The following is a 103,902-nucleotide window of genomic DNA, read 5'->3' as shown; positions in this document are numbered from 1 at the left end:
CCCGCAGTCGTACCAAACGCGGCGACACCCAGCTGCCATGCCTGAAAGGTGCCGTCGCCATTGCTGATCGACGTATACGCCCCCGCGCCTCCGAAGCCGACGATATCGGCGCGGCCGTCGCCCGTAATGTCCTCCACGAAGCGCGGGTAAATGTTGTTGTTGGTCCAGCCGCCCGCAGTCGTACCAAACGCAGCGATACCCAGCTGCCATGCCTGAAAGGTGCCGTCGCCATTGCTGATCGACGTATACGCCCCCGCGCCTCCGAAGCCAACGATATCGGCGCGGCCGTCGCCCGTAATGTCCTCCACGAAGCGCGGGTAAATGTTGTTGTTGGTCCAGCCTGTATTTGTACCAAAACCACTGACGCCCAGTTTAATTGATGGCATATCTACCTCCAATTCTTGGTCGCACTACATATGGATAATGCCAAAATAGCCTAATGCATCCGCTTAGATTGAGCCTGCGGAATACCAGCAGAATCAATGGTTACGAAGAGCACCTTGCCTAGAACTCTGTGCCCGAACTCAACTTATAACCATCCCTCTTGAAAAGATCTGGCTGCGTTCAATGCAACCACCTCGCAGTCACAGCCTAATACAAAGTATCGTGGAAGTATGTGAGAAAACGCACTGCGTCGCTTAATAAGCTGATGGTAGGGAGGATGGTTAGGCCAATTCACGTCTCACTGCTTTGAGGTCGCCCAATCCGATACGGCTACTGGGCGAAAGTAAACAAACGATTAGGACAAGTATTGATGCGGGCAGGTGCGGTTTCGCGAGAAATCCCTGGTCATACAGGACGAAGGCTGGAGAACAGCCTGAAAGCGCTGCGAGTGGAAAATGTACCGAGATTCAAACGTGCGAATCTTAGGAGAATTCGGGACCGGTTCGGCATCGTCATGCGGCGTGCCGTGGCTGGAGCTGGAAGAGGCAGCGTCCATTGCCAAGCAGGTCATGAGTTCGCGCTCATTCGGGCGAAGGGTAGAGAGCCTGCAGGAGCTCAACGAAGCGATCAGCTATCATGCTGCCAATGCAGCACAGCGCCTGCGCAAGCAGGGCCTGTTCGCGAATGCAGTTTCAGTATTCATCCAGAACAGTCCATTCGACCAAGCTAAGTTCTACGGCAGAACGGAGACTGTTGTTCTGCCTGCGCCAACTGAATGCAGCATGCAGGTCACCAACGCGGCACTCTGGTTGTTGAAGAAGATGTACCAGTCAGAAGTGTATTACCAGAAGGCAGGCGTGATGCTGTCGGACCTGGTTTCGGAAGAAGGCCAGCAGACAGACCTGTTCGCATACTCATCAGCCCACAACAAATCGGGCCGGCTGATGAATGCGGTGGATCAGATCAACAGCAAATACCGGCGCAGTACCATTCATCTGGCGTCTGAAGGAGTCGACCGAACCTGGGCTATGCGCCGCAGCTTCAAGAGTCCGAACTACGCGGGAGACTGGAATGAGTTGCCGGTGGTGAGCTGACGCCAGGAATAGATGTTCTATATGGAAGGCAGGATAGCGGCTTCCAAAACTCAAACGCCGCGTTTAGATAGGTAGAGATCGCTTGAAGTTAGTTGCTGCTTTCTACACGTTAGTGGCGTAATTTACTTCGTTGTCTGAGCCTTTATATCGCCAGCAATCAATGCACGATTTTTTTCCGTAAGTGTTTGGAGTAATTTCTCCACTCCACCCTCGCGAACCTGGCTATTGAAAGTACTACGATAATTGGTCACCAAACTGACACCCGCTACCGTTACATCGTAAGCCTTCCAGCCATCGGCGGTTTTTGCCATGCTGTAGTCAATTGGTACAGGCTGCTGGCCCTGACCTCGCAGTACCTGGGTCCTTACTGTGGCATCACTATCATCCGTCTTGTTTTTAAGCGGTTCAACCGTAATAGTATGGTCACGATAGGTAGTAAACGCGTTGCAGTAGGTGCGCACCAGGAGGGTCCGAAACTCTTTAACCAATTGTTGCTGCTGCTCAGGCGCAGCTTTAGACCAGTTCTTGCCCATTGCGAGCCGGGTCATCCGCGTGAAATCGAAATGAGGCAGTATTTTGGCTTCCACCACCTCGAGAAGTTTGGTTTTACTGCCAGCCCTGATATCCTTGTCCTGCCTTACGATGGTAAGCACTTCCTGTGCGGTGTTGTCTACTAAAACATCAGGCCCAACAATTTCCATTGCCCAAGTAGGAAGTGCAGGCAACGACGCGACAAGCATTACAAAAATACCCAAATATTTTTTCATGAGCTTATCGTGGTAATTATGATGGCGCTAAAAGCGGCGATGTTATTGGTGGGTCCACATTGATGAGGCAGTACAGCTAGCATCTGAGTAGCTCGTCAAGTGTCCTGTCTGCCCAGTTCAGTGGCGATGGCATGCTCGTGGTAAGGCTGTTTTTGCGAGAACATCTCAGGATTCTGTCGCCAACAAGTCTTCGTCCGCCTCAAGGCTTGCGCTTCTTGCGCTCGGGATGTGGCGGTATAACGTAGATGCGGCCACGTTCAGCCGTCGGGCAACAGCAGCAACAGTGATATCGCAATCCTTCAGCATCGCTCTGGCGGCCTGTAGGTCCTTGGCGGAAAGGGCGGGCGGCCTCCCACCCACACGACCTCGTTCCCTAGCGGCTCTTAAGCCCGCCGTTGTCCGTTCGCGGATGACGCCTCGCTCGAACTCCGCCAATGCAGCAAAGATATGGAAGACGAGCTTGCCGCTCGGTGAGCTGGTGTCGATCGGATCCTGCATCGACTTTAGCCCTATCCCACGGTCCTGAAACGATTCGATTGTCTCGATGAGCTGTTTCAGGGACCGGGCAAGCCGGTCAATTTTCCACACAACCAACGTATCGCCCTTGCGCATGTATCCAAGGGCGGCTTTCAGCTCTGGCCGATCCCGTTGTGCGCCAGATGCTTTTTCCTGAAAAATTTTCTCGCAGCCCTCCTCATTCAAGGCGTCCAGCTGCAAAGCCAGATCCTGCTCCTGAGCACTTACTCTCGCGTAGCCAATTTTCATCTCACTCCTTCTACAAAACGTTATTCTCCCGAAACTCATCTCAACTATAGCTTATAGGAGAGATATTTTCAAGAGATAGTTTTGGGAGGTAAAAAGATAGTGAAACCAGAAAATGTTTCTGTCAGCCTGTTATCTCCGAAAAACGACCCTTTTTGAGTGGGCAGATCTTCTGCGGGCCTCAGCCCCGTGCGAGCTTCCCTAATAAGAAGGGTTGAAGCTACATCTGATAGTGGGAAAACGTTCGTGGACTGAATTTTCCGTCTCAGAGCAAAAATGTCACAGATAAACTTGAGGTTTAGGGCGCAATGGGGCGAACCGATTGATGCGTCTTACCACTCTGCAGGAGACGCGACACAGTAGCGGGATGTAGGTTGAATAGTCGATCGGCACCCGGCGCATAAGGTGTATCCCTAATTGTTGCGCAATCTTGATTACCCGATCGAACAGCCTGGTCAGCAGCGACAATCGCCTTCAGTTCGTATGCCATAATATGTCGCAGAAGGCTACAACTCAGGCAATATAAAAAAGGAGGATTCATGGGAATTCTGTCGGCGCTTATATCCATTTTCACAGGCGAAAAACCGCAACAGCCTGAGGCTGCAATGAACTTGGGGCCAAAGCCGGGCTTAATCGCTACCATAGATATCCCGGGCCAGCAGGAGAGAGATGCTCTTGTTTCCAGCGAGGAAATAGACGCCGTTGTTGCTAGCTACGCCTACGTCTTGAATTCTAAACCGGCTATGCCCAAAGCGGCAGGACTTTGGTTTGATGCAAGCGTCCAGAAGCGCCGGTTGAAGAATGGTTCAGACAAGTGACTGATTGGCTTACCCCCTTCGTGCCGCACCACCTTGCTGCGAACCCTGGCCTTAACGAATATCACCTTTACGGCCCCAACTCGTCATCAGGGGTTGCCAAGTTCTTCCGAGCACGGGTGCGTGAACTAAAAAAAGCCAAACAGGATTATGAATACGAATTATTGGCCCTTTACGGTGCAGCGGCAATGGGGTCTTTGTTCACGGCCCTGAAGTTCTGTGACGTGCAAGGAGCCTACGGACATCAGGTTGCAGCTTATGTAGCCATATCTGATTTAGCGGACATTAAGGTTGACTACCGCCAACTGGGCTATCACACAATGACTGACCTGGGTAAAACAGATGTCAAATGGCTTATCGTGCGCTTCGGAGAGCCCGCAGAGCATCAATCCCTAGCGGGGCCCTACTCAAATGTCGTACGCAAAGCAGTAGCCCGGTACTGCTGGTCTGAACTTGCCAATCAAAACGGTCCTAGAAAATCCTTGGGCATGCCGGAATTGACCCTTCCGGAATGGTTAAGAGAGCAGGTGAAGAGGTACCTTGGCTATGCCAAAGAAGGTCAGGCGCGGATTGTGAAGGTACAGGAGCAGCAAGAGGCGTTTGAGGCCAATTTCAAGGTAATGATGAAGGCCCTGAGTGGCGATTTTGCTATTGTGGACATCGAGACGACTGGCCTGAATGCGGGATCAGACGAGATTATTGAAATCGGTGCGCTATTGGTCGCACCTGGATTCGTGGCTGCAGGTGAATTCAGCACGCTGGTGAAAGCGACCCGCCCAGTACCCAGGAACATTACACAGCTGACAGGAATTGAGCAGACACTCCTCAACAGAGAAGGCGCGTCCCTACGTGATGCTATGGAACGTCTTCAAGCCTTCGTAGGCAACCTTCCTGTCTTTGCTCATAACGCACCATTTGACCAAGGGTTTCTGGCGTTCGCCGCCACGCAGTGTGGGACTAGCTTTAGCAATATCATGCATGACACCATTAGTCTGTCTCGGTGGGCCTTTCCTGAGCTTGATTCGTATAAGCTCATCAACGTGGTAAAACATGTAGGCGCCGAGGCCTTGCCAAACCACAGAGCAATAGGAGACGCGAAGGCTACGTTGGCCATTCTTCGAGCTGCCAGTAAGGAATTGGAAGTGTAACAAAGCTATTGTTTATCCCTATTCCGCAAAGTTTTTCCAAAAGAGGAAGCATGAGTAATGAAGGAACGAATACTAGCCTGAATCAGATGATCGCTGCCTATTGGGTAGCTGTAAGGGAAATTGCCCTCAAGGATCGGATTGACAGCGACGATAAGACTCGATTGTCCAAAATTCTTCTTGAGTACAGCGCTGCTCTGGGCGCATCGGAAGATGTAAAGGTCAAAATGGTGCAAGAGTTCAATAGAATCCGTGAACTACAATCTAAGCAAATAAATTCTGATTAAACAGGAGGGGGCGTGAGCGAGGATAAAGCATACGCTATAACGATCACAATCAACGAGCACAGGGATAAGCTTGCTCGTTGGCAGAGAATTCATGTGACGCCGGAAATAGTCGAAGATGAAGCGGTTTTGGGGTCGCTTTTAGCTCTTACGGCGAAGAAGATGATAAGGGATATAGAGGAAAATGGTGATGAGGTCAGGAAGAACCGTTTATGATCTTATGCGATATCGCAAGACATGAAGCATTCGGTTAGCCCTCATTTTGCATATGCTTGTGTTATAGCGTGATTATTCCGCTAAGAAGCCATCCACCGGGGTGGCTTTTTATTGCCTGTCGCATGCCTAATCGCCCATAACCGCGCAATATGTTCCGTCGCTTCTCTGCTGCTGTAGCATCCTCTGGTGACGCTCTTCCTCCCGTTTTTCGGCCCGTTCCATCATCTCCAGTTGTTGTTGTTGCAAACGTAACTGCATTCCGCGGTTTAGACTGTCGGCAAATCCGCTGGCAAAGCCACCATAGGCCCAAACGGGGGGTGATGGAAGTGATGACCAGGAGAGTTGTTTGAAGTTATTGTTTAACCATCTGTTCCTGTCAGAGTCATCTGGTTTCGCAGATCAAAGAGCTCGGGGGCTCGAGACGATCCGTGAGTGAGTTTTTCTTGCAGCAGGGTTGGCAAGGCCAAGATAAATGGGATAATCATCCCCCGCCAGAATTTGGGGACCAGAATGACCGGGGTGGCGGTAGGTCTCCACTAATCATCGAGACTAAGGAGATCGATCAATGAAACGTTTCATTGTCGTGCCTATTACTTGTGAGAGATTCTAGTCCTTCATCCAAAAAGCCCCATATGAAAATGCGAGCTTAACCGTTATTGCTTATCCCCGGTAGCCGCCAAAACTTAGAAATAGGACCGCTGTTGAAGACTGTTAATCCGCAGGGTCCCACGTTCGAGCCTTGGTCGGGGAAGCCAAAAATCAATATAAGCCGAGGTAAAGAGTGCGGATACAACTCTTTGCTACCATATTGCTACTTTATCCTCCGCGAGCCTGAGGGTTAAGGTAAGCGATTTGCTGCCCCAGATACATGTAGGCACCAATCTTAGACCAAGATGCCCCAACCCGTCCCCCCTCATTTCTCCGTCGCTTCCGCCCTTGCTCTTCTCAGCTTCTTCTCCCCTCGGCCCGCGTTTTCTTCGGCGTCCCTAACGTATAACTCCGCTTCAGATTGAGCGGCTGAGCTGCCTTTGTCGGTGTTTGGCCTGCCGCCGCCCTTCGCCTTGGCTGCTTTCCTCTCGTCCAGCTCCTTCCTCTTCTTGAGAACGTGTTTCGCCAGGGCGATTTTTCGCTACCATCGCCAGCATTTTGCCCCTCTGCTCGTCCGCCAGGTTCTCCAGTGGAGGATGTCATTTTTGAATGTAACAAACCTCCTAGTACTTCAGTCCAATTGTTCGCTCAACAATAAGAGCTCTACAATTAAGGGAGAACTGGTGACGTGATAGCAATGTCAAGCGAGTACACCAGCTGCTCAAAGAGCCGAATTAACACTTGTTTGGGAGACAACACTTGTACGAGACTATCGCAGTCGTGTTCGACTTTGACGATACATTGGCACCAGACAGCACGTCAGGCTATTTAACTGAAGCGGGTATTACCGATCTGGCTTCCTTCTGGAAGAATGAAGTAGCCGTGCTCACCAAAGATGACTGGGATCCCGTTCCAGCATATCTTTTTAAGATGATTGAGGCATCGAACAGTAGCCGCATTCCTAAGATTACTAAAACCAGTTTAATGGAATGGGGCTCCCGCCTACCTCTTCATAAGGGGGTCGAAAGTATCTTTGGCCGTTTAAGGAGTAGTGCGAAGGAAGCTAATTCGCGTTGTTCACTGGAGTTTTACCTAATTAGCAGTGGAGCAAACCATTCGACGTGAACAAGAAGCTAAAACCCGAGCAGATTCGGGTGCCTATTAAAAACATGATTTTTGTAGGTGATGGCTATACCGACATTCCGTGCTTCTCGCTCGTCAAGAAGCATGGAGGGGTAGCCATCGCAGTGTACGACCAAACCAACATTGAGAAGGGGGGAAATGCGTATCAGTTTGTTCAGGATGACAGGGTCAGCAATCTACACTCGGCAAACTTCTCTGAAGGATCTGACCTCTCAAATTTCCTTACAATGGCCGTGAGGAACTTGGCGACCGACATCGCGATTTCAAGCGGTACCTATCAGGGCTGACTCATTTATCCCAGTAAGCATCCAGCACAGCCCAGTTGAAAACCGCCGCCTATAGCGTCCGTCTCTATGCCGTCCCCCTGCCGCAATTCCTGATCCCTTACAACTTGCAGAAGAGATTCGTCGCGGGTTCAAACGAAAATCGGACCACAACAAATCCGAGTCGCTCGTGTGTTTTGTCATCGTAGTGGTAGCCAGTGACGTCATCCCCAAAAAGCAGGGAAGTTCTAAATCAGAGTAAAGTCGCATTTGGCTCCCCTATTGAAGGAGTTTAAAGCGGCCAATGCCTCGCACCAGACTCAATCGAAAAGCAGCTGGCAGGCACACCAGATGGAGAGTCTTCGGCTATAGAATTTGACATCATAGGAGCCGGTTTTTCGGTCCCGCTTGCCCTTGAGCGTGCCGGGTCCGGGCGGACAACAGTGCGCGACCCTGGGCATCACCCAAGCCAGGTTTTTCCCGTGCTGCAATTCCACCACGGGGTGCTTTACCCCCGTGAAGGGGTCCCCTCATTTTCCGTGCAATAAGTGACGCCAGGAAAATCGCACCCAGCCTAGAGGGATTGGTGCAATGCATTGAGTCTAAATGGGTTTCTAATTCACGGTTTTATCGCCGGAAAAGCCGTATCGATAATAGAGCGATATACCACAATGGCAGCGAAAACCGTCACCTATTGTGCGTCTTTCCAAGCAACCAAGAAGCAGAAGAAGCATTTTATTATCGACAGCTTGAGCACTCATGCCACGTCAGCACTTGATCTCGCGGCTACTAAATATCGCGAAGACTACCGCCGTTAGCTGAAATTAAGCACCTTTCGTGCCAAAAACGGGCATTACAGATTAAACAGCAATACCCATATAATCAAGATCATACAAAATTGCCCCCCGCGTCGTCACTCGCTTTGCGTACCGTCACTTATTGCACGGAAAATGAGGGGACTCTGACAAAGGCGACCCTCATCTACCGCCGAACCAAGAATCTGCGTGCCGTTCAGCTGCTGTTGGGTATACCACACTCGAGAGCACCGCTCGCTATCTCGGCATCGAAATTGACGATGCGCTAGAGATATCGGAGAGACGGAAGTCTGATCCTGGCACCGGCCGGTCACGTTGTGCAATTCGTGGCCGGTCGCCATTTTCCCAAGGAACGCAGGATCGAGTGTACGCGGGGAAAACGGAGGTCTGGGGCCAAGTGCAAAGCAGCCGACCATTATTGCCGCTATTCACCGAGCAACTGTGACGCTCGGTAGTACGTCGGCCTCTTCCGATAGTATGCATCAAGAGACATGCGCCCAAGCATCGGTTCCAGCCGTTGGGCCTGTCCGGTGATCCTTCATCCGCCGCTATGTGTCTATGGCGCTGCATAGATGCGCGATAACGGTGGGGCCCAAGTTATGCTCATAGAGCCTCCGTCACGGTCAATATGGGTAAGCGCCTGTTGGCTCCTACTTGCCAATCTGCTCCAATGCTGCCATCCAGTTCTCAACATGATAAGCGGAAGCCAGCTTACCGTTTTTCACGGTGAATATATCAATCGCCATTGTGCTAAAGCTCTTACCCGTCGGTTTAGCTCCCCAAAATTCCCCTTGGGGTGTCCCGGTCGCTTTGCCACGCACCACGATTTGATCGCCGAAGGTCTGGATATCTTCAGTTGTCCAGTGCAAATCTGGGACGGCTGAGCCTATCAACTTAAATACTTCGGCTAGCTGGTCGCGCGTAAGCCAGTCTTCGTTTGTATGATATGACCTATAGTCAGGAATAGTTGCTTTGGCCAACAAGGTGGCCACATCTTTCTTGGTGGGTTCGTTTAGCGCGTCATACAGCGGCGCCACGATCATTCGCGCTTGCTCTATCGTCAGCGGTGGCGCTGCGGCGGGTTGATGACTTGGCTCAGCGAATGAAGTGCCAAACATCGGCAGGCCACTTTTAGATTCCTCCTTAGCAACTTCGTCTTGCAGTACATCCCAATGCTCTGCGAGGCGTCCGCCTTCCATCCTTACAATGTCGGCAGCAATCCATGCGCGGGAGCGGCCGTGTCCGGCAAACCGGCCATGCAGCATCACGTAGTCGCCATCTGCGATGATATGCGCATTCTCATAACGCAGTGTATCCGGCAGGCTTCGTATCAAATTGAACAAACCGTCGCGCCCAGGCGCTATGTGAGCGCTATGTTGGATATAGTTCTCTGACCAAAACTCCGCAGCTTTCGCGTAATCACGCTTGTTAAAGAGCGTATCGAATGCTTTCAGTACTAGCGCTTTGTTTTCTTCAGCTGACTTTATACCCATGTCCCCTCCTGATTTAGCATACCCGTAAATGAATCTGTGGCTGTTGGCATTGAATGGCTGGATGTTTCGAAGGTAACATCAACACGCCGTTGGAACTGGCAATTCTTAATCAGGCCGATCGCTCTACCTTCGTCATTGATGTCACTGATCGCGTACCTGGTTTGGCGGACAGAGCAGCCCATCTGAAAGAACAAATGAAGAATAAAATTATTCGGAACCTTGCCTATGCACATGAGCATGGCACCGATAGTGAACAGTTCAGCAACTGGACCTGGCCATACTGAGTATTTCTAAATTGGAGCGAAAATCATGAAACGCGACACGTACCAGGACGCTTCTGAAATCGGCGCGAATAAAGCTGCGCCGCCAGATACCAGTTCTGATGTTCGCCTCGGGATGCTGGCAACATCGCTGAAGCAGGCGGTCCTTGATCACTTGTATTATTCCGTTGGCCGCTTCCCAGCGGTGGCAGGTCCAACTGATTACTATCGTGCGCTCGCGCTTGCGATTCGTGATCGAATGCAACATCGCTGGATCAATACCACGCAGACCTATTTCGACTTGAACCCCAAGATTGCCTGTTATCTATCGGCCGAGTTTCTTATGGGCCCTCATCTGGGCAACAATCTCGTAAATCTGCATCTCGGGCAGGAAGCGCGAAACGCGCTGGCTGATCTCGGCTACGATCTTGACACCATTCTCGCCTGCGAGATAGAGCCGGGCTTGGGCAATGGCGGGCTGGGTCGGCTTGCTGCCTGCTATCTTGACTCGCTGGCGACCCTGCGCTACCTGGCGATCGGTTATGGCATTCGCTATGAGTTCGGTATCTTCGAGCAGGAGCTTCGTGACGGATGGCAATCCGAAATTACCGACAAGTGGCTGCGTCAAGGCAATCCATGGGAGATCGCCAAGCCCCATATTTTCTATTATGTCAATTGGGGCGGTCGCACCGAGTACTACCAGGATGAGAGGGGTTGTCAGCGCGTGCGCTGGATACCTTACCGAGTGGTGAAGGGTGTCGCATACGATACGCCAATCCAGGGTTACGGTGTAAACAACTGCAATACGCTGAGATTGTGGAGTGCCGAGGCGGTGGAATCGTTCGACTTCCAGGCATTCAACGTCGGTGATTACTATCAGGCGGTGAACGAAAAACTGGTCTCGGAAACGGTGACCAAGGTACTTTATCCCAACGACGAACCGGCGGCCGGCAAGCGGCTGCGGCTGGCGCAGCAGTATTTCTTCGTGACCTGCTCGCTGCAGGACATGCTGCATCTGCTCGACTTGGCCTATATACCGGTCGAAAGTTTCGCCGAGCGCTTTGCCATACAGCTCAACGACACGCACCCTTCCATCGGCGTGGCAGAGCTGATGCGACTGCTGGTTGATGAGCGGCGACTCGACTGGGATGCGGCCTGGGCCATCACCGTGGCAAGCTTTGGTTACACGAACCATACCCTGCTGCCGGAAGCGCTTGAAACGTGGCCGCTCCCCATGTTTGCCGAGTTGCTGCCCCGGCACCTGGAAATCATCTACGAGATCAACCGTCGCTTCCTCGACGAGGTGCGTTCACATTTCCCCGGCGACGAGGCTCGCGTAGCGCGGATGTCGCTGATCGGCGAGGAAGGCGGCAAACGGGTGCGCATGGCTCATCTTGCTGTTGTTGGCAGTCATGCCGTCAATGGTGTCGCGGCACTTCATACAAAACTGCTCGAGGCAAGTATACTCAAGGATTTTCACGAGCTCTGGCCGGAACGTTTCAGCAACAAGACCAACGGTGTCACTCCGCGCCGTTTCCTGGCCCTGTCAAATCCCGGCCTGCGGGAATTACTTGATCGTACGCTCGGCCATGAATGGCTGACGGAACCGGACCGACTGCGCAAGCTCGACGCTCATTCCGATGACGACGCCTTTCAGCGTGACTGGCGTGCCGTAAAATTCGGCAACAAGCAGCGCCTCGCGTCGTATATCCATGCACGCACGGGCATTGAGATCAATCCCGCCTGGCTGTTTGACATTCAGGTGAAGCGTATTCATGAATACAAGCGCCAACATCTGAATGTTTTGCACATTGTTACCATGTATCGCAGGCTCAAGGAGAACCCAGCGCTGACAATACCACCGCGGGCCTTCATTTTCGGGGGCAAAGCGGCGCCCGGTTACTTGATGGCCAAGCGCATCATCAAGCTCATCAACGCCGTTGCAGAGACGATAAATGCCGATCCAAATGTCAATAGGCGCATGAAAGTTGCCTTCATTCCGAATTTCAATGTCAAGAATGCGCATCTCATCTATCCGGCCGCCGACCTGTCAGAACAAATCTCTACGGCCGGCAAAGAAGCATCGGGCACGGGCAACATGAAGTTCATGCTCAATGGCGCGCTCACTATTGGTACGCTAGACGGAGCGAATGTCGAGATACGCGAGGAGGCCGGAGCAGACAACTTTTTCCTGTTCGGCCTCACCGCTGACGAAGCAGAAAGTATAAAGCGCGCAGGCTATCGCCCTCGTGATTACATGGCGGGCAATGACGAATTGCGTGCTGTGCTGGAGCTCATCGGCACAGGACACTTTTCGCGAGGAGATGCCGAAGTATTTCGCCCGTTGGTCGACAACCTGATCCATGATGATCCTTTCCTCGTGTTGGCCGATTACGCTGCCTACATCGCCTGTCAGGAACAGGTCAATTCAGCCTGGCAGGACGCGCAGAACTGGATGCGGATGTCTATCCTCAACACCGCGCGCAGCGGCAAATTCTCGTCCGACCGCGCCATTACGGAATACTGTGAGGAAATCTGGAATATTAGACCGGTGACTATAAAGAACTGAGCATTTGCGAGCTCAATAAGTGGCTATTAATGCCCAACCCCTCGAAAAGTAAGAAAGAGCCAATATATAGAATCCTTTAAGCGACTAGCGCATTCGTTGAGGTAAGGCGGCTATATCGTATATATGGCCCAGGGCGAGCGCGGGTCAATCCGTATTGCTGGGGATCTTCATTGAAAGTGTCATGCTCCTTTGGGTTCGATACCTTTGGCCTGAAGCGAGCAAAGCGACCTTGAGCAACTTAAGGTCGATGAAGTAAGGACTATGCGGTCTGCACGTCAGGCAGTTAGTGAAGCCAAACAACCGAGAAGCACCGCCGCTGTGGGACGGACGTACCTCTACGGACTGATGTGGAGCTTTAGAGCTAGGGATTGGGAGTTGCAGACTCTATGCCCTATTAAAAACCCGGTACATCGACCGGTGATTAAAGCTTGTCGAAAAAGAGGTAAACTGCCGCAATCCGACCGTCCCGGGCAATGATGAAGTCAGTACCGGCGTAAGCTGGCGGATCACCAGGGCGGCCCGACCCCCATTGGACTCGCCCGCTATTGCCCACCTCCTCGGCCTCGGCTTTCGGCTGATACTGAAAGTCAGGGTGAGTAGCCTTGATCTCGCCCGCGATTCGATCGATCTCGTCGCGACCTCGATAGACCCCTCCCTTGGGATCGTAGAACACGCAATCTTCGGTGAAAACCTCATCTATCGCTGCCCGCCGGCGAGCCGGGTCAATCTCGCCGAAGACGTCGTGAAGATTACGGGTCAGCAAGGTCGATATGCGGTAGGACATGGCTGTCGCTTTCCGCTCTTTGGACTGTGTGCTTGCGCTAGCGTATCAGGTAGCCTAAGCCTCACAAATCCTCAATAGCATATCTCGTCAACTATATTGGTATCAAGATAGTTGATGACACCCGGAGCGGGCTTCGGTTCTCCCTTCGTCGCTGTGCTTTGGACGGGGATTTTCGCTGGTGTTCGGCCAGCCTTTGCCGGATTGTTCCAATCGCGCTTGCAGCGACAAGCCTGAGTAGTCATTTTGAATCATGTTCTGAATAGGAGGCCAGCTATGAAAAACGATCGAACGATTCTCATCACCGGAGTGACAGGCAATCAGGGCGGTGCGGTCGCGCGGGCGCTGCAGGGCGCCGGAGTCCATCTGCGCGGCCCTGACGCGAAAGCCGGACAGCCCGCGGCGGCGGCGCTGTCACGCCAGGACATCGAGATCGTCAAGGGCGATCTCGATGACGAGGCGACATTGCGCCATGCCTTGGCCGGCGCCTGGGGCGTCTTCGGCATGCAGAACGCGGGAGAGGCGGGCGTCGAGCGGGAAGAGGCGCAAGGCAAGCGTCTTGCGACGCTGTTGCGCGAGGCCGGCATCGAACATTTTGTCTATACTTCTGTGGGATCGGCGGATAAGCAGACGGGCGTCCCTCACTTTGACAGCAAGTGGCGCATCGAGGAAACCGTGCGCGGCCTCCGCTTCCCCTCGCATGTGATCCTGCGTCCGGTGTTCTTCATGGAGAACCTGCTGGCGCCCTAGAGTCTTCAAGGCTCCACGATAGCTCGGCGTTCGGGCCGGATACGAAGCTACAGATGATTGCGGTGGACGACATTGGCTGGTTCGGCGCGGGGGAGTTCACTGACGCAGCTGCTCTGAACCGCCGCAAGATTGCTCTCGCCGGTGATGTACGAACGATGGCGGAGGCGGCGGAGATTCTGACGGAGGCGCTGGGGCGGCCGATCGCGTTCGCGCGGACGCCAATCGAACAGGTCCGGCAGTACAGCAAGGAGATGGCGTTGATGTTCGAATGGTTCGAGCGCGTCGGCTACAGCGTCGACATCGCCGACCTGGAACGCGAGTTCGGGCGTGCGCTCACGAAGCTCCCCGACTGGGCACGCCTCCACACGCGACCAAATGGACGCTGAAAGGAGAAGCCCCATCTCTAAAAACAGCCCGCGAACATTCCTAATCGGTCGTCTTCAACCGGTGAGATCAGCGAATTTTTGAAGTGCTTTCTTCAAAGGAAACCCATGATGATCGTTTCAGTAATCGTCGGCAGCACACGTCAGGGCCGATTCTCCGAAAAGCCGGCTCAATGGATTCTTGAGCATATTCGTAAACGGGAGGGGATTGAAGGGCGGCTTCTTGATCTCCGCGACTTCCCCATGCCGTTCTTCGACCAACCCGCGCCACCAGCTATGCCGGGCCGGCCGCCCTATGAACACGACATCGTACAAAAATGGACCGCCCAAATCGCGGCCTCGGATGGTTTTGTCTTCGTTACGCCGGAATATAACTACGGCCCCTCCGCCGTGCTGAAAAACGCGATCGATTGGGTCTATCCTGAGTGGAATCGCAAGGCCGCTGCCTTTGTGAGCTACGGCAGCGCCATGGGCGCACGCGGCGTCCAGCAGCTCCGCGAAACGATAATCGAGCTTCAAATAGCGCCGATTCGACAATCTGTCCACATCCCTCCTGCAACGCTTTGGGCACATTTCCAAGGCGGGGATGTTGCGAAAGGGCTCGCCGATTTGGAGAAGTCAGCCAACATGATGATCGACGATCTACTCTGGTGGACCTCAGCTTTAAAGGCAGCCCGAGAAGTTTGATTGCGACAGCATGAAGATCTCGACAAAGACACACGAAGGACACATCGCCTTGGTGACGGGCGCCGCCCAGGGTATCGGACAAGCGATCGCATTGGCATTGGCGGAACGAGGTGCGCAAGTGATTGCGACGGACCTCACGCTCCCGCACCAGACCGTGGACAAGATCGGCCGATCGGCGCACGCGTTTCAACTTGACGTGACGGAGGAAGAGGACTGGCGTTCGGTATCCCTTAAGAGCCGCGATATCGGCGAGGTAGATATCGTTGTAAACAATGCGGGTTATTTTCCAAATCGCTCTATCGACGAACTGGACTTGCCGACGTGGCGGAAGACGATGGCCACGAATTTGGACTCACACTTTTTAAGTGTGAAGTATTTCTTACCAACGATGAGGAAGAAGAAGTGGGGCCGCTTCGTCGGCGTATCGTCAAACATGGTTGGCCTGGCCATACCGGGCATGAGCCACTACATTGCTTCAAAAATGGGAATTATCGGATTCATGAGAGGGCTGGCCAATGATGTGGCAAACGACGGTATTACCGCGAACGCGGTTTTGCCGGGCCTGACGAATACAGCGGCAATCCGACCTCAGTCGGAAGACCAGAAGCGCTCCACGTGGGAACAGCAGGCGATCAAGCGGCTCGGGGAACCCAAGGATGTCACTGGCGCAGTTCTATTTTTGACAAGCGACGATGCTGCATTCATCACCGGGCAGGTTATAGTGGTAGACGGAGGTCAATATCGCATCGGGTAGCGCCTGGCGTAGCGTTTTGAAGGCGCGCTCTCGCAGGCACATTTTGTCAGCTGTGCGTGACTGGGTGGATTGCCGATCCATCTGCCACAAGGCGATGTCAATGGCAACAGGTTGGACGTCCCTATTCTATTATTGATAACGTTTTATCAATAATAAAGGATACGTTAGCTTGTCCCAATTCAACGCCTCATAAAAGAGCTATCGACGGTAACAAGAAAGAAAAGAACCGGCTCTCGTTGCTACTCTCCACCCGATCAATCCAATTTCGCTCCTAGCTCAAGAGCATTCTCATAAGTCCTGACGTCCTATGGAATGTCTATTGTAAAGATTTTCCTTGGCCTACTGCGCTATCAACTGCAATGCTTCCGCCATGGCTTTCCGCGACGCTGCGAACATATGGAAGGCCTATACCCCAACCATACTTATCTCCTTTTTTTTGCAGCAGCCGCTCTGTGGAATGTCTGAAATATATCTTCAATGTGTTCGGGGGGAATAGGTTTTCCTTCATTATGTACACTCAGTAGCATGCGCTCATTTATCAAATCGATCTTAATCCGAATAGGGGTGTCGGGGCGGCCGTATTTCACAGCATTGCTAACAATATTTTTCAATTGCCCTTTTCATTGCCTCGCGGTCCCACCAGCCTCTGACCATACTGCCAATAAATTGAAAGCGTGGCCCATGCGTTTTTGATCGGCCACCACGCCGGCTTGACGCACCTCCAGATAAATCATGCCTGCCCATAGCGACGGTGCCCCTCTGCCAATGCTACGATGCAACAGGTCGATAGCGATAGGCGCTGGCACTCATGCCAATTACCCGTAATGCCCGGCGTGCGCTTAATCCTCGGCCGGTCATATGGCGCACCAGGTCACGACGTGACGGTGCGCTCACCACTTTTTTCGCAGGGTCTCCTTCGTGATCTCGCTTTCCAGCATCGACTCGGCAAGCAGATTCTTCAACCGCGTGTTCTCGGCTCCCAACTCTTTTAGCCGCTTCGCATCGGAGACGTTCATTCCCCCAAACTTGCTGCGCCAGAGGTAATAGCTCGCCTCAGAAAATCCATGCCGACGACACAACCGCCACCGGCAACCCAGCTTCGGCCTCTCGTAGAAATCCAATAATCTGTTCTTCCGTGAATCGCTTCTTCATTCCAATCTCCCTTGCATAAGATTGGACTCCAAACTCAGCCGCTACTCAAATTCGGGGGACATCGGGTCTACTCCTAATACTAGGACTAGGGATTACCCGCCGTCACAGAATTTTGGCTTAACTGAGGCAGAACTATGGACCCACTTCCGTTCGCAACACTTGTGTCTCCTATACTGCATGGTGACAACGCCATTTTTAATCACACTATAGGAGAACAGAATATGAAAATCGATCATATCCCCAGTTCCCATTATGAGCACCTTACACGGGATAACGCTGTACTGCTCATTGTCGACCATCAGGTGGGCTTGTATACCGGGATTCGTGACATCGATACGATGCAGTTGAAACACAACATTATCGGCCTCGCGAAGGCTGCCCAAGCGCTCAAGATTCCGATCATTGTGACGACTACTACTGAAAGAATGTGGGGGCCGATGATCCCGGAACTGCAGGAAGCGCTGCCCGGGAATCATCATATCGAGCGGACGACCGTCAATGCCTGGGATGACCCGCGCGTCGTTGGGGCGGTGAAGGCAACTGGTCGCAAGAAACTGGTCATTAGCGGTATCTCGACCGACGTCTGCTTAGCGTTCCCAGCGATTTCCGCCTTGACCGATGGCTACAGCACCTACGCTGTCGTCGATGCTTCCGGTAGCTTCACTAAGGAGCAGTCGGACCTCGGTGTGATGCGAATGGTGCAAGCCGGTGTCATTCCGGTCGGATATTCGAATGTGGCTGTCGAGATTCTGGGCGACAATGCGGCTCCCGAAGCGTCGGCTGTTTATGGGGCATTGAGCATGCCATTTGCGGGACTCGTCTACAACCTGAACGAGTACTTCTCGCACAAATAAGTGCACATTCGATTTTGGCTCTGTTTAAGGGGAGCACATCAGACGCGTTCAGGCTCCGCAGTCACGCTCATTGCCGCACGGAGGGGATCAAAACCGTTGACTCAGGACGTTGCCGTTATCATATCGCATCGTTTACTGGCGCTGGTGCCGGTCGAACAGGTACGCGTTACTTGCAGGCATTGATCGGTTTGACCAGGCCAATGTCCTCAGGATTCGATACCGAGAATCGGCGTATCCAGAGCCTTAGCCGCCTGCACGGGATTGAAATATTAGCGTAGGAATGCGATTTTTCCGTCTGAAGCCCACAGAAATAGCACATAATTCTGGACATTAGAGACGTCCGGTAGACTTGATGAGTGCTTCTGCACTGAATTCGGCGACCGCCACTCCCGAATCAGTTAAAGCGTAGACCTTGGTGTTGAAGAAACGGAAATTTTCTACTGCCTCCAAGAACCAGGTAACATGATTCATCACCTCCTGTGGTCCCGTCAGCCGTGCTGGATGATCAAGGGAGGGCGCATAAGGTAGCTCCCACATGAGATCATCAGCGATCAGTGTCTGCCATTGCTTGTTGTTCCCGACAAACGTCTGGATATGCTGATGTAATAGGTTAAAAGCTGTCGTCATCTAATCCCCCGCCCGGCAAAAAATTGCCGCCACCAATCCGGGGGCGTTACCCGATAATTGCTTTGGGTTCCAGATATGCCTCCAATCCAAACACGCCGAACTCCCGCCCGTAACCCGACTGCTTGAAGCCACCGAACGGGGCCAGTGGGTCATGGAACTCGCCATTAATGCACACGCGGCCAGCATCAAGCTGGTTAGCGACACGGTATGCGCGCGCTTTGTCGCCTGCGGTGATGTAGGCCGCCAAGCCATAGGGGCTGTCGTTGGCGATGGCAACTGCGTCCGCTTCGTCTTTATACGGGATGATCGACAGCACGGGGCCAAAGATTTCCTCTTGTGCAATGCGCATGGAATTCTTCACGTTGGTAAAAATGGTGGCTTTGACGAAGTTGCCAGCCTCCAGACCAGCTGGCTTGCCCGTGCCGCCAGTGAGCAAGGGGGCGCCTTCTTCAATACCGATACGGATGTAGTCCTGCACGCGCTCGAATTGCTTCTGGTTGACCATGGGGCCGATGGTGGTGTCTGCATCCTTCGGGTTGCCGACTTTCACCGTGCCGGCAATGGCGGCCTTGGCGAGTTGGTTCACTTCACTCAGACGATTTTCGGGCACCAGCAGACGCGTGGCAGCCACGCAAGCTTGCCCGCTGTTCATGTAGGCTGCAAGAATGGCCTGCGGAATGGCGGTGGCGAAATCTCCATCCTCCAAGATGATGTTAGGTGATTTGCCGCCCAGTTCCAGCGTTACACGCTTCATGCTGTCCACTGCACCTTTGGCGATGATCTGCCCACCCTGGTGGATCCGGTAAAGGTGATCTTCGTGATGCCTGGACTGCGTGTCATTTCCGCACCCACCACATCACCCGTACCGTTGACGAAGTTCACCACACCCCTAGGCAGTCCCGCTTCGTGAAAGCATTCCGTCAGCTGCGTTTGCTGTGCGCTGAATTCACTGGGCTTGATAACGCAGGTGCAACCCGCGGCAATGGCTGCCGAAACCTTGGTGGCAATGAAGCGCTTGCTAGAGTTCCACGGAATGATGACGCCCACCACGCCCACGCCCTGCAGGCGTACCCGGGAATGGCCGACCTTTGGCTCCAAGTCAAAGTCCTTCAGCAGTTGCGCCATGGTCTTGAAGTCGTCCACTGCAAGGTCGATCAGCAACGAGGTGAAATATAGTGGCAGCCGTATTCGTCGATCATCACATCGATCAATTCCTGCCGGCGGCGTTTCAGAATCTCGTGCATTTTTTCGAGATAGCCGATACGTTCTTCCTTGCTGGTCTGCGCGAAGGTCTTGAACGCCTTCTCAGCTGCAACGATGGCGTTTTGGGTATCGACTTCATCACCCAGCGTCACTTGCGCTACCTTCTCATTGGTGACAGGGCTGAGCAAATCCAGCGTTCGGGTGCCGTGTGGTGTAACGAATTCGCCGTTGATGTAAATCTGATTAAGTTGTTTCATGGTGAGGATTCCTTCCAGTTTTGCTGAGATCAGGTGTTGAGCATGAAGCCGGCCTCGCCTGCAAACGCCACGGATTCGGCAAGTTCCTTTTGCGCTTCCAAGGCATTCAGGCTGCCCACGTAAGCCCGCATCAGCCCCTCACCCTCCGCGCAACCTCTAACTTGAAGCTGGCGTCAAAACTGCCTGTATGCCCCCTGTTTCATCTTCAAACTTCCTCTCAAAGTGAATAATCCACTCATCGAGGTGTCTCCGCCAATTAAACACTACAATATCTATTTTGCCCGCCGCTTAACAGCATAACCATACTGGATAGGCCATTCGGGTTCTATCCCTAACGTGTGTTGCGCCTTGAGGGCCCAGTAAGGTTCCCGCAGTAACTCACGACCGATAAAAACGAGATCCGCTTGACCGCTGGTGATGATCTCATCCGCATATTGCGGGTCGGTAATGAGTCCGAGTCCGCCACCCCGACGTTACCTCGATTATAAATAAACAATAGCTTCCTCAAAAGTAAGCTATTGTTTTATTGTTGCCGACACCAAACGTCGAACTCGGAACCTCCTAATTACAATTCGATTGCTCTGCTGGACGCTCTATTCCAACAATAATTAAGACGGGTAAAAATACGGGTAAAAATGTAATGGTAAAAATCATAAATTCAGGAGTGCTGTTGGTTATACGCCAGTTTACGATGCCCCCTCCCTCCCTAAGCCCCTCGCCTGCTCGAAGCTCCCAACGAAAAATTGGAACCACACCTTGATATCTTGAGAGGCGCTCTCCGCATTTTTTGCACTGATCGAGCACCCAAAGAGGTAGCTGACGCAGCGCTGGTATCCTTCTCCGGGGAAGTGGTAAGTCGGTAGTGTGATAACGCTTGTGTTTTAAGCTAGACTTGAGACAGCTTCTCGACCAAGGGTCATCTCAGCTAATCGCGAAGAAATTGGGGGGTTGGATGATGGGTTAAAAAAATAACCCACTTAACCTATTGTTTTTATAGAGAAACTGGCGGAGAGGGTGGGATTCGAACCCACGTGCCAGGTTACCCTGACCATCTGATTTCGAGTCAGCGCCGTTATGGCCACTTCGGTACCTCTCCGTTGTGTCTGCGACCGCAATTTTACCAGTTTATCCCCGCTTTTTCTCGCACTCGTTCGAGACAGTTGTCAGAATGTTTCCCGATTATGCTTGTCTCTCTACAATGCGCATGTTTCTCCGGTTGCTTACTACCGTCATCGCCTGCGGCCTCTTGCTCACCGCCTGTGATTCGTTCGAAAAACCGGTGTTGCCGTTGGGCCAGACTGATGAGCTGATAGTCCTCACCGTTAACAGTCCCGACACTTATTATGAAAATGCCGAAGGCAACTATGCCGGGCTGGAATTCGATCTCGCTTCTGAATTTGCACGAGATTTGGGCTTAAAAGCAAGGTTTAAGTTGGTACCAAAGCTGGACCAGACTATTTTGCCCCTGGAAAAGCAGCGGGCACACTTCGCCGCCGGGTTGAACATCAGCGCCAAGCACTCGCAGCGCGTGCATTTCGGGCCAGCCTATCAAACAATACAGCCTCAAGTGGTCTACAACACGGATTACCGGCGGCCAAAAAGTATTCAGCAGTTGGCCGGCAGAACGATAGAGATCGCAAGCGGAACGAACCATGCGGAAGCGTTGAACAGAACCAAACTGCAAGTACCCAGGCTGAAATGGACTGAGGTGGACATTACTCCCGAAGACTTGCTCGCGAAACTGGCCGAGGGAAAAATCGACTACGCGGTAGCGGATTCGACTCAGATCAATCTGGCCAAGAATTTTTATCCCAACCTGGATGTGGCATTTGATCTCGGCGAACCCACCGGCAGGGCATGGGCTTTTTCGTCCTATGCAGACCCTGCTCTGCTGGACAAGGCGCGCGAGTTTTTTAACCGCATCGAGCGGGACGGCACATTGATGCGCCTGCTCGACCGGTACTATGGTCATGTTCAGCGTCTGGAACAAACCGACGTGAGCGGCATTTTGGCGAAACGCCGTACTCTGCTGCCGGATTTACGCGGCTATTTTCACGATGCCGAGGAATTAAGCGGAATCGACTGGCGTCTGATTGCTGCGCTGGCCTATCAGGAATCGCACTGGAATCCGATGGCGGTCTCGCCCGCGAATGTGCGCGGCATCATGATGTTGACGGAAACAACCGCGGACCGGATGAACGTCACCGATCGCCTCGATGTGCGGCAGAATATACTTGCAGGGGCGCGTTACCTCCGGGTGCTGAAAGATCGGCTGCCGCCACGCATTACCGAGCCAGACCGTACCTGGATGGCGCTCGCCGCCTATAACCAGGGCTCCGGACATCTGGAGGATGCGCGTATTCTCGCTCAGCGCCTTAACCTGAACCCGGACTCGTGGCTGGACCTCAAAAAAACCCTGCCATTATTGAGCCACAGCAAGCATTTCTCCACCCTGAAGCATGGGTTTGCGCGCGGCGGAGAAGCGGTGATTTTGACGGAATCCGTTCGCACCTACTATGCTATCCTGCAGAAATACGAGGGTGCGCATACATGGGGTTTGCTGGCTGGTCATGATCCCGGTCCAAGCGAGACGAAGAGCCCGATTGCGACAATATTGAATTTCATTTCCCCTGAAACGGCGCCTGAGCCGGCGCGGTGAAAATTAGCTCTCCACTCGTGTTCCTCGTTCATGCTGCGCATAATAATGGTTGAGTCGTTGCCGTAGTCGGGCTATATTGAGATGGTTAAACCCTAACCTAACCACTTTTCACCAATAAAATTTGGGAGGATGTCATGACTTTACGCTTAGGCGATACTGCACCTGATTTCGAGCAAGATTCTTCAATCGGCAAGATCAAGTTTCATGACTGGATAGGCGACTCATGGGCGGTGTTGTTTTCGCATCCCGCCGATTACACGCCTGTTTGCACCACAGAACTGGGCATGACTGCCAAGCTCAAATCCGAATTCGAGAAGCGTAACGTCAAAGCGATCGGATTATCGGTTGATCCGGTGGAGAAGCATGCGGGATGGATCAAGGATATCGAGGAAACACAAGGTTGCAGCGTGGCTTTTCCGATCGTTGCGGATGTGGATAAAAAAGTCGCCGCCCTCTACGACATGATTCATCCAAACCAGTCCGAAACGATGACAGTGCGTTCGCTCTTCATCATTGACCCGAAAAAGAAGGTGCGCCTCATCATCACCTATCCCATGAGCACTGGGCGCAATTTCGACGAGGTTCTGCGCGTTATCGATGCGCTACAACTGACTGATAACTGCTCAGTCGCAACCCCGGCCAACTGGAAAGATGGCGATGACGTCATCATCCCGCTCACCATCCAGGACGAAGCGGTGATCAAGCAAAAATTCCCGAAGGGTTACAAAGCGCCGCGTCCCTATCTGCGTATCACGCCGCAGCCGAATAAATGAGATAGGGCATGTCTTGAGACTTGACTGCTAAAGCGCCGGGTTTCGGGCGCTTTTTTTTATATGAACTACAACACAAGGCGCCGCAGGGCTTCCTCGTATTTTTCCGCGGTTTTGGCGAGCACCTCCGGCGGCAGCGCGGGGGCCGGCGCACTCTTGTTCCAATCCTGTGTTTCCAGCCAGTCGCGCACGAACTGCTTGTCATAGCTGGGCGGGTTGCTCCCGGGCGCATACTGGTCGGCAGGCCAGAAGCGGGATGAGTCGGGCGTGAGCGCTTCATCTATGAGATAAAGCCTTCCCGCTTCGTCCTGACCGAATTCGAATTTGGTATCCGCGATGATGATGCCTTTGGCGAGTGCGTAGTCTGCCGCCTCTGTATAGAGTGCGACCGCTTTGTCGCGCACCTGCGCAGCAAGTTCCTTGCCCAGCAATTGCTCGGCCCGGGCAAATGGGATGTTCTCATCATGTGCGCCGCGTGCCGCCTTGGTCGATGGGGTGAAAATCGCGCCCCCCGGTATTTTCGCGGCTTCCTGTAATCCCCCCGGGAGCGGAATTCCGCAAATCATCCCCGTCCTTGTGTAATCCTTCCAACCGGACCCGACAACATACCCGCGCACGATCGCTTCTATTGCCAAGGACTTCAGGCGCTTCACCACAAACGCCCGCTCCGCCACCTGCTCGCGTTCGCCGTCCGCGACCACCACTTCGGGCGGGATACCGGTAAGATGGTTGGGAATGATATGCGCAAGTTTCTCAAACCAGAAATCGGATAAAGCGGTCAGCAGCCTGCCCTTCCCGGGGACGGGTGTCGGCAGGACCACGTCGAACGCGGAAAGCCGGTCCGTCTGGATGATCAGGAGCTTGTCCTCGTCCACCCCATAAATGTCACGTACCTTGCCTCGGTGCAGAAGCGGCAGGCTTCGTATGTTGGTTTCAAACAGTGCGGTTTCCGTGCTCACGATTTTTTAACTTATATCCGTGCCCATCTAAGGGCGCTCATCGAGCGATTGCTTGATTTCTAGTGCAAGCGACAACGCTGCTTCAGCCGTTTCATCCAGAACGGTGTAGTGCCCCATCTTTCGTCCGGGTCGTGCTTCATACTTCCCGTACAGATGCAATTTCACGTTGGAAAACCTTAGGACGCGTTCCCACTCCGGTTCTCCCCTCTGCCAAAGATCACCCAACAGATTCACCATCACGGCCGCCCCATGCATGGCGGTGCTGCCGAGCGGCATGCCGCAAAGCACCCGCACCTGCTGTTCGAACTGCGAGGTGACGCAGGCGTCAACGGTGTAGTGTCCGCTGTTATGCGGGCGCGGGGCGATTTCATTCACCACCAGCTGATCACCAGCGAGCACAAAAAACTCCACGCATAGCACGCCATGATAATCCAGCTTCTCGGCGATGCTCATGGCGGTGCCACGCGCATGCTGAATCACGGCGGGCGCTAACCCGGCCGGAACAATGCTGACATCGAGTATCCCGTTGCGGTGGCGGTTCTCGGAGACAGGAAATGTGACGGCTGCGCCGTCGAATCCACGCGCCACAATAACCGAGACTTCACATTCCAGCGGCAATAGCCGCTCCAGCACGCATGGTTCCCGGTTAAGGGAGGTAAACGCGGCATCAAGCTCGGATGCGCTGGTTACTCTTACCTGGCCCTTACCGTCGTATCCCAGCCGGCTCACTTTCAGGAGTCCTGGAAACAAATCCTCCAGCCGCCCCGAATGCAGGTGTGACACTCCCCACACTGAGCCGGATGAGCCGGGTGAATAGGATGAGCCTTCCGAACTCTGCGCATTCTCAATGACGGCGTAGGGCGCGACCGCGAAGCCATTCGTCGCCAGAAAGTTTTTTTCCAGAATGCGATTTTGGGCAATCGCGACACTGTTGGCCCCGGGGCTCACCACACAGTGCTGAGCTAATATTTTAAGCGATTCAGCCGGCACGTTCTCGAATTCAGTGGTAATGGCCGCGCAACCGGACCCGAGCTTGCGTAATGCTTCATGGTCGAGGTAATCCGCGTGCAAATGCCGTTCGGCTACGCTGCTCGCCGGGCCGACATCAGACGGGTCCAGCACGGTCACGCGGTAGCCCATGCTTTGCGCCGCCATGGTAAACATGCGGCCGAGTTGCCCTCCGCCGAGAAGCCCCAGCATTGCTCCCGGCCTGATGCTCATGACGGGGGCAGCGGGGGCAGGGTCATTTCCGCAACGATTGCCTTTTGAGTTTCGCGAAACCTGGCAAGAAGCGTGGAAAGCCTTGTGTCTTCGACCGCCAGCAGCGCGACGGCAAACAGCGCAGCGTTGGCTGCGCCCGCCTCGCCGATGGCAAAAGTGGCAACGGGAACGCCCTTGGGCATTTGAACGATTGAAAGGAGGGAGTCGAGACCTTGAAGCTGCCTGGAGGTAACCGGCACTCCCAAGACCGGCAGCGTGGTTTTGGCGGCAATCATTCCCGGCAGATGCGCGGCTCCGCCCGCCCCGGCGATAATGCATTTGAGCCCCCGCCTGGCTGCGGTTTCCGCGTATTCGAACATGCGGTCCGGGGTCCGATGGGCCGAAACGACCTCGGCCTCATAAGGCACGTCAAAATCCTTCAGGACGCTAACGGCGTGCTTCATCACCTCCCAGTCACTATTGCTACCCATCACGACGCCTACCAGGGGATTGCTCATCTTTGTAATCTTCCAGTCTTAATGGTCAGAATCGCGAAGTTTGCCATCCTTGGAGGCCGCTTCCAGATCCTCCAGGTCTTCCAAATAGGGGTAACGCACGTGACCGTAGCGGATGACGAGCACCGCCACCGCGACGAGCACAATCGAGGCCGATACGCCCAATAGGCGGGTATTGTCCATCTCCTTGATGTCCACGATCACGTAGCGCGCCATGGCCACCATGGCGATATAAAGGGGAAACCGCACCGGGAGTTTTCCGGACTCGAAATACAGGCCCACCATTGTCAGAATTTCCAGATAGAGAAACATCAGCAGCAGATCGGCCAAGGTAACCCGGTCATTGCTGATCATCAGCATCGTTTCCTGATAGCCCGCGTATATTGTGGCAACGGCGATAACGATGAGCCCGGCGCTTTCAAAGTAATACAAGGCTCGACGTGAATAATTGGCGGCGCGGGGATGCAGCATGGATTTTTCTTATGAGGAGTAGTCAGAAATTGTAATTGGGCCGAACCTGAAACCAGCTTCACGCGACCGTAACACGAAGTTGGCTAGGTGACGCTAATACTACCTCTTCCATATGACACTGTGACAATTCGAGTGCGACAATTCAAATCTCTCGTCAGTTAAGATCAGGTGTTTGGTAACGCTTCAGGTTGAAAAACCTGCCAGAGAGTCCGGGTCCGCAGAGCGGACTTGAACTCAGCGGGCTTCCGCTTAAGTCTTCAACTTCATCAGAAGTTCGACATCCGCCCAACCGCGATTCGGCTGATCCCCCTTCAGCACCGTGAATGGTTGCGCTGGCTCACCGAGATCCGATAAAACCACGCGCGCTCCGGTGAAATCCTGGAAACGGGTGTAATCGCTGACGGTGACCACGGTGTCGAGTCCGGCGGCGAGCGCCGCACGTAATCCGTTTTCGGAATCTTCTATGGCCAGACACTGTTCAGGCGGCAGCCCCAAACGGTCAAGGACCCAGTGATAAATGTCCGGTTCAGGCTTCTTTCCGGGAACAATATCACCCGCGCCGATAACATCGAACCAGCCGGGAGAGTCTTCCCCCAAGGTGGACTTCAACAGCCCGGTGACATTTTCCGGCGTCGTCGTGGTCGCAATCGCTATTTTTATATTCGCTTCGCGCAATTGCCGTATGAGGCGGGCGACACCTGGACGTAACGGGATTCCACCGCGTTCCAGCGCTTCTACGTAATGCCTTGTTTTAACCTTGTGCAACCGGGCAATCCAATCATCAAGCCCACTCCTGGCCAATTCAGCGGGGGCGTGTTTGTCGATGAAATGGCGGATGCGCTCTTTTCCGCCGGTAATCGCGAGCAATTCGCCATAAAGTTCTACGCCCCATTCCCAATCGAGACCGAGTTCCCGGAACGCGGCATTAAAAGCGGGACGATGTCCATCGCGCTCGGTATCGGCAAGGGTGCCATCAACGTCAAACAATACTGCGCGAACGGCGCTTTTTTCATCTTTCTTCATAACAGAGTCTCGTTTTCGATGTGTATCTACGTGGCTATCGCGCCTGAAGGGCGATCCCGGCACCCGACTGAAGTTCTTCGCTTGGGGTCCCGCTGGCGCGCCGCAAGCGGTCCGCAATGGCGGCCCAGGCTGAACCCGCAGGGGGAATTTCCACCAGCAAGCGGTCCAATCGTTCACTATCCAGCTGCCGCAAGCTCGCATACAGCTGGCGCCCATAACTGACCGACTCCGCTGGCATGGAAAAATGAACCACGTTTTTATTTTTCGCGCCCCCACGCTGGCTCCTGTTTTTCAGAGACCACGTCACGACTGCCACCCGCGATCCGCCCGCTTCCAGTTCAAGGGCACGCTGCCATAATAACTCGGAGCGCCATAGTTCCAATGGCGTGGCGGGTGCGTAATGCGAAGCCAGCGCGCCGGGTACGCGTACTGTCCGCGCCAAAGGTGGCGGCATGACCACGGCTTCACCCAGTATTTCCGCCAACTCTTCCATTGGGATAGCGCCGGGCCGCAGAATGACAGGAGTCTTACCCTCAAACCCGACTATTGTGCTTTCCAGGCCGATTCTGCACGGACCGCCATCGAGAATCATGTCAACAGCGTCTCCCAGCTCCGCCCTTACGTGGGCCGCCGTGGTGGGGCTGATGCGCCCAAACCGGTTGGCCGACGGTGCGGCAACGGCGCGCTCTGGGCCTAGTTCGTGCAGCAGGGCCAGCGCAACGGGGTGATCAGGAACCCTCAATCCAACCGTATCCTGGCCCCCCGTCACGTTTGCCGGCACATGGCGGCTGCGCGGCAGTATCAATGTCAGCGGCCCAGGCCAAAGAAGCTCGGCCAGGCGCAATGCCTGTTCCGGCACCTCCCGTGCCCAATGGTTCAGGCGGGACGCACCGGCGAAATGGACAATGAGGGGATGATCCGCAGGCCGTTTTTTGATTTCAAATACCCGGCGCACGGCAGAGGAGTTGGATATTTCGGCGCCTAACCCATAGACCGTTTCCGTGGGAAATGCCACAACGCCCCCTTCTCTCAGCACGGTTGCAGCTGCTATTATTTCATCCTGCAGGCTATATGATTCCGCAGCAATCATCGGCGAACCATCCTTGCTGTCAGAACCGCATGATCGGAAATTTTCGACCATGGGCGGCCTTGATGCACCTGCGCCTCTTCCACGTGAAATCCGCGCACATAGATGCGATCGAGCCGGAATAGCGGTAGCGCGGATGGAAAACTTCGCGCCACTCTCCCCTCCGTGAGCTCGAAGGCTTCCGACAGTTCAAGCCGCTCAACCAGTACACGGCTGGCAAGTTCGCGCCAATCGTTGAAGTCTCCTGCGATAACCAGGGGCGCCTGTGGCGGCACTAGGCGCTCGATATGCTGTTCCAGTATCTGCAATTGCCGCGATTGCCCGCGCCTGAACAATCCGAGGTGGACGCATATGCAATGCAAATTCTCGGTCCAGCCGGGCAGGCTGATCTCGCAATGCAGCATGCCGCGGTTTTCGAACCGATGCGCGGAAACATCCCGGTTGTCCCAGCGAACGATGGGATAACGGCTGAGAATCGCATTGCCATGGTGTCCCTCATCGTAGACCGCATTTTTTCCATATGCGAATTCCGGCCACACCGAATGGGCCAGAAACTCATATTGAGGGTCGCAGGGCCAGTTGTGAAACCGCTCTGAATGCCCCTTGTGCTCACCCATTACTTCCTGCAGAAAGATAATGTCGGCATTAAGCGTGCGCAAGCTATCGCGCAGTTGATGAACCATTACCCGCCGATTGAAATGGGAAAAGCCCTTGTGAATATTGTAGGTGGCGATATGCAGCTTATTGACCATCGATGACCAGCCGGCTTAACGGAAAAACCCGGGTCGGAAGGTGATCCACATCGCGCCGTTATATCTGAGATTTCTGCTCCCTCCCCACAGAGGGGAAGTGCTGCGCGGTCTCTTCACAACGACACCTCAAGCATCCGCTCCAGGGCCAGCTTTGCCAGCTCCGCCTCGGCTGCCGGAACTCTGATCTGATTCACTACCTTGCCCGCCACCAGGTTCTCAAGCGCCCACGCCAGGTGCTGGGGATCGATGCGGGCCATGGTCGAGCACATGCATATTGTCGATGCCATGAACTGCACTATTTTCCCGTCGGGCTTGAACTCCTCGGCGATGCGGCTGACCAGATTCAACTCGGTGCCGACCAGCCAGCGCGTTCCCTTCTCCGCTTCACGAATGGTCTTGATGATGTACTCCGTCGAGCCCACATAGTCGGAATTTTTGCACACCTCGAAGCTGCATTCTGGATGGGAAATGACTTTTCCCTCAGGATATTGGTTGCGAAAGCGCAGTATGTGCTGCGGTTGGAACATCTGATGCACGGAGCAATGGCCCTTCCATAAAAGTATCTTGGCCTTCCTGATTTGTTCCGGCGTGAGCCCCCCCATTGGCTCATCAAAATCCCACACCAGCATTTCATCCAGGGGAATTCCCAGGTTATGTCCGCTCCAGCGTCCCAGATGCTGATCCGGGAAAAACAATACCTTCTCACGCCGGGAAAACGACCACTGCAATATCTTGGCAGCATTGCTGGATGTGCAAACGATGCCGCCATGTTCGCCACAGAAGGCTTTCAGGTCGGCGGCCGAATTAATGTAGGTGACAGGGATGACCGCCTCGTCGGGATCGAGAACCTCCGCGAGTTCGCGCCAGGCCCGTTCCACCTTGGCGAGATTCGCCATATCAGCCATCGAGCACCCGGCAGAAAGGTCGGGCAGTATGGCGATCTGTTCCGGCTTCGAGAGGATATCCGCCACCTCGGCCATGAAATGCACGCCGCAGAATACCAGATAATCCGCGTCGGTTTCGGCCGCCAGGCGCGAGAGCTTAAGGGAATCCCCGGTCAGATCGGCGTGTTTATAAACATCCGCGCGCTGATAATGGTGCGCGAGTATCACAGCGCGCCTGCCTAGCGCCGCTTTGGCCGCTGCGATGCGCTGCTCGCAGTCATCATCCTTCAGGTTGTCAAAACGTTCAAACGCGATGGCTTCTGCTGGCATGACTACTCCTGTTTTCGTCTATCAACACAAGTAAAAACACAGTATGAGACAAAAATGCTGAACATCAGTTCGTCCTGGAGCGAATCCTGGATGAGTTCCTGAAATGACGCAGCCCGCCAAAGCTCGGCTGAGGCTGGCAGGTAGGAGTCGGTCAGTGCTTTTCAGCGTGGCCTGTCGCGCCCTCAACCACAGCCAGCCTCCTTATCGCCTCCGCATTACTCGGGGAAAAAACCTTTTCCGCGGCCTCCTGCCAGGGCAGCCAGACAAACCCCAGGTGCTCTCTCGCAGCCACCGTGACGAGAATGGGTTCAGGCACCCGTAGGCCGAAGGCATGCTCGGTATTGCGTGTCACCTCCGGGGCGTAGCGCCACCGCCATTCCTCGTAAATGTCATATTCGTTCTGAATCCCCATGTCCGTCAGCTCGTAACGGCTGGCGTCCAGGCCCGTTTCCTCAGCCACTTCGCGTACCGCGGTTTGTTGAAGCGATTCGCCCTCGTTTTGGCTACCGGTTACGGATTGCCAATAACCGGGATGATCGGCCCGCTCAAGCAACAATACGCGCATATCGGGGCTATGGATGACTACCAGAACGGAGACCGGGATCTTGTACATTTTCACCGCAAAAATACCGCGAAAGATCGGGTTGAGAAGTCTTCGGTCTTCAGGCAGAACTGGTCCGTTCGCGGGTTAATTTAACGTTGAATCGTCTACATGTGGCGCAGCTTGATGTGCAGCTCCCGCAACTGTTTCTCGCCCACCGCGCTGGGCGCATGCGTAAGCAGGCATTGGGCACGCTGTGTCTTGGGAAAGGCGATAACATCGCGGATTGATTCAGTGCCCGCCATCATGGCAACGACGCGGTCAAGCCCGAAAGCGATGCCGCCATGGGGTGGCGCGCCATATTGCAGCGCTTCCAGCAAAAAGCCGAATTTTTCGTCTGCCTCATCAGCACCGATATTCAACGCGCGAAATACTTTCGACTGAATTTCCTGACGATGGATACGCACTGAACCGCCGCCAATCTCCGATCCGTTCAATACCATGTCATACGCCTTGGATAAGGCCCTCTCGGGATCGTTTTCCAGCAGATCCTCGTGACCATCCGCGGGAGCAGTAAATGGATGATGCAACGCCTTCCAGCGGTTTTCTTCTTCATCCCGTTCGAACATGGGGAAATCGACCACCCATAGCGGCTTCCACCCAGCTTCGGCGAGACCACGATCATGGCCGGCCTTTGCGCGTAGCGCGCCCAGTGCTTCGTTCACAACGTGGGCCTTGTCTGCGCCGAAGAAGATGAGATCACCGTTTTGCGCGCCGGTACGCTCCAGAACGATGTTCACCACGCTCTCAGGCAGAAATTTCAGTATCGGCGATTGCAAGCCCTCCACCCCTTTTTCAAGGGCATTGACTTTGATGTATGCGAGCCCTTTCGCCCCATATATCGCCACAAAGTTGCCGTAGTCGTCTATCTCCTTGCGTGACAGTTCGCCGCCACCCGGCAGCAGAAGCGCGGCTACCCGTCCGCCAGGCCGTTGCGCCGCTTCGCGGAATACCTTGAAATCCACTTCCCTCATTACATCGGTGAGCTCGGTTAAAACCAGCGGAACGCGCAAATCGGGCTTATCTGAACCGTAGCGTGACATGGCTTCTGCGTACGGCAGGCGCGGAAAAGGGTTCGGCAGATCGATATTCATGGCGCTCTTGAACACGCCGCAAATCATTTCTTCCATCAGCGCCATGATTTGGGCTTCGTTCAGAAAAGACGTCTCGATATCGATCTGCGTGAATTCAGGCTGCCGGTCGGCCCGTAAATCCTCGTCGCGAAAGCATTTGGTAATCTGGTAGTAGCGGTCGAAGCCGGCAACCATCAGCAGTTGCTTGAACAATTGCGGCGACTGCGGAAGAGCAAAAAAATGCCCGACGTTAACCCGCGACGGCACCAGATAATCGCGCGCACCTTCCGGCGTTGACTTGGTGAGCACTGGGGTCTCCACGTCCAGGAAACCGTGCTGATCGAGGAATACGCGAATCGCCATTGCTACCTTGTAGCGCAACCGCAGGTTTGCCTGCATTTGAGGACGCCGCAGATCGAGATACCGGTGCTCCAGCCTCACGGATTCGCTCAGGTTTTCATCGTCCATCAGAAATGGCGGAGTCAACGACGTGTTGAGAATTTCGATAGATTGAACCAGCACCTCAATCTCGCCGCTCACCAGATTCGGATTAACCGTCCCGGCTGGGCGATGCCGCACAGTGCCTGTGACTTTGAGAACAAACTCGTTGCGAATTTTTTCTGCAATCCCGAAAGCCTCCGCATTATCCGGGTCGCATACCACCTGCACCAAGCCTTCTCGATCGCGCAAATCGACAAAAATAACGCCGCCATGATCGCGGCGGCGATGCACCCAGCCGTAAAGCGTAATTGTTCGGTTCAGGTATTTGGTATCGATAAGGCCGCAGTAGTCAGTTCGCATGGCGAGTCGATCAGTGGAAAAGTAAGGGAATCAGGGTTTTTCGCTCGGCGTCGAATTGACGGTGTTGGCGCCATGCAGCAGCACCGCCTGCGATGGGGTAGGATGTTTTTTTCCGTTGCCGGGCGCGACGACGCCCATGGAAATGATGTACTTCAGCGCTGCGTCCACGCTCATGTCGAGTTCGATCACGTCGCTTCTCGGCATCATCAGGAAAAAACCGGAGGTAGGGTTGGGCGTGGTAGGCACATAAACGCTCACGTACTCGCCCTTGAGATGATTGACCACATCGCCCCCCGGCGACCCGGTCATGAACGCGATTGTCCAGGAACCCTGGCGTGGATACTGCACGAGCAGCGCCTTGCGAAAAGCCTCGCCCTGACTGGAAAACAGAGTATCGCTGACCTGCTTGACGCCATAATAGATAGACTTCACCACCGGTATGCGCCACAGCACGCCTTCCCAGAAGACCACCAGCCGCTGCCCGATAATGTTGGTGGTGGCGAGACCGGTCAGGAATACCACAAGCAGGGTCAGCACCGCCCCCATGCCTGGAATGTAGATGCCCACCAGGGTTTCCGGCTGCAGGCTGCGCGGAAGGAGCAACAGCGACTGGTCCATTGTGCTGATCAGAAATTTCAACGCCCAAGCGGTAATACCGAGAGGTACCCAGATCAGGAGCCCAGTGATGAAATAACGTTTCATGTATCGCAGCGGGTTAGTCGTCAACGCAGGCAGGGGATGCCGCCGGCGCAGCCGGGGTAGCGGTGTCGCTCTTCGCCGCACCTGTGTCGCTCTTCGCGGCAGCGCCTGTTTCGGCATCGGGTTTGGATTTAGGCTTTCCGCCATTCTTGAAATCGGTAGCGTACCAGCCGCTGCCCTTCAACTGAAAACCGGCGGCGGAAATGAGCTTGGCATAAGCATCGCTGCCACAGGCGGGGCAAGCCGTGATCGGCGCGTCGTTCACCTTTTGCAGGTACTCTTTTTCAAACCCGCAGGACCCGCAACGGTATTCATATATCGGCATGACATCCTCCAGCAAAAGCGGAATCGAGATAAAAAGGAATTATACCTTAACGAACCCATGAATAAGTTCTCTGCTGAGGACTCGTTCAGCAAAGGTTCCTTACCTGGGGCTAACCGCAAAATACGGGCCGTGAACGCGGTTACAAGTAGAAAGGGTAGAAAAATTACTAAACCAGCATCGCGCCTTCGCGGGACACGGGAAATTGTGCAGATTGATCGGGGATCGGGTAGAGACCAGCTAAGAACCCGGCTTAACTCACATTTATGATGAAATCATCACGGCGATGAGAGCGGAAGGGGTTCTCCTGGCAGAAACGGTCAAAGGCAACGTCCCCCGCTTCGGATTCCGAGCTGGCGTCAACCTCATAATCCGCCAGAACGCCGGTGAAATTGGGGTGAGTGTCGATCGAGGGGGCCACCGGGGTAATAAGAACCTTGTACTTCATACTATCCCTCCGTTTCATGTTTTAGTTAACTCATCTTTTACTCGCCCTTTAAAGAATAGTATGGGCCGAGCTTCTTTGCAGGCCAGTGTTGGCTAAAATAGATAATGGAGGAGTTACGATCAGCCGCGATCCGAATGCAGGACGACCGTAGTTTTTGCCTTACGTTGCCACAGCGCCATGAGTACGGCTTGTAACACCAGTTGCCGATCCTGGCAGTGGCTCATCGACCAGCCTACCAGGATGCCCGAGTACAGATCCACGACTATGCACAGATAAAGCAGCTTTCCTGGGTGCGCACATAAGTTATGTACGCCACCCACCGGGTGTTGGGCTTACTTGCTGTAAAGTCGCGCTGCAGATGATTATGCACATTTATCTTAAGACGTGATGGAGTATAGATATGATCGTCAGCGAAATTTCCGGCGTTAGAATCCTCAATAAGCCAAACGCGCGCGAAGCAACGCAGTTCATTAAAGATACCGAGAGTGGCTTTCTATTTGAGCACTCTACCAGGGTCTATTTTGGGGCGCCTTGGCTGGAAAGCGTAAGGGTCTGAGCTTCGATCCGGAACTTTTCTACACCGCAGCCATGTTCCATGATGTCGGCCTGACCGCCGGCTTTCGAGAAAGCCGGTTGCGCTTCGAGGTGGATGGCGCCAATACCGCGCGCGATTTCCTGCGGAGCCACCGCATTTCGGAAGCTGCTATCGAGAGAGTCTGGCTTGCGATCGCGCTGCACACGACGCCGGGAATTCCCGTGCATCTGCACCCCATCGCCACACTTACTGCCGCAGGCGTTATGATGGACCTTGTGGGCCTTGGCTATGATCAATTCACCCATACGCAGGGGAATGCTCTCGAAACGGCTCATCCGCATCCACCACGACTTTCGGAGGACCTTCTGCAAGCCCTTTACGACGGTCTGAAGCGTCGGCCTGAGACCACTCATGGCACCGGCCTCGCCGATGTGGTGGCGGACAAGGATCCCCATTTCCACCGCACGGACTTTTGCAGCCTGATGCGAAATTCCCGGTGGAGTGCCGGAAAATAACCTGGAGTGTCCGCTAAGGTGCGGAGCAATCCAACGTACTATTAAACGTTAAACCGGAAAAAGCAGCTTGAGTTGCCCGTAGTAACTCGCATTGAGGAGTTCCTACCGATTTTGTACCGGTTTTGGATTTCCCTCTGGTCAACTGGCGTATCGACAGAACTGACTCTAGTTATTGATTCATTCTTCTCGCGATATCTCCCGAGCTATTCACCTTCACGCTCACTCATCACGGCTCAGGCGAACGACATAGCTGAGTGTTTAGCCTTGTCTGTTAACACTATCTACTGAAAAACGGTCGCGATCAATCGATTTTTCGGGACGGCTCCCTGTCGTCCGGCAACGGCAACGGATAATGCTATAGCTCGTCAGTGGAATTTAACGGACAATAACAACCTTCCTCGGCTGAATGAATACCGCTTTACCGAGACAGAATACAACTTAAGGGAGACCGCAGCCGATGGCCCTACATCAATAGCCGTCCACGACAGCGGCCTCGAGCTCGTTGAGGCAGATTATTTATGCATTGGATAGCTCCTTCCGAAAAAGACTCCGCTTCCAAGTCGCTCGAAAAGCGCCCGTGGGATGCCGCCGACCAGTTCCGAGCCAATTCGGGCCTCAAGGCGCAGGAACATTCCGGACCTATCCTTGGCCTGGTCTTCCTGCGCTTTGCCGAAATCTGTTTCGCCCTCCAGCGCAGCAAGCTCGAAGGGGGCGAGCGCATCATCCCGCAGAGGTAGCCGGGTTGATGAACCCACCGCCTACCACGCCGAAGGCATCCTCTACCTCGCCCCTGGGGCGCACTTCGACTACCTGCTAACGCTGCCCGAGGTGGCCGACATCGGCCCCAAGGTGAATGGTGCAATGCGCGAGATCGAAAAGCACAACCTGCAGCTCGCCGGCTTGCTGCCCAAGACCTATAACCTCTTCACTAGGACCCGGCTCAAGGAGCTGCTAAAGAAGGTGTCCGAAATTCGCGCCGGCATCGATTTCGATGCCTTCGGCCGCATCTTTGAATATTTCCACGGCGAGTTCGCCTGTACCGAAGGACAGAAGGGCGGCGAGTTCTACACGCTGAGCAGCATCGTCAAGCTGCTGGCCGAGGTCATCGAACCCTTCCACGGCCGCATCCTCGACCCCGCCTGCGGCTCAGGCGGCATGTTCGTGCAGTCCGCGCGCTTTGTCGCGGAGCCCCAGAAGAACCCCGCTGCCGAACTCGCCATCTGCGGCGTCGAGAAGGCCGATGATACCAGCCGCCTATGCCGCCTTAACCTCGCCGTGCATAGGCTAGAGGGTGACGTCCGCCACGGTGGCAACGTCAACAGCTACTACGACGACCCGCATACCGCCCCCGGCCAATTCGACTTCGTCCTCGCCAATCCGCCCCTCAACGTCAACGCAGTGGACAAGGAGAGGCTCAAGGACATCGGTGGCGCTAGCGCCGCTTCCAAGGTTTGAGGGGCTGTGGACGAAAAACTCGATTTTGACGCAACCAAACTTTTTATAGCCCTCAAGTACCAGATACTGGTGGCAATGGAGTATTGCCACTCGCTTGAGGATGGTGAAATCCTATGGATTGAAGTCTTTGGTGACGTAACAGTCGCGGACAAAAAACAGATGGAGGTTAAGTACTATGCCGACAATTTGACCGATGGCCACCCTAACTTCTGGAACACGTTGAATAACTGGCTCAAGCCAGAGTCCCGATTTCGACAGTACTCCACCCTAGTTCTGCTGACGACACAGAGCCTCGGTGAAGATACGAGCCTGAAAAATCGGGGGAGTCTAACCGCTAAGCAAAGATTGCAGGTGCTGGAGGATATTCGCAGCAATTCGGAAGCAAGGCTGGCGGGGTCCGGCAAGATGACTGCTTCCAGGAGCTTAGAATTGCAGCGTAAAGTGCTTGCGGATGATCGCCGCGTAGATCTCATGGATGCACTCTCAAAGATTCAGATCGTCACCGACCAGTCGAGCCTTATGGAGCGCATCGCGCACTATAAAAAACAGCACTTGCGCGCCATCAGTGCTCATCACGGCGATGATTACATGAACGATATGTTCGGCTTTATGACCAGCCCGAGTTTCATGACCACTAGTTGGCAGATTACCAGCGAAGCGTTTACTGATAAGACTCGCGAGTTGACTTCACGATACATGGTGGGAACTTGGAAGTTTCCCAAAGTGGATTATAAGGCGCTAGAGCGCAAGGCGAGTGAGATGGATGTTCAAACTCGCCGGTTCGCTGAAAAGCTCAGTGAGATTGGTGCTGATAGCAGTATCCTTGAAGCGACAGTAGATTTGTTACATGCGCAACACTATATCTACGAGCTGATCAAGGATTGCACCGTTCCTCAGTCGGACATCGAGGACTATAGGCGCAATCAATACAGATCCCATATCAGTAGTTGGCGTAGTTATCTTGCCCAGTGCCCGTCTAGCCTGAGCATCATTGACCTGCACAAAAAGTCACAAGCGTTCTATTTTGATCGATGCGCGCTGCAGGTTGACCGGCTCTGTAGATACGACTACACCCCTATCGAATTTCGCAACGGGATATACCAGATGCTGGCAGACGAAGAACCGGGCACTCGGTCACAAGAATTTCATTGGAAGATGTGGGAATGAGCAGCAGTCCAATTGATCATCTATTTACGCTCCAGCGCACCCCATTCGCTCTGGCGCCCGTCATCCATCGGTTTTATGAGTTCTCGGACGCCAAGGAGCAAGACGTGCTGCTCAGTTATCTAGTGCTACCGATGGTGCTTTATCCGCCCATGCGCACTTTCTTGATGGGCGCCCGGGCCACTAGCTCGCTGAGAACGCTGTGTAAGGAGCAGAGCCGTTTAGTGGGCCTCGCGGCAAGAGTGCAGGACTTCAAGTCGCTAACCAATGCAGCGCTGCTGATCCTAACCGCAGAGCGCGGCATCAAGGTTGCCGACAACCTATCGGTGAGATCGATCGGGGAAGTGCGAACGGCCAACGCAAACAAAGAGCTCCTGGAGGTGGGGCAGAAGCTTGCCACGGTCTTTGCAGATGTAAACGTCGTTTCTATTTACAGGACGTTAGGGTTGAAATCGCTATGAAGTGCTTTGTGAAGTACATGGTGTGGTGGATAACGAGAACAAGCTCCACTACGTGCCGTTTCGGCCGGGGCTAAACATCATAACCGGTAAGTCGTCGACGGGTAAAAGTGCGATCATCGAAATCTTCGATTACTGCCTAGGCAGTACTGAGGATACTACTCCGGTGGGGGTGATTACGGATCGTTCAGAGCTGTTCTTCACGGTCTTCCAATTCCCGACGTATATGCTAGTAACGGCGCGTCTTGCGAAGTCCAACCGGTGTTTCCTACGGGAAGTGGTAGGTAGTGATTCCGACTACCTGTTGGGTTTACTCAAGCAACCGACAGCGTTCTTTGATAACCGCCATTTCATGCCCTTGGACGATTTCAAGAAGAGCGTAGGGCGGCACTTTGCGATAACAATGGAGAACATCGACGAGGACCCGTTCATCAAGGCAAGCGGTCGATGGAAAGCCGAAACCCCTTCGGTGCGTAGCTTCTCGTCTTTCATGTTGCAGCACCAGAACTTGGTAGCGAATAAGCACGCAATCTTCTATCGCTTCGATCAAAAATACAAACGAGACCAAGCGATTGACCATTTCAAGATTCTGATGGGCTTGGTGGGCGAGGAATATTTTGATCTGGCCAAGGACTTCGAACGGGCCAAGTACGAGCTGAAGAAGATTCAGACGCAGATTCCCCAGCAGGAGAAGCGTAAGGAAGACAGTATTAAGGAGAATGACCGGTATCTGGCTGAGTTCAAGGCTTTGGCAGGTGCTCCGTTAGTCGAGATAACGGCAGAGGAGATCTGGTCCAAGCCCAAATCGGTGTTGAAGATCATCTCGGGACGCTTGGTCAGGGTCCAAGTGCTATCGAACCAAGTTGAAATTCTGCGTGGGAAGTTGCTGGATGAACGGGCCGACATCCTCGTCAAGAAGCGTAAGGCGCAGGGACAGTTGCGCCTGATCAACGGTTCCATCAAGTCTGCGGTGCAATTCGGTTTGGATCTGACCGGCGATGGTATTCCCGACTCGACGGAATTGGACAAGTCCCATTGCCCATTGTGCGAAACTCAGACGTACGTCCCGGTAACCGAGGCGAACAAGCTTGCCGCTGCCATCGAGTGGTTGAATGATGAGCTGGAACTGTCTGCGTACGCGCGTGAGAGCTTTGTGAATCAACGCCGGAAAGTCGAAAGTGAGCTCCAAGAGATCAACGAGTAACTCAAACGTACCCAGGCTGACCTACAACCGCTCGATGAGGAGATTGAGAGGCTGCAAACGTCGAAGTCGATTGATGAGCAGGCCATGAAGGCAAAGCTGAAGCTAGAAATAGCAATCCAGCGGCAGATCGATAAACCGCTGTCGGAATTAGCAGAAGAGGAGAAACGCTGGAAGGAGCGGGTGAAGGTGCTTGGCGAGCGACTGGCGGAGTACAACGTCGCCGAGCGCTTGAACGGTCTACAAGACGCGATCAATACCAAGATGTGCGAGATCGGCGAATATTTCGATTTCGAGGAGACCTACAAGCCGGTCAACCTAAAGTTCGATCTCGAGTCATTTGATCTCTGGTACCAGCGTGACCCAAAGACCCGAGTTTACCTGCGCTCGATGGGTAGTGGGGCGAACTGGCTGCACTCGCACCTGGCATTGTTCATGTCGCTGCACTACCAATTTGCTGCGCGCTCAGACGAGGGCTGCAAGATCCCGCCAATCTTGTTTCTGGATCAGCCGACTCAGGTGTATTTCCCGGCTTCGCTGGATGACGGCGAGGCATTTGAGCCAACAGAGTTGGCAAAGCAGGCAAAACGGGAAGGGAAATTGGACACCGACCTAAACTCTGTGACCAACATGTTCACGCAGTTTGCTAAGTTCTGTGCGGAAACCGAGATGAAGACCGAGGTGATGCCGCAGATTATCGTCTCAGACCATGCAGATAATCTGGAGCTCGGGGAGGGCTACGTGTTCAAGGACTACGTGCGGGCGACATGGCGCGAACGAGGGTTCATCGCTGATACTTGATAGGCCTGAGTAGGACTAGCCAATTGGAGTCCAGCGATCAGTATGGCGACTGGCGCTGACCTATTGTTTCGACATGTCCGCTCTGGCCGATTCTTGCTACACGCCAAAACAGCCATTCCCACGAAAAGAAGTGAAATCTCTCAGTCCTTTCGGTATGGAGTTATTTGTATTCTCAAACATCGGCGAACATGATTGAACGTTAATTAGTCTGCTCAGACGTTAAACCGAAAATGCATCACGTCGCCATCCTTGACGACGTACTCCTTGCCCTCCAGCCTCATCCTGCCTGCCTCCTTCGCGCCCTGCTCGCCGTTGCAGGCGATGAAGTCGTCATAGCTGATGACCTCGGCACGGATGAACCCTTTCTCGAAATCGGTATGGATCACGGCAGCGGCCTGCGGCGCCGTATCACCCTTCGATATGGTCCATGCGCGCACTTCTTTCACGCCGGCAGTGAAATATGTCTGCAAGCCAAGCAACTGGTAGGCGGCACGGATCAGGCGATTTAGTCCCGGTTCCTCAAGATTCATATCCGCAAGAAAGATCTGCTTATCCTCATCCGGCATGTCGGCAATTTCCGCCTCCAGTGCGGCGCAGATGGCGACAACCGGTGCGCCCTCGCCCGCCGCGTACTCCTGCACGCGTTCCAGCAGGGGATTATTCGTGAAACCTTTTTCGTCGACGTTGGCAACGTAGATCGCGGGCTTGGCCGTCAACAGGCACAAGGGCTGCAACAGCTGCTCTTGTTCTTTGTCAAGCCCCAGGCTTCGGACAGGCTTCCCCTGGTCAAGGTGCGCCCGCACCATTTCGAGCAGCGCCACAAACTTGATCGCTTCCTTGACCCCCGATTTGGCAAGTTTGCTTTCGCGTTGGAGCGCTTTTTCCAATGTAGCCAGGTCAGCCAACGCCAATTCGGTTTGTATGGTTTCAATATCCGAAATTGGATCAACGTTGCCGGACACATGCACAACGTTATCATCGGCAAAACATCGCACCATGTTGATGATGCCATCGGTTTCTCGAATGGTAGCGAGGAACTTGTTGCCCAGTCCTTCCCCCTTGGAGGCGCCCGCAACAAGGCCGGCGATATCTACAAACTCGACAATGGCAGGCTGTATCTTTTGCGGCTTGACGATTGCAGAGAGTGCGGCGAGACGCTGATCGGGAACTTCGACAATGCCTATATTGGGCTCGATAGTGCAGAACGGATAATTTTCGGCGGCGATACCCGCCTTGGTCAACGCGTTGAAGAGAGTGGATTTCCCGACGTTGGGCAGACCAACGATACCGCATTTGAGACTCATAATTTAATCTGTTGTGAACGACTCGCTTTGGATCGATGTGACGGAACGAGGCGCAGCATGCCTCGAAGCCGAAAGGGAAGCGATGCGGCACTATTTCGCACGGCTTATTTTTCCTCTTTATCCTTGGTGTGCAACTTCATCATTGCAGCCTGGCAATTGCCTTGCGCGATCAGCGGCCAAACCTCCAGGCTGCGCTCGATCGCCTCGTCTATGAGGACCGACTCTTCTCTGCGCGGAGGCTGCAACACATAATTTACCACCCCGTTCTTGTCGCCTGGATGGCCAATGCCAATGCGCAAGCGCCAGAAATTCCGCGTGGCAAGATGCGCCGCGATATCCTTCAATCCGTTGTGCCCCCCCAACCCGCCGTCCAGCTTTAGTCTGGATGTGCCCGGCGGTAAATCGAGTTCGTCGTGGACCACGAGCATTTGCTCGGGCTCGATTTTATAAAAACGGCACAATGCGGCAACGGCGCGTCCGCTCGCGTTCATATAGGTCTGTGGATTGAGCAGCCACAGTTCGGACTCGCCTTGGCCGATACGTCCGCACAGGCCGTGAAATCTGGGTTCCGCTTTTAACGCAACGCCTAATTGATCGGCCAGCCGCGATATCCACCAGGTGCCGGCGTTATGGCGCGTAGCGGTGTATTCCCTGCCCGGGTTGCCAAGACCGACAATGAGTTTCATCAAACGCGACGAGTGAAAAAACCTGCGTTATTAAAAAGAAAACCCGCCGGAACCGGTTTAAGTCCAGCGGGCCCACATGAAAAAACGGCAGAGAAATCGCAGGTACTATTTCTTCTTCCCAGCGTCCTTTTTTTCGCCTTCCTTGGCAATACCCTCTTTCTTCTGCACAGTGGTTGGAACCTCCGTCGCAGCAACTGCGGCAGCCGCTTCGTCGGAAGCAACCGCGCGGGGAATGACGATGGTGGCAACCGGTAGGTTGTCCCCCTTTATAAGAGATGGAATTTCCACGCCCTCGGGCAGCGTCAGGTCGCTCAAGTGCAAGGTGTTGCCAGCAGCGAGATCAGCCAAATCAACCTGAATAAACTCGGGCAGATCCTTCGGCAAACAGGAAACATCGAGTTCGGTTAGCACGTGGCTGACGAGACCGGAGGAAAGCTTAACCCCTGGCGCAATATCCGCGTTAATGAAGTGCAACGGCACTTTCATGTGAATTTTTTTGTTGGGGTCGACGCGCTGGAAATCGATATGCAGAACCAGAGGCTTGAACGGGTGCATTTGGATATCACGCAAAAGCACGGTTTCTTTTTGGCCCTCAACCTCCATCGACAGGATGGACGCATGGAAGGCTTCCAGTTTGAGCTGATGAAAGAGGTTGTTATGGTCCAGCTCGATGGGCTGTGCCGGATTTTCTCCGCCGTAAATGATTCCGGGCACCTTGCCCGAACCACGCAGGCGGCGGCTCGCACCTGTGCCCTGCAATACGCGCTTGTTGGCGCTGATTTCGATCTGCATTATTTTCTCCAAAATGTGGATCACCCGCGACCAGATGATTCCGGTTATTAAAACTTGTAAAACTTACTTACGCTGTGAAAGCTGATTCCGGCAAAGAGCGGTATCCTTCTACTCCATGAACAGCGAACTTACTGAATCCTCGTTGCTGATCCTCAACATTGTTTCCGCCAGCAGACTCGCCACGCTCAACTGCTGAATGCGCACACAGGTTTTAGCATCCTCCCGTAGAGGAATGGTATCTGTAACCACCAGCTTATCCAGGGCGGAACTCGCAATCCGCTCCACCGCATTACCGGACAGAACCGGGTGCGTGCAATAAGCCAGCACGCGTTCCGCCCCATGCTCCTTCAGGGCTCGCGCTGCTTCACACAATGTATTGGCGGTGTCCACCATATCGTCCATGATGACACATGTCCGCCCCTGCACGTCACCGATGATATTCATTACCTTTGCAACGTTGGCCTTGGGACGCCGCTTGTCGATAATGGCGAGATCGCACTCCAGCCGTTTTGCCATTTGCCTGGCCCGTACGACCCCTCCGACATCGGGAGAAACCACCACCAGATTCTGAAAATCGCTTTTCCATAAATCACCCAACAGGATGGGCATACTATAGATATTATCGACCGGTATATCGAAAAAGCCCTGAATCTGATCCGAGTGAAGGTCCATGGTCAGCAGCCGGTCGATTCCGACAGTGGTCAGCATATTCGCCACAACTTTCGCCGTGATGGGGACCCGCACAGAACGCGGCCTTCTGTCCTGGCGGGCGTAGCCGAAATACGGGATTGCCGCCGTGATGCGGCCGGCCGACGCGCGCTTCAGCGCATCCACCAGTACCAGCAATTCCACCAGCGTATCATTGGTCGGCATGCAGGTAGATTGCAATACGAATACATCCTTGCCCCGGACATTCTCAAGGATTTCCACCATCACTTCGCCATCGCTGAAGCGCCCTACCGTTGCACGCCCAAGACGGATATTGAGATGCCGCACCACATCATGCGCCAGCTTGGGATTGGCGTTCCCGGTAAAAACCATCAAGCTATCGTAGGCCATGACTGGAAGTTTTAGGTTAAAAAGCTCTAAACCGGGAACCGGGGGGTGCAGGCAAATGACGCGGTTAACGCCATGTGATCGACTCGCCCCGGATTTCGAGACTTAAAACTGGCTGGGGAGGTAGGGATCGAACCTACGAATGCCGGAATCAAAATCCGGTGCCTTACCACTTGGCGACTCCCCAATATCACTGTTCCACAAAATCATGCAAGGGATGATGATCCAAACCCCGCGCCACGAAACCACACATACCGGATGGGAGCTGGCTTAGTGCCGCTCTTGCTGTGGGCTCAGCGGCGAACTCGGCAAAAACACAAGCGCCGGAGCCCGTCATAGCCGCCATCCGCGGGCTGTCAAGCTGCTTGAGCCATTCCAGGTAGCGCGCTACCTCGGGATAAAGGCGGCATACCACCGGCTCAAGATCATTATGCCCGTGCTCGACCGAAAAGGGCGGTATTTTGATTGGAATCGTGTTTCGTGTCAATTCCTTACTGCCAAAAACCTGAGCGGTTGGTACTTGGGCGGACGGCGTGAGGACCAGATACCAGGCCGGTGGCAGGTCGATGGGTACAAGTTTTTCGCCGATACCTTCAGCGAAGGCACTCTTACCAAAAATGAACACAGGCACATCCGCTCCCAGTTTGACCCCAAGCTGGATCAGCCGGTCCCGTGGCCAGTTCAGCCCCCACAAGCGATTTAGGGCCAGCAAGGTCGTGGCTGCGTCCGAACTTCCCCCGCCAAGGCCGCCTCCCATCGGGATGCGCTTTTCCAGAAGAATATCCACGCCGCTGGACACGCCACTCTCCTGTTGCAGCAAGCGTGCGGCGCGCACGCACAAATCCGTGTCTTCGGGCACGCCGGGTATGGGCGACAGCAGCTTCACGGTACCGTCGTGTCGCAGGACGAAATTCAGTTGATCGGAGAAATCAATCAGGCGGAAAACCGTTTGCAAAAGGTGATAGCCGTCCGCCCTGCGCCCTACAACGTGCAGGAACAGGTTGAGTTTCGCCGGAGCGAGGCAGGCAAGCCTGGACACCTTCGCATCAGTCATTAAGGGAAATCCAGGTATCAATCACGAGTTTTATTTGTAGGCCGTTGCGTGTGAGCATCAATAACTTCGGGAGGGCGACTTGTCCCTGCATAGCCTGCGATGGCGAGCCGGGAAAATAACTTGAGTAACCGATCTCCCATCCGTCCTGTCTGATAGCCACAACGCGCCCATCCGGACCCGTGTCTATCGCCGCTGTGGTAGCAGGAGAATTCGTGCCCTGGACCCAATATTGCAACCCCATCAGGGGCAAACGCCAGCCGAGCACCTGTTCCGTCAGGCTCTCCACATCGCTCGCGTAATAATTCTCCTGCTCCGAAGTGGCCAGATGAACACCTTCAGAAGTCCGCTGAATCTGTGCCAGAGTTTGCCCCAGCGGATTGAGCAGCAGGATTTCGTCGCGGCTACCGGAGTGTTGCCATTGCACGCCACCCGAAAAACTTTCTTTGCCGCCTTTTACCGACGCCCTGCCAACCAGCGCGAAAGCCGCCGACTGAGCATTGGCCATCTCTGCCACAGGCTCGGCGATGACAGTACTGATAGCCGTTTGCGGGGTAGGAGGGGCAAGAGCCGCGCACCCTGCAATAAATTGCGGCAGGAGAACGAGGCCCCACCAGCGAGCAAAAAAACGGTTTTTTAAGGGCAAACTGGCTCCGGTCAGGGTTCGAAACGGCTCTAGGCCTCCTGCATAAGCCATCTTTCCGCCGTGCTGCGCTACTTCATGAATTTCTTCATGGTACTGAGCAGGGCTTCATTGCCGGGATGGTTCTTTAGCGTCGTACGCCAGATTTTTTCCGCCTCATCCTTCGTTCCCTGCACCCAAAGCACCTCCCCCAGATGGGCGGCAATTTCAGGGTCGGGATTGAGCACGTACGCTTGCTGCAGGTAGCTGAGCCCCTGATTGATATTGCCCATACGGTAGTGTACCCAGCCGAGACTGTCCATGATGTAAGGATCGTTGGGCGAAAGCGCGATCGCTTTTTCTATGAGTTCCAGAGCCTCCGGCAGCCGATCGCTGTGCTCGGCAAGACCGTAGCCGAGTGCATTGTACGCGTGAGCATGATCCGGCCTCAACTGGATCAGCTTGCGCAAGTCCGACTCCATGATGTCGTGCTTCCCGATTTTTTCCGCCGCCAGGGCGCGGTCATATAGCAGGTCGGGATAGTCGGGGAGTTTTTCCAGGCCCTTGCTGAGTAACTGAAACGCTTTCTGATACTCGCCCGATTCCCGTAGCAATTGCGCTTCGGCAATCATCAACTGGGCGCGTTGCTGGTCATTCGTGGCCGGTAATTGCCTCAGGTGCTGCAGCGCTTCGTTCGTCTTGCCCTTTTTGCTCAGCAGGAGAGCATACTTGATTTGTGCCGGGATATACTGATTCCCGCTCGTCACTGAGCGGTACCACTCCATTGCCTGATCAATTTGCTGATTTCTTTCATGCAGGCCACCGAGATAAAAGCGCACCATGCCGGCATCGCGGTATTCCAGTTCCAGCGCTCTCTTGAAATTAGACTCCGCCACATCGTAGTCGCGCAACTCCATCGAGAGCAGGCCCACAGCCACGGCTACGTCCGCATTGTCCGGATTTTCCTTCAGCAAGCGCTGAAACTCGTCTCTCGCCTTGCTGTAATTTTTTTCCGCCAGCAGCAACCGGGCATAGGTGACCCGCGTATCGTTGGCTTTGGGATAATTCTTGAGATACTCTTCGTAAAACTGGAGTGCGCTTGCATTGGAATTACGCGCCAGTATTCGTCCTTGATAAATCGCGGCCATCTCCCACTCCGGTCGCAGCGCCAACGCCTGTTTCATTTCGGTCAGCGCAATATCGAATTCGTTGGCGAACCACGCCGCCTGGGACACGGCAAAATGGGCTTCCGGCAGCTTTGGATAAGGCGCGGCAAGTTGCTTGACCAACTCAAAAGTCGCGTTTTTATTGGGGCTGCGTACCAGCAGGGTGTTCAACTGCATGAAAGCCTCATCAATATTATTTCCTGCTGCCGCGAGAAATTTTTCGAGATGAGGCCGGGCTTCATCCAACCTGTCGGCACTTACAAGCAGCGCCGCCAGCGTCTGTTGGGCGGTTACCGATTCCGGACTGACCTCTACCCAGATCTGGGCTGCTTCAAGCGCCGGTACAGCCTGGCGCGACTGAAGCGCGATTTCAGTTGCCCGCTGTGCCACTCGCGGGTCCCGGGTCGTTCTTGCAAGCTTCAGATAGGTACGAATGGCGATTTCCTGGTCGCCACGCTGCAAGGCCGTTTCCGCCACCAGAAAATCAAACAGCATGGGTGAAGTCAGGTCCTGCACGGGCAGTTTTGGCTGACCAGCACGAAGCTTTTCCGCCCGCTTGTCCGCATTGATATCGGTTTTCGCCGGAATCTGCGCACAGGCAGCAAGAAAAAGCAGCGCTAATGCGCCAGGAATTCTAAGACTCATGGAAAAATCCAGACTAAGGTTCGAAAAGGGCTCTAACTGGCGGGATTGTCCTTCAGTACAGGGCACATATTAGGTATATTTTACGCTTATCACAAGTGGACACCGATACGGATGATCCTCCAGGTTTATAGGCAGCCCCCTAAAATCAAAGTTCCGCCCTTCGCTCTCGTAGTGAGCGCGGCAATGCGAGCAGGATGTGATAAATGAGCTCGATATGCTGTAAGTTGGACTCTTCGCAGGTCACGTCATGACCGCACAAATCAAGCCTGCCATTCTTGCTCGCGGCTTATCCCGCCAATTCGGCCGGCGTATAGTCGTCCATGATCTCGATCTGGAACTCGGCCATGGCGAAGTGCTCGGGTTTCTTGGCCCGAACGGTGCGGGCAAGTCGACTGTCATGCGCATGCTAACCGGCAACCTCGCTCCCAGCACGGGCAGTATCGAAATATGCGGGATCAATTTGATGGACAGGCCAGAAGAAGCCAAGATCCGGATGGGATATCTCCCCGAGACACCGCCACTCTACCGGGAGTTAACGGTGAACGAGTATTTGCGGCTTGCAGCAAAACTGCATCGTGTAAACACCTCAAAAGCTTCGTCCGCCCTCGACATGGTTACCCAGCGGTGCGGGCTGCGCGGCACAGGCGAACGCCTGATTGGCTTGCTGTCTAAGGGCTACCAGCAGCGGGTCGGAATCGCTCAGGCAATCATCCACGATCCAGATGTAATCATCCTCGATGAACCCACCGCGGGACTCGATCCTAACCAGATACGCGAGATCCGAAGCCTTATCCGTGAACTCGGCGCAGAGCGCAGCGTCATTGTTTCCACTCACATCCTGCCCGAAGTGGAAAGCATATGCGACCGCGTGCAAATTGTTAACGAGGGTCGAACGGTATTCACGGGCTGCATCGCGACGCTGAAAGAAAAAGGCATCGGCCTGGAGGCAGTGTTCCTGCGTTCCACAATGGGTTCGGACAGTTTTGAAGACGCCTGATCGGATGTTCACGATCGCTCAAAAGGAATTAAAAATACTGTTTTGCTCGCCGCTGGCCTGGGTGATATTGGCGCTGGCGCAGGTGGTCTTGGCATGGGTTTTTCTGGCGCATCTCGATACTTTTCTCCAAATTCAGCCGCAACTGATCAGGATTGCCAATCCCCCCGGGGTCACCGAAATGATTGTCGCGCCATTATCTGCAATGGCTGCCGTCGTGCTGTTGACCGCGACCCCGCTCTTGACCGCGCGCCTTATCGCCGAAGAACGCCGTAACCAAACCCTGACATTCCTGATCTCCGCTCCGGTTTCGATAAGCGACATCGTGCTGGGTAAATTTCTCGGGCTGATGATCTTCTTCAGCACCATAATTGCTTTGGTTGTCGCTTTATCCGTTTCGCTGCTATTGGGCGGTTCGCTTGATTTTGGCCTGTTACTGAGCAATATCGCCGGATTATGCCTGATATCCGCCTGCTTCACTGCTCTCGGCTTATATATCTCATGCCTCAGTGCTCAACCTGCCACAGCCGGTGCGGGCACGCTGGGCGTCCTGCTGGGCCTCTGGGTCGTGGATAATGTTACCGCCGAGAGCACCGACGGCATCGCCCGCGACCTCTCGCTGCTCGCTCATTATGCAAACTTCAATCGCGGCATGATCGACAGTTTTGATCTTGCGTACTTTGCGATTTTCACTCTGATCTTTCTGGTGCTGTCTATCCGCAGACTGGATGGCGAGCGTTTGCATGGTTGAGCCATGTCCGCGATGAACAGTAAGCGGCGCTGGCACTGGCTGGTGCAGAGTGGCCTGTTTTTGGCGCTGGTGGCCGCGCTCGCGGGTCTGCTGGGTTATCTGGCATGGGAAAACCGAATTCAGTGGGATGTCAGCCACAACGCGCGCAACAGTCTGAGCCCGGCCTCGATCGACGTGCTGAAAAACATGAACGGTCCCATTGCGATTACCGTTTATGCGACGGCACAGGATGCGCAACTGGGAAACATATCCAAGATAATTGGTGACTTCCTCGCGCTCTATCAACGCATCAAACCCGATCTGACCATTACTTTCGTTGATCCGGACGAGCACCCGCAGCGCGCGCAAGCAGCGGGTGTCCAGGTCAACGGCGAGACAGTGGTGGAATTTAATGGCAGGCAGGAACGTCTGGCAACATTCAACGAACAGGCGCTGACAAATTTACTGATGCGCCTGGCGCGCTTCGGCGATAAACGGGTAATGGGTCTCGCCGGACATGGGGAGCGCAGGCTCGACGGCATCGCCAGTCGCGATCTCGGAGAATTCGGCAAGCAATTAACGTCCAGGGGCTTCACCGTCCGCGTATACAACCCGGCGATTATTGGGCACTTACCCGTGGATACAAGCGTGTTGATTATTACTTCACCGCAAGTTGACCTGTCAGAGGGAACGGTAGAAAAGTTGCTTGTTTATGTCGAACGAGGTGGTAATCTTTTGTGGCTTGTGGACCAGGAACCGCTGCATGGGTTGCAACCGCTGGCTGAGAGACTGGGACTGACTCTGACTGCGGGAGTCGTGGTTGACCCTCAAGCCGAGCAATTGAGAACCCCTGTTACATTTGCGCGGGGCGCGAGCTATGCCCAGCACCCGGTCACCAATAATTTCGACTACCCTACCATCTTTCCCTTTGCCCGCCAGATTGCGCTCAATGAGAGCGAGGATTGGCAAAGTGTTGCCCTTGTGGAAACAGCGCAAAGCGGATGGGTGGAGACCGGTAAGCTTGATAGCGGACTCGCCTTCGATCCGATGTATGATGTAGCCGGTCCTGTCCCGATCGCCGCCGCAATGAGCCGCACCGTGCAGGACCACGAGCAGCGGATTGTCGTGATCGGTAGCGGCCATTTTCTTGCTAACGCCTATCTCGGCTACGGAAAGAATCTGGATTTCGGCATTAATGTCCTCAATTGGCTGGCGGCCGATGACGATCTCATCGCCATTCAGCCTCGAGCGACACTCGACAGCAATCTGCAGTTGGCCGAACCAGCGCTGACGATGATAGCCTGGAGCTTTCTGATCGTCTTGCCGCTGATTTTTCTGACAAGCGGCGCAATGATCTGGTGGAAACGGCGAAGGAAATGAACTCCCTGCCCTCCGTTTCAGCATGAAGAGAGGAAAGGCCGGGTCACTTGCGAACGCCGGCTGACCAAGAGTCCATGAGTTTAAGGACACTGCTGAGATGCCGCTCGAAACTCGGTTTACATTCTCAGTTTATATTTGCGGACTATTCACTTGCCTGAATTACCTGAAGTCGAAGTCACCCGGCGGGGGATCGTATCCCATCTGGAAGGCCGTCGCATAGCCGGGGCGCAGATAAGAAACCCCAATCTGCGTTGGCCGGTCCCTCCTGATCTGGACCAAACACTCCGGGGTGCGGAAATTCACCAGGTAACCCGGCGCGGAAAATATATCTTGTTGGATTGCGGCAAGGGGACGTTGATCCTGCATCTTGGTATGTCCGGCAGTCTCAGGTTGCTGCCGCCCAGCGCAATCACGCCGCCGGAAAAGCATGACCATGCCGATCTGGTTCTGGATAATGGCGTGGTTCTGCGCCTGCGTGATCCGCGGCGCTTTGGCGCGATACTCTGGGCGTATCCAGACGTGATGAAGCATGCGCTGTTGGCGCAGCTTGGGCCCGAGCCGCTCACGGAAGGCTTTACCGGAACCCTGCTGTACAGGAGAACCAGGGGGCGGCACGCGAGCATCAAGGAGGTGTTGATGAATAGTCACATCGTTGTAGGGGTGGGGAACATTTACGCTAATGAAGCGCTTTTTCGCGCGGGCATTGCTCCCACGACCGCTGCGGGCCGGCTGGGAGCAACCCGATGCGAAAGATTGGTGCAAGCGATAAAGGTCACGCTCGATCTGGCGATTGAAGCGGGCGGCAGCAGCTTGCGCGATTTTGTTGATAGCGGGGGAAATCCGGGATATTTTCAGCAGCAGTACTGGGTGTATGGCCGTACCGGCAAGCCCTGCCGCAAGTGCGGGACAGCCATCTCCCAAATAAGGCAAGGACAGCGCTCAAGTTTCTATTGTCCGCATTGTCAAAAATGAGCCAGAGGGAGTTCCGCATTTTCTCTGTATCGTGATGAACCTTTCTCACCCCTGCATCGTTTGCATCTATTGATGCTTATGCCGCCATCGGCGTATATCATTGCCCTCCAAGGTGCCTAATAAAAAAGGGATTACAGTGCGCATTACTTTTATCGGCGGGGGCAACATGGCTTCCGCCTTGATCAGCGGCCTCTTGCAGCAGGATTTTTCGCCCATCCAGCTTTGCGTCGTCGAAATAAGCCCTGAGGGACGAGAAAAACTACAGCATGCATTTAACGTGCAAGCGGTGGCCAGCCTTGCCCAGGGTGTAGCCCATGGCGACGTAATAGTCCTCGCTGTAAAACCCCAGCAACTGCCCACCGTGGCCCGGGAACTCGCTCCGCTGCTTGAAAACCATCTGATTATCTCTATCGCCGCCGGTATTCGCGCGGGAGACATCTCCCGGTGGCTGGCGGGTCATACTCGCGTCGTGCGGGCCATGCCCAATACTCCGGCATTGATTCGAGCGGGCGTTACCGGCCTCTACGCCAGGGCCGAGGTGACCGTGGAGGAGAAACGCAACGCGGAGGCCATACTTGGAGCGGTAGGCTCTGTGCTCTGGGTCGAGAGCGAGGAATTGCTGGACGCGGTGACCGCAATCTCCGGCAGTGGTCCGGCTTATGTATTCTATTTTATCGAGGCAATGCAGATTGCGGCGCGTGAATTGGGCTTAACCCCGGCTCAGGCGCGGCAGATGAGCGTTGACACCTTTCTCGGCGCGGCCAGACTTGCCAGTGAGAGCAGCGAAGATGCCGCCGTGCTGCGCGCCAGGGTCACGTCGCCCGGCGGCACGACTGAGCGCGCGATAGCGAATTTGGAGCAAGACGGAGTCAAACGCGCAATTGTCCGGGCAGCGCATGCGGCAAGCCAGCGCTCACGCGAACTGGCCGATGAGTTCGGCAATAAATAAAATCCATTCACTGTTGCTTTGAGGATTACGTATGCTCAACCAGATGCTTATATTTCTCCTCGACACCTTGCTGGGATTATTTTCTCTGGCATTGCTGCTGCGTTTCCTGATGCAGTTGCTGCGCGCACCCCACCGCAACCCATTTTCGCCATTCCTTATCGCACTGACCGATTTTCTGGTGCGGCCTGCCCGCCGCGTGATTCCCGGCTTCCGGGGAATGGATCTCGCCACTTTTCTGCTGGCATGGCTTATCCAATTACTCTTACTGGCGGGAGTTCGAACGCTGCAGGGTTATGACTTCAGCTCTTCTATCGGGATTGCCATCGGCGGGCTTGCGCTCCTGGCGCTGGTAGCGATTATCAAGATGACGATTTATATCATAATGGTAGCGATAATCGCGCAGGCACTACTTTCCTGGATCAATCCCTACAGCCCGCTGGCACCGGTACTCGACAGTTTCACCCGACCGTTTCTCGGAGCTATCCGCGCGCGCATCCCGCCAATCGCTAATATAGATCTGTCTCCGTTATTTGTTTTAGTGATTATTCAACTGTTGCTGTTTGTCGTAGCAGGGATGGAGAGACAAATCTCCCACCTGTTTTAACTCGGCTCTTGATTTAATCTCAAGTGAACGCAAACGCTTAACGCTCCCGTCCCTATCCTCGCAAGCGAAAATAGTTAAACCCACGTGAACAGTCGTAGCCACGCTATGTTAATGCATGACGTCATCTCCTGCGCATAACGCATGGTGTCGCAGCCATCCCCGCGGTGGCCGGCTTACCCTCATTCTGCACATACAGCCCGGCGCGAAACGAACGGAAGTAGCGGGATTGCATGGCGACGCGCTGAAAATCAGAGTTGCTGCGGCGCCGGTGGAAGGGGCGGCTAACGCCGCGCTGATGGCGTTTCTGGCCGAAGTATTTGGCGTGCCGCAATGTCAGGTGATACTCAAGCAGGGAAACAAGTCACGGCGCAAGGTGATCGAGATTAACCAAGCTGTAGGGGGCCCCGAAGTCCTGTTCCGTCAAATCCACGATGGGAATAAGAATTAATCCCCGCGATCATTTCATAGCGTTTCGGCATCCCTCGCGTCGGCGCCGAACCCGGCAATAAGTCCCGGCTTATTTAGCAATCGTAATACTGGGGACACCCGTGCGGGGTAAATCGGTAATCGTCATCTGAAACAACAGATACAACATCTGGAAGGCGTCGCGGTTCCAGCGGGCGAGCGGTCCGGTGGTGTTTACCGCGTAGTGACGATTATGCGAATGAATTGACAGATCCGCACCCGGAAGCGCCGAGTCGGAAACAACGAGTTCCATCGTGGAGACCGGGTTTTCGTTTCGTGCAATGGGTGGAGTGCGCGGGTCTCGCTCGACGTGGTACTCGGGCTCGTCGCCGAGGGAACGGCCGAGGAAGCCGAGAATGGAATGGAAGCTTCTCAGCCGGAAAGTTCCCCGAATGGGCCATTCCCCTCCTGAACCGTGGGGGCGGATGTCGAAGGCGACATCGTTGGTGTTCGTGTTTCCTGCCTCGTTGCTTAACCGGATGCGTTCCTCGGAAGGTAAGGTATTTGGATCATAATTGGTGATGAGGATCGGTCCCGGCACGTTTTTGCGAAGCGTATAAGTATTGTCCTGTTTGTTATAGAGGACAAAAAACTCTTTCTCCAGAACCTGAAAACCCTCAGCGGTAACTGCCCCGGCGGGAATGATCCACGTGCGTTCGAGGGTCAAGGGTTCGACATGAAGCTGGTTTTGGTCCTGGATAGCGGAAAGATGCAGCACCACGCGACGGAACATCTCATACCCCTGTGAATCGGAGGGCAGATTTCGATAGGCAATCCGTTCGGTGGGCTGTTGGAGGCGTACTTCCTGCGCCATGAGTCTCAGCAGCAGGTCGATGTCGTAGCGCTGACGAAGCAACAGCGTCAGCTTGGCTTGCTGAAACGGGGCTAGCAGCCGCTTGGTGAATTCTTCTCCTTCAATGGGGACAATGCTGATGGTGGGATTTTCAGCGACAGTGGCGCCAAAAATCGGCATCAATACTGCTCCGGCGAGCCCCCCCAGCGCAGGCGTGGCCCCGGCATTGAAGCGAAAATCGAAGGTTGCCGCAACGTTCGATACACCCGTGAAATGTAGGGGCTGGTGATGATGGGCCCGCGCGATATTCGCCAGCAATTGCTTGGATGCCGCACTCGTAATGGCCTCGTCATAGGCGGAGACTGCCCGGTTGAGTGCTATGGGTGATGCACAGCCGGACAACGCCATCGCGGAGATCAGATAAAGCAGCGCATAAAATAAAGGCATGTACCCTCTTTTCCAAATCCGCTTTGGGGCTATCAAACGAAACGACGCCAGGCGAAAGATAGCGGCTGAAACGGCCGACATCACTCGCTGCTTATATGAAGGAGCAATGCTTGGGCGTGCTCGGACAGTGTTCGATCCATCGTGGGGGACCAGCTGGAACTCCGCCAGCGCCTCTCTGGTCTATTACCTACCGGCAAGACGAGGCCATAAACCTGTTTAACCGTGCCAGTCATTCGATCGCTGCATCGGACATATGCCCAGCCTGTGAACTCAATGTCTCGATGATTGAGCCCCCTTGCTCTAGTTTAAGCGCTCGATTCAACTCGACATTTTGCACTAAATTGGGCGGACGGGCGATTTTTTGCTATATTTGCGCTATATTTTCAGGTGCGGCAACAGGGAAAGCCAGATCTGCAGAGAGGAGGATCACATGAAAAAGATTTTGATCTTGATCGCGTCCGCCTTCATCTTGACCGGGAACTGGACAGGGGCCTTGGCCGAAGACGGCGTAGGCAGCCCCGGCGATCCGGGAAAGGTCTCCCGCACCATCGAGATTACCATGGTGGAAAACCGTTTCAAGCCTTCTGAAATAAGCGTGAAACAGGGAGAAACAATTAAATTTTTGCTTAAGAATGAAGGCAAAAAGCAGCATGAGATGATGATCGGCTCACCTGACGAAATCGATGAGCATGGCAAAATGATGAAAAAACACCCTGAGAAGGAACACCATGACGAGCCCAATATGATCAGCGTCAACGCTGGCGACACTCGCGAACTGGTATGGCACTTCGCCGATGCGGGCACCGTCAGTTTCGCCTGCCCGTTGCCAGGCCACTTCAAGGGCATGAACTTTCCCGGCATGAAAGGAACAATCAACGTGGAAGCCAAATGAAAATAGCAAAACATGTATTACTAGCAGGATCCTTTCTCATCAGCGGTTTGCCGGCGGTCACGCAGGCCGCTCCGACGACGGTCGAGGTCTACAAAAGCGCCACATGCAAATGCTGCGCAAAATGGGTAGACCATATGCGCGCGCACGGCTTCACTGTGAACACCCACGATGTGGGTAACAAAGAGGCACGGGAGCGCGCCGGCATTTCTACGACGCTGGGTTCATGCCATACCGCCCTGATCGACGGTTATGCGGTTGAAGGTCATGTACCCGCAGCGGATATCAAGCGATTGTTGAAAGAGCGTCCACGGGCCATTGGCCTTACCGCACCGGGTATGCCCCATGGCTCTCCTGGTATGGAAGGCGCGCGCAGCGATCCTTATGACGTGCTGTTGATCAATAAACAGGGCGATACGAGCGTATACAGCCGCCACCTTCCTTCCGATCCGAAAGAATCCATGATGAGACTGAAATGAGAGGATTGCAATCTCCTCTCTGCTCTCGTCGCGTTGAATAAAAAGAACTTGGCCCGTCGCATTCGTTACATCCCGCCGACGGGCCAACCGTAAAGGCTATCCTCATGAACATTCGTTTTTTTCTGCTGATCGGCATGGCCGGAATTATTGCTGCATGCGGCGAGTCCAAGTCCCCCGCACCTTCAAAGGCCCCCGCAGAGACATCAGCGCCTGCAGCACCAGCGGTGCCAGCGGCACCCGCCCAGCCGTCCTCTTCCGCTGTCGAGTCGGAAACCACTGTTAAGGAAACGGCGCCTTCAGCTACTGCTCCGGTGGAACAGCCGAAAAACCTGGCGGCGCGTAAGCTGGATCCGGAAAAGATCAAGCGTGGTGAGGCTGTCTATCGTGCCAACTGCGCGAGTTGCCACGGGTCAAATGGGGAATCCACGCCAGGTTGGCGGACCCCCGGGCCCGACGGCAGATATCCGCCACCGCCGTTGGACGGTAGCGCCCATGCGTGGCATCACTCAACCGAAACGCTGGAAAAAATGATTCGGGAAGGTAGCCCAGGTCCCGGGGGCATGCCACCCTGGGATGGAAAATTGACGAATCAGCAGATCGATGATGTGATTGTGTGGATCAAATCACTGTGGCCAGACGACGTGTATGATATCTGGCTGAAGGAAATTGAACAAAAGCCGCAGCCGAAACAAAAATGATGCTAACCAGCGCCCTGAGTCGAAAACCTCTGTAACAAGGCCCATGGGATGGAAAACTTGTTCAGAGGTTTAACAACGCTTAGGCGGGCTCGGCTTTACGCACATCCTTCTCTTCCTTCTTCACGGCAGCTCGGGCTGGCAGCTTTTCCCGAATACGCGCAGATTTGCCCGAACGGTCCCGCAAGTAATACAGCTTGGCTCGGCGCACGTCGCCGCGCCGCTTGATTTCAATACTGGCGATCAGTGGCGAATAAGTTTGGAAAGTACGTTCGACACCTTCTCCACTGGACACTTTACGCACAGTGAAAGCGGAATTCAGACCACGATTGCGTTTTCCGATGACAATGCCTTCATAAGCCTGAATACGCTTGCGGTCGCCTTCTACCACTTTGACGTTAACCACAACGGTGTCCCCGGTGGAGAAGTCCGGGATTGTTTTACCCAGACGGCTGATTTCTTCGCTCTCAAGTTGTTCGATCAGATTCATTTTTCTACTCCTTAGCTTTTTTGCTTTATATTCCTCGGTTGCTGCTGCTTTCAATTGATTCCGTAGGATCGCTGAAATTCCTCCAGCAATCTTTTTTCCTCGCCGGTCAGGCCGCTCTCGACTTTCAACGCCAGCAAATCCGGGCGTCTCAGCCATGTCCTGCCCAAAGACTGTTGCAAACGCCAGCGTTTTATTCTGGCATGATGTCCAGACATTAACACGTCGGGTACCACAGTACCGTAGTAAACCTCGGGCCGCGTGTACTGCGGGAAATCAAGCAACCCGTTGGTGAAGGATTCCAGGCTGGCCGATTCAGGGTCCCCGAGCACGCCGGGCATTTGCCGTACCATACAATCTATCAAAACCATGGCGGCCAGTTCACCGCCGGAGAGTACATAATCCCCGATAGAAATTTCGTAATCCACCTGCCGCTCGATCAGGCGCTCATCTACGCCTTCGTAGCGTCCGGCAAGCAGTACGAGGGCAGGTAACTCGCATAACTCCAATACCACCTGATGATTCAGCGGGCGTCCCTGCGGGGAAAGGTACACCACCTTCGGGGCGCTCACGGTACCGAGGCTATTTACACTTTGGCGGCTTCTTGCCGCCGTTATGGCCCTTTCCAGGGGTTCCGCCAGCATCACCATTCCCGGACCCCCACCATAGGGTCGGTCATCCACGGTACGATGATTATCTTCCGTAAATTCGCGCGGGTTCCAGGTATGTAAGCGATAAATTCCGTTTGTGCTGGCCCGTCCGGTAACGCCGTACTTCGTAATCGCCTCGAACATTTGAGGGAAAAGCGTGACGACATCAAACTCAAAAGCCATGACTAGTAGTCCAGGCCCCAGTCTACCGTGATTCGCGCCGCCTTCAAGTCCACCTTGACAATTACCTCAGGAATGAAAGGAATCAGTCTTTCTGCGTCGCCTTCTCTCGGGCTTCGCACTTGAAGGACGTCATTGGCGCCGGTTTCCAGTAGCCCGGTCACGACTCCCAGCTCTTCACCAAGCACATTAACGACTCCAAAGCCCATCAGGTCTGACCAATAGTACCCCTGCTCACCGCTTTCCGGTAAGACTGGCAACTGGCTGCGAGGAACGCCAACCTGCAATCCCTTCAACTGCATTGCCGCTGTACGATCATCGTATTGCTCAAGTAAAGCAACCAGGATACTTCCGTGGACCTCGCTCGCAAGTACTCTATGCTTACGCCAATCGCCGTTGCCTGTGCCTAACCACCAGACCGGGTAGTCCAGCAACCCATCTACATTTTCGGTATATGGAAAAATCCTGATCCAGCCTGATACTCCGAAGGGCCCGGCAACACGGCCCAATACGACGATCAGTTCTGCTGGTTCGGGGGGTTCAGCTTGCTGCGGCTTTTTGCTTCGCGCCAAAATCTTTGACAAGTCTCGTCACAGTATCAGATAGCTGAGCACCTTGCGATTGCCAATATGTAACGCGATCCAGCTGAACACGCAACGCTTCTTCCCCTTCAGCCGCCCTGGGGTTATAAAAACCGATACGCTCAATAAACTTGCCATCACGGGCATTACGAGAATCAGCTACTACCAGGTTGAAAAACGGGCGTTTCTTTGCGCCGCCACGCGCGAGTCGAATAGTAACCATATGTGCCCTATGAGGGTTCAAAACCGAAAAGGGTGTGATTTTACGGCAATTTTTACGTTATTAGCAAGTTATAAATACCGTCCGCTCCGCTGACGAACGTGGGGAGAAGCCGACTAGAGCACATCCGTAGCAAAAGCAAAATTCGAGGGTCGCGCACGTAAGAACTGGTTCGAAGGTTCCCTACGATGGCGGACTTTGCGGGATGGCTGCGCGCCAGGCGACGGCGCACGCTGATCCCTTATACCTTATTAATTAGGAGAGCATTACAAAGCAGCCCCCCAGCGAAGGACTTGTTCAGAAGCTTCCTAGTGTGCCTGTTCCCAGTTGGGCCCGACACCAACCTCTACCAATAACGGGACGTCGAGTTTGGCGACGTCGCCCATAAGCTTGGGTAATTGATATTTGACCATCTCAAGTTCATCGTCCGGCACTTCCAATACCAGTTCGTCGTGGACCTGCATGATAAGTTTACTACGGAGGTTTTGGCGCATCAGCCAGCCGTGGACCGCAATCATGGCGAGTTTGATGATATCTGCGGCGGTGCCTTGCATTGGCGCGTTGATCGCGGCCCGCTCCGCCGCCTGCCTGCGCATGCCGTTGGAACTATTTATTTCGGCCAGCCACAGCCTGCGCCCGAACACGGTTTCCACCCAGCCCGTGTTCCTGGCCGTTTCTCTGGTGTCCCTCATGTAATTGGCGACGCCCGGATAGCGTGCAAAATACCGATCCATGTATGCTCTCGCGGCAGTGCGGTCAATGCCGAGCTGCGAGGCCAATCCGAATTCCGACATACCATAGATCAGGCCGAAGTTAATGATTTTTGCATAGCGACGCTGTTCCCCGCTTACCATTTCCAGCGGAATCCCGAACACTTCCGCAGCGGTGGCGCGATGTATGTCCTCGCCTGCCGCAAAGGCGTTGAGCAAGCCTGCGTCCTGGGAAATGTGCGCCATGATGCGGAGCTCAATTTGCGAGTAATCAGCCGAAACCAGGCAGCTACCGGGAGAGGCGATGAATGCCTCTCGTATACGGCGACCCTCAGCCGTTCGAACGGGAATATTCTGCAGATTGGGCTCATTGCTGGCAAGCCGTCCCGTCACCGCCACGGCCTGTGCATAATTGGTATGCACACGCCCCGTAGCGGCGTCCACCATGCGGGGGAGCTTATCGGTATAAGTCGATTTGAGCTTGGCAACGCCGCGGTAATCGAGCAGGACTTTTGCCAAAGGGTAATCCAGTGCCAACCGTTGAAGCACGTCTTCGTCGGTCGATGGCACGCCACCGGGGGTCTTTTTCAGCACGGGCAGCTTGAGTCTCTCGAACAGAACCTCCTGAATTTGCTTGGTTGAATTCAAATTGAAAGGCTGTCCCGCGATCGCACACGCCCGATCTTCCAACGCCAGCATCTTTTCACCAAGCTCGCGGCTTTGAACCGACAGTAGCTGCAGATCCAGAAGCACGCCGTTGCGCTCGATTTCAAACAATATTTCCATCACCGGCATTTCGAGCGCACTGTAAACATAGTCGAGCTTTATTTCCTCGGCAATTTGCGGATAAAGGTCCTGGTGAAGCTGCAGCGTAATGTCCGCATCCTCAGCCGCGTATTGCGATGCACGTTCGATGTCCACCTGATCGAAACATATCCGACTCGCCCCCTTACCGGTGATCTCATCGTAGCTTATCGTTTTGACATCGAGATGTCGCAAGGCCAGGCTATCCATATCGTGCGGCCGATGTGATTCGAGTACATAAGACTGTAACAATGTGTCATGTACTATGCCTTTCAATTGAATGCCATAGTTGGCAAATATATGCATATCATATTTGAGATTCTGCCCCAACTTAGGCATGGTCGAATCGGTCAACCACGGCCCGAGCTTGTCCAGCACCATGCCGATGGGCAATTGCGGCGGTGCGCCTGCATAGCAGTGCGCGAGCGGCAGGTAAGCAGCCTGATGAGCCTTGATCGAAAACGCGATGCCCACGAGTTGCGCCTGCATTGGGTCGAGCCCCGTCGTTTCCGTATCCAGAGAAACCACTGGCGCGGCATTTAGAAGTTCGATCCACTCATCGAGTTGGGAAGGGGTAAAAATAGTGTGATAATCCCCTCGCACGACATCGTGATATGTCCGCTTCGCGCTCGCCTCCTGGGCGTCCTCCGAGAATGCGATGCCGCCGGGCTCTTTTGCATCTGGTTCCTGCGTCAATTCGCGCAACCAGGTTTTAAACTCCAGGCGTTCATACAACTCAGCCAACTTTGCGGCGTCCTGCGGTTGCAGCGCAAGATCACGCAAGCTCATTGGCAATGCAACGTCGCATTTAATTGCGAGCAGTTGGCGCGACTGACTCAGCCAATCCAGGGCCTGGCGCAGATTGTCTCCTACGGCGCCACCGATTTCATTTGCATGAACGATAAGGTTGTCGAGATCGCCGTATTTGGTGAGCCACTTTACGGCTGTTTTGGGCCCCACCTTGTCGACGCCCGGGATGTTATCGGAAGCGTCGCCCACCAATGCCAGATAATCGAGCATGCGCATTGGCGCCACGCCAAACTTTGCAAGCACGGCAGCTTCGTCGAGCCTTTCGTTCGTCATGGTGTTGACCAGCGTGACTTGCGGGTTGACCAGCTGCGCAATGTCCTTGTCGCCGGTAGAAATGATGCAGCGCATGTGCTCCCGTTCGGCCTGTTTAGCCAGCGTCCCGATGACATCATCCGCCTCCACGCCTTCCACGATCAGCATCGGCCAGCCCATTGCTTTTATGCACTCGTTGAGCGGACCGATCTGTGCGGCAAGATCGTCCGGCATCGGAGGGCGATGCGATTTATACTGCGCATAAAGATCATCGCGGAAGGTCTTGCCTTTTGCGTCAAATACGCACGCGCTATAATCGGCTTGGTAATCCTTATGCAAACGGCGCAGCATGTTGAGCACGCCATAAATAGCGCCCGTCGGTTCATTGTTGCGGTTACGGAAATCTGGCAGAGCATGAAAAGCGCGGTACAGGTACGATGAACCGTCAACAAGCAATAGTGTTTCCATTTAAAACGTCCAAAGGTTTCCAATGAGCGCGGAAGATAAATTAGCCCATACAATGACAGCCGATTTCAGGGAAAAAACATGGTCGGCGAGGGAGTCATGGCGTGTGTTCGGGATTATGGCAGAATTTGTCGAGGCAACGGAACGCCTGAATTCGATTAAACCCGCAGTAAGTATTTTCGGTAGCGCGCGCACGCTTCCGGATCATCCTACCTATAAATTAGCCGAGCAGATCGCGCGTCTCTTATCCGATGCGGGTTTTGCGGTCATTTCGGGCGGCGGCCCGGGTATTATGGAAGCGGCCAACAAAGGCGCCTATTTCGGGGATTCGCCCAGCATCGGTCTCAATATCCAGCTCCCGCATGAACAGCGCCGAAATGCCTATCAGGACGTGAGTCAGACTTTCCGCCATTTTTTTGCCCGCAAGTATATGTTCGTCAAATTGGCGACTGCATACGTCGTCCTGCCCGGTGGATTCGGAACTCTGGATGAACTTATGGAAGCACTCACGCTGGTGCAGACCGGCAAGACGCGAAGAATGCCTATTATTCTTGTCGGTTCGGATTTTTGGCGGGGCATGCTGGATTGGCTCCGGCAGGTGCTTATTACCGAAGGCGTGATCGCGCCGGAGGACATGGACTTGATGCAGGTGATTGATGAGCCCGCGGAGGTTGTGGATGCGATATTCAAGTATTATGAATCCCGCGGGTTTGAACCGTCCGCAGCCGAACGGGAGGTCCAACTCAATCTATAATAGAGGTGACATTTCGGATAGAATGGGATATTGACCCTTACCCTGCCGGGAGGCGCCATGCGTCGCATCGTTCTTGCACTGTTATTGAGCGTTGCATTACCTGCAGCAGCGCAGTCCAACCAGCCCAAGGACCTGCGGCCGCTGCCTGAAGTGCCGGAACCACCAGCGTTGCCTTTGCCGTCGCCGGGCGCCGGGGATGAGGACGACCCTTCGCTTGAGCCGCAAGTTACCATTACCAAGCGAGGTGAGGACAAGATCGAGGAATACCGGATAAACGGTCGCCTCTACATGATCAAGGTAACGCCTCGTATTGGTCTGCCGTATTATTTGATAGACAATCAGGGCGACGGCACGTTTTCTAGCCATAGCACCGGCGGCCTTGATCAGAACGTCCGCCCTCCAATGTGGGTGATACACCAGTTTTAAATTTTCATAAAGGGCAGCGGCAGATTTTCATCTGTTAGACTTCTGCCCTCCCTTTTTTATCGCTCATGTCCGTTTTCACTACCGTCACCCCACATCAGCTTTCTGCCTGGCTAAGAAACTACTCCCTCGGTACACTCATCAATCTGGAAGGTATCTCTTCGGGTATCGAAAACACCAATTATTTCGTCACCACCAGCCATGGCAAGTACGTTCTCACTTTATTCGAAAAACTGACTGCGGCCGAGCTGCCTTACTATCTGAATTTGATGTCATACCTGTCACGCCGTGGCATTCCCTGCCCCAGCCCCGTGGCGGACCTCGACAATAAATTCCTCGGGGAACTGAACGGTAAACCAGCCAGCATCGTTACCTGCCTCCCGGGAAAATCGCAGGAACAGCCCACTGCCGCGCACTGCGCGGAGGTGGGCGAACTGTTGGCAAACATGCATCTGTCCGGCATTTCCTACCCTGAAAAGATGGAGAATGCGCGTGGACCCAAATGGTGGAAAACCGCGGCAATCGATGTCATGCCCTTTCTCGCTGCGGAAGAGGCCGAAGTTCTCAAGGAAGAGTTGCGTTTCCAATCCCTCTATCGCCTTGAAAATCTGCCGCGAGGAGTGATCCACGCTGATCTGTTTCGGGATAACGTGCTGTTCAATGACGGGGCCATGGGGGGTGTCATAGACTTCTATTTCGCGTGCAACGACGTTTTGCTGTACGACCTGGCTATCACGGCTAATGACTGGTGTTTGAACGACGAGAGAGAACTGGACCCACGATCAACGCGATCGCTGCTTGCTGCCTATCATGCGACGCGCCCCCTAACCCTAGTTGAGCACAAGGCCTGGCCACTGATGCTGCGTGCCGCAGCCTTGCGGTTCTGGGTATCACGGTTACAGGATTTTCATTTGCCCCGGGCCGGAGAACTGACGCATGTCAAAGACCCTTCACACTTCCTGCACATACTGAAAAACCACGCAGCATCACAGTCCCGGTTGTTTGAGGTTTGGGTTTGAGCGCAACGGCCCCGTCGACGTTCCACCGGCCACGCTCTAACGGAGAAAAAAATGCAAGTCACGCAAGTCGATGCGAAACACGGATGGTTATGGATTGTCCACGGCTTCGCCCTGTTCCGCAAGGTTCCGTTGGGGTGGATTATTCTGTGCACCACCTTGCTACTCATCGCCGCAACCCTGTCGCTCATCCCTATGGCGGGACAATTTATATTTACACTGCTATCGCCGGTTTTTTTAGCGGGGCTGATGATTGGCTGTAGGAGCCTGGAACAGGGCGGGGGGCTCGAGTTTTCCCATCTGTTTGCGGGATTCCGACACAACACCGCTTCGCTGATTACGATAGGCGGAATTTATCTGGTGGGACAGGTGCTGATCCTGGGCGTATTCATGCTGGTCGGCGGTGACGTGCTGATGGGTCTGCTGCTGGAAGGAAAGCGAGTGGATGAGAATGAGCTGAAAAGCGTATCAGGGGACATGTTGTCAGCATCTCTTGTAGCGCTGACGCTGTCCATCCCGTTGATGATGGCTGCATGGTTTGCGCCTCTGCTGGTAATCTTTTACGACATGCCCCCGCTAGAAGCAATGCGGCTGAGCTTTGTCGCATGCCTGAAGAACATCGTCGCGTTCCAGATTTATGCGGTAATACTGGTGCTGCTGACGATCCTTGCTGCCATGCCCTATGGATTGGGACTATTTATACTGGTGCCGACGTTATTTACCTCGATTTACATAAGCTTCAGGGAAATCTTCGTAGACACGACCGAAGCAACGTAAGACAGGTTATCCTGTCCGGTTCAGGCCGGAGCCAATTTAGCGTATTCAAGCAACAGCCACTTGGTGCCGGCGCGACCAAATTTCACCTCGACGCGTGCGTCCGCACCGCTGCCCTCGCAATTGATGATCACACCCGCACCAAACTTGGCGTGAATCACATTTTGCCCAACTCGCCAACGGGCGGCGGCTGAGTCACGGGGAGCCGATTCCTGAGTTCGAATACCCTGCCTAGGCGAAAAGCCACTTGAAGCTGATACGCGATTACCAATGGCCGCTTTTTGCAGTGGCTGCAGCCACTTGAGCAGGCCTTCCGGAATTTCCTGCAAAAACCGCGAGGGAATGTTATATCGGGTCTGACCGTGCAGCATGCGGCTTTGAGCGAAACTCAAATACAACCGCCGCCGGGCCCGTGTTAGCGCGACGTACATTAAACGCCGTTCCTCTTCGAGCCCTCCTGTTTCGTTGCGGCTGTTATCATGCGGAAACAGCCCTTCCTCCAACCCGCTCAGAAACACACTATGAAACTCAAGCCCCTTGGCTGAGTGTACCGTCATCAACTGCAGCGCGTCTTCACCCCGGACAGCCTGGTGTTCGCCGGCTTCGAGGGACGCATGGTTAAGAAACAGTAGGAGGCTGTCGTCTTCAGATTCGTGCACGAAACTGGTAGCAGCATTGATCAATTCATTCAGGTTCTCCAACCGTTCGGCTCCCTCGCGTTCGCCGCGATAGTGTGCGCGCAACCCGCTGTGTTCAAGCACGTGTTCCACAATTTCCGGCAACGACAGTTGTTCTCGAACCTGGCGCAAGGATTCGACCAGCGCGACAAAACCTTCAACTCCTTTCCTGGCTTTACCGGTCTTCCGATCCATACCTGTTTCGGATGCCCAATCCTGCATCGAAGTCGCTGAGGCCCCGCATTTCTTCAACATCGCCGTCCATAGGCTCGCCCCTTGCTGCAGGGCATCGTCCTGAAGCTGCTCCAGACTGCGCAGACCGATGCCCCGCGTCGGGAAATTTACGACACGGAGTAGCGCGTTATCATCGTCGGGATTGGCTGTCAGCCGAAGATATGCCAAGGCGTGTTTGATTTCCTGCCGTTCGAAAAAACGCATGCCGCCGTAGACGCGGTAAGGCAAGGAGGCGTTGAACAGAGCATGCTCCAGTACTCGCGATTGCGCATTCGAACGGTAAAGCAAGGCTATCTGCGATAACGCCACCCCTTCCGCGCGCAGCGATTTCACTTCATTCAGGATAAACGCGGCCTCGTCGATATCCGTCGGTGCGTTATATACCCTGATGGGTTCGCCCTGGCCTTCCGCAGTCCACAGATTCTTGCCGAGTCGCCCTCCATTGTTGCGGATGAGCGTATTGGCAGCGTTAAGTATATTGCCGTGCGAACGATAGTTCTGCTCCAGCTTGATGATTTTCGGGATACCAAAGTCGCGCTCAAACTCCTTCATGTTCCCTATGTTGGCACCGCGGAACGCGTAAATACTCTGATCATCGTCGCCAACAACGAATACGGCAGTGCGCTCGCCTGAGAGCAGCTTCAGCCATCGGTATTGCAGTTGGCTGGTATCCTGAAATTCATCCACCAGAACATGATGGAAGCGGCTGCGATAATGTTCGCGCACGATTTCATTACGGCTCAATAATTCATAACTGCGAAATAGCAGCTCAGCAAAATCAACGACCCCTTCCTTGTTGCATTGCTGCTCATAAGAGAGATAAAACTCGGCCATCTTATGCGTAAAATCATCATGGGCTTCAACATGGGACGCTCTAAGCCCTTCTTCTTTCGCATTGTTAATGAACCACTGAACTTGCCGGGGCGGAAACTTCTCGTCGTCGGCGCCCAGACCCTTCAGGACGCGCTTGACGATTGCCAGCTGATCGGCGGAGTCAAGAATCTGAAACGCCTGTGGCAGTCCTGCGTCCCGGTGATGTGCGCGCAAGAGCCGGTTGCAGAGGCCGTGAAAAGTGCCTATCCACATACCGGCGGTATTGATTGGCAACATGGCGGAAATCCGGGTGAGCATTTCCTTCGCCGCCTTGTTGGTAAACGTAACCGCCAATATACCGTGGGGGCTGACCTGTCCAGCCTGTATCAGGTATGCGATACGCGTCGTCAGCACGCGAGTCTTGCCACTACCCGCGCCAGCCAGCACCAGCGCGGACTGGTGCGGAAGGGTTGCAGCTTCGAGCTGTTCGGGATTAAGTGCCGAAAGTAGAGAAGACATTGAGGCAGGCCGTCCGGCAGAAGGATGCAGGACTTATCATCAGCGAAGGTTGGGGAAGCGCTACTGAGATAACAGGTTTATAGTGATCCCGATAAAGTCAAGCAGCAGAAATTCGATGCATATAGTCCGGGAGCCGGAATAAATCACCAGAGCACGGAACTTATTCGGGCGCTCGAACTAGTAAGAAAAGCCGGTTCACGAGAAGAACGCGGCCACACGCCGACTTTGTGGCCACTCGTTTAGACTCGATTCGACTCGCTCTGGCTACGCGCTACGGCTTTGTTTCACCAGATCCAGAATAAGCGGCGTCAATATCAGCTCCATGGCGAATCCCATTTTCCCTCCCGGCACCACGATCGAATTCGGACGAGACATGAACGAGTTGTTAATCATGGACAGCAGGTAAGGAAATTCGACCTTTCTGGGATCGCGAAAGCGAATCACGACAAAACTTTCATCCAGAGTTGGAATGTCACGTGCCACGAACGGGTTGGATGTATCTACCGTGGGCACCCGCTGGAAATTAATATGCGTGCGTGAGAACTGGGGCGTAATGTAATGCACGTAATCGTGCATGCGCCGAAGAATGGTATGAGTGACTGCCTCTGCCGAATAACCACGCGCGTTCATGTCGCGATGGATTTTCTGGATCCATTCGAGGTTAACGATGGGTACGACGCCGACCAGCAAATCGACGTATTTTGCCACATCGGCCGTCTCGCTCTTCGCTCCCCCATGCAATCCTTCGTAAAACAGCAAATCCGAACCCGACTTGATAGGAGCCCAAGGCGTAAAGGTGCCCGCCGGCTGGTTGAATGGCACGGCTTCGTCGTCATTGTGCAGATACAAACGCGTCTCGCCTGTGCCGCTCTCGCCGTAGGTCTTGAATAACGCCTCGAGTTTTTCAAATTCGTTGGCCTCCGGCCCGAAGTGACTGATGGGATGACCGTTCTTTTTCTCGGATTCGACCACGGCTTTCTTCATCGCTTCACGATCATAGCGATGGAAGCTGTCGCCCTCTACCACCGCGGCAGTCAGTTTCTCGCGCCAGAAAATATGCTCGAAACTTTTTTTGACCGTCGACGTACCAGCGCCCGACGAACCGGTAACGGCGATGATAGGGTGTTTTTGTGACATACAACGCTCTCCTCAGGACAATAAGTAATGAATGTTATGTTTTTCTCGTCAATAAATACAGCTGAATTCCAGCAAATTTTTGGCGGCGTTTATGATACCCGTTTTCACCTCGCCTTGGGTTAAAAGATGCAACCTGTTCCGCGCGTTGAGGGCTTTGAAGAGGCCGTTGGTGAGGCGGAATGGAGGCAACAGCACCTTGTTTAGCGTTGCCAGTTCACGCACGGTTGACTTTCGAGAAACTCTGGCATAATATGCCCGGCTTTACTGAATCAGCAGGGATGGGCGTCGTGAAAACCTTTTCAGCCAAACCACATGAAGTAATCCGCGACTGGTTTGTGATCGATGCGGCCGACAAGGTACTTGGGCGTCTCGCCGCAGAGATCGCACATCGTCTTCGGGGCAAACACAAGCCTATCTTTACTCCCCATGTGGATACCGGTGATTTCATCGTTGTTATCAACGTCGACAAGCTTCGTGTCACGGGCGCCAAGGCGGAGAACAAGACATACTATCGTCATACGGGGTATCCCGGCGGTATTTATGAAACCAGTTTTGCCAAAATGCATGCGCGCTTTCCCGGCCGACCACTGGAAAAGGCCGTCAGGGGTATGTTGCCAAAGGGTCCGCTAGGGTACGCCATGTTGAAAAAACTCAAAATCTACGCGGGTGCGTCGCATCCGCACGCGGCGCAACAGCCGCGACAACTCGAAGTCAGGGCCTGATATTAATGAACACGACCTATAATTACGGTACCGGACGCCGCAAAAGCGCCGTGGCTCGCGTCTTCATCAAGCCGGGCAAGGGCTTGATAACGATTAACGACAAGCCGGTTGATGAGTTTTTTTCGCGCGAAACCGGACGCATGGTAGTTCGTCAGCCACTGGAACTCACAGGTAATCTGACAAGTTTTGACATTGTGGTCAACATTCACGGCGGAGGGGAATCGGGCCAGGCTGGGGCAGTGCGGCATGGCATTACCCGGGCATTGATTGATTATGATGCTTCGCTCAAGCCTGTATTGAGCAACGCTGGGCTGGTTACGCGGGACGCGCGCGAGGTGGAAAGAAAGAAGGTCGGTTTACGCAAAGCGCGCCGTCGGAAGCAATTTTCCAAGAGATAATTCTTCACCCTCGTCACAAAAAGCCGCCCTTTTCTGGCGGCTTTTTTATTTGTTACTTTATAATCGTCCCGGAGGATAGGGGAACGCTATGCTTAACGTAGGAATTGTAGGGGGAACAGGTTACACCGGTGTAGAACTGCTGCGCATTTTGGCCGACCACCCTGGGGTGAGCATGCGGGTGATAACGTCGCGCAAGGAAGCAGGTATGGGCGTAGCGGAATTATTTCCCAGCTTGCGAGGACGAGTGTCGCTAAAATTTAGTGATCCTGCAGAAGCTGACCTGGACAAATGCGACGTGGTATTTTTCGCAACCCCAAACGGTATTGCCATGAACCAGGCACGGCCGTTACTGGACGCGGGCGTACGGATAATCGATCTGTCTGCCGATTTTCGCATCAAGGATATAGCTGAATGGGAAAAGTGGTATGGCATGTCACACGCTTGCCCCGATCTGGTAGCCGAGGCCATCTATGGGCTGCCTGAAATCAATCGCGACAAAATCAGAGCCGCGACACTCATAGCCAATCCGGGCTGCTATCCCACAGCGGTGCAACTGGGCTTCCTGCCACTCGTTGAAGCGGGTATCGTTGACCTGGGCAATCTGGTGGCAGACGCGAAATCCGGCGTATCCGGCGCTGGGCGCACCGCCGCGGTGCATACGCTGTATGCGGAGGCCGCCGATAATTTCAAGGCTTATGGTGTTCCAGGACATCGACATTTGCCGGAAATCAGACAAGGTCTGTCGAATATGGCAGAGCGACCCGTTGGGTTGACGTTCGTGCCCCACCTCACGCCTATGGTCCGCGGCATTCACGCTACGCTCTATGCCCGACTAACCTCGCATACCGATCTACAGGCTTTATATGAAAAGCGCTACGCCGATGAGCCCTTTGTTGATGTGCTTCCTCCCGGCGCCCATCCGGAGACGCGCTCGGTACGTGGCTCTAATCTCTGCCGCATCGCTGTCCATCGTCCGCAGGGAGGCAACACCGCGGTAATACTGTCGGTAACGGATAATCTGGTCAAGGGCGCAGCAGGGCAAGCGGTGCAGAACATGAACCTGATGTTCGGCTTGTCTGAAACGCTGGCGATCAGCCATGCTCCACTGCTGCCCTGAGCAGCCTGTCCCTTTTCCGGGGTGCGACGGCGCGGGACGCGAGTCAGTGTCCAAGTTAATAGGACTGTAGCCCCGAAAGAGTCCAACGCCCACCAGGCGATCAAGTTGCAGTAAAATTGGAGGCGCATGGGGCAGCCTAAGCACTAAGCACTTGTTCAGCCTGAATCAGGTGTCAGGTAGACACGTGGCGCGCCTGCTCGCGATTTCCAGCTTGGCCGGCAATAGGCTCCACCGAGGATTTTTCAGGATGTTGGGGCATGATCAAATCGCTTAAAAAAAAGTACGGCATATCGGCGCCGAGGGTCGCAATACGTCCGCAGACCCCGGCCTATATGCGTTGGGTCGTTATCACGATTCTCGCCGTGCTGGCAGTGGGGCTATCCTTAGGTATGTATGAAGCGGGGCGCAGGTTTGCCGGCTTTGACAAGAACGAAACGGGTCATGACCTAAACCGTTTGTCGGAATTGAACGGCCGTCTGGAGCGGGATAACGAAGAACTCCGCATGAAGGTGGCGGGCCTTGACCGGCAACTGCAAATGGACCTGGTCGCTCGGGAAGATATCGCAAAACAGGTCAAGACGCTCGAAAACGAAAATATCCGCCTGAAAGAGGACCTGGCGTTTTTTCAGAACCTGGGTTCAGCCGGTGGAAAATCAGAGCAGAAGGTTTCGATTGGACGGCTGAAGCTGGAACGGGGCAAACTGCCCGGAGAATACCGTTATAGCCTGTTGCTGGTCCAAAACGGACCGCGCGCAAAGGATTTCCACGGAAGTCTGGAATTCGCGGTACATTTCCAGCAAAATGGGGAAAAGATGATGATCCCGATCGGCAGCGATAGTTCGTCACAAATGCTGGACATCAACTTCAGATTTTACCAAAGAATAGACAACACCTTTCATTTGCCCCCGGACGCCATCGTGGATAGTATGCAGGTAAAGGTGTATGAAAAAGGCGTGGCACAGACGAGACTGATGCAGACGGTAAACTTGTCACTATAGAGGAGGCAGAATGTTCGGAAATGGAAAAACCGAGAAACCGCAAAGTCAGATTGATTCGCTGATTGGGGTAGGAACCCACATCGACGGCAACGTCAACTTCAGCGGAGGCTTACGGGTGGATGGTCGCGTTACGGGGAATATCGTCGCGCTCGGCGACAAGCCCAGCACGCTCGTGCTAAGCGACCAGGCAGTCATAGAGGGGAAAATTATTGTCTCGCATGCCGTTATCAACGGAACGGTAACCGGCGCAATCCATGCAAGCGAATACATGGAACTACAGCCGAAAGCCAAGGTCTCTGGAGATGTGCATTACAAGGCCATGGAAATACAGCTTGGCGCATCGGTGGATGGGATGCTTCATCATCTGGATAATATCCAAGTCGACAATAAAGTCGTACCATTGATCCCCGCGAGCCAAAGCGAGTGACCTGTGCGCACACAAGTGAATAGTTGTCCCCCCTTTAACTCGACAAAAGATGTATATGAACGCACCAACCAACTCCAGCCTGGTTGCAGAAATGCAAGCTCCACTTATTTTTACTGATAATGCGGCAACCAAAGTCCGGCAATTGATCGAGGAAGAAGGAAACAATGATCTCAAGCTGCGAGTGTTTGTCGCCGGCGGGGGATGCTCCGGTTTTAAGTACGGCTTTACCTTTGACGAGTTAATCAGCGAAGATGATACGGTAACGGAGAAGAATGGCGTGAAACTACTCATCGATGCGATGAGTTTTCAGTACTTGGCCGGGGCCGAAATCGACTACCAGGAAAATGCCGAAGGGGCGCAATTTGTTATCAAGAACCCCGGAGCGTCCAGTACCTGTGGTTGTGGATCTTCTTTTTCAGTGTAGCCGATTATCAGTTCGCGTTTTTTACATAGCAAAACTGACAAAGTCGTCTTTGGCTGACCAGGTTTTAATTGGAGCAAAGTTAATTAGGGTAAATCGCCCCGAGAACTCTGGGACCGCTTGCGCCGGTTACAGAGGGAAGATTACCGGGCTCACCATTCATAGTCTGTTTTGCCAACCAGGCAAACGCAAATGCTTCCAGCCAGTCGGCATCAACGCCGATACTGTCGGTCAATTCCACCTTTTTACCGGTCATGGCTGCTCGAATCCGGTCAACCAGCGCTCCGTTACGCGCGCCGCCACCGCATAGATAAACTTCCGCCACGTCACGGAAATGAGCTGAGACCGATTCTGCAATTCCCCTAACGGTCAACTGCAGAAGGGTCGCTGCAACATCAGCTGGTTGCTCATCTCCGGACAAACAATCCTCCAGCCAAACTAGATTGAATATTTCCCTTCCAGCGCTCTTTGGGGGAGCAAGAGAGAAAAAAGGCAGGGTCAGAAGTTTGTCCAGCAGGGCCGGTATGACTCTGCCTGATGCTGCCCATGCTCCGTTGTTGTCATATATGCTGCCGATACTACGCAAGCACCACGCGTCCATCATGATGTTGCCGGGTCCGCAATCAAATCCGGTAACCTCGCCATCGGGCGGGAGGTCGGTTATATTGGAAATACCGCCGATATTGACGATAACGCGGTGAATTTCGGGGTGGCTGAACAGTATTTTATGAAACGCCGGGACCAGCGGCGCGCCCTGCCCACCCGCCGCAATATCGCGGCTCCTGAGGTCCGCCACCACAGCGATGCCCGTGAGCTCAACCAGTAGTGCGGGATTGTATAATTGTATGGTATAGCCGTTCCCTGGTTGGGGACAGTGCCGGACCGTCTGGCCGTGGCATCCAATCGCCGCCACCTCGGCTGCCTTTACGCTGCTTTCAGCAAGTAATGCCGCTACTGCGTGGGCATAATGATGGGCGAGCTCATTGCCCATCAAGGAGGCGCGATGCAATTCATCGTGGCCCGGCAGATGCAACCCCAGCAACCGGTTGCGGAGATCTGAATCGTATGGCCGGTAACAGGTATGCAGCAACGAAGGGGGTGAAGAGCCGAGATCCGCAAGCACTGCATCGATCCCGTCGAGGCTCGTGCCCGACATGATCCCGATATAGTAAGCGGTTTTCAAATTCTTCCGCCTAATGCCCGTTTTGCGCCAGGCGCCTAGTCGAGGAATGCGAGGCTGGTTCCACGAAGCATATCCAGCCGGGCCATCGACGATTTGGTATATTCGTAAAATGACGGCAGATGCTTGGGCGAAACCGGGTTCGCGGCAGGCATTGCCACCTTTGTGGGGTCCCGCTGTACACCATTGAAGCGAAATTCATAGTGCAGATGCGGACCGGTTGCCATTCCAGTCGCACCGACCTGGCCGATTACTTCACCTTGACTGACACGCTCCCCCTTGCGCAAACCCTTGGCAAAAGCCGACAAGTGCCCGTAAACGGTCGAGTACCCACCATTATGCTGCAAGATCACGACGTTACCGTAACCGCCCTGCCAGCCAGAGAACGCCACGGTCCCATCGGCCGCCGCCTTCACGCGAGCGCCGGTCGGCGCCGCGTAGTCAATACCATTATGCGCGCGCCATGTCTTGAGAATAGGATGAAAACGCGCGCTTGAAAAACCCGAACTGATGCGTGAGAACTCCAGCGGCGAGCGCAGGAATGCTTTTCGGAGATTCTTGCCGTCCGGCGTGAAATAGCCGCTTTCCCCGTTTTCAGGCGCGAAATAAAGTGCCCGATGAGGGGTTCCCTGGTTGATGAACTCTACCGCCAGGACTCGTCCGGGCCTCGCGGGCTCGCCATTGCCATATAGCGAATCGTATACCACGGTAAAACGGTCGCCCTTGCGCAAATCCCGATGAAAATCAATCTCGGATGCAAGAATATCAACAATCTGGGTGGCAACGCTGTCCGGCACGCCCGCGCTATCAATTGCCGCAAACAGCGAACTATTTATTACGCCGGATTTCATCTGGATGTGCGTCTCCAGCTTTGCCGGTTGTTCGCTTATCCGGAAGGCATCCCCACTTTTCTCCATCACCAGCTGCTCGCTGCCGCCCGGGAAATAGCGCAACAAAAGCAACTCGCCCGCAGCGGTACTCTGAACGTGGATGGTCTTGCCGGAGATGAGCTGATGCATGGGCTTGACGTCTCTTACGTCTCGCAAGAAACTGGCTGCGTCATGATTGTTGACGCCGAGACGGGACAGCAAGGTCGCGATAGTATCGCCGCGCTCGATTCGTTCCTGCCGCCAGAATGTCATATCCAGATCAGACGCAGGATGAACTTCGGGAAGTTCGAGGCGCAGGACGACCTGCTCCACGGGAAGTTCTTCGAATGACGTGTCCGGCGCTATCCCGAACGCTGCCACCATGCCAAACAAAGGAATACTCGATAACAGAATCAGCCAGCGCAATCTTCTTTTTGTCAAAGTCAACTGCTTTTCCGGCAAAACCCTGAATTTGTGAACCAGCATATTCTCCCTCATGCTTTAGTCCTAAATTTTAGCACAATAGATGCCACGCGTGAGGATAGTTGACATGCTAAAGGGGGTAAGACAGGCGGGTATGGATAGCGGCTTGCTGCGGGCCCCACCATACAGGGAACGCGCGAGGCGTAACAGATTTGGGTGCGTTTACCCTCCGAACAGGAGCTGCTTAACCGCGTTGTTCACGTCCCCTGTACAGGGGCAGCTATCGTATAATGACATCCCCTGCTTGCTAAAACATATCTTGAGGAACTCGCGGTACCCCAACAGCAGACTTTGGGAAAAAGTGGCTTTTCAAAGTGCGGTTCGCCTACTTCAACTTGCGGCACCCATGTGGGCTTGGCGTAATTTTGACTGCTTTTCATGCTCACCTCCTCTATCTTGGGAACAGTTCGTTCATGTCCACAGAAGATCTGACGCTTGATTTACTTGCGCATCATCCTTTTCCCCAACTCGCGGCCGCATTACGCGCACGCGCGGATTTCATCATCCCCGAGTGGGAAATTGCTGTGCGTCGCACGCTTCCTGCCGCGGATGAGCTAACTCTGCAACAGCTTCGGAATTCGCTGCCCTCAATCCTGAAAGAGATCGCCGCCGCGCTGGCCTCGGGCAAACCCCACGCTACCCGTGAATTGATCGAGGGCAGCAAAAGTCACGGGGTGACTCGGTTCCATGAACACTACAACATCCGGGAGTTAGTTGTCGAATATCGGCTGCTCCGCAGAATAGTCATCGAACAAATTTCAGAGGCACTTGGAGATGGCTTGGATGCACGCAGTAACGTTGCCTTGAATATGGCCATTGACACCGCCCTTCAAGTAGGCGTTGTCGCATTCACGGATCATCTTCGGCAGCGGATTAGGGCCTCTACCGATACGCAGTCAAAATACCTCTCCTTCCTGTCGCATGATCTGCGCAATCACCTCAACCACGCCATGCTTCATTTGCAGCTTCTCGCTGCACGACTGTCTCAAGCTCCAGAATATGCGAAGAGCGTAGAGGATATCGAGTCGATCAAGCGAGCCATCCTGCAGACGACGTCCGGTATGGACCAGTTGCTACAGGCAGAGCAATTGCGGCAGGATTGTGCCCCGATTAATCTTCAGCTCGTGGATCTCAAGCTTCTATTGTCAGAAGTGGCCAAACAGTCGCGGCATGACGCGCAAGCCAAAGGTTTGAGATTGGATGTCGACGTGCCCGAGGGCGCCGAGACAATGAGCGACGAGGGTTTATTGACGCTTGTATTACAGAATCTTCTGGGGAACGCCGTAAAATACAGCTCCAGCGGCATGATAAGAATCGCGGCCCGGAATAAGTCGAAAGGCAACGACACTGGCTGGATACTCAGTGTTAGCGATCACGGGCCAGGCATCGCGCCGGAAAACCTGAACAATCTATTCGATGCCTTTAAGCGCGGTGAAACCTACGGTAAACCAGGCGTCGGCCTGGGATTGACCATTGCTGCGCAAGCCGCCCGCCTGCTCGGTGGCGAGTTGGAGGTCGAGTCGAAGATCAATGCGGGTTCAACCTTTCGACTGGTGCTGCCGAGCTACGCCCCTTCTTCTGTCTGAACCTGTTTTAATCCTTTCGGTTTGTTGACCCGCCGTCAGTCCGATGGCCGATGGTATTGATACGCTCTTGTTCATACTTGTACTCTATTTTGCAAAAAGACGACGCACCCAGCGGGGCCGATATTCTTCCAGGGGCCATGGCAGCCGGCAGTGCGCTTGAGACCATGTTTTCGAGCCGTTCCCGGCGCCGACGCAGGGTGAAGCGGCGTGAATAAAATCCGCGTGCAACTCGTTCTCACGCTCATGCTCGGCGCACTGACTGTGCTCGGATTTGCGCCTTTTTACCTTTTTCCGATTCCGCTTGTCACGCTGGCACTACTGTGCCATTTGTGGCGCCGTAGCGCGACACCGTTTCACTCGGCTCTACTCGGCTTTTCCTTCGGCATGGGAATGTTCAGCGCGGGTGTAACATGGATTTACGTCAGTTTGCATGACTTTGGCGCAATGCCTGCGCCGGCCGCCGTGCTCGCCCTGTTGTTTCTGTGTGCCTATCTAGCATTGTTCCCCGCCCTTACAGGTTGGACGCTAAAGCAGTTGCGGATCGCTTCTCCTATGATCTGGGCGTTGGCGGCAGGCGCCTTATGGGCTCTATCCGACTGGTTGCGAAGCGTGCTATTCACCGGCTTTCCATGGCTGACGTTGGGCTACTCGCAAGTACCGCAGAGCCCACTGGCGGGTTTCGTCCCGGTAGTAGGCGCCTATGGAATCTCGCTCGTACTCGTTTGTAGCGCCGCGCTCCTGGGGTTGCTTTTCGAAAGCAAATTTCGCGGGCCACGCTACTTATTGCCCCTGCTGGCGATCTGGCTTGCCGGTTTCGGTTTGCGCCAAGTCCACTGGACTGAGCCCCAGGGCAAACCGGTAACGGTCAGCCTGTTGCAAGGCAATATTTCCCAGGATATGAAATGGCGCGCCGATCAGATCGTCACTTCGATGGATACTTATGCCCGGCTTGCAGAAGAGAGCAGGAGCCGCCTGATCATTACGCCGGAAATTTCGGTACCCCTGTTTCGTGATGAAGTGCCACCCGCTTACCTGGCGCAACTTGCCAACTATGCGAGACAGAACGACGGCGATATTCTCGTTGGTATGGTTGAAGCTCCGGGCGGAGGCAGCGAGTACTACAATTCCATGTTCAGCTTCGGTATCTCCCCGGATCAGAGCTATCGCAAGCACCACCTGGTTCCGTTCGGTGAATTCATCCCGCTGAAGGCCGTGTTTGGATGGGTCATCAATGTGCTCAAAATCCCCTTGTCGGACTTTTCGCGCGGCGGACTCGACCAGCAGCCCATGAACATCGCGGGACAGCGCGTAGCCGTGAATATCTGCTATGAAGACGTGTTCGGCGAGGAAATCATCACACAGCTACCGCAAGCCACCCTGCTGGCCAACGTCAGCAATGACGCCTGGTTTGGCCGATCCATCGGGCCGCGGCAGCACTTGCAGATATCCCAAATGCGCGCGTTGGAAACCGGCCGCTACATGCTGCGCGCCACCAATACGGGCGTAACAGCCATCATCGATGAACGCGGCGGCGTGCTGCAACAGGTGGAAGTCTTTACCGCGACCGCGCTACATGGCATGGCGCAGGGATTTACCGGCGCAACCCCTTATGTCCGCTTTGGCAACAGTCTGGTCTTGGGGCTGGCCGGGATAATATTGTTCGTTGCATTGCTGCCAACGTCCCGCGGCATGGGCAAAAACCTGTAAAATTCGCTATTGCTATCGTTGCAAAGTATGGCTCCAGCGCAAGCTGAGCAAAACCGCTGGTCTCTTACCGGTAAACGCACCGCTAATTGCATCCTGTTTTCGGCAACGGGCGGACTTTCAACGCCTCGCCTAAACCAATATAAAAAATATCAAGGTTTGATGCGCACTTTTCAGGAAATAATTTTTACGCTCCAGCAGTATTGGAGCAATGAGGGTTGCGCGCTCCTCCAGCCCTATGACATGGAAGTGGGAGCAGGAACATCCCATACTGCAACGTTTTTACGCGCGCTGGGCCCTGAACCCTGGAAGGCTGCCTACGTGCAGCCCGCTCGCCGGCCAAAGGACGGTCGTTACGGTGAAAACCCAAACCGGCTTCAGCACTACTATCAGTTTCAAGTAGTGCTTAAGCCAGCACCATCCAATATCCTGGAACTTTACCTCGGCTCGCTAAAAGAACTCGGACTGGATCTGAAACAGAACGATGTCCGCTTCGTCGAGGATGACTGGGAAAACCCGACCCTCGGTGCCTGGGGCCTGGGCTGGGAAGTCTGGCTGAATGGAATGGAAGTTACCCAGTTCACCTATTTTCAGCAGGTGGGCGGCTTGAATTGCAAACCAATCACAGGCGAAATCACTTACGGCCTGGAGCGGCTCGCGATGTATCTGCAGGGAGTGGAAAACGTCTTCGAGCTGACCTGGACCGAAGGACTCTCCTACTTTGACGTATACCACCAGAATGAAGTCGAGCAATCAGCCTACAATTTCGAGCATAGTAATGTGGATTTGCTGCTGACAGCGTTTGCCAGCCACGAAAGCCAGGCGAAATATCTGGTGGAGCAGGCACTGGCATTACCGGCCTATGAGCAGGTGCTGAAAACTGCGCACACTTTTAACCTGCTGGATGCGCGCGGCGCGATTTCCGTGACCGAGCGGGCTGCATATATTGCGCGAATTCGCGATCTCGCGCGCAGCGTGGCTCAAACCTATTACGAAAGCCGTAAACGCTTGGGTTTCCCGTTGGCGCCACGCACATGGGCGGAGCAAATGCTGGAGAGTATAGCTTGAGCAACGCAACCAAAAACCTGCTGATTGAACTGCTCGTCGAGGAGTTGCCCCCAAAGTCATTACGGAAACTCGGGAACAGTTTTGCCACCGAGCTGTTCGAGCAGCTGAAGAAAGACGGATTGTTAGCGGAGACGAGTCGTCCTATAGCCTATGCATCCCCCCGCCGGCTCGGCGTCCACATTACCGATGTCCGCTCCAGTTCGCCAGAGCGGGTGGAAAAGAAGAAACTCATGCCCTCGTCGATCGCATTCAATCCGGACAACAGCTGGAGCGAAGCGCTTCGGAAGCGTCTGGCGAAAGATCAGATTTATCCGGTGGACATCGAAAGGGGGAACTTCAGCCTGGTGCGATCGGTGGACGGCTCGACTGAGTATATCTACCTGGAGGGAACAAATGGGGGCGAGCCTCTCTCCCGGCTTCTTAACCTGTGCTTGATTTTCGTAATTAGAGAAAAACTGCCCATTGCGAAAGCCATGACTTATCAACGCGCGGATGGCTGGACCGATGAAACCTTCGTGCGGCCCGCACACGCGCTCGTCGCGCTGCATGGGGCGGATATCGTACCCGGCGTTGAAGCACTGGGTTTGACGGCCGGCCGGACGACAAAAGGGCATCGCTTTGAAGTACACGTTGAAACGGTGGAGTTGCGCGATGCCGACAGTTATGAACAACAACTGGAGATTGAAGGCGCAGTTATAGCCAGCTTTGAAAAACGCCGCAATGCAGTTATAGGACAGCTTCAGGCCGCGACGGCCGGACAAGGCCTGATTATGATTCAAGATGAAGCTCTGCTGGACGAAGTCACTGCGCTGGTCGAGCGGCCAAACGTGCTGGTGGGCGAATTTGACAGAAAATTTCTGGATGTGCCGCAGGAATGCCTGATTCTCACCATGAAAGCGAATCAGAAATATTTCCCGCTAATAGACGAAAATGGCAAGCTCTCTCATAAATTCCTTATCGTCTCCAACGTTCGTCCGGCTGATGCGAGCCAGATCATTACCGGCAACGAGCGGGTGCTTCGGTCCCGTCTGGCAGACGCAAAATTCTTCTTCGATCAAGATCGAAAGAAAACGCTCGCATCGCGTGTGGAAGGCTTGCGCAGGGTCGTGTATCACAACAAACTCGGTACCCAGGCGGAGCGGGTGGAGCGGATATGGGCCATTGCGCAGGCGATCGGATTAAAGCTGGGCGGCAATGAGCTCGCAGCGCAAGCGGGCGAAGCCGCGATGCTGTGCAAGGCCGACCTGCTTACTGATATGGTGGGCGAATTCCCGGAACTGCAAGGCGTCATGGGCTGCTATTACGCCAAACACGACGGTTTGTCGGATGATGTGGCGTATGCGATCGAAGATCATTACAGGCCACGCTTCGCGGGCGATGAACTGCCGCGCAATACGACCGGCCTAAGTGTAGCCTTGGCGGATAAGCTGGAAACGCTGGTTGGCATGTTTGGCATCGGCCAGGTCCCGACAGGAGATAAAGACCCGTTTGCGCTGCGCCGTCACGCATTGGGAGTGGTGCGAATCCTGGTGGAACAGGAAGTCCCGCTGCCTCTGGATACGCTGCTGCGGCAAGCGGTAAATGTCTTTAACCGAAGTATCAACGATCCTTCAGAAGCACTGAGTCGTTTTATCTACGAGCGGCTTCGCCACTATTTCAGCGCCGAGTCTTTTGATGAGCACGTGCTCGTATCAGGCAAGAGAGTTTACGTCGAACCTGCTGACCGTATTTTCTCTCCACAGCAGATCGATGCTGTGCTGGCCCTGCGTCCGCAATTGCTGAGCGACGTCAAAAAACGTCTTTACGCCGTTCGTGCTTTCGCTGCATTGCCGGAAGCGGAAAGTCTTGCTGCAACCAACAAACGGGTGGGAAACATCCTCAAAAAAGCGGATGCAAATATAGAAGCCGAGGTGGATGCGGGACTGTTGCAGGAGCCTGCGGAACAGGACTTGCACCGGGCATTGAGCCGGATCGCGCCCCAGGCCGAGGAGGCATTTGCAGCAGGCGATTACAGCACCTCGCTGCAAATATTGGCTGGACTGAAGGGCCCGGTGGACGGTTTTTTCGATCACGTGATGGTCAACACCGAGGATGAGTCGCTTCGTCACAACCGCCTCGCATTGCTTGCTCAGTTGCAGCAAGCAATGAACCGGGTCGCAAATATTTCCAAGCTGGCATGAAACTCGTCATTCTAGATCGTGACGGCGTCATCAATTACGATAGCGACGCCTTTATCAAGACCCCCGACGAGTGGAAACCCATTCCCGGCAGCCTGGAAGCCATTGCACGTCTGACGCAGGCCGGCTACAAGGTCGTGGTGGCAACAAATCAATCCGGCATCAGTCGAGGGCTTTTGGATATGGTGGCGCTCAACGCCATCAACGACAGGATGTGCAAGGCCGCCAATCAAACTGGGGGACGAATTGATGCAATGTTTTTCTGCCCGCACGCGAGCACCGACAATTGCAGCTGCCGCAAGCCCGCAACCGGGATGTTCAAAGAGATTTCGGACCGGTTCGGCCTAGAGTTAAACGGGGTGCCGGCGATTGGCGACTCGCTGCGTGACTTGCAAGCTGCGGCCGCAGTAGGCGCGGATCCAGTTCTGGTACTGACAGGCAAAGGCAAAAAAACGGCAGCTGCCGGTGGAATGCCGGCAAACACGAAAATATTTGCCAATCTCGCCGCCGCGGTTGATGCGCTGACGCAATGAATTCAGTTTTCACCGTGCTGCGCTCGACACTATACAGTTTGTTGCAGATCATCATCACTCCGCTTTATTTTCTCATCATATTGGCGGCGTTTCCCCTTCCACCGTTTCGCCGCTATCGGATCACTTCCGGCTGGGCGCATATAATGATGTTTCTGCTCCGCCTCATCTGTGGCATTCGCTATAGGGTTATTGGCACGGAGCATATCCCCGCGGTTCCAAGCATTGTTTTGTCAAAACATCAGTCTGCCTGGGAAACAATCGCGTTCCAGCAGATATTTCCACCTCAGGTGTGGGTTCTTAAGAAGGAGCTGTTGCGCGTGCCATTTTTTGGCTGGGGCCTGGCCTTAACCAGCCCCATCGCTATCGATCGAAGCTCCCGAAAAGCCGCGCTAAAACAGATCGTGGATCAGGGAAAAGACCGGCTGAAGCAAGGATTCTGGATAATAGTCTTCCCGGAGGGGACACGCATCGCCCCGGGAAAAAAGGGAAAATACGGCATTGGTGGCGCGTGGCTTGGAACCCATACCGGCGCACCCGTCGTACCGGTCGCTCACAATGCGGGCGAGTTCTGGGGCAAGAATTCTTTTTTGAAACTGCCCGGAACAATTACGGTAAGCATCGGCCCACCGATCAATCCTGCGGAGATGGAACCCGGCGATCTCAATGCCAGGGTTGAATCATGGATCGAAGCGGAAATGGCCCTTATTGGGGGCCGAACAGCCATAATGTAAAATGTATTTAGCTGTTTAGTTAATAACGTCAAGCATGAAAAAAGCTTTATCCAAGACACAAAAAGAAGGTGGGCTGAAAGCGGAAGAGCTTCGCAATATCCACCTGAACGGCCGCGAAGTGACGTATATCCTCATGCGCTGCAGGCGGCGAACCATTGGTATGAGGATCGATCGCAGCGGTTTGACTGTCCGCATTCCAGTCAGGGAAACTTTACAGTGGGTCGAATCGGTGCTGGAGAAGAGAGCCGATTGGATTGTTACCAAGCTTAACGAATGGAAGAACAGAAAACCGAGCGGACCGGCATGGGAGGAAGGAAGTATTTTTCTATTGCTGGGAGCGCCGTGGCGCGTGACCGTTACGACTGCTGGAACTGTGTGCATGGTCCCGCTGGATATCGGCGCCGGAGTAGAGGAAACACAGTTCAGATTACCCCTTCCATCCCTGCTTACCGCGCAACAGATAGAACGTGCCGTAATGGACTGGTATCATCATCATGCGCTCGAATGTTTCAGCAAGCGCATGACGCTGTACGCGCAAAAGCTTGGCGTTGCGCTGCCGCAGCTACGGCTCTCTCACGCCAGAACCTTGTGGGGAAGTTGCCATTCAAGGGGAGTGGTCCGTCTTAACTGGCGGTTGATCCAAAAGCCACTCGATCTTGTGGATTACGTCGTGGCCCACGAATTATCGCACCTGATCGAAATGAATCATTCCCCTGCATTCTGGCAAACAGTGGAAAGCATATATCCGGACTATAAGGCTGCAAGGAAGCGTTTGAGAACGCTTGGGTGACAATAGCACCCCGGGGTCAACTCGCGAAACCGCGCCGCACTGACGATCAGCGGCCATTTTGCCAAAAGTGACTGCTCCCCGATATATCGTGATCTTTATGGTATATTTTGTATTCTTCTCCGATGACGATACTCCATGCGCACCTTCTGCACCACCGTACTGATACTCCTACTGCTAAACGCGTGCGGCCTTAAGGCGCCGCTCTATCTTCCCCAGGAACCAATAGCACCGCAACCGCAGCAATCCCAGGATGCAGAGAAGCGGAGGTGAGCAACTCCAAATCCTTCAGCTATCGTAATGCGGCGCTGTATTGCGAGTCCGTGCCGCTTGACCTCATTGCCAGCGAGTTCGGAACACCATGCTACGTTTACTCGCGCCGGGCGCTTGCTGCCGCTTACGCGGAGTTCGACACGGCGTTTGCCGGGCGTGACCATCTGGTGTGCTACGCAGTCAAGGCCAACTCTAATCTTGCCATCCTCAATTTATTTGCCGGTCTTGGCAGTGGTTTTGATATTGTTTCGGGCGGAGAGCTGTATCGGGTATTGAAAGCGGGGGGCAATCCGGGAAAAGTAGTATTTTCCGGAGTGGGAAAACGGCCCGACGAAATGCGGGAAGCGCTGGCCGCGGGGATACTCTGCTTTAACGTGGAGTCGGAAGCGGAATTGAAGGTTTTAAATCAGGTGGCGGGAGACACGAATAAGACTGCGCGCGTGAGCCTGCGGGTCAACCCCGACGTCGATGCTAAAACTCACCCTTATATCTCGACCGGGCTGAAAGAGAACAAGTTCGGGATTCCGTTCGAAGAAGCCGAAGCGGTATATGTCTTGGCGCAAAGCCTTGTTAACGTTCGCGTTAGTGGATTGGACTGCCATATCGGCTCTCAATTGATTGACCTCGATCCTTTTGTTGAAGCCTGCGGCAAAATGCTCGGACTACTGGATCGCCTTGAAGCCCGGGGCTTACAAATCGATCACCTGGATCTAGGCGGTGGTTTGGGGATTTCCTATTCCCATGAAACACCGCCTCTCGCGCGGGAGTACGTCGCTGCGTTGTGCGCTTGCGTGAATCATCGCAGACAGCGCATCCTCATCGAGCCAGGGCGCGCACTCGTTGGAAACGCCGGTTTACTGCTTACGCGGGTCGAGTACCTTAAACATACACCCCATCGCGATTTCGCGATTGTGGACGCGGCGATGAACGATCTGATGCGTCCGGTGCTGTACGACGCGTATCACGAGATTCTTCCGGTATGTCGGACCAAGAGTGGCAGCGCCAAACCGTATCAGGTTGTTGGCCCCGTTTGCGAGACCGGCGACTTCCTCGGACACGACCGCAGCCTTGCGCTGTCGCAAGGAGACTTGCTCGCCGTCATGTCAACCGGCGCCTATGGCATGAGCATGAGCTCGAATTATAATACCCGCCCGCGCGCGGCCGAGGTGATGGTGGATGGCGAGCAATGCCATCTGATCCGCGAACGCGAATCCATGGAGCATTTGACCGCAGGCGAAAAACTTCTCCCCGCGTGATATATCTTGCCTAGGGCAACCAACGTTAGACGAGCCCAAGTTCATACAGGTCATTACTGCAGTTCATATTATCCGGAGGCCGAACTCTGGCTAGACCAGAAAAAGGGTGGCGAGACCCAGGAAAATGAAAAAACCGCCACTGTCGGTAACAGCAGTGATCAGCACGCTCGATCCCGTGGCAGGATCGCGGCCCAGTCTGTGAAGGGTTAGCGGGATCAGCACACCCAATAGTGCGGCCAGCAGCAAATTGAGCATCATTGCCAACGTCATAACCAGGCTGAGAGGTACGCTGCGGTAAATAAAGTAGGCAAACAAACCGACCACCCCTCCCCACACCAGACCGTTTACAGCGCTCACGGCAAGCTCCTTGGCGAAGAGCTTGCGCGCATTGCTCGCATTGACTTGTCCTAAAGCAAGTGCCCGCACTATCATGGTGATGGTCTGATTGCCCGAGTTCCCGCCAATCCCGGCGATAATAGGCATCAGCGCCGCCAGTGCAACCAGCTTTTCGATCGAATCTTCGAATATGCCAATGACGCGGGATGCAATAAATGCCGTTACCAAATTAATCGCCAGCCATGGCCACCGGTTCTTCAAACTCTTCCATACGGGCGCGAACAAATCCTCCTCTTGCAATAAGCCGGCCAAACTAAGCGCTTCGCTTTCCGACTCCTCGCGAATGAAATCCATCACCGCATTCACCGTCACGCGTCCCACCAGCTTATCCTCGGTGCCAACCACCGCGGCCGACACAAGGTCGTAACGCTCGAATGCCTGGGCCGCTTCGTGCGCCTTTTCATTCGGGTAAAGCATCACCATCTGCGTAGTCATTATGGAACCAACGCTCGCGCCGGGATCGTTAACCAGCAAGCGCTTAATCGGAAGTACGCCTTTGAGATGCTCGTTGCGATCCACCACGAACAGTTGATCGGTATGATCCGGCAGTTCATCCAAACGGCGCAGATACCGCAGCACCACCTCCAGGGTTACATCCTCGCGAATCGTAACGACGTCAAAATCCATTAATGCGCCCACCGAATCTTCAGCATAGGACATCGCAGCGCGTAACTTCTCCCGTTCCTCCATGGGGAGCGACTGGAACACATCATCGAGAACGTACTGAGGGAGATCAGGTGCAAGATCGGCAATTTCATCGGCGTCCAGCTGCTCCGCCGCAGCCAGCATTTCGCCGCTGTTCATGGTGGCGATCAGCGTTTCGCGTACCGCGTCGGAGACCTCCAGAAGAATTTCGCCATCCCGCTCAGCCTTGACCAAATCCCAGATCAAGAGACGATCTTCAAGCGGCATGGCTTCCAGAATGTAAGCCACGTCGGCAGGGTGCAGCTTGTCGAGGAGTTTTTGCAGTTCCGCGAGGTTCTGCTTATGCACCAGCGCTTCCACGAGTTCGTGGCGCGGCATTTGCTGCGTATGCACAAGGCCTTCCACCAGCTTGTGCTTGTGCAACAGATGGAGTACCCGTTGCAAATGCTCTTGCACGTTATCTGTTTCCCTGAGCTGGTTTGCTTCTGTCATACGGAACGCCTTTGGAAACTGCTGAACAAGCCGAACACGAATGTTACGGCGACCTTGCGGATGGAATGCGCTCTAGGGCAGAGCATTCCATTTCCCTTCGCAGACGCCTGAGGCGGTCCACCCCGCAACCTGCTATACCTGCCGGATTGCAATAAAAGGGGATACTCACCGCCGGCTTGCGCGCCTGATACCTCTCTCAAGATAAAACGCGGAAGCTTCCACCTCGACCGCTCAGAGGCGGTCTGCGAGCATGTGCGATTTTACCAGCACACCGCTCCGCCAGAGCTTATTCCAAGAGGCAGATGAGACAGGATTGTCCAACGCCGGAAAAGGGGCAAGTATTATGACAGGACGAGTAGCGAACTCAAAGGCGCCCCTGCACAGTGTGGCCGAAAGGAGGCAGGGCTTTCAGGGAATGGTTGCCGCTGGCATCCGGCGCAGGATGATGCCGGTTTTCTTCAGTAACCAGGGCGTGCTACGGTTAAGGTCATAAAAACGCGGGTTCGGAATCATGGCCGCAAGACGAGCCGACTGTTCCGCAGTCAACGCCGAGGCTGAAACACCGTAATAATAGCGGGTTGCAGCCTCCGCACCAAACACGCCATTGCCCCATTCAATTACATTCAGGTAAACCTCAAGTATTCTTCGTTTAGACATCACTTTCTCCAGCATGAAGGTGATGACGGCCTCCTGGAGTTTGCGCCACGGCGTTTTCTCTCCTGAAAGGAACAGATTCTTGGCGAGTTGCTGACTGATCGTAGAACCTCCGGCCACCACCCGGCCTCTTTGCAGGTTTTTCTGGTATGCCTTTTGAATAGCCTCGAAGTCAAACCCTTCATGCTCCGGAAACTTGCCATCCTCGGCCGCAATAACTGCTCGCTTGAGATTGTGTGATATTCCCTCGTAGGGCATCCAGCGCATGCGTAACGTCGCCGCGGGATTTTTCTGTCTTAGCGCGCTCAAACGGTCGCGCATGAAAGCGGTTGTGGAAGGGTTGTAAGCGTTCCAGTAAACCACGTGACCTAAAATCCACAACTGGTAACCGAGAACCGCTACCAGGAGAAGGAAAAAAAGACGCAGAAACCAGCGTTTGAGAAATCTCACGCTTAAGATTGTCTCGCGATTGACCTGAGCATTTCGATGACCGGAGCGGTTTTTGGCCTAATCCCTCGCCACACGAAAAAGGATTCGGCAGCTTGCTCTACCAGCATGCCCAAGCCATCGGCGAGCCGCGCCGCGCCCTGCTCCTGTGCGAATTTTAGAAAAGGCGTACGTCCGGCGCCGTACATCATGTCATAAGCAAGGGATTCGTCAGCAAAGACACCGGGTGGCAGCGCGGGTAGTTCACCCTTGAGACTGGCGGAGGTGGAGTTGATGACGAGATCAAATTTCTGGCCTTGAAGATCAGAATAATCGGCTGACACAATGACTCCATATCGCGAAAACCATTGCTGCAATTCAACCGCTTTTGGCCGCGTACGATTGACGATCACGAGCACGCGAGGCTGGTTTTGCAGCAAGGGCAACAATACGCCTCGCGCGGCTCCTCCAGCGCCCATGAGCAGAATCCGGGCCGATCTGAGCGGAAACTTCAAATTGCCTGCGATGTCCCGCACCAATCCCACGCCGTCGGTATTGTCGCCGAGAATCCCGTCATGACCGAGCGCAAGGGTGTTAACCGCCTGTGCAGCATCTGCCCGCTCAGTTAGCCAATTCGCGACCTTGCATGCTTCGAGCTTGAATGGAACAGTCACATTCAAGCCTTTACCCCCGCGCTGTCTGAAACTCGCAACGGTGGCCGCGAATTCATCCTCTGGAGCGAGTATTGCTTCGTAACGCATTTCCTGCCCCGTCTCTCGGGCGAACGCGGCATGGATAAGCGGTGACTTGCTGTGCACCACGGGATTGCCGATAACGGCGTAGAGATCAACGCTAGTCAAAGTAACCGAGTTCCGGATGAGGCGTCTATAAGCCGCCCTAGAGATTGCAGGTGGATTGCGGGAACATTACAGTGATTAAAGGTACAGCGCGAGGCGGTTCCTCACCCCGGCAATACGACGCTCATTCACTCGCCAGTTCGTCGGAGCGTGTAAATACCCAAGTGCGGGTAATATGCAGAACGTCGATATCCCTGCTAATGTCGGGCGGAAACGGAGCGAACCCATTTTGCCCAGCCAACTTAACAATACGTACCGCTGCTTCATCCAAAACCTTTTTGCCCGAGGGCCGGTTTATTTCAATCGATTCCAGACCGCCGTCAGACTTGATACCAACAGTAAGTTGCAGAGTTCCATAGAGCTTCTCCCTCTTGGCAGCCTCGGGGTAATTAAGATTTCCGATGCGTTCCACCTTAAGACGCCAATCTTCAACATAACGCGTAAAGCGGTAGTCCTGTGTACGCGTTCCGATGAATTTGCGTTTAGGCGGCTTTTGATGGACGCCATAATCATATGAAGCCCGGGCTCCTAGCCGGGCAATCTCGATGCTACGCTGAACCAGATCTGTCGTATCGAGGATGTTCTGATTCTCTTCCGACTGGGCAGCGAAAGGATCGGATGGATAAGCCTTCTCGTCACTATCGAGCACAGTCATCGGTTGCTGCGCCTGTTCGACTTGTTCCGTTTTTTGCATGGCTGGCTCCTCGTCCGCCATGTGCTCAGGCTTGGGAGAAATTGGATATGGTGTTTTGGCACGGCTGCGATCGGTATTGCGCCCCCCGTCCAGGTTGGCGCGCGCCAACGGGTCCATTTTATCAGGCCTCGAGATCGACTTGCTGTTTACCAGCACCACCTCCAGCGGGAAGGCCGCTCTCTCATTTTTTGATGACGGGAACTGGAAATTGATACTGAACAACACGACAGCGTGAAGAATCACGGAGAGGAATATTGCGACGTTCAGGCGCGACGAGGTCCTCGACATCACGCCGGGGGAGGCCTCGGAACCAAGGCCGGATATGGTCGGGGTGGCGCTCAAATCAGAAAGGAGTACGAGAATCCAGCGGTAGAAATGCCGTCATTGTAAACAATAACCGCCTGCTCGTCACAGCAAGCCAAATCTCACGGTTGCAATTTGCGCAGATATTTGGCGTGAAAGGTGAGTTCCAGCAAGTCGATCTGGGAAATCTCGATTTCAATATTCGTTTCCGGCGGTAATTCCGGCAGAGAGGATACACGCGCGACCAGCGGCAACCGATCGAACCTGACCAAATTTTCCTTCAACACCTGCCCGCTCGTCGACACCACGTTTTCCTGCAATAACCAGCGCAAGCACCAGTAGCGCTCCATGCTGCGCTGAAAATCGCCGTATATCTCATACGCGGCCTCAAAATCGCGCATGGACGTTTTCAAACTCTCGCTATCTCTTGCGTAAGGCGGAGATTCTCCACGTAACAAAGCCACGAGTTGCCGCTGGTTGATGAAATCGACATATCGGCGCATCGGGGAACTGATCCATGCGTACTGCGCAACTCCTAAACCCTGATGAGGGGCCGGAGAGGTGCTCATCCTCACCTTGCCGTTACCCTGGCTGCGATAGATCCCGACGACGCCGTGATTGGCAAGTTCCCTGCCCCATTCTGCATTGACATAAATCATCAGCTCTGACACTACTTTATCCATCGGCGAGCCGCGGCGCCGCTGGCTGATGGAAATGCGGTCATCGATAATGGCAAAATTGTAATCGATCTTTTCATTATTGCTGTCATTGGCCTTCCCACGCGCCGCCTCCATCTTGCATGCAAAATTCCATAACGCGAGCAATTCCTTACCGAACGGGTGATCGACGTTACCGGCGGCCAGACTCGATTCGTTGAAGTGCTCCTCCAGCGTGTCGTGTCTCAGGTTAGCGGCCACCCTGACCTGTTCAATGCGGCTGTTCGTCGCGGTAACTGTAAAGTCGTCGGCGACGTCCAGATACATTGAGAGCGCGGGGCACAACCTCTGCTCGCAAAGCGTGTAGTGTTGTATCACCGCTTCCGGAAGCATCGTGATCTTATAGCCGGGAAGATACACGGTGGATAAACGCTGCGCCGCTACGGCATCCAGGGGCGAATCCGGGGGAATTCCCAAGGTTGGGATGGCGATATGAATACCGACGCGGAAGCTGCCTAAAGTCAGTGGGGTGACCGAAAACGCATCATCAATCTCCGTGGTGGTGAGGTCATCTATGCTGAAGGCGGTAACATCCGAGATTGGCAAATCGACCGTGTCGAAGAGTTCGCTGGCATCGACGCTTCCAAACCCTGTGCCCGCGGGAAAATGCTCAAGCAAAAAACGGTTGAGGTGATAGTCATGCGTGGAAGGTATCGCCCCGCACTTTTCGAGCAGCTTGGAAACGCTCAGTTTGCCCGCGGCGCAAGCGGCATCCAGCGCCTTCCACTCGACGGTATTCTTATCGGGCCGGTAAAGCAGATTGAAGAGGGCGGGCTTGAATTCTTCCGGTAACGTGAAATTTTCCAGTAGCTGAATATAGCGCGCCTGCTGTTCCGCCTGAAGGCGCTTTTTTTCCTGGCTCGCGAGCGCCGCCTCAAGTGCTTTGGGTGGCGCAGCCTTGTATCGCCCGCGGCCCTTTTTATAAAAATACATGGGCGCACTGTGCAGCCGAATCAATACCGCCGCTGCTTCTTCGGGCGTAGCTGCATGACCGAAATAATCCGCAGCCAGTGTATCGCTGGCAAATTCGGCTTCGCTCTCGCAACACTCCCAAAGAAAGTTGGGGTCCAGATCTTCCGCTGTTTTTTGCGCTATATCCATAAACTCTGACAGGGAGGGTGCGTCAAAGCGCAGCAGCACTGAAGCCGCTTTTATTTTTGCGCGCTTGCCGTGAGGCGCCTCTACGTGGAGCGAGGTCGTATTATCGACCAGGATCGAGCCTACTTTGAAAGTGCCTTCCTCTTCGTAAAAAACGTTCAATGTTAGGAGAACCTGAGAATTTGAGACACAAGTTAAACTGGAACCGCCAGTTGACCGCACATTGACCACATATTGAGCAGTGAGCCACGAGCGCCAAGATATGAGCGCTGACCCGAACTGCGCTACCTGACCTCTACCTTTCTGATGAGTTTATGCTACAGGTAAAACTTCACGGTTGGGGAGCGCTAATACATCCCGACCGCCGACATGCTGCATTGAGGCGCAGGATTTGGCGAAAAGTTTATTCCAGCGATAAAATTATAGCCTGAACCATCCTCCGCGGGACCGCTCTGGCGCGGAAGACGTTTAGTGCATTGAATCTGGAACGCACCATGCCGTTGCGCCTGTCGGCGGAATCCGGCACCGCATGTCGGAGCGAAGGGAAATTTCCCTCCGTTGGAGTGTAATAAAGGTTAAAAGTTTTCCTCTTCTTCAGATTTATGCCAACCCAACCGTAAGCGAACTGAGACATACCGGGCTGCAACTCGACATTAAGCAACTGCTTGCGCTCTGCCAGAACTTTGACAACTCCGGGTATTCAACGCTCGTTGCTGAGCCCATCTCCCAGCAAAAAAACCACCAGGTTCCGACCGCGACTCAACAGTAAGCTTGGGTTAGCCACCTGATTTTCGCGAGGAATCCACTATAATGAATAAAAAACCATGCTCTTGCTCATCTTTACTCATCTCGGTAAAAAGGGGGTTGCTTTGAAACAGTATCCTGTCGCGTTGAATAACCGGCACGTATTTCTTGTTCCTTTATTATTAGTCGTTATCGCGCTCCTGCCTGCCTGTGCGGCGCTTGACACCGATCCGGACCGCGGGGCAACCACGGTGAAGCAGGACGTCTTTGGCGATCAGTTCGGCACAATCGAGTATCTCCCACAGAACTGGCAGGCTTCGGACAGTTTATGGTTTTATACGGTTACGCAGGGGTCGAATATGCTGCCCTACGATTTCTTCATGGTATTGGAAAAAAAAGGCGGTTCCGAGCCATTTCGATCCAACGAGAACATGAATCGTTACCGTTATCTCCCGCAGAAGCCGACTTCAAGCAACCCGGACGGACTGCCCGTCGGTTTCGTCAAGGACACCTACAAGGGTAAAGATTATATGGGATTGACATGCGCGGCCTGTCACACCGCACAAATAAACTACAACGGAAAAGGTATCCGCATTGATGGCGGGCCGGCAGGCGCTGACATGGAAACCTTCATGGCGGATATGGTGCGCGCGCTGAAAGCAACGCTCGAAAATGAAGATATCCGGAGTCGATTCGTAAAAAACGTGATGGCGCGTGGTGCATATAACGCCGAAGCCGACGTCAATGCGGACCTCGAGCGGTATACCCAGCGCCTCGCTAACTACATCACCATAAACTACAGTACGACCCATTACGGGTACGCGCGGCTGGACGCCTTCGGACGCATTTACAATCGGGTTCTGGAGCACATCATTACTCCTAAAGAGCTTCGAGAGCTGTTGCGCGATCCGAGAATAATAAGACCGGGGGCGATAAGTCCGGAAGAACTGGAAACGATTTTGGGTCACGATGGCGATAGCGTCCTGAATGGGGACGAGCGCGACCAGATCGTCGGCAATCTTTTGAAGGCTTTGGGCAAGAATAACGAGTGGGAATCGCTCGGACGCCTGAGGAAGAAGCTGTTCAACACCCCCAACGCACCGGTCAGCTATCCCTTCTTGTGGGACACGCCTCAGCATGATTACGTGCAATGGAACGGGTTGACAGAAAATTCAGGTTTAAAGGCAATCGGACGCAACGCGGGGGAAGCGATTGGCGTTTTCGGCACGCTGGACTGGTCAGAACGACAGGGATTTTCGATATCCTCTGTTGTTGCTGGGCAGGGCTTTTACGGTAACCATATCAGTTATAAATCGTCAGTCAATGTGCTTAACCTCCGCCGCATCGAATCGCGCCTATGGCAGTTGCAATCTCCGCTGTGGCCGGAGCACATTCTTCCGGCAATCGACAAGACCCGTCTCCCAAATGGCAGATCGTTGTTCAATAAACATTGCGTGAGCTGTCACACCCGAATCGTGCGCGATGACCCGGACCGCCGCGTAGTTGCACACATGGCACGGGCCAGCGATGCGGGCACGGACTCCCAGATGGCGGAAAACAGCGTCAATTACCAAGGTTTCTCAGGTATTTTACGCAACCAGTATGTGAACGTCAGTGTCGGCGATATCCTGATCGATCGGCGGGCGCCGGTGTCAGCCTTGCTGACCCGCGTTACTCAGGGCGTGGTCGCCACTCCAGAGCCGGACAAGTGGTTGTTACAGCGCTGGACCGAGTGGGCATATAATCTCGCGACTGGTTATCGTGATAATAAAATTAAAAACTCCATCAAGCACGGCGATTACGATCCCGACACCACCGCCAATCCGGTCGCCTCGTTGAAATCCTATAAGTCGAGGCCATTGAATGGTATCTGGGCGACAGCGCCCTATTTGCATAATGGTTCCGTACCCACGCTCTATGATTTGTTGCTGCCGAAGAAACGTCCGGGCGACCCGGACGGCGGAGAATACCGTCCTGACGAGTTTGAGGTCGGCTCCCGCGAATTCGATCCGGTGAAGGTCGGCTTCAAGAGCAGCGGTTATGGCGGCTTCGTGTTTAATACCCAGGGAATCAAAGACGACAAAGGAGGCTATACCAAAGGGAACAGCAACGCCGGGCACGAATACGGGGCCAGACGCGTCGCCAACGAATCTGATGGGCTAGTGGATCAAAAAATCAAAGATAAGTGTGCCGACGAAACCATCAAGGATGAGGATTTGGATGCGTCGATTAAAGACAAGTGCCTGTATCCCATATCCAGAGAGGACCGCCTCGACTTGCTCGAGTATCTGAAAACTTTGTGATTCCGATCAATTCGATTCTGTTTCGACTACCAAAACAAAACCACAAGGGAGCTACCGATGAGCACAAGCAATTACCTGGAGCAGTACGATGCCGCTTCCGACACCGAAAAGTCGGTGCTGGCCCGGCGCTGGATTGATACCGAACCTCTGCCGTTTTTCAAGGAATTACGTCAAAAGCGTCCCATCCTTGTGACCCCAAAATTCACACTGGTCACACGTTTCGATGACGTCAGAGAAGTATTGAGCATGCCCAAGGTCTTCACGGTAGAACCCTATGTTTCCAAAATGGCCGACTATCTGATGATGCATGACGACGATGCGCTGCATACGCGCGAGAAATCGCTGATGCAGTGCATGTTGAATCGAGACGATCTTCCGGCGGTGCGGGAAATGGTAGCGAATGTCTCCAAGGAGATACTCGACAATGCAAACGGCAACGTCGAATTGGTTAACAGCTACTGCCGCATGGTACCGGCGACGCTGGTGCGAGAGTATTTTGGCCTCACTGGAGCGAAACGACGCGATCTGATCGAGTGGTCTTACTGGAACCAGGTCGATACTTTTCACAACCAGCCTTTCGATTTGCTGCCCCCGGAAAAATCCCAGTACATTATCGACAAGCACAACGAAACCTCCAAGGAACTGGGCAAATTCATAGTCGAGCTTATCGCCCGCCGCACGCTCCAGGTCAAGGCGGAGGAATTGACCTTTTCCACCCTTGTGCGTCTCGATGACGACATCGTAACGCGAATGTTACGTACCGATTATCCCAAACAATTGGATTTCGACATCAAGCGCCTGGGTCTGAATGCCGGCGGCTTGTTGATCGGTGCCATCGAAACGACAGCGCAGGCAGTCGCTCAAATCGTGCAATACCTGATTGACCGGCCAGAATGGCTGGCGAAAGCAAAACTGGCGGCCCAGCAGAACTCCGCTGCGGAATTTGATGGCTACGTATGGGAAGCCCTGCGTTTCGTGCCCATCACACCTTACTTGTTCCGTACCACCGCAAGCGATTATGCGGCGGCCAAGGGAACCGACCATGAAACCGTGCTGCGTGCCGGCACCCACGTCTTGCCCGTTACGTTATCGGCCATGTTCGATGAGCGCGCGTTCGAGTCGCCAGATGAGTTTATCCCGCAACGCAACTGGTACAACTATTTTCATTTCGGCTTCGGTAGTCATGAATGCCTGGGTCGATACGTGGGCCGGGAAATGATTCCGGAGATGGTGCACCAGGTTCTTACCAGGGAGGGTATTAAGGCGAAGAGCCCAATCGATTACAAAGCCGGCCCCTTCCCCGAACAGTACGAGCTTTCCTGGACGACACAATAAAGCAGCAACCGGCTGGTCCTGTCGGGCCAGGCGGTTGATAGCAATAGCCTACTAGCCACTTAGGCACTGCCCCCGCCCAGCTATACCGCTACTTGGCGCCCGCCGCCTTGAGAAGCTGCACTAGATTTTGTTGACGGTATTTGGATGCCAGCATCAGCGCGGTAGCACCATTACCGGCCTTGGCGTTCACATCTGCCTTGCCTGCGATTAACGCCTGTGCCACGCCCGTATGCCCAATCTGCGACGCCAGCATAAGAGCAGTGGCTCCATTTTCCAGCCGCGCATTCACATCGGCTCCCGCGGCAATCAGCATCCGCACAACCTCCGGATGCCCTTCCTGCGACGCCTGCATCAAGACGGTGATGCCGTCGTTTCTTCTGGCATTCACATCCCCCTTGGCTGCAATCAAGTCTCTAACCACCTCGCGGTGACCGTTCTGCGACGCCCGCATCAACGCCGTAGTACCGTTGCTGGTCTTCGCGTTCACATCGGCTTTGGCTTCGAGTAACGCCTGCACAACCTCCTCATAGCCGCCTTGCGATGCCGCCACCAGCGCGGTCGTACCGTCGTGCGACCCGGCGTTTACATTCACCTTGGTAGCAAGCAGCGCCTTGACTCGCGCCAGGTTGCCGTTCTCTGCTGCAGCGATGAGCTCGCTAGTGCCCATACTGGCCCACGCACTCGCCGAAGCGAGGAATAACATCACTAGCGCGCTCAATGCGCGTGCGTATATCAACGGTCTGGTCACTTCAGTCTCCTTTATTCAATTATTTCCTGTTATTCTTGCCACTCGCCCGCTCGCTTCGGTTTTCACCCCAGCCCCGCCCATTTATATCGCTGACGGTGCGCTGAGGGCGGATTGCTCCCCGTTTGCGAAGGGGGAGAAGTCAGTCCAGCGCTTGATGCAGTTCGACAGTCCACAGCCGAACCATCTGGACTTACTTCGATCAAACACCAAGCCGGCTCGACCAGAGCCAGACCAAAGCTAAAACCAACGTGAACCATCATGTAATCCCGACCGATCACATTCGCTGGCAGGAACCTGTTCTGACCCGCTAATTTTGAGGAGATTCAATGCGTAAGGCCCTTCTTTCGATATCATTGTTGCTGGTGGCGTCATCAGCAAGCTCAGCAGAAGGGGTCCTACGCCCGGGACTATGGGAGTTGACGACGACGTCGCTTCTGCTGGCGTTTGTACCCCAGATTCCACCCGATACAATGCAAAAGCTGACAAGCCTGGCAAAGCAACACGGAATCGACATACCTGAAATCCAGAACGGAGCAGCCACGTCTAAAGTCTGCATTACCCCAGAGATGGCCGAGCAGGAACTCCCGGTCTATTTTCATCAGACCCAATTGGGGTGTAGTGCTCAGAATACGACCCGGACAGGAAACAGCTACAGAACAGACCTGGTTTGTGCGCATCCTCAGTTCAAGGGTAACGGAACGGCGGAGGGAACATTTACCAGTCCCGAACGCTTTTCAGGACAAACACAGTTTAATGGTGTCTTCCAGGGCAATCCTATCGACGAGCATGCGGACGTTACAGGCCGATGGATTAGCGCAAGCTGCGGCCCGGTCAAAGCCATTTACTGAGGCGCCCGATTCACCTGACAGGCAATTGTCTCGTCATTGCCAACGCTATTTCTTGTAGGACGCCGCGGCGTACCGGGATCGCTCCCCCGCCGTTTACCGCTGGCCGGGGTCCTAAATATCCGTGACTTCGCGCGTCATAGCCTCAAGCAGCCGTTCGTGAAGGCCCCCAAAAGCGCCATTGCTCATCACAAGCACGTGATCGCCTGGCTGAGCAGCAACGATGATGGCTGCGACCAGCTGATCGAGGTTGCCGTATACCGCCGCTCTCTTACCAAGCGGGACCAGCGCATCCCCAGCGTCCCAACCAAGATTTGCGTTGTAGCAAAAGACCTGATCCGCTGTCGCAAGACTATTCGCGAGACTGTCTTTCCAGACTCCCATTTTCATCGTGTTGGAGCGAGGCTCCAGCACAGCAATAATACGAGCGTTTTTCACTTTGTTCCGCAACCCTTCAAGGGTGGTCCGGATTGCTGTTGGGTGATGCGCAAAATCGTCATATATAGTAATGCCGTTCCTCACACCGCGCACTTCCATGCGGCGCTCGACGTTTCTGAACTGCCTCAGCGCATCGATACCGACATTGACGGGCACGCCGGCGTGACGCGCGGCAGCCAGCGCCGCCAACCCATTCATGAGATTGTGCTCACCGAGCAAATCCCATTGTAATAATCCCTGAGAATCACCCTTGAAACGAACGGTAATTCCGCCGTCGGGCAAAACGTCGCTTTCCCAGCCGCTCGCCACCCCTAACGTTTCAATCGGCGTCCAGCATCCCCTGCTCAATACCCGCTTCAGACTTTCCTCGCGCCCGTTGGCGACGATCAGCCCATTCCCAGGAATGGTACGGACAAAATAATGGAACTGCTGTTCAATTGCTGCGAGACTGTCGAAGATGTCCGCGTGATCAAATTCCAGATTATTGAGAATCGCCGTTCTGGGTCGAAAATGTATGAACTTGGAGCGTTTATCAAAAAAAGCCGTGTCGTATTCGTCCGCTTCAATGACGAAAAAGCCGGATCCGCCCAGTCTGGCTGACAATCCAAAGTTCCGGGGAATACCGCCGATCAGGAAACCCGGGCTCATCCCCGCGTATTCGAGTATCCATGCCAGCATGGACGTGGTTGTTGTCTTCCCATGAGTACCCGCAACGGCCAACACCCATCTTTCGCGAAGCACGTTGTCCGCAAGCCACTGTGGCCCTGAAACATAAGGGAGGTTAAGGTTGAGAATCTCCTCCATGAGGGGGTTGCCGCGGGTGACCACATTCCCAACCAGGAACAGATCCGGCCGGAGCTTGGCTTGGTCAGGCGAAAACCCCTCAGTCAACTCAATCCCTTGAGAGCTGAGCTGAGCACTCATGGGTGGATAAACACTGGCGTCGCTGCCTGTCACTTTATGGCCGGCCTCGCGCGCGATGGCGGCGACCCCCCCCATGAAGGTGCCGCAAATGCCTAGAATATGAATGTGCAAACCTTGACTCCTACTGCTCCCCAGCAGCTTTGTACGGTTAAAATTAAGTTTGTATGCGCACGACCGTGCGTATAGTTTGGCTTCCGTTTTTTGTTACACTTACGGCTTTGTTCGCCTTAGCCTACCACTTGGTGGCCAAGCTGAGCAACAAGCCCCAATGGAGGGCACCCTCGATTTCTGCAAATCCGGATCCGATACGCTACGTGCAGCGATGCCCACATACCGGTGACGCCACACCTACCAATCTGAAAACAGCGATGCATCCGTGCCGAGACGTCGCGCTTTTCCGGATACCTCTCCTCCCATGAAATCGCGTTTCTCCCGCCTAATTTGCTGGTGTGTTTTTCTTTTTTGCCTTGCATGCAATGCTCGCGCCGACACGCCATCATCTGACGCGCGACAACGGTCTGAGCGTATAACAACCCCGCCCGGCAAAGCCCAGGGCAATGAAAATAAACCGGTCGTTATCGACAACGAGCGCATTCGCGGCCGTCATGAATATGAGGTTCAGGCCCCCAGCGGGTCTGAATTACGCGGCGCCCCTGTTAACTCAGCCGGTCAGCCTCAGGACGGTGGTGGCCGGTCTCAGCCGAGGCAGAACTATACACCATCAACTGCGGCAAAACCCGGTGAAGCGGCCACAGGACATAAAGTCGAGGCTGGAAACAAGGAGGATCAGCGCGGACTTACAGAAGCTGAGGGTATAGCAGGACCGCACGCCGTGCAGGAATTTGAACCGCAGCTTCGGCCCGGCGCGACTTCGCCCGCGGGCATCGCATCGCCCGGCTTGAAGGACCGGACCAAAATGGCCACGCCCGGCGGCGTGCCGGAAACAGGGGGAGGTAAACCAGGATTCGCGGAAGCCGAGCACATCCGTGGACACCTTGAGCAGCCGGGCGACATGAAGCTGCGCCTTGGCGGCGGAGTTGAGCCAGAGACCGAGGTAAAAGTGGCTGCGCCCGTGGCAGAAAAAGTGAGTCCGAAGAGCAGGCCGGTGTTCGTGGCTGCCGACCGCCTGCAAGGACACTCTGGCAAGGAAGTCGAGGCAATCGGCAGAGCCGAGCTGAACAACGGCGATCAGCTCATCTCGGCGGATCGCCTGAAATATCGTCAGGACACGGAAGATGCGGAGGCTGAAGGCGGGGTTCGAGTGGAGCAGCGCGGAGATATACTTGAGGGTTCGAGGCTCAAATTCAATCTGGCCAGTAAAACCGGAGAACTCAGCCAGCCCAGCTATCAGCTGAAGGATGCCAGCAGCCGGGGCTATGCCGACATGCTCTTATTTGAAGGCGAAAATCACTACCGCTTCCGGCAAGCAAACTACACCACATGTCCTGCCGGCGACGATGATTGGCACTTGAACGTAGGTGACCTGCAACTGGATCACTCCAAGCGGGTCGGCACTGCGCGGAACGTTAAACTTACATTCAAGGACGTACCCATTTTATACACCCCCTGGATGAATTTCTCGTACAGCGGCCAGCGCAAGTCGGGCTTGCTCGCGCCTGTATATGGCACCAACGTACGAACAGGCCTCGAAGTCACAGTGCCGTTCTACTGGAATATCGCACCCAATTATGACGCGACCATCTCCGCCCGCATGATGTCGAAGCGGGGCGTCTCACTCAACAACGAATTTCGCTATCTGGGAGAGAAGTTCAGCGGCACCATACTCGGGGACATATTGCCGAATGACTGGGACACCCAAACGACCCGGTGGCGCACCTCTTTTGCGCACGATCACAATCTCGGCAGAGGCTTTTCGGCGCGCCTGGACTACAACAGGGTTTCGGATGACGCATATTTCCGCGATCTCGGAAACAACCTGAATCTAACCTCCCGCACCAACCTGCTGCAACAGGGCCTGCTTTCGTACAACCGCGGGCTTGGCGACGACGGGACGCTGAACGTGACCTCCATGGTCCAAAGCTTTCAGACCATTCAGGATCCCTTGGCCTCCATTGTTGCCCCGTACAAGCGCTTGCCGCAGATCGCCATGGTTGCGAATAAACCTGATATTTTCGGCATGGACCTGAATTTCATCGGCAGCTGGTCGAATTTCTCGCATCCGACGCTGGTGAGCGGCCACCGCGTGGTGCTCTTTCCTAGCGTCAGTTATCCGATGCGCAATGCATTTGGCTATGTGACGCCAAAGATCGGGATACACCACACCCGGTATAACCTGGACGCTACGGGCACCTCCCCCGAGGCGAGCCCTGATCGCACATTGCCGATACTCAGCCTCGACAGTGGTATTGCATTTGACCGCCAGATGAGCCTGGGTGGAGAACGGTTCACGCAGACCCTTGAGCCCCGGCTTTTCTATGTATATGTCCCGTTCCGCGATCAGAGTCAGTTGCCGAACTTTGACTCGGCCAAGACCGACTTCAGCTTCGCGCAAATGCTGAACGAAAACCGGTTCAGCGGCCATGATCGCATCAACGATGCGAATCAGCTCACCTTCGCACTTACCTCCCGTTTGATCGAGTCCGGCACCGGCAAAGAACGCCTGCGCCTTGCCGTTGGCCAGCAAATAAGCTTTATTGATCGGCGCGTAACACTGGACGCACCTGAAACTATTAACCGCAGACCGGATTTCGTCGCCGCAGTGACCGGATTCCTCACGCCGACAATCAGCACGGATTCGAGCGTGCAATTCGATCAGACCAGATTCGTGGCTGACGTGGTTCGTTCGGGCTTGAGCTATCGCCCGGAGCCTGGCAGGGTCGTCAATGTCGGCTACCGTTTTACACGGGACGTGCTGCATCAGGTGGACGCTTCGAGCCAGTGGCGATGGTCGGAACGTTGGCAGACGGTTGCCCGTCTGAATTACTCGTTGCAGGACCAGAAGATTCTGGAAGGACTGGCGGGACTTGAGTATAATGCCTGCTGCTGGTCGTTGCGGTTCGTGCTCCAGCATCTCACAACCGCCACGCAGAAAACGACCACGGCAGCTTTTTTGCAACTCGAGTTGAACGGCTTGATGCAAATTGGCTCAAACCCGCTGCAAGTGTTGCAGCGTAGTATTCCTGGTTATCTCAGAACCGGCAGCCAGGGAAGTAGCCCGCTGGAAGGCCCATAGAAAGCAAATCTTCATACGGCAGCACGCCGTTCCTCTGCTCAACGCTTAAACACATGGGCACGAAATTCTGGTTACGTCCTCCTGTTTTGCTGGCTATGCTGATTGCCGGGATGGCGATCGCCCAGCAGCCTGCCCATCCTGGCAGCATCCGGACCATAGATCATATTGTCGCCGTGGTGAATGAGAGCGTGATAACGCGCCATGAGCTGAACGAAATGCTCAGGGCCATGGTCAAGCAGTTAGAGAAACAGGGCGTGCAGCCACCTCCGCCCGCGGTACTCGAGAAGCAGATGCTCGATCGCATCATTTTGAATCAGGTCCAGTTACAGCTTGCCAAAGAAACCGGCTTGACGGTAAGCGACACCGAACTTGACCAGACCATCCGTCGAATCGCGCAGGAAAATAAGATGTCGCTGGATGAATTTCACAACGCACTGGAGCGCGACGGAATCAGTTTCAACAAGTTCAGGGACGAAATTCGCGATGAGATAATTCTGGTGCGGCTCAAGGAACGCGAGGTCACAAACCGGGTCAGCGTGACCGAGGGAGAGGTGGATAATTTCCTGCATACGCAGGAATCGTCCCCCAGCCAGAACGAGGAATATCGTATCGCCCACATCTTGATTATGGTGCCGGATCAGGCGAGCCCTTCCCAATTGCAGATGAGGCGGGAGCGAGCGGAAGCTGCCTTGACGCGCTTGAAAAGCGGAGCCGAATTTGCCCAGGTGGCGGCCGAGTTTTCGGATGCCCCGGACGCGATGGAGGGAGGGCTGCTGGACTGGCGTCCGGCGGCGCAATTGACCAAGATTTTTGCCGACGTATTGACGCCGATGAAGGCAGGCGAAGTGACTCCGCTCATTCAGAGCGCAAGCGGGTTCCATATTCTGAAGCTGGTCGACCGTCGCAGCCAGAACCAAGCGGTCACCGTGGTGGATCAGACCCACGCCCGTCATATTCTTGTCAAAATCAGCGAACTCACCTCCGAAACAGATGCCAAGCGCCGCATAATCGAGTTGAAGGACAGACTGGACAATGGGGGGGCCAAATTTGAAGAACTGGCCAAGCTCCATTCCGAAGATGCAAGCGCTCCCACCGGCGGGGACTTGGGCTGGCTCTCTCCCGGCGATACCGTACCTGAGTTCGAGCAGGCCATGCGCATCCTCAAACCCGGTGAAATCAGTGAACCTGTCCAATCACCATTCGGCTGGCACTTGATCCAGGTGTTGGAGCACCGAACGCAGGATGTAAGCAAGGAACGGCAGCGGCAAGCCGCGCGCCAGGCTATCCGCGCTCGCAAAGCCGACGCAGCATTTCAGGAATGGCTGCAACGACTGCGTGACCGCGCCTACGTCGAATACCGGCTCGAG

General features: G+C 54.4%; 103 protein-coding genes, 2 tRNA genes and 4 pseudogenes (1 of these 109 running past the window's edge). 58 read left to right on the top strand and 51 right to left on the bottom strand.

Annotated features, from left to right (window positions below; all coding sequences use genetic code 11):
* Nucleotides 1-386: VCBS repeat-containing protein (locus tag C8R31_RS16050; RefSeq protein ID WP_181320528.1), on the bottom strand; the 386-nt coding region annotated here is incomplete at its 3' end.
* 471 nt (nt 387-857) lie between these two features.
* On the opposite strand from C8R31_RS16050, the gene C8R31_RS09725 reads away from it, so the two are divergent.
* Nucleotides 858-1,478 carry a DUF4113 domain-containing protein gene (locus tag C8R31_RS09725; RefSeq protein ID WP_181320526.1) on the top strand — a complete coding sequence of 207 codons (621 nt, stop codon included), beginning with the start codon at nt 858-860 and terminating at the stop codon, nt 1,476-1,478.
* A 122-nt stretch (nt 1,479-1,600) separates the two neighbouring features.
* Here C8R31_RS09725 and C8R31_RS09720 read toward each other — a convergent pair whose 3' ends face one another.
* Both C8R31_RS09720 and C8R31_RS09715 read right to left on the bottom strand, forming a co-directional pair.
* Nucleotides 1,601-2,245, bottom strand: a complete 645-nt coding sequence (locus tag C8R31_RS09720; RefSeq protein ID WP_107693846.1) for a phospholipid-binding protein MlaC — start codon at nt 2,243-2,245, stop codon at nt 1,601-1,603.
* Between the two features lie 165 nt (nt 2,246-2,410).
* Nucleotides 2,411-3,010, bottom strand: a complete 600-nt coding sequence (locus tag C8R31_RS09715; RefSeq protein ID WP_107693845.1) for a recombinase family protein — start codon at nt 3,008-3,010, stop codon at nt 2,411-2,413.
* Between the two features lie 536 nt (nt 3,011-3,546).
* Here C8R31_RS09715 and C8R31_RS09710 point away from each other — a divergent pair.
* The 7 genes and pseudogenes from C8R31_RS09710 to C8R31_RS16775 all read left to right on the top strand — a co-directional run.
* Nucleotides 3,547-3,825 (top strand): hypothetical protein, encoded by a 279-nt coding sequence (locus tag C8R31_RS09710; protein ID WP_107693844.1) that lies wholly within the window; start codon nt 3,547-3,549, stop codon nt 3,823-3,825.
* A complete protein-coding gene (locus C8R31_RS09705) occupies nt 3,822-4,970 on the top strand; it encodes a PolC-type DNA polymerase III (protein ID WP_107693843.1) in 1,149 nt (382 codons plus the stop codon). The genes C8R31_RS09710 and C8R31_RS09705 overlap by 4 nt, the downstream gene beginning before the upstream one ends.
* Before the next feature lie 50 nt (nt 4,971-5,020).
* The gene (locus tag C8R31_RS09700) at nt 5,021-5,254 is read left to right on the top strand and encodes a hypothetical protein (RefSeq protein WP_107693842.1); all 234 of its coding nucleotides are present in this window, start codon (nt 5,021-5,023) and stop codon (nt 5,252-5,254) included.
* Nucleotides 5,255-5,266: 12 nt separating this feature from the next.
* Nucleotides 5,267-5,467 carry a hypothetical protein gene (locus tag C8R31_RS09695; protein WP_107693841.1) on the top strand — a complete coding sequence of 67 codons (201 nt, stop codon included), beginning with the start codon at nt 5,267-5,269 and terminating at the stop codon, nt 5,465-5,467.
* A 1,347-nt stretch (nt 5,468-6,814) separates the two neighbouring features.
* Nucleotides 6,815-7,180 carry a hypothetical protein gene (locus tag C8R31_RS16320; RefSeq protein WP_219907502.1) on the top strand — a complete coding sequence of 122 codons (366 nt, stop codon included), beginning with the start codon at nt 6,815-6,817 and terminating at the stop codon, nt 7,178-7,180.
* Nucleotides 7,177-7,485, top strand: coding sequence for a hypothetical protein (locus tag C8R31_RS16315; RefSeq protein WP_219907501.1), 309 nt, complete (start codon nt 7,177-7,179; stop codon nt 7,483-7,485). Before C8R31_RS16320 ends, C8R31_RS16315 begins: the two co-directional genes overlap by 4 nt.
* A 940-nt stretch (nt 7,486-8,425) precedes the next feature.
* Nucleotides 8,426-8,556, top strand: a pseudogene (locus tag C8R31_RS16775) (integrase); the annotation flags it as partial.
* A gap of 370 nt (nt 8,557-8,926) precedes the next feature.
* Here the strand turns inward: C8R31_RS16775 and C8R31_RS16045 are convergent.
* A complete protein-coding gene (locus C8R31_RS16045; RefSeq protein ID WP_181320524.1) occupies nt 8,927-9,769 on the bottom strand; it encodes an ester cyclase in 843 nt (280 codons plus the stop codon).
* A 53-nt stretch (nt 9,770-9,822) separates the two neighbouring features.
* Between C8R31_RS16045 and C8R31_RS09675 the strand changes: the two genes are divergently transcribed.
* Both C8R31_RS09675 and C8R31_RS09670 read left to right on the top strand, forming a co-directional pair.
* Nucleotides 9,823-10,053 carry a hypothetical protein gene (locus C8R31_RS09675; protein WP_181320522.1) on the top strand — a complete coding sequence of 77 codons (231 nt, stop codon included), beginning with the start codon at nt 9,823-9,825 and terminating at the stop codon, nt 10,051-10,053.
* 25 nt (nt 10,054-10,078) lie between these two features.
* On the top strand, nt 10,079-12,598 hold the full coding sequence (locus tag C8R31_RS09670) for a glycogen/starch/alpha-glucan phosphorylase (protein WP_107693840.1): 2,520 nt from the start codon (nt 10,079-10,081) through the stop codon (nt 12,596-12,598).
* Nucleotides 12,599-13,019: 421 nt separating this feature from the next.
* On the opposite strand, the gene C8R31_RS09665 is transcribed toward C8R31_RS09670, so the two are convergent.
* Entirely contained in the window at nt 13,020-13,382 is a 363-nt protein-coding gene (locus C8R31_RS09665; RefSeq protein ID WP_107693839.1) for a nuclear transport factor 2 family protein, read from the bottom strand.
* 273 nt (nt 13,383-13,655) lie between these two features.
* Between C8R31_RS09665 and C8R31_RS15845 the strand changes: the two genes are divergently transcribed.
* The 4 genes from C8R31_RS15845 (at nt 13,656) to C8R31_RS09650 (ending at nt 15,953) form a co-directional block, all read left to right on the top strand.
* Entirely contained in the window at nt 13,656-14,129 is a 474-nt protein-coding gene (locus C8R31_RS15845) for an NmrA family NAD(P)-binding protein (RefSeq protein WP_146164577.1), read from the top strand.
* 53 nt (nt 14,130-14,182) lie between these two features.
* Entirely contained in the window at nt 14,183-14,515 is a 333-nt protein-coding gene (locus C8R31_RS15840; protein WP_146164576.1) for a hypothetical protein, read from the top strand.
* 105 nt (nt 14,516-14,620) lie between these two features.
* The gene (locus C8R31_RS09655) at nt 14,621-15,199 is read left to right on the top strand and encodes an NADPH-dependent FMN reductase (RefSeq protein WP_219907500.1); all 579 of its coding nucleotides are present in this window, start codon (nt 14,621-14,623) and stop codon (nt 15,197-15,199) included.
* Between the two features lie 10 nt (nt 15,200-15,209).
* Nucleotides 15,210-15,953, top strand: a complete 744-nt coding sequence (locus C8R31_RS09650) for an SDR family NAD(P)-dependent oxidoreductase (protein ID WP_107693837.1) — start codon at nt 15,210-15,212, stop codon at nt 15,951-15,953.
* A gap of 422 nt (nt 15,954-16,375) precedes the next feature.
* On the opposite strand, the gene C8R31_RS16310 is transcribed toward C8R31_RS09650, so the two are convergent.
* Nucleotides 16,376-16,540 (bottom strand): ATP-binding protein, encoded by a 165-nt coding sequence (locus C8R31_RS16310; RefSeq protein ID WP_258192662.1) that lies wholly within the window; start codon nt 16,538-16,540, stop codon nt 16,376-16,378.
* A gap of 93 nt (nt 16,541-16,633) precedes the next feature.
* A pseudogene (locus tag C8R31_RS16305) lies at nt 16,634-17,105 on the bottom strand (transposase); the annotation flags it as partial.
* A gap of 221 nt (nt 17,106-17,326) precedes the next feature.
* Between C8R31_RS16305 and C8R31_RS09635 the strand changes: the two are divergent.
* Nucleotides 17,327-17,959: a hydrolase gene (locus tag C8R31_RS09635; RefSeq protein ID WP_107693835.1), complete on the top strand. Its 633-nt coding sequence runs from the start codon at nt 17,327-17,329 to the stop codon at nt 17,957-17,959.
* 330 nt (nt 17,960-18,289) lie between these two features.
* Here the strand turns inward: C8R31_RS09635 and C8R31_RS09630 are convergent, their stop codons facing one another.
* From C8R31_RS09630 to C8R31_RS09615, 5 genes and pseudogenes are all read right to left on the bottom strand, one after another.
* Nucleotides 18,290-18,586, bottom strand: coding sequence for a nuclear transport factor 2 family protein (locus C8R31_RS09630; RefSeq protein ID WP_219907498.1), 297 nt, complete (start codon nt 18,584-18,586; stop codon nt 18,290-18,292).
* Between the two features lie 46 nt (nt 18,587-18,632).
* Nucleotides 18,633-19,711: pseudogene (locus C8R31_RS16300) on the bottom strand (aldehyde dehydrogenase family protein).
* Between the two features lie 29 nt (nt 19,712-19,740).
* Entirely contained in the window at nt 19,741-20,046 is a 306-nt protein-coding gene (locus tag C8R31_RS16290; RefSeq protein WP_219907495.1) for an aldehyde dehydrogenase family protein, read from the bottom strand.
* A 272-nt stretch (nt 20,047-20,318) separates the two neighbouring features.
* Nucleotides 20,319-20,495, bottom strand: coding sequence for a hypothetical protein (locus C8R31_RS09620; RefSeq protein ID WP_258192661.1), 177 nt, complete (start codon nt 20,493-20,495; stop codon nt 20,319-20,321).
* Between the two features lie 554 nt (nt 20,496-21,049).
* Nucleotides 21,050-21,142: transfer RNA gene (locus C8R31_RS09615), tRNA-Ser, on the bottom strand.
* Nucleotides 21,143-21,214: 72 nt separating this feature from the next.
* On the opposite strand from C8R31_RS09615, the gene mltF reads away from it, so the two are divergent.
* Both mltF and C8R31_RS09605 read left to right on the top strand, forming a co-directional pair.
* The gene (mltF, locus tag C8R31_RS09610; RefSeq protein WP_107693834.1) at nt 21,215-22,705 is read left to right on the top strand and encodes a membrane-bound lytic murein transglycosylase MltF; all 1,491 of its coding nucleotides are present in this window, start codon (nt 21,215-21,217) and stop codon (nt 22,703-22,705) included.
* A 134-nt stretch (nt 22,706-22,839) separates the two neighbouring features.
* On the top strand, nt 22,840-23,478 hold the full coding sequence (locus C8R31_RS09605) for a peroxiredoxin (protein ID WP_107693833.1): 639 nt from the start codon (nt 22,840-22,842) through the stop codon (nt 23,476-23,478).
* Between the two features lie 65 nt (nt 23,479-23,543).
* Here the strand turns inward: C8R31_RS09605 and C8R31_RS09600 are convergent, their stop codons facing one another.
* The 14 genes and pseudogenes from C8R31_RS09600 to C8R31_RS09535 all read right to left on the bottom strand — a co-directional run.
* On the bottom strand, nt 23,544-24,434 hold the full coding sequence (locus C8R31_RS09600) for a phosphoribosylaminoimidazolesuccinocarboxamide synthase (protein WP_107693832.1): 891 nt from the start codon (nt 24,432-24,434) through the stop codon (nt 23,544-23,546).
* Nucleotides 24,435-24,461: 27 nt separating this feature from the next.
* Complete coding sequence (locus C8R31_RS09595) at nt 24,462-25,655, bottom strand: 5-(carboxyamino)imidazole ribonucleotide synthase (protein WP_107693831.1); 1,194 nt, start codon at nt 25,653-25,655, stop codon at nt 24,462-24,464.
* On the bottom strand, nt 25,652-26,152 hold the full coding sequence (gene purE, locus C8R31_RS09590; protein ID WP_107693830.1) for a 5-(carboxyamino)imidazole ribonucleotide mutase: 501 nt from the start codon (nt 26,150-26,152) through the stop codon (nt 25,652-25,654). Before purE ends, C8R31_RS09595 begins: the two co-directional genes overlap by 4 nt.
* A gap of 18 nt (nt 26,153-26,170) precedes the next feature.
* Nucleotides 26,171-26,620 carry a phosphate-starvation-inducible protein PsiE gene (locus tag C8R31_RS09585; protein WP_107693829.1) on the bottom strand — a complete coding sequence of 150 codons (450 nt, stop codon included), beginning with the start codon at nt 26,618-26,620 and terminating at the stop codon, nt 26,171-26,173.
* A gap of 249 nt (nt 26,621-26,869) precedes the next feature.
* Complete coding sequence (locus C8R31_RS09580) at nt 26,870-27,643, bottom strand: HAD family hydrolase (protein WP_107693828.1); 774 nt, start codon at nt 27,641-27,643, stop codon at nt 26,870-26,872.
* 34 nt (nt 27,644-27,677) lie between these two features.
* Nucleotides 27,678-28,733 (bottom strand): L-threonylcarbamoyladenylate synthase, encoded by a 1,056-nt coding sequence (locus tag C8R31_RS09575; RefSeq protein WP_107693827.1) that lies wholly within the window; start codon nt 28,731-28,733, stop codon nt 27,678-27,680.
* Nucleotides 28,730-29,482, bottom strand: coding sequence for an endonuclease/exonuclease/phosphatase family protein (locus C8R31_RS09570; RefSeq protein WP_107693826.1), 753 nt, complete (start codon nt 29,480-29,482; stop codon nt 28,730-28,732). Before C8R31_RS09570 ends, C8R31_RS09575 begins: the two co-directional genes overlap by 4 nt.
* Before the next feature lie 113 nt (nt 29,483-29,595).
* Nucleotides 29,596-30,696, bottom strand: a complete 1,101-nt coding sequence (nadA, locus tag C8R31_RS09565; RefSeq protein WP_107693825.1) for a quinolinate synthase NadA — start codon at nt 30,694-30,696, stop codon at nt 29,596-29,598.
* Between the two features lie 151 nt (nt 30,697-30,847).
* Entirely contained in the window at nt 30,848-31,309 is a 462-nt protein-coding gene (gene nudB / locus C8R31_RS09560) for a dihydroneopterin triphosphate diphosphatase (protein ID WP_107693824.1), read from the bottom strand.
* Between the two features lie 95 nt (nt 31,310-31,404).
* On the bottom strand, nt 31,405-33,171 hold the full coding sequence (gene aspS, locus C8R31_RS09555; RefSeq protein WP_107693823.1) for an aspartate--tRNA ligase: 1,767 nt from the start codon (nt 33,169-33,171) through the stop codon (nt 31,405-31,407).
* Nucleotides 33,172-33,201: 30 nt separating this feature from the next.
* Complete coding sequence (locus C8R31_RS09550; RefSeq protein ID WP_107693822.1) at nt 33,202-33,873, bottom strand: DUF502 domain-containing protein; 672 nt, start codon at nt 33,871-33,873, stop codon at nt 33,202-33,204.
* Nucleotides 33,874-33,886: 13 nt separating this feature from the next.
* Nucleotides 33,887-34,195 carry an FmdB family zinc ribbon protein gene (locus C8R31_RS09545; RefSeq protein ID WP_107693821.1) on the bottom strand — a complete coding sequence of 103 codons (309 nt, stop codon included), beginning with the start codon at nt 34,193-34,195 and terminating at the stop codon, nt 33,887-33,889.
* Between the two features lie 250 nt (nt 34,196-34,445).
* A complete protein-coding gene (locus C8R31_RS09540; protein WP_107693820.1) occupies nt 34,446-34,640 on the bottom strand; it encodes a hypothetical protein in 195 nt (64 codons plus the stop codon).
* Between the two features lie 122 nt (nt 34,641-34,762).
* Nucleotides 34,763-35,013: pseudogene (locus tag C8R31_RS09535) on the bottom strand (DDE-type integrase/transposase/recombinase); the annotation flags it as partial.
* A gap of 158 nt (nt 35,014-35,171) precedes the next feature.
* Between C8R31_RS09535 and C8R31_RS09530 the strand changes: the two are divergent.
* The 7 genes from C8R31_RS09530 to C8R31_RS16270 all read left to right on the top strand — a co-directional run bounded on the left by C8R31_RS09530 (nt 35,172) and on the right by C8R31_RS16270 (nt 40,769).
* Nucleotides 35,172-35,690 carry an HD domain-containing protein gene (locus C8R31_RS09530; protein ID WP_219907494.1) on the top strand — a complete coding sequence of 173 codons (519 nt, stop codon included), beginning with the start codon at nt 35,172-35,174 and terminating at the stop codon, nt 35,688-35,690.
* 518 nt (nt 35,691-36,208) lie between these two features.
* Nucleotides 36,209-36,427: a type I restriction-modification system subunit M N-terminal domain-containing protein gene (locus C8R31_RS16285; protein WP_219907493.1), complete on the top strand. Its 219-nt coding sequence runs from the start codon at nt 36,209-36,211 to the stop codon at nt 36,425-36,427.
* A gap of 124 nt (nt 36,428-36,551) precedes the next feature.
* The gene (locus C8R31_RS16280) at nt 36,552-37,145 is read left to right on the top strand and encodes a class I SAM-dependent DNA methyltransferase (RefSeq protein ID WP_219907492.1); all 594 of its coding nucleotides are present in this window, start codon (nt 36,552-36,554) and stop codon (nt 37,143-37,145) included.
* A gap of 6 nt (nt 37,146-37,151) precedes the next feature.
* Nucleotides 37,152-38,312: a hypothetical protein gene (locus C8R31_RS09520; RefSeq protein ID WP_107693819.1), complete on the top strand. Its 1,161-nt coding sequence runs from the start codon at nt 37,152-37,154 to the stop codon at nt 38,310-38,312.
* A complete protein-coding gene (locus tag C8R31_RS09515) occupies nt 38,309-38,770 on the top strand; it encodes a three component ABC system middle component (protein WP_107693818.1) in 462 nt (153 codons plus the stop codon). The genes C8R31_RS09520 and C8R31_RS09515 overlap by 4 nt, the downstream gene beginning before the upstream one ends.
* Nucleotide 38,771: 1 nt before the next feature.
* Entirely contained in the window at nt 38,772-39,971 is a 1,200-nt protein-coding gene (locus C8R31_RS16275; protein WP_219907491.1) for a hypothetical protein, read from the top strand.
* 84 nt (nt 39,972-40,055) lie between these two features.
* Entirely contained in the window at nt 40,056-40,769 is a 714-nt protein-coding gene (locus tag C8R31_RS16270; RefSeq protein WP_219907490.1) for a DUF3732 domain-containing protein, read from the top strand.
* Nucleotides 40,770-40,981: 212 nt separating this feature from the next.
* Here the strand turns inward: C8R31_RS16270 and ychF are convergent, their stop codons facing one another.
* The 8 genes from ychF to C8R31_RS09470 form a co-directional block, all read right to left on the bottom strand.
* Nucleotides 40,982-42,073 (bottom strand): redox-regulated ATPase YchF, encoded by a 1,092-nt coding sequence (ychF, locus tag C8R31_RS09505; RefSeq protein ID WP_107693817.1) that lies wholly within the window; start codon nt 42,071-42,073, stop codon nt 40,982-40,984.
* A 104-nt stretch (nt 42,074-42,177) separates the two neighbouring features.
* Entirely contained in the window at nt 42,178-42,759 is a 582-nt protein-coding gene (gene pth, locus C8R31_RS09500; RefSeq protein ID WP_107693816.1) for an aminoacyl-tRNA hydrolase, read from the bottom strand.
* Between the two features lie 105 nt (nt 42,760-42,864).
* Nucleotides 42,865-43,551 (bottom strand): 50S ribosomal protein L25/general stress protein Ctc, encoded by a 687-nt coding sequence (locus tag C8R31_RS09495; RefSeq protein ID WP_107693815.1) that lies wholly within the window; start codon nt 43,549-43,551, stop codon nt 42,865-42,867.
* 108 nt (nt 43,552-43,659) lie between these two features.
* Nucleotides 43,660-44,610: a ribose-phosphate pyrophosphokinase gene (locus C8R31_RS09490; RefSeq protein ID WP_107693814.1), complete on the bottom strand. Its 951-nt coding sequence runs from the start codon at nt 44,608-44,610 to the stop codon at nt 43,660-43,662.
* A gap of 109 nt (nt 44,611-44,719) precedes the next feature.
* A tRNA-Gln gene (locus tag C8R31_RS09485) sits at nt 44,720-44,794 on the bottom strand.
* 3 nt (nt 44,795-44,797) lie between these two features.
* The gene (gene ispE / locus C8R31_RS09480; RefSeq protein ID WP_107693813.1) at nt 44,798-45,661 is read right to left on the bottom strand and encodes a 4-(cytidine 5'-diphospho)-2-C-methyl-D-erythritol kinase; all 864 of its coding nucleotides are present in this window, start codon (nt 45,659-45,661) and stop codon (nt 44,798-44,800) included.
* Nucleotides 45,654-46,304, bottom strand: a complete 651-nt coding sequence (gene lolB / locus C8R31_RS09475; RefSeq protein ID WP_181320520.1) for a lipoprotein insertase outer membrane protein LolB — start codon at nt 46,302-46,304, stop codon at nt 45,654-45,656. The genes ispE and lolB overlap by 8 nt, the downstream gene beginning before the upstream one ends.
* Before the next feature lie 68 nt (nt 46,305-46,372).
* Nucleotides 46,373-48,091 carry a tetratricopeptide repeat protein gene (locus C8R31_RS09470; RefSeq protein WP_107693811.1) on the bottom strand — a complete coding sequence of 573 codons (1,719 nt, stop codon included), beginning with the start codon at nt 48,089-48,091 and terminating at the stop codon, nt 46,373-46,375.
* Nucleotides 48,092-48,338: 247 nt separating this feature from the next.
* Here C8R31_RS09470 and C8R31_RS09465 point away from each other — a divergent pair, with 247 nt between their 5' ends.
* The 7 genes from C8R31_RS09465 (at nt 48,339) to C8R31_RS09435 (ending at nt 54,168) form a co-directional block, all read left to right on the top strand.
* Complete coding sequence (locus C8R31_RS09465) at nt 48,339-49,088, top strand: ABC transporter ATP-binding protein (RefSeq protein ID WP_107693810.1); 750 nt, start codon at nt 48,339-48,341, stop codon at nt 49,086-49,088.
* Nucleotides 49,089-49,092: 4 nt separating this feature from the next.
* Complete coding sequence (locus C8R31_RS09460; protein WP_107693809.1) at nt 49,093-49,836, top strand: ABC transporter permease; 744 nt, start codon at nt 49,093-49,095, stop codon at nt 49,834-49,836.
* A gap of 3 nt (nt 49,837-49,839) precedes the next feature.
* A complete protein-coding gene (locus tag C8R31_RS09455; protein WP_258192651.1) occupies nt 49,840-51,195 on the top strand; it encodes a GldG family protein in 1,356 nt (451 codons plus the stop codon).
* Between the two features lie 150 nt (nt 51,196-51,345).
* Entirely contained in the window at nt 51,346-52,167 is an 822-nt protein-coding gene (gene mutM / locus C8R31_RS09450) for a bifunctional DNA-formamidopyrimidine glycosylase/DNA-(apurinic or apyrimidinic site) lyase (RefSeq protein WP_107693808.1), read from the top strand.
* Nucleotides 52,168-52,303: 136 nt separating this feature from the next.
* On the top strand, nt 52,304-53,116 hold the full coding sequence (gene proC, locus C8R31_RS09445) for a pyrroline-5-carboxylate reductase (protein WP_107693898.1): 813 nt from the start codon (nt 52,304-52,306) through the stop codon (nt 53,114-53,116).
* Nucleotides 53,117-53,147: 31 nt separating this feature from the next.
* On the top strand, nt 53,148-53,720 hold the full coding sequence (locus C8R31_RS09440) for a YggT family protein (protein WP_107693807.1): 573 nt from the start codon (nt 53,148-53,150) through the stop codon (nt 53,718-53,720).
* A 115-nt stretch (nt 53,721-53,835) separates the two neighbouring features.
* Entirely contained in the window at nt 53,836-54,168 is a 333-nt protein-coding gene (locus C8R31_RS09435) for a DUF167 domain-containing protein (protein WP_107693806.1), read from the top strand.
* Nucleotides 54,169-54,237: 69 nt separating this feature from the next.
* Here C8R31_RS09435 and C8R31_RS09430 read toward each other — a convergent pair whose 3' ends face one another.
* Nucleotides 54,238-55,425 carry a hypothetical protein gene (locus tag C8R31_RS09430; protein ID WP_107693805.1) on the bottom strand — a complete coding sequence of 396 codons (1,188 nt, stop codon included), beginning with the start codon at nt 55,423-55,425 and terminating at the stop codon, nt 54,238-54,240.
* A gap of 430 nt (nt 55,426-55,855) precedes the next feature.
* Here C8R31_RS09430 and C8R31_RS09425 point away from each other — a divergent pair, with 430 nt between their 5' ends.
* The 3 genes from C8R31_RS09425 to C8R31_RS09415 all read left to right on the top strand — a co-directional run bounded on the left by C8R31_RS09425 (nt 55,856) and on the right by C8R31_RS09415 (nt 57,491).
* Nucleotides 55,856-56,317, top strand: a complete 462-nt coding sequence (locus C8R31_RS09425) for a cupredoxin domain-containing protein (RefSeq protein ID WP_107693804.1) — start codon at nt 55,856-55,858, stop codon at nt 56,315-56,317.
* Nucleotides 56,314-56,793, top strand: a complete 480-nt coding sequence (locus C8R31_RS09420; protein ID WP_107693803.1) for a DUF411 domain-containing protein — start codon at nt 56,314-56,316, stop codon at nt 56,791-56,793. Before C8R31_RS09425 ends, C8R31_RS09420 begins: the two co-directional genes overlap by 4 nt.
* A 104-nt stretch (nt 56,794-56,897) precedes the next feature.
* Nucleotides 56,898-57,491: a cytochrome c gene (locus C8R31_RS09415; protein WP_107693802.1), complete on the top strand. Its 594-nt coding sequence runs from the start codon at nt 56,898-56,900 to the stop codon at nt 57,489-57,491.
* A gap of 79 nt (nt 57,492-57,570) precedes the next feature.
* Here the strand turns inward: C8R31_RS09415 and rplS are convergent, their stop codons facing one another.
* The 5 genes from rplS to polA form a co-directional block, all read right to left on the bottom strand.
* Nucleotides 57,571-57,978, bottom strand: coding sequence for a 50S ribosomal protein L19 (rplS, locus tag C8R31_RS09410; RefSeq protein ID WP_107693801.1), 408 nt, complete (start codon nt 57,976-57,978; stop codon nt 57,571-57,573).
* Nucleotides 57,979-58,028: 50 nt separating this feature from the next.
* Nucleotides 58,029-58,808: a tRNA (guanosine(37)-N1)-methyltransferase TrmD gene (gene trmD / locus C8R31_RS09405; protein ID WP_107693800.1), complete on the bottom strand. Its 780-nt coding sequence runs from the start codon at nt 58,806-58,808 to the stop codon at nt 58,029-58,031.
* 2 nt (nt 58,809-58,810) lie between these two features.
* Nucleotides 58,811-59,323 (bottom strand): ribosome maturation factor RimM, encoded by a 513-nt coding sequence (gene rimM, locus C8R31_RS09400; RefSeq protein ID WP_107693897.1) that lies wholly within the window; start codon nt 59,321-59,323, stop codon nt 58,811-58,813.
* 22 nt (nt 59,324-59,345) lie between these two features.
* On the bottom strand, nt 59,346-59,609 hold the full coding sequence (gene rpsP / locus C8R31_RS09395; RefSeq protein ID WP_091139203.1) for a 30S ribosomal protein S16: 264 nt from the start codon (nt 59,607-59,609) through the stop codon (nt 59,346-59,348).
* 305 nt (nt 59,610-59,914) lie between these two features.
* Entirely contained in the window at nt 59,915-62,650 is a 2,736-nt protein-coding gene (polA, locus tag C8R31_RS09390; protein ID WP_107693799.1) for a DNA polymerase I, read from the bottom strand.
* A 22-nt stretch (nt 62,651-62,672) separates the two neighbouring features.
* On the opposite strand from polA, the gene C8R31_RS09385 reads away from it, so the two are divergent.
* The 4 genes from C8R31_RS09385 to C8R31_RS09370 all read left to right on the top strand — a co-directional run bounded on the left by C8R31_RS09385 (nt 62,673) and on the right by C8R31_RS09370 (nt 65,617).
* Nucleotides 62,673-63,401 carry a TIGR00730 family Rossman fold protein gene (locus tag C8R31_RS09385; protein WP_107693798.1) on the top strand — a complete coding sequence of 243 codons (729 nt, stop codon included), beginning with the start codon at nt 62,673-62,675 and terminating at the stop codon, nt 63,399-63,401.
* A 57-nt stretch (nt 63,402-63,458) separates the two neighbouring features.
* Entirely contained in the window at nt 63,459-63,827 is a 369-nt protein-coding gene (locus C8R31_RS09380) for a DUF2782 domain-containing protein (RefSeq protein WP_107693797.1), read from the top strand.
* A 65-nt stretch (nt 63,828-63,892) separates the two neighbouring features.
* Nucleotides 63,893-64,843 (top strand): homoserine kinase, encoded by a 951-nt coding sequence (locus C8R31_RS09375; RefSeq protein ID WP_107693796.1) that lies wholly within the window; start codon nt 63,893-63,895, stop codon nt 64,841-64,843.
* Between the two features lie 51 nt (nt 64,844-64,894).
* A complete protein-coding gene (locus C8R31_RS09370; RefSeq protein WP_107693795.1) occupies nt 64,895-65,617 on the top strand; it encodes a BPSS1780 family membrane protein in 723 nt (240 codons plus the stop codon).
* Nucleotides 65,618-65,637: 20 nt separating this feature from the next.
* Here C8R31_RS09370 and C8R31_RS09365 read toward each other — a convergent pair whose 3' ends face one another.
* Nucleotides 65,638-67,857, bottom strand: coding sequence for a UvrD-helicase domain-containing protein (locus C8R31_RS09365; protein WP_107693794.1), 2,220 nt, complete (start codon nt 67,855-67,857; stop codon nt 65,638-65,640).
* Nucleotides 67,858-68,121: 264 nt separating this feature from the next.
* A complete protein-coding gene (locus tag C8R31_RS09360; protein WP_107693793.1) occupies nt 68,122-68,994 on the bottom strand; it encodes a phosphoribulokinase in 873 nt (290 codons plus the stop codon).
* 287 nt (nt 68,995-69,281) lie between these two features.
* Here C8R31_RS09360 and rplM point away from each other — a divergent pair, with 287 nt between their 5' ends.
* The 6 genes from rplM to erpA all read left to right on the top strand — a co-directional run bounded on the left by rplM (nt 69,282) and on the right by erpA (nt 73,080).
* Entirely contained in the window at nt 69,282-69,716 is a 435-nt protein-coding gene (rplM, locus tag C8R31_RS09355; protein WP_107693896.1) for a 50S ribosomal protein L13, read from the top strand.
* Between the two features lie 5 nt (nt 69,717-69,721).
* On the top strand, nt 69,722-70,114 hold the full coding sequence (rpsI, locus tag C8R31_RS09350) for a 30S ribosomal protein S9 (protein WP_107693792.1): 393 nt from the start codon (nt 69,722-69,724) through the stop codon (nt 70,112-70,114).
* An 88-nt stretch (nt 70,115-70,202) separates the two neighbouring features.
* Nucleotides 70,203-71,231 carry an N-acetyl-gamma-glutamyl-phosphate reductase gene (gene argC, locus C8R31_RS09345; protein ID WP_107693791.1) on the top strand — a complete coding sequence of 343 codons (1,029 nt, stop codon included), beginning with the start codon at nt 70,203-70,205 and terminating at the stop codon, nt 71,229-71,231.
* Between the two features lie 257 nt (nt 71,232-71,488).
* Nucleotides 71,489-72,229 carry a DUF6776 family protein gene (locus tag C8R31_RS09340; protein WP_258192650.1) on the top strand — a complete coding sequence of 247 codons (741 nt, stop codon included), beginning with the start codon at nt 71,489-71,491 and terminating at the stop codon, nt 72,227-72,229.
* Between the two features lie 10 nt (nt 72,230-72,239).
* Nucleotides 72,240-72,656 carry a polymer-forming cytoskeletal protein gene (locus tag C8R31_RS09335; protein WP_107693790.1) on the top strand — a complete coding sequence of 139 codons (417 nt, stop codon included), beginning with the start codon at nt 72,240-72,242 and terminating at the stop codon, nt 72,654-72,656.
* A gap of 55 nt (nt 72,657-72,711) precedes the next feature.
* Nucleotides 72,712-73,080 (top strand): iron-sulfur cluster insertion protein ErpA, encoded by a 369-nt coding sequence (erpA, locus tag C8R31_RS09330; RefSeq protein WP_107693894.1) that lies wholly within the window; start codon nt 72,712-72,714, stop codon nt 73,078-73,080.
* Nucleotides 73,081-73,159: 79 nt separating this feature from the next.
* Here the strand turns inward: erpA and C8R31_RS09325 are convergent, their stop codons facing one another.
* Entirely contained in the window at nt 73,160-74,260 is a 1,101-nt protein-coding gene (locus C8R31_RS09325) for an anhydro-N-acetylmuramic acid kinase (RefSeq protein WP_107693789.1), read from the bottom strand.
* A 35-nt stretch (nt 74,261-74,295) separates the two neighbouring features.
* The gene (locus tag C8R31_RS09320) at nt 74,296-75,567 is read right to left on the bottom strand and encodes a M23 family metallopeptidase (RefSeq protein ID WP_258192649.1); all 1,272 of its coding nucleotides are present in this window, start codon (nt 75,565-75,567) and stop codon (nt 74,296-74,298) included.
* A gap of 455 nt (nt 75,568-76,022) precedes the next feature.
* Between C8R31_RS09320 and C8R31_RS09315 the strand changes: the two genes are divergently transcribed.
* From C8R31_RS09315 to lysA, 9 genes are all read left to right on the top strand, one after another.
* Nucleotides 76,023-77,195: a HAMP domain-containing sensor histidine kinase gene (locus tag C8R31_RS09315; RefSeq protein ID WP_107693787.1), complete on the top strand. Its 1,173-nt coding sequence runs from the start codon at nt 76,023-76,025 to the stop codon at nt 77,193-77,195.
* Nucleotides 77,196-77,438: 243 nt separating this feature from the next.
* Entirely contained in the window at nt 77,439-78,902 is a 1,464-nt protein-coding gene (lnt, locus tag C8R31_RS09310; RefSeq protein WP_146164578.1) for an apolipoprotein N-acyltransferase, read from the top strand.
* A 159-nt stretch (nt 78,903-79,061) separates the two neighbouring features.
* The gene (gene glyQ / locus C8R31_RS09305) at nt 79,062-79,967 is read left to right on the top strand and encodes a glycine--tRNA ligase subunit alpha (RefSeq protein ID WP_107693893.1); all 906 of its coding nucleotides are present in this window, start codon (nt 79,062-79,064) and stop codon (nt 79,965-79,967) included.
* A complete protein-coding gene (gene glyS / locus C8R31_RS09300; RefSeq protein WP_107693785.1) occupies nt 79,934-82,147 on the top strand; it encodes a glycine--tRNA ligase subunit beta in 2,214 nt (737 codons plus the stop codon). Before glyQ ends, glyS begins: the two co-directional genes overlap by 34 nt.
* The gene (gene gmhB / locus C8R31_RS09295) at nt 82,144-82,677 is read left to right on the top strand and encodes a D-glycero-beta-D-manno-heptose 1,7-bisphosphate 7-phosphatase (protein ID WP_107693784.1); all 534 of its coding nucleotides are present in this window, start codon (nt 82,144-82,146) and stop codon (nt 82,675-82,677) included. Before glyS ends, gmhB begins: the two co-directional genes overlap by 4 nt.
* Nucleotides 82,674-83,408 carry a 1-acyl-sn-glycerol-3-phosphate acyltransferase gene (locus C8R31_RS09290; protein WP_107693783.1) on the top strand — a complete coding sequence of 245 codons (735 nt, stop codon included), beginning with the start codon at nt 82,674-82,676 and terminating at the stop codon, nt 83,406-83,408. Before gmhB ends, C8R31_RS09290 begins: the two co-directional genes overlap by 4 nt.
* 34 nt (nt 83,409-83,442) lie before the next feature.
* The gene (locus tag C8R31_RS09285; protein WP_181320518.1) at nt 83,443-84,198 is read left to right on the top strand and encodes a M48 family metallopeptidase; all 756 of its coding nucleotides are present in this window, start codon (nt 83,443-83,445) and stop codon (nt 84,196-84,198) included.
* Between the two features lie 135 nt (nt 84,199-84,333).
* A complete protein-coding gene (locus C8R31_RS16770) occupies nt 84,334-84,468 on the top strand; it encodes a lipoprotein (protein ID WP_219907489.1) in 135 nt (44 codons plus the stop codon).
* On the top strand, nt 84,465-85,724 hold the full coding sequence (gene lysA / locus C8R31_RS09280; RefSeq protein ID WP_107693782.1) for a diaminopimelate decarboxylase: 1,260 nt from the start codon (nt 84,465-84,467) through the stop codon (nt 85,722-85,724). Before C8R31_RS16770 ends, lysA begins: the two co-directional genes overlap by 4 nt.
* A gap of 90 nt (nt 85,725-85,814) precedes the next feature.
* On the opposite strand, the gene mgtE is transcribed toward lysA, so the two are convergent.
* The 5 genes from mgtE to C8R31_RS09255 form a co-directional block, all read right to left on the bottom strand.
* Complete coding sequence (gene mgtE / locus C8R31_RS09275) at nt 85,815-87,257, bottom strand: magnesium transporter (RefSeq protein ID WP_107693781.1); 1,443 nt, start codon at nt 87,255-87,257, stop codon at nt 85,815-85,817.
* Between the two features lie 408 nt (nt 87,258-87,665).
* Complete coding sequence (gene mtgA, locus C8R31_RS09270; RefSeq protein ID WP_107693780.1) at nt 87,666-88,361, bottom strand: monofunctional biosynthetic peptidoglycan transglycosylase; 696 nt, start codon at nt 88,359-88,361, stop codon at nt 87,666-87,668.
* Nucleotides 88,362-88,363: 2 nt separating this feature from the next.
* Nucleotides 88,364-89,197 (bottom strand): shikimate dehydrogenase, encoded by an 834-nt coding sequence (gene aroE, locus C8R31_RS09265; RefSeq protein WP_107693779.1) that lies wholly within the window; start codon nt 89,195-89,197, stop codon nt 88,364-88,366.
* 121 nt (nt 89,198-89,318) lie between these two features.
* Nucleotides 89,319-90,230 carry an energy transducer TonB gene (locus C8R31_RS09260; RefSeq protein ID WP_258192648.1) on the bottom strand — a complete coding sequence of 304 codons (912 nt, stop codon included), beginning with the start codon at nt 90,228-90,230 and terminating at the stop codon, nt 89,319-89,321.
* An 83-nt stretch (nt 90,231-90,313) separates the two neighbouring features.
* Nucleotides 90,314-92,167 (bottom strand): ribonuclease catalytic domain-containing protein, encoded by a 1,854-nt coding sequence (locus tag C8R31_RS09255; RefSeq protein WP_107693777.1) that lies wholly within the window; start codon nt 92,165-92,167, stop codon nt 90,314-90,316.
* 707 nt (nt 92,168-92,874) lie between these two features.
* On the opposite strand from C8R31_RS09255, the gene C8R31_RS09245 reads away from it, so the two are divergent.
* Nucleotides 92,875-95,052: a di-heme-cytochrome C peroxidase gene (locus C8R31_RS09245; protein WP_258192647.1), complete on the top strand. Its 2,178-nt coding sequence runs from the start codon at nt 92,875-92,877 to the stop codon at nt 95,050-95,052.
* Between the two features lie 57 nt (nt 95,053-95,109).
* Complete coding sequence (locus C8R31_RS09240) at nt 95,110-96,387, top strand: cytochrome P450 (protein ID WP_107693775.1); 1,278 nt, start codon at nt 95,110-95,112, stop codon at nt 96,385-96,387.
* 88 nt (nt 96,388-96,475) lie between these two features.
* Here the strand turns inward: C8R31_RS09240 and C8R31_RS09235 are convergent, their stop codons facing one another.
* Nucleotides 96,476-97,135 carry an ankyrin repeat domain-containing protein gene (locus C8R31_RS09235; RefSeq protein WP_107693774.1) on the bottom strand — a complete coding sequence of 220 codons (660 nt, stop codon included), beginning with the start codon at nt 97,133-97,135 and terminating at the stop codon, nt 96,476-96,478.
* 326 nt (nt 97,136-97,461) lie between these two features.
* Between C8R31_RS09235 and C8R31_RS09230 the strand changes: the two genes are divergently transcribed.
* The gene (locus C8R31_RS09230) at nt 97,462-97,983 is read left to right on the top strand and encodes a DUF3617 domain-containing protein (protein WP_107693773.1); all 522 of its coding nucleotides are present in this window, start codon (nt 97,462-97,464) and stop codon (nt 97,981-97,983) included.
* A 111-nt stretch (nt 97,984-98,094) separates the two neighbouring features.
* On the opposite strand, the gene mpl is transcribed toward C8R31_RS09230, so the two are convergent.
* Nucleotides 98,095-99,453 carry a UDP-N-acetylmuramate:L-alanyl-gamma-D-glutamyl-meso-diaminopimelate ligase gene (gene mpl / locus C8R31_RS09225; RefSeq protein WP_107693772.1) on the bottom strand — a complete coding sequence of 453 codons (1,359 nt, stop codon included), beginning with the start codon at nt 99,451-99,453 and terminating at the stop codon, nt 98,095-98,097.
* A 304-nt stretch (nt 99,454-99,757) separates the two neighbouring features.
* Between mpl and C8R31_RS09220 the strand changes: the two genes are divergently transcribed.
* Nucleotides 99,758-102,535: an LPS-assembly protein LptD gene (locus C8R31_RS09220; RefSeq protein WP_107693771.1), complete on the top strand. Its 2,778-nt coding sequence runs from the start codon at nt 99,758-99,760 to the stop codon at nt 102,533-102,535.
* 53 nt (nt 102,536-102,588) lie between these two features.
* On the top strand, nt 102,589-103,902 hold the 5' portion of the coding sequence (locus tag C8R31_RS09215; protein ID WP_107693770.1) for a peptidylprolyl isomerase. Its footprint extends 9 nt past the window's final position; 1,314 of the gene's 1,323 nt are visible here — the first part of the coding sequence; it begins with the start codon at nt 102,589-102,591; its stop codon lies beyond the right edge, outside the window.

Source organism: Nitrosospira sp. Nsp2 (genome assembly GCF_003050965.1).
In the GTDB taxonomy this organism is placed as follows: domain Bacteria; phylum Pseudomonadota; class Gammaproteobacteria; order Burkholderiales; family Nitrosomonadaceae; genus Nitrosospira.
Note: the sequence above shows the minus strand (reverse complement) of the source record. Positions and strands in the feature narration are given on the sequence as shown.

Coding starts and splice junctions, on each gene's coding strand:
- pth (WP_107693816.1), bottom strand. CDS start 42,759: ATGAAACTCATTGTCGGTCTTGGCAACCCGGGCAGGGAATACACCGCT.
- polA (WP_107693799.1), bottom strand. CDS start 62,650: ATGGAAACACTATTGCTTGTTGACGGTTCATCGTACCTGTACCGCGCT.
- C8R31_RS09580 (WP_107693828.1), bottom strand. CDS start 27,643: ATGAAGAAAGATGAAAAAAGCGCCGTTCGCGCAGTATTGTTTGACGTT.
- argC (WP_107693791.1), top strand. CDS start 70,203: ATGCTTAACGTAGGAATTGTAGGGGGAACAGGTTACACCGGTGTAGAA.
- purE (WP_107693830.1), bottom strand. CDS start 26,152: ATGAGCAATCCCCTGGTAGGCGTCGTGATGGGTAGCAATAGTGACTGG.
- C8R31_RS09220 (WP_107693771.1), top strand. CDS start 99,758: ATGAAATCGCGTTTCTCCCGCCTAATTTGCTGGTGTGTTTTTCTTTTT.
- C8R31_RS09385 (WP_107693798.1), top strand. CDS start 62,673: ATGAGCGCGGAAGATAAATTAGCCCATACAATGACAGCCGATTTCAGG.
- C8R31_RS09290 (WP_107693783.1), top strand. CDS start 82,674: ATGAATTCAGTTTTCACCGTGCTGCGCTCGACACTATACAGTTTGTTG.
- C8R31_RS16270 (WP_219907490.1), top strand. CDS start 40,056: ATGAAGGCAAAGCTGAAGCTAGAAATAGCAATCCAGCGGCAGATCGAT.
- glyS (WP_107693785.1), top strand. CDS start 79,934: ATGGGCGGAGCAAATGCTGGAGAGTATAGCTTGAGCAACGCAACCAAA.
- C8R31_RS09380 (WP_107693797.1), top strand. CDS start 63,459: ATGCGTCGCATCGTTCTTGCACTGTTATTGAGCGTTGCATTACCTGCA.
- C8R31_RS09420 (WP_107693803.1), top strand. CDS start 56,314: ATGAAAATAGCAAAACATGTATTACTAGCAGGATCCTTTCTCATCAGC.
- rplS (WP_107693801.1), bottom strand. CDS start 57,978: ATGAATCTGATCGAACAACTTGAGAGCGAAGAAATCAGCCGTCTGGGT.
- C8R31_RS09630 (WP_219907498.1), bottom strand. CDS start 18,586: ATGACGACAGCTTTTAACCTATTACATCAGCATATCCAGACGTTTGTC.
- C8R31_RS09375 (WP_107693796.1), top strand. CDS start 63,893: ATGTCCGTTTTCACTACCGTCACCCCACATCAGCTTTCTGCCTGGCTA.
- C8R31_RS16045 (WP_181320524.1), bottom strand. CDS start 9,769: ATGGGTATAAAGTCAGCTGAAGAAAACAAAGCGCTAGTACTGAAAGCA.
- C8R31_RS09370 (WP_107693795.1), top strand. CDS start 64,895: ATGCAAGTCACGCAAGTCGATGCGAAACACGGATGGTTATGGATTGTC.
- C8R31_RS09670 (WP_107693840.1), top strand. CDS start 10,079: ATGAAACGCGACACGTACCAGGACGCTTCTGAAATCGGCGCGAATAAA.
- C8R31_RS16770 (WP_219907489.1), top strand. CDS start 84,334: ATGCGCACCTTCTGCACCACCGTACTGATACTCCTACTGCTAAACGCG.
- C8R31_RS09240 (WP_107693775.1), top strand. CDS start 95,110: ATGAGCACAAGCAATTACCTGGAGCAGTACGATGCCGCTTCCGACACC.
- C8R31_RS09540 (WP_107693820.1), bottom strand. CDS start 34,640: ATGAAGTACAAGGTTCTTATTACCCCGGTGGCCCCCTCGATCGACACT.
- C8R31_RS09365 (WP_107693794.1), bottom strand. CDS start 67,857: ATGTCTTCTCTACTTTCGGCACTTAATCCCGAACAGCTCGAAGCTGCA.
- rpsI (WP_107693792.1), top strand. CDS start 69,722: ATGAACACGACCTATAATTACGGTACCGGACGCCGCAAAAGCGCCGTG.
- mltF (WP_107693834.1), top strand. CDS start 21,215: ATGTTTCCCGATTATGCTTGTCTCTCTACAATGCGCATGTTTCTCCGG.
- ispE (WP_107693813.1), bottom strand. CDS start 45,661: ATGACTGATGCGAAGGTGTCCAGGCTTGCCTGCCTCGCTCCGGCGAAA.
- C8R31_RS16290 (WP_219907495.1), bottom strand. CDS start 20,046: ATGAAACAACTTAATCAGATTTACATCAACGGCGAATTCGTTACACCA.
- C8R31_RS09495 (WP_107693815.1), bottom strand. CDS start 43,551: ATGCAGATCGAAATCAGCGCCAACAAGCGCGTATTGCAGGGCACAGGT.
- C8R31_RS09360 (WP_107693793.1), bottom strand. CDS start 68,994: ATGTCACAAAAACACCCTATCATCGCCGTTACCGGTTCGTCGGGCGCT.
- C8R31_RS09470 (WP_107693811.1), bottom strand. CDS start 48,091: ATGAGTCTTAGAATTCCTGGCGCATTAGCGCTGCTTTTTCTTGCTGCC.
- C8R31_RS09230 (WP_107693773.1), top strand. CDS start 97,462: ATGCGTAAGGCCCTTCTTTCGATATCATTGTTGCTGGTGGCGTCATCA.
- C8R31_RS16285 (WP_219907493.1), top strand. CDS start 36,209: ATGCATTGGATAGCTCCTTCCGAAAAAGACTCCGCTTCCAAGTCGCTC.
- C8R31_RS09595 (WP_107693831.1), bottom strand. CDS start 25,655: ATGAGCATCAGGCCGGGAGCAATGCTGGGGCTTCTCGGCGGAGGGCAA.
- C8R31_RS09415 (WP_107693802.1), top strand. CDS start 56,898: ATGAACATTCGTTTTTTTCTGCTGATCGGCATGGCCGGAATTATTGCT.
- C8R31_RS09710 (WP_107693844.1), top strand. CDS start 3,547: ATGGGAATTCTGTCGGCGCTTATATCCATTTTCACAGGCGAAAAACCG.
- C8R31_RS09585 (WP_107693829.1), bottom strand. CDS start 26,620: ATGCTGCATCCCCGCGCCGCCAATTATTCACGTCGAGCCTTGTATTAC.
- lnt (WP_146164578.1), top strand. CDS start 77,439: ATGCTCGGCGCACTGACTGTGCTCGGATTTGCGCCTTTTTACCTTTTT.
- C8R31_RS09460 (WP_107693809.1), top strand. CDS start 49,093: ATGTTCACGATCGCTCAAAAGGAATTAAAAATACTGTTTTGCTCGCCG.
- erpA (WP_107693894.1), top strand. CDS start 72,712: ATGAACGCACCAACCAACTCCAGCCTGGTTGCAGAAATGCAAGCTCCA.
- C8R31_RS09425 (WP_107693804.1), top strand. CDS start 55,856: ATGAAAAAGATTTTGATCTTGATCGCGTCCGCCTTCATCTTGACCGGG.
- C8R31_RS09720 (WP_107693846.1), bottom strand. CDS start 2,245: ATGAAAAAATATTTGGGTATTTTTGTAATGCTTGTCGCGTCGTTGCCT.
- C8R31_RS15845 (WP_146164577.1), top strand. CDS start 13,656: ATGAAAAACGATCGAACGATTCTCATCACCGGAGTGACAGGCAATCAG.
- C8R31_RS09605 (WP_107693833.1), top strand. CDS start 22,840: ATGACTTTACGCTTAGGCGATACTGCACCTGATTTCGAGCAAGATTCT.
- C8R31_RS09455 (WP_258192651.1), top strand. CDS start 49,840: ATGTCCGCGATGAACAGTAAGCGGCGCTGGCACTGGCTGGTGCAGAGT.
- nudB (WP_107693824.1), bottom strand. CDS start 31,309: ATGTACAAGATCCCGGTCTCCGTTCTGGTAGTCATCCATAGCCCCGAT.
- nadA (WP_107693825.1), bottom strand. CDS start 30,696: ATGCCAGCAGAAGCCATCGCGTTTGAACGTTTTGACAACCTGAAGGAT.
- C8R31_RS09575 (WP_107693827.1), bottom strand. CDS start 28,733: ATGATTGCTGCGGAATCATATAGCCTGCAGGATGAAATAATAGCAGCT.
- glyQ (WP_107693893.1), top strand. CDS start 79,062: ATGCGCACTTTTCAGGAAATAATTTTTACGCTCCAGCAGTATTGGAGC.
- C8R31_RS09315 (WP_107693787.1), top strand. CDS start 76,023: ATGTCCACAGAAGATCTGACGCTTGATTTACTTGCGCATCATCCTTTT.
- C8R31_RS09655 (WP_219907500.1), top strand. CDS start 14,621: ATGATGATCGTTTCAGTAATCGTCGGCAGCACACGTCAGGGCCGATTC.
- C8R31_RS09490 (WP_107693814.1), bottom strand. CDS start 44,610: ATGGCCTACGATAGCTTGATGGTTTTTACCGGGAACGCCAATCCCAAG.
- C8R31_RS09700 (WP_107693842.1), top strand. CDS start 5,021: ATGAGTAATGAAGGAACGAATACTAGCCTGAATCAGATGATCGCTGCC.
- C8R31_RS09285 (WP_181320518.1), top strand. CDS start 83,443: ATGAAAAAAGCTTTATCCAAGACACAAAAAGAAGGTGGGCTGAAAGCG.
- C8R31_RS16280 (WP_219907492.1), top strand. CDS start 36,552: ATGCGCGAGATCGAAAAGCACAACCTGCAGCTCGCCGGCTTGCTGCCC.
- trmD (WP_107693800.1), bottom strand. CDS start 58,808: ATGGCTTTTGAGTTTGATGTCGTCACGCTTTTCCCTCAAATGTTCGAG.
- mgtE (WP_107693781.1), bottom strand. CDS start 87,257: ATGACAGAAGCAAACCAGCTCAGGGAAACAGATAACGTGCAAGAGCAT.
- C8R31_RS09635 (WP_107693835.1), top strand. CDS start 17,327: ATGAAAATCGATCATATCCCCAGTTCCCATTATGAGCACCTTACACGG.
- gmhB (WP_107693784.1), top strand. CDS start 82,144: ATGAAACTCGTCATTCTAGATCGTGACGGCGTCATCAATTACGATAGC.
- ychF (WP_107693817.1), bottom strand. CDS start 42,073: ATGAGTCTCAAATGCGGTATCGTTGGTCTGCCCAACGTCGGGAAATCC.
- C8R31_RS09675 (WP_181320522.1), top strand. CDS start 9,823: ATGGCTGGATGTTTCGAAGGTAACATCAACACGCCGTTGGAACTGGCA.
- C8R31_RS09335 (WP_107693790.1), top strand. CDS start 72,240: ATGTTCGGAAATGGAAAAACCGAGAAACCGCAAAGTCAGATTGATTCG.
- C8R31_RS09650 (WP_107693837.1), top strand. CDS start 15,210: ATGAAGATCTCGACAAAGACACACGAAGGACACATCGCCTTGGTGACG.
- C8R31_RS09465 (WP_107693810.1), top strand. CDS start 48,339: ATGACCGCACAAATCAAGCCTGCCATTCTTGCTCGCGGCTTATCCCGC.
- C8R31_RS09570 (WP_107693826.1), bottom strand. CDS start 29,482: ATGGTCAATAAGCTGCATATCGCCACCTACAATATTCACAAGGGCTTT.
- aspS (WP_107693823.1), bottom strand. CDS start 33,171: ATGCGAACTGACTACTGCGGCCTTATCGATACCAAATACCTGAACCGA.
- C8R31_RS09340 (WP_258192650.1), top strand. CDS start 71,489: ATGATCAAATCGCTTAAAAAAAAGTACGGCATATCGGCGCCGAGGGTC.
- C8R31_RS09665 (WP_107693839.1), bottom strand. CDS start 13,382: ATGTCCTACCGCATATCGACCTTGCTGACCCGTAATCTTCACGACGTC.
- rpsP (WP_091139203.1), bottom strand. CDS start 59,609: ATGGTTACTATTCGACTCGCGCGTGGCGGCGCAAAGAAACGCCCGTTT.
- C8R31_RS09435 (WP_107693806.1), top strand. CDS start 53,836: ATGACGTCATCTCCTGCGCATAACGCATGGTGTCGCAGCCATCCCCGC.
- C8R31_RS09430 (WP_107693805.1), bottom strand. CDS start 55,425: ATGCCTTTATTTTATGCGCTGCTTTATCTGATCTCCGCGATGGCGTTG.
- C8R31_RS09545 (WP_107693821.1), bottom strand. CDS start 34,195: ATGCCGATATATGAATACCGTTGCGGGTCCTGCGGGTTTGAAAAAGAG.
- C8R31_RS15840 (WP_146164576.1), top strand. CDS start 14,183: ATGATTGCGGTGGACGACATTGGCTGGTTCGGCGCGGGGGAGTTCACT.
- C8R31_RS09550 (WP_107693822.1), bottom strand. CDS start 33,873: ATGAAACGTTATTTCATCACTGGGCTCCTGATCTGGGTACCTCTCGGT.
- C8R31_RS09515 (WP_107693818.1), top strand. CDS start 38,309: ATGAGCAGCAGTCCAATTGATCATCTATTTACGCTCCAGCGCACCCCA.
- C8R31_RS09715 (WP_107693845.1), bottom strand. CDS start 3,010: ATGAAAATTGGCTACGCGAGAGTAAGTGCTCAGGAGCAGGATCTGGCT.
- C8R31_RS09440 (WP_107693807.1), top strand. CDS start 53,148: ATGCTCAACCAGATGCTTATATTTCTCCTCGACACCTTGCTGGGATTA.